Here is a 113864-nt window from a genome sequence, read left to right on the forward strand (position 1 = left end):
GTCACCGAGCTTCTTGCGCAGCCAGGAGATGTGCATGTCGAGGGTCTTGGTGGAGGACCACCAGGTGGTGTCCCACACCTCGCGCATCAGCTGATCGCGGGTGACCACCCGCCCGGCGTCCCGCACCAGGACCCGCAGCAGATCGAACTCCTTGGCGGTCAGCTGAAGCTCCTCGTCGCCCATCCAGGCGCGGTGCGACTCGACGTCGATCCGCACCCCGTGGGTGGCCGGCTGCTGTTGCTGCGTCTCGACGGCGCCGCGCCGCAGCAGCGCCCGGACCCGGGCGAGCAGCTCGGCGAGCCGGAACGGCTTGGTCACGTAGTCGTCGGCACCGGCGTCCAGGCCGACCACCGTGTCCACCTCGTCCGCGCGGGCCGTGAGCACCAGCACCGGAAAGCCATGGCCCTCCGTACGGAGCCGACGACAGACCTCGAGCCCGTCCATCCCGGGCAGGCCGAGGTCGAGGACGATCAGGTCGACGCCTCCTTGCAGACCGGCGTCGAGCGCGGTGGGTCCGTCCTCACGCACCTCGACCTCGTACCCCTCGCGGCGCAGGGCGCGGGCGAGCGGCTCCGAGATGGATGCGTCATCCTCGGCGAGCAGTACTCGGGTCATGGGGGTGATGGTAGTCCGCTGAGGTCGGAGCACGGGGCGCGTACGGCGCGACGGACGGAGCACGGACGGTTGCACACCCCGCCCGTGAGCTATCTCTCACCGTCCCCAAAGGTGTCAAGAACGTGTCGTATGGTGAAACAACGTCTGTAGCACTCCTCCGGGACCTTTGGTGGCGACGACGCACCCAAAGGTCTCTGTCATGTCCGGAGCGGGACGGGGTCGGCACAACCGGCCCGGCCGCGCCCGGCCGCTCAGTCGCTCAGCCATCCCCCCACAGGGCGCTGGCCCCGCCTGGCAGCGCTCCCTGAGCACACAAAAGGAAACCACCATGGCGTCCAGCCTGACGAAGGGCGCCACCGCGCAGGGGACCCCTGCCGGCGGCAAAACCTTCTTCGGCCACCCCCGCGGCCTGGCCACTCTCTTCATGATCGAGATGTGGGAGAGATTCAGCTTCTACGGCATGCGGGCCCTCCTCGTGGTCTATCTGATCTCCGGTGGCCCCGACGCCAAGGACGGCGGGCAGGGCGGCGGACTCGGGATGACCGAGGGCAACGCGGTGGCCATCTACTCGGTGTACCTGGCCATGGTCTATCTGCTGGCCATGCCGGGCGGCTGGTTCGGCGACCGGGTCTGGGGTCCGCGCAAGACGGTGGTGATCGCGTCCGGCGTCGTCATGGCCGGGCATCTGGCGCTCTCCGTCCCCGGCCAGGCGACCTTCTTCGCCGGCCTCGGCCTGGTGGCGCTCGGCTCCGGTCTGATCAAGGCCAATATCTCGACGATGGTGGGCCAGCTCTACGACGGTCCGCAGGACCCGCGCCGGGACGGCGGCTTCACCATCTTCTACATCGGCATCAACCTCGGTGCGTTCGCCGCTCCCCTGGTGATCGGCACCGTCGGCCAGTCGTACAACTGGCACCTGGGCTTCGCGCTCGCCGCCCTCGGCATGGCGCTGGGCCTGGTCCAGTTCCTGATCGGCACCCGCCACCTGAGCGCGGAGAGCAGCGTCGTGCCGACCCCGCTGGCGGACGAGGAGCGCCGCTCCTGGCTGCGCAAGGCGATGATCTGGCTGATCGTGGCCGCGGTCTTCTACACCGGCGTGGTGCTCAGCGGCAGCTGGACCCTCAACTGGGTGCTGATCCCGATCACCATCCTCGGCCTGATCATCCCGACCGGGGTGCTGATCCGGATCAAGCGCGACCGGGAGCTCTCGGCGGTCGAGCAGACCAAGGTGAGCGGCTACATCTGGTTCTTCGTGGCCGCCGCCGTGTTCTGGATGATCTACGACCAGGGCGGTTCGACGATGTCGGCCTTCGCCGACTCCAAGACCGCGGACACGATCTTCGGGCTGCACTTCCCGTCCTCGTGGTTCCAGTCCGTCAACCCGCTGATGATCATGGCGCTGGCGCCGGTCTTCGCCTGGCTGTGGCTGTGGCTGGCGCGGCGTGACCGGGAGCCGAACACCACGCTGAAGTTCGCGATGGCCCTGGTCCTGGTCGGTGCCTCGTTCTTCGTCTTCGTCGTGCCGATGGGGATGGCCGGGGACGGGACCAAGGTCAGCCCGCTGTGGCTGGTGTCGATCTACATGATCCAGACGATGGGTGAGCTGTGCCTGTCGCCGGTGGGCCTGTCGGTGACCACCAAGATGGCACCGGCGAAGTACGCCAGCCAGATGATGGGCGTGTGGTTCCTGGCCGTGACCGCGGGCGACTGCGTTACGGGGCTGCTGTCCATCGCCGGGGTCGACCTGAGCGGGGTCGGGGTGATCGCGCTGGAGGCGACGATGGCGGCGCTCGCGGGCTTCGCGGTCTTCATGTACCGGCGGAAGGTCGTGGCGCTGATGGCCGACGTCCACTGACGTCCGTAGGGACGTCCAATGACGTCCTTACGGGGGTCACGAGGGGCCCGGCGCGGGGAGATCCGCGCCGGGCCCTTCGCCATTCCCTGTGGGCCGGTGTTCAGCGGGTGGTGCCGCGCAGCTTGCGCCACGGGGTGAGGGTGAAGATGGCGCCACCTAGCAGCACGGTGGTACCGGCGATCAGGGCGAGCGCCTTCAGCCCGCCGTGGTCACTGGCACCGGTGTCGGCGAGCCCGCCACTGGTGGCCGAACCGCCGCTGCTGCCCGAACCGCCACCGCCGGAGGTGCCGCCCCCGGAGCCGCTGCCGCCGCCGGTCGAGTCACCGCCGGTGGTGCCGCCGGGCTGGCCGGTGGTGTCCAGTTCCAGCGAGGCGCCCGGGTCCTTGGACGGGGTGCAGGTGGTGGTCGTACCGAGCGCCTTGACCGTCAGCACGCCGGGGGTGAGCGTCGACTTGCCGCTCGCACCCGGCTTGTAGGTGCCGGTGAGGTCGGGGATCTCGATCGGATCGCCGGACTTGATGGGCTCCTTGTTGGTCGGCCCCGCCACGGCCACGGTGCCCTTGTCCGCACCGCCGACCTTGACGGCCATCGACGGCTTGACCGAATCGGCGGGGATGTCGGCCGGGCTGTCCATCACGGACTTGCCGAACTTCACGGTCAGCTCGAAGTTCCCGCCGCTCTTGGTGGCGTTGATCTGCACCGGGGAGGTCGCGTTCTTGTCGCCGATGGGGGTCTTGCAGGCGTAGGCGACCTGAACCTCCTTACCGGTGTACGAATCACCACCGCCGTCCCCGCCACCGGAGGTGCCGCTGGTCGTCCCGCTGGTCGTCCCGCTGGTCGTCCCACCCGTGGTGCCACTTGTGGTGCCGCTGGTCGTCCCGCTCGTCGTACCACTGGTGGTGCCGCTCGTGGTACCGCTGGTCGTCCCGCTCGTGGTGCCACTCGTCGTGCCGCTCGTGGTGCCGCTCGTCGTGCCGCCCGGACCGCTGCCGCCGTCCGTCACCTTGATGGTCGCGGCGGCCTTGACGTCCTCCTTCGCCGAGCACTTGGTGTCCGTGGGCAGCGGCTTGCTGACGTTGATGTTGTAGCCGCCGGGCGTCAGCGTCACCTCTCCCGCCTTGGTGAGCTTCAGCTTCCCCTTCATGTCGGAGAGCTTCATGTCTCCGCCCTTGGGGATCGCCGGGTTCTCCCGCGGCCCCTCCATGGCCAGTTCGCCGGTCTGGGCGCCGCCCACCGTGACGGTGCCGGTCGGCAGCACGGTGTTGGCCTCCAGGTCGAGGATGGGCGGGTTCTTGGAGGCGGCCTGCACCGTCTTCCACACCACCTCGACCTCGTCCCCGACCTTGGCCGTCTCCGGCGCCGTCACGGCCACGGTCGTGGTGCCCTCCACCGGGGGCAGACCGGAGATGGGGGGCGGTAAGCACTCGGTCTGGTACGAGACCTCGGCGCCCTCCGCGCTGCCCGCGCCGAGCAGCACGCCCGCACCGCCGAGCAGCAGCGCGACGGCCGCCGCACTCACTCTTGGTCGCATCTCACGTGGTTCCTTTCGGGGTCGGTCGGATCTCCTCGGTCGGTGCGGAAATCTGGTGGTGCGGCCGGGCCTCCGGCGCGGTGTCCGGGGTGAACCAGGGCAGCGCCGGCGGTGCGCCGTCCGCCGCGGCCGGTCCGGACGGCGGCGTCGAGGGCGGGAACGGGGGCGGTGGTGGCGCGGTCCGGGCCGTACGGGGCCGTACCTTGTCCACGACGGCCATGCCGATCCGGAACACCGTCGCCGAGACCACCACGCACAGCAGGACCCAGAAGAGCGTGACGCCCCACGGCCGTCCCACCGCCCACGGCTGTTCGACGAGCAGCTTGTGGCCGTAGCGCAGTGAGACCAGATAGTCGCCATGGGCCCCGGCGGACAGTTCGACGTCGAGCTTGACCTGCGCCTTCTTCCCCGGCTGGATGGTCCCCCGCCAGCGCTGCTCCTCCCAGGAGGGGGCGAAGACGCCGTGCGAGCTGCCCACGTCGAAGACCGGGTCGCGGGCCGGGGTCGAGCCGAGATTGCCGACGGTGACCACGAGCTTTCGCCTGGGCGGTGCGCCGAACCAGGTCAGCAGCCCGCTGGAGCCGTCGAGCCGGGCCGAGAGCACGCTCAGCCGCTCGCCTCCGGTCCGCTCCTTCGGCAGTGGCGCGACCGGGTGCCCGGCCACCTTGAACGCCACGTCCGCGGCGGCGGCTTCGCCGGTGACGGTCGCTATATGGATGACACAGGGGCAGGGTTTGGGCGGCTCGGACACCGGCAGCTTCTTGGTGAAGGTGCCGTCCTTGCCGACGGTGACCGCCCGGCCGTCGCCGTTGGCGCACGAGTTGGTGCCGCCGATCATGTTCTGCCCGCAGATGAGCAGGGTGAGCAGGGCACGCGGCCGCCAGCGGGTGCCGGTCACGGTGACCGTACCGCCCGTGCCCGCCTCGGCCTTGGAGACCTTCGCGGCCGGGCCCTCGGCCGCCGCGGCGCCGCCCGTAAGGGGCGCGCCGAGGGTGAGGAGAACCAGGGCGAGCACGGTGAGTACGGCGGAGGGCCGGGTCGGGGTGACTGGGTGTCGGCGTGCGTTCACGTGGTCGCTCCTGCCCCTGTGCGCTGCGGTTGCGGCTGCGGTTCCGGCTGCGGCTGCGATCGCGGTGTGCGGCGTCGGCGTCGTCTGCGCAGCAGCCAGACGCCTCCCCCGGCGCCCGCCAAGGCGGTCGCCACCGGCGCGAGCAGCCACCAGGGGACGGCCGTGTAACCGGCGGTCGCGGTGGCGTGCGCGCCCCCGCCCGCGGTGACGGTGAGCGTGACGTCCACCGAGTCGAGGGCGGGCGGGTCCGGCCAGCTCTCGGTGAGCCTGACCCGTTTGCCCGGCGGCAGTTCGACCGGCAGGGTGCGGGGGCCGCGACGCAGCACCTGGCCGAAGAGCCCGTCGGCGCGTACGGCCAGCCGTGGGGTGAGCACGGTGTTGCCGCGGTTGACCAGGGCGTAGCGGATGGCCGCCCCGCCGCCGTGGTCCTGGACCGTCACGTCCTCGACGGAGAGGGCGGACAGCCTCGCGCCGCTGATCCGCAGCCGCAGCCGGACCGCGATCTCCCGGCCGCCGGAGGAGACCATGACCGCGCCGGGGCGCTCACCGGGCACCGCGTCGGAGGGGACGGTGACGGTGAAGGGGATGTCGGCACGGGTGCGGGGCGGCACCGTCACCCGCCGCTCGGCGAGCGCTATCCGGGCGCCGTCGCCGCCGCGCAGCCGGACGGTGCGGGGGTGCTCGCTCCGGTTGGTGACCGAGAGCTTGTCCTCGAGGACGGCGCCGGGCCCGCCTTCGAGGTAGACGTACGGCCGGTCGCCCGCGCCCGGTGCGCCGCCGCCCCCGGCGGCGGGGGCCGCCGACCAGTCGGGCCCGGCGGAGGCCGCCGGGGAGGCCCACGGCACGGGGCTCACCAGGGACGCGGCGAGCAGGACCGGGGCACAGGCGCGGACGGCTCGGCGCACGGCCGGACCTACGGCCGCCCGCACGGCCCCGCGTACGGCCGGGCGGATGGCTGTCCGCACGGCCGGGCGGATGACGGCATGGACCGCTGTACGGATACGAGACGGCATCGGCGGCTCCTCGGCTGCCGCGCGCGTCAGGGGGTGGGACGCTGACGGCGGGTCAGCCAGAGCGCCCCGGCCACTCCGGCGAGCAGCACCGTGCCGCCGAGGGTGCCGAGCGCGACGGCGGAGTCCGTCGGTCCGGTCTGCGGCAGCTGGCCGTTGCCGGAGCCGCCCGTCCCGCCCGTGCTGCTGCCACCCGTTCCGCCCGTGCTCGTACCGCCCGTACTGCCGGAGCCGCCGGTGGAGCCGGAGTCTCCGCCGCCGCCCGCGGCCTTGACGTCCAGCGTCAGCGAGGGCTTGGGGTTGTTGCCGGGGGTGCAGGTCGTGGTCGTGCCCAGCGCCTTGATGGTGAGGGTGGAGGCGGTGAAGGTGACCTTTCCGCTCTTCTTGGGGGTGTAGGTGCCCGACAGGTCACTGATCTTGATCGGGGTGTTGGCGGGGATGGCCTTGTCGTTGGTGGGGCCCGACACCGATACCGTGCCGCTCTCCGCTCCGCCCAGTTTGATGAGCGCGCTGGGGTGCATGGCGCCCTTGCCGAGCTCGACGGGGCTGGAGGAGACGCCCTTCTGGAAGGACATCGTGAGCTTGTAGGAGCCGCCGCTCGCGACGGACTTGATGTCGATGGGCGATACGGCGCTCTTGTCGCCGATCGGCGTCTTGCACTTGTAGTCGACGTCCACGGTTTCGGCGTGCGCGGCCGGGGCGGTGAGCAGTACCACGGAGCCGGCCAGGGCCGCCGCGAGCGTGAGGGCGCCGCCACGGCCGGCCGGACGGCGTTGGTTGTGGGACACCATGAGATCCCCTCTCGTCAAGCGCCGCAGCCGGATGTAACTGACGGCACATCAGATTGGGCGCTGACGGTACGCCGGGGACCTTGTCAAGGGAAGACAAAGAGCACGCCGGATCGGCGTGGGCGGGGTAAGGGGGTGAGTGAAGGCGGGATCGTGGCGCCGGAGCCGTGCTCTTCAGCCCGGCGCGGCGAGTTCGGCCCAGACCGTCTTGCCGGTCCCCTCCACGTTCCGCACGACCCCCCAGTCCAGGCACAGCCGCTGGACGATGAACATGCCGTGGCCGCCGGGCCGCCCGGCGCGGTGCGGGGTGCGCGGCGCGGGCGTACCGGTGCCGAGGTCCACGACCTCGAGCCGGAGCACTTTGGCGTTGCAGCTGACGCGCAGCTCCTCGGGGCCGTCGGCGTGCAGACAGGCGTTGGTGACCAGCTCGGAGACGACGAGCAGCACATCCTCGGCGGCGGCCCGGTGGTCGGCGGTCACGGCCGGAAGCCACCCCCAGTCGCGCAGCGCCTGGCGGGTGAAGTCGCGGGCGCGCGGCACGGCCCCGCTGGCACCGATCAGATGGAGTCGGCGGACCTGGCGGGTCGGACCGGCGGCCGGAGGGGCGCCGGCGGCCGGAGGGGCGCCGGCGGTCGGAGGGGCCGGTGGGGAGGCCGAAGCGGCGGGGCCGTCCGGGTCCGGGCCGCGGTCGCCCGGCGGGTACGGCCGCGTGGTGCTCATCAGCGCTTCACCTCACCGATTCACCGATTCAGGGACAAGGGATACCTGATCTCTTCAACAGTTTCAGCCTGTCTCCTGCCCGGCCATAGCGTGAGAACACCCACTACTTCCGCACCATCGATGTGACGCGGGCAACGCATCGATGACCCATCGATGACACGCCGGAAACAGGAGTGAGGTATGTCACTCGACAAGAGCGGCATCAAGCGACTCATGCACGGTAAAGACGGCATCCGCGCCCGTGATCTCGAACACCCGGGCAACGATCGGCAACATCCCGGCCAGGTGAACACCGCCGCCCGCGGCCTCGGCCTTGAGTCGCGCGCCGAGGAGGACATTGAGCCCGGTGGAGTCGCAGAACTCCAGCTTCGAGCAGTCCACCACCAGCCGGACACGTCCCCCCTCCACGCATTTCTCAAGCGGCTCGCGCAGCACCTCGGCGGTGTGGTGGTCCAGCTCACCCGCCGGCGTGACGACCGCACTCGCCCCGTGGTGCCGAACCTCGACCTGAAGTCGGCCCTTACTGGCGCTGCCGACCATCCCGCGGTCCATCTGCGCACCTCTTCTGGCGTCTCGTTGCTTTCGATTGCGCGCATCGAACCCTACGCCTTCTACCCGCCGCTCTGGTAGCCGAACATTTCGCATAGTTCGGCAAATATGGACAACGTGGACTTGCCACTTGGTGGCCGATGCAGGTAGGCGTAGAGGGTCACACCCGCTTACGGCCCGGCTTTGGAGGCGCCGCTCACCGGAGCAGCACGTTATGGCACCGGCAGCCATATGCCGAAGAACGATGGAGGAGACTATGTCACCCCGCCTCGACGACACGCGCACCGAACCCTCGGGGAGTGCTCGGACCGCCGTTTCGTCGGCCCCCCTGCCCGAGCAGTTCACCCCCGACGTTGACGCCCCGGCGACCGTTGGCCACCTCTTTGATGAACTGCCGGAATTGTCCGATCTGCCGGAAATACCTCCTTATGACACGGTAGCACCGGTAGACGCGAGGGCTCTGTCGAAGACCCTTTTCGAACGTCTCGAGGTGCTGGAGGAAGGCACCCACGAGTACGCCTATGTGCGTAACACCCTGGTCGAGCTCAACTTGGCGCTGGTCAAGTTCGCCGCCTCCCGGTTCCGCTCCCGCAGCGAGCCGATGGAGGACATCGTCCAGGTCGGCACCATCGGCCTGATCAAGGCCATCGACCGCTTCGAGCCCGGCCGGGGCGTGGAGTTCCCGACCTTCGCGATGCCGACGATCGTCGGTGAGATCAAGCGCTTCTTCCGCGACACCAGCTGGTCGGTGCGCGTGCCGCGGCGCCTCCAGGAGCTCCGCCTCGACCTGGCCAAGGCCGGCGACGAGCTGGCCCAGAGGCTCGACCGCGCCCCCACCGTCGGCGAGCTGGCCCAGCGGCTGGACATCAGCCCGGCCGAGGTCGTCGAGGGCATGGCCGCGAGCAACGCGTACACCGCGAGCTCGCTGGACGCCCAGCCGGAGGAGGACGACTCCGAGGGCGCGCTGGCGGACCGGATCGGATACGAGGACCACGGGCTCGAAGGCATCGAGTACGTCGAGTCCTTGAAGCCGCTGATCGCCGAGTTGCCCGCCCGCGACCGGAAGATCCTCTCCCTGCGCTTCGTGGCCAATATGACGCAGTCTGAGATCGGTGAGGAGCTGGGCATCTCCCAGATGCATGTCTCGCGGCTGCTGTCGCGCACCCTCCGTCGGCTCCGCAAGGGTCTGATGATCGAGGAGTGACGCCTCCGCAGACGGATAAGGGCCCGCCCCCGGATCACCCCGGGACGGGCCCTTATCCGTGTCTCCGCCGTGCGCTGCCGTGCCGTCAGATCAGGGTGCCCTCGTGCCACACCGCCGAGACCAGGGGCACGCCGGGGCGGTAGGCGAGGTGCACATGGGACGGGGCGTCCAGCAGCGCCAGATCGGCGCGGGCGCCCGGACTCACCCGGCCCACGTCGGTACGGCGCAGGGCCCGCGCCCCACCGGCCGTCGCGGCCCACACCGCCTCGTCCGGCGTCATCCCCATCTCCCGTACGGCCAGGGCGACGCAGAACGGCATGGAGCTGGTGAAGGACGAGCCCGGGTTGCAGTCCGGGGACAGGGCGACCGTGACGCCCGCGTCGAGCAGCCGGCGCGCGTCCGGATAGGTCGAGCGGGTGGAGAACTCCGCCCCGGGGAGCAGGGTGGCCACCGTCTCGCCCTGGGCCAGCGCGTCGACGTCCTCCTCGGTCAGATGGGTGCAGTGGTCGGCCGAGGCCGCGCCCAGCTCGACCGCGAGCCGCACCCCGGGGCCGTAGGAGAGCTGGTTGGCGTGGACCCGCGGGATCAGCCCGCGCTCCTTGCCCGCGGTCAGGACGGCGCGGGCCTGGTCGCCGTCAAAGGCTCCCTGCTCGCAGAAGACATCGATCCAGCGGGCGTGCGGGGCGCAGGCGTCCAGCATCGGGCCGGTGACCAGGTCCACGTACCCGGCCGGGTCGTCGGCGAACTCGGGGGCGACGATATGCGCCCCGAGGAAGGTCACCTCGTCGGTGTGGGCACCGGCGATGGTCAGGGCGCGGGCCTCGTCGTGCGAGGTCAGCCCGTAACCGGACTTGATCTCGACGGTCGTGGTGCCCTGGCGGCGCGCCTCGGCCACATAGCGGCCGACGTTGGCGTGCAGCACGTTGTTCGAGGCCGCGCGGGTGGCGGCCACGGTGGTGCGGATACCGCCCGCGCTGTAGGGGCGGCCGGACATCCGGGCGTTGAACTCCTCGGTCCGGTCGCCCGCGAAGACCAGATGGGAGTGGGAGTCCACAAAGCCCGGAATGGCGGCCCGGCCACCGGCGTCGACCCGGTTGTCGGTGGCGGGTGCTTTGCTGGACTCACCGACCCAGGCGATGCGGTCGCCGTCGATGACGACGGCCGCGTCCCGGATCAGACCGAGGGGGCCTTCACCGAGGGAGGGGTCATTGGTGACCAGAGTGGCGATGTCGGTGATGGCCGTCGTGGGCGTCGCGGTCGTCATCGTGGGAGTGCTCTCCTTCATCGGCCGTGCCGGCGGCGGTGCCGGCAGCGGCCGGGTCACGGTCCGTGCAGGGCTTCGATGGCCTCGGCCAGCGCTTGCGGCACACGCGGGACGAGCTGATGGGCGCCGTCCCGTACGACATGGCGGCCGCCGACCACGGTGTGCCGGACATCCGCGCTGGTCGCCGCGAATACGGCGGTCTCCGCGCCCAGCCGGGGCGGCGGCCCCGCGGTGCGCACCGAGTCCAGCGCGATCGTGGTGAGGTCGGCGAGCGCCCCCACCTCGATCCGGCCCGCCTCCGCGCCCCAGCCGAGCGCCGCATGACCGTCCGCGGTGGCGGCCCGCAGCAGCTGGGCCGCGGTCCAGTGGCCCCGGGCGCGGGTGCGCAGCCGCTCGTCCAGCTCCATGGCGCGAGCCTCCTCCAGGATGTCGATCACGGCATGGCTGTCGCTGCCCAGCGAGAGCGGTGAGCCCGCGCTCTGGAGCTCAACGGCCGGGCCGATCCCGTCGGCGAGGTCACGCTCGGTGGTCGGACACATACAGACACCGGTGGCGGCGTGGCCGAGCAGCCGGATGTCGCCCGGGGTGAGATGGGTGGCGTGCACGGCGGTGGTCCGCGGGCCCAGCACCCCGTGGTCGGCGAGCAGCCGGGTGGGGGTGAAGCCGTGTGCCTCCACACAGGCGTCGTTCTCCGCCGTCTGCTCGGAGAGGTGGACGTGCAGCGGCGCCGTACGCTCGTCGGCCCAGCCGGACACGGTGGCCAGCTGGTCGACGGGGACGGCCCGCACCGAGTGGATCGCCGCGCCGATGCGGGTGTTGCCGTCGCCCTTCAGCCCGGAGACCCGCTCGGCCCAGGCTTCGGCGGTGCCGTCGGAGAAGCGCAGCTGGTGCTCGTTGGGCTCGGCCCCGAAACCGGAGGAGAGATAGCAGGTGTCGAGCAGGGTGATCCGGATACCGGCCTCGGCCGCTGCCGCGATCAGGGCCTCCCCCATCGCGTTGGGGTTGCCGTAGCGGGCGCCGCCGGGTGCGTGGTGGAGGTAGTGGAACTCCCCGACGCAGGTGATCCCGGCCATGGCCATCTCGGCGTAGACGGCTCGGGCCAGCTCGAAGTAGCTGTCCGGGGTCAGCCGGTCGGCGACGCCGTACATCACCTCGCGCCAGGTCCAGAAGGAGTCCGGCGCGCCGCCCCCGCGCTGCTGGTCCGCCTGGCCGTTCGCCTCGTCTCCGGTCTCGCCTCCCGTTTCGCCGTCCGCCGTGGCGTTCGCCCGGCCGTCCGCCTGGACGACACCGCGCAGGGCCCGGTGGAAGGCGTGGCTGTGGGCGTTGGCCAGGCCGGGGAGCGTCAGACCACGGAGGGTGACCGACCCGGCGGGTGGCCGCGGACTCCCGGGCACCACCGCCGTGATCCGCCCATTGGCCGCGGCCACGATCACCACGTCCGACCGCACGCTTCCGTCCACCCAGGCGTGCTCCGCCCAGTACGTCTGCGCCGTCAGTGACACGCCAGGCCCTCCAGTACCTCCGCGAGCGCGGCCACACCGGCGAGGCAATCGTCCTCGCCCGCCGTCTCCGCGGGTGAATGCGAGACGCCGGTGGGGTTCCTTACAAACAGCATGGCTGTCGGAACCGACGCGGACAAAATGCCGGCGTCGTGCCCGGCCCCGGTGGGGAGGATCGGGACGCCGCCGAGCAGCCCGGAGAGCTGGTCACGCAGGTCGTGGGCGAACTCCACGACCGGGGTGAAGGATTCCCGGGTGACCCGGACGTCCACCCCGTCCCGCTGTCCCCGCTCGACCGCGGCGCGCTCGATCTCGCCGACCACGGCGGCCAGGGTCTCCTCGTCGGCCGCGCGCGAGTCCAGCCAGCCGCGGACCAGGCTCGCGATCGCGTTGACCCCGTTGGGCTCGACGCTGACCTTGCCGAAGGTCGCCAGCGCCCCGGCGAGCTTCGCCTTCTTACGGGCGGCGAGGACGGTGTTGGCGTAGGTGAGCATCGGATCGCGGCGGTCCTCGATCCGGGTCGTCCCGGCGTGGTTGGCCTCGCCGTGGAAGTCGAACCGCCAGCGGCCGTGCGGCCAGATCGCGGAGGCGACGCCCACGGGGTCGTCAGTGTCGGCGAGGGCGCGCCCCTGCTCGATGTGGAGCTCGACGAACGCGCCAATGCGGGCCAGCCGCTCCGGGTCGGGGCCGATGGCGTCCGGGTCGTAACCGGCGCGCTCCATCGCCTGGGGGAGGCTCAGCCCGTCCGCGTCGCGCAGGGCGTACGCCTGGTCCCGGGTGAGCTGCCCCGCCGTGAGCCGGGAGCCGACGCAGGCCAGGCCGAAGCGGGCGCCCTCCTCGTCGCCGAAGTTGACGATGGCGAGCGGTTTGGTGGGGTGGGCGCCCCGTGCTCGTAGTTCGTCGAGGGCGGCGAAGGAGGAGACGACGCCCAGCGGGCCGTCGAAGGCGCCGCCGTCGGGGACGGAGTCCAGGTGGGAGCCGGTGACGATGGCGTCTCCGGCTTCCGGGTCGCCGAGCCAGGCCCATTGGTTGCCGTTGCGGTCCACTTCGTAGGTGAGGCCGCGGTTCTGGGCTTGCTCCTTGAACCACGTTCGGCAGTCGGCGTCCGCGTCTGTCCAGGCGTAGCGGCGGTAGCCGTTTGTTGTTGTGTTGCGGCCGACCGGCGCTAGGTCGCGCCACATCTCGTGGAACGACGCGCTGGTGGTGGGGGGTGCGCCCACGGCCGTCTCAGCCTCCGTTTCGTGCGCGGGTGCGGGTCGGTGGGTGGGTTGTGCCCACCCGTTCCGCCCCGCGGAACGATTGCCCACAACGGTCACTTATCCGTCTCCCTCATGGGGATCCGGACGTCTCGTTCCTGCGCTACTTCGTCCGCTCGGTCGTAGCCCGCGTCCACGTGGCGGATGACGCCCATGCCGGGGTCGTTCGTCAGGACGCGGCGGATCTTCTCGCCCGCGAGCGCCGTGCCGTCGGCGACCGTGACCTGGCCCGCGTGGATCGAGCGGCCCATGCCGACGCCGCCGCCGTGGTGGATGGAGACCCAGGAGGCGCCCGAGGCGACGTTGACCATGGCATTGAGCAGCGGCCAGTCGGCGATCGCGTCCGAGCCGTCCAGCATGGCCTCGGTCTCGCGGTACGGGGAGGCCACCGAGCCGCAGTCGAGGTGGTCGCGGCCGATCGCCAGCGGCGCCGCGAGGGTGCCGTCGGCGACCATCTCGTTGAAGCGCTCGCCCGCCTTGTCGCGCTCGCCGTAGCCGAGCCAGCAGATCCGGGCGGGCAGCCCCTGGAAGTGGACCCGCTCCTCCGCCATCTTGATCCAGCGGGCCAGCGACTCGTTCTCCGGGAAGAGCTCCAGGATCGCCTTGTCCGTGGCCGCGATGTCCTTCGGGTCGCCGGACAGGGCAGCCCAGCGGAACGGGCCCTTGCCCTCGCAGAAGAGCGGCCGGATGTACGCGGGGACGAAGCCGGGGAAGGCGAAGGCGCGCTCGAACCCCGCCAGCTTGGCCTCGCCGCGGATGGAGTTGCCGTAGTCGAAGACCTCGGCGCCCGCGTCCATGAAGCCGACCATGGCCTCCACATGCTTGGCCATCGACTCGCGCGCCCGCTGGGTGAAGTCGGCGGGCTTCTCGGCGGCGTACGAGGCCATCTCGTCGAAGTCCACGCCGACCGGCAGGTACGACAGCGGGTCGTGGGCGCTGGTCTGGTCGGTGACGATGTCGATCGGGGCGTTCATCGCGAGGAGCTGCGGAACCAGCTCGGCCGCGTTCCCCAGCACGCCGATCGACAGGGGGCGCCGGGCGTCCCGGGCCTCGGTCGCGAGCTGGAGCGCGTGGTCCAGGCTGTCGGCGCGGACGTCCAGGTAGCGGTGGTCGATACGGCGCTCGATGGCGCGCGGGTCGCAGTCGATACAGATGGCGACGCCGTCGTTCATCGTGACCGCCAGCGGCTGGGCGCCGCCCATGCCGCCGAGACCGGCGGTGAGGGTGATCGTCCCGGCCAGGGTGCCGCCGAACTTCTTCGCGGCGACCGCGGCGAAGGTCTCATACGTGCCCTGGAGGATGCCCTGGGTGCCGATGTAGATCCAGGAGCCCGCGGTCATCTGGCCGTACATGGTCAGACCCAGCGCCTCCAGGCGGCGGAACTCCTCCCAGTTGGCCCAGTCGCCGACCAGGTTGGAGTTGGCGATCAGCACCCGCGGCGCCCACTCGTGGGTCTGCATGACGCCCACGGGGCGGCCCGACTGGACCAGCATCGTCTCGTCCTGCTTCAGCGTGCGCAGGGTGCGGACCATGGCGTCGAACGAACGCCAGTCGCGGGCCGCCTTACCGGTGCCGCCGTAGACGACGAGCTTGTCGGGGTGCTCGGCGACCTCCGGATCGAGGTTGTTCTGCAACATCCGCAGGGCGGCTTCCTGCTGCCACCCCCGGGCGCTGAGCTCTGCACCACGCGGCGCCCGTACGGGTCGCGGTCCTGTCATGGGCCAAGCCTCCCTGTGCCATCAACTGGTTCGACTGCGTCGACCGCATCGACTGGATCGAGTTATTCACATCTTGATGCCGATGAATATGACTAGTCAATACCGCGGGGCTCCGCATACCTCCAGGTGGTTCAGCGGCGCGGGTTCCCCGCGCTGGTCGTGGCCAACCCGCGGCGGGCCACGGGGTAGCGTCACCAGGTCGTGTCCCCGCGCCCGCCGAGGAGCCCTTCGTGTCCCTCCCCGCCACCCACCGCGAGGTCCGTCTGGCGGCCCTGCCCGACGGGGAGCTCACCCCCGGTCACTTCGAGGTCGTCACCGCCCCCGTCCCCACCCCCGGCCCCGGTCAGGTGCTGGTGCGCAACCGGCTGATGAGCGTGGCCGCCGTGATGCGCCCGCTCACGCTCGCCGACCCGGACGCCTTCGGCCTCCCCCAGCTGCTGCACAAGGCGGGCGAGGTGATGCGGGGCGCGGCCCTCGGCGAGGTGGTCCGGGCGCCGGGCACGGATCTCGCCCCCGGAACCCTGGTCCGCCACCGCGCGGGCTGGCGCGAGTACGCGGTCCTGAACACCCCCGAGGTCTCGCCCGTCGACCCCGAGGTGCTGCCGGACCCCGCCGCCCATCTCTCGCAGGGGTTCACCGCCTGGCTGGGGGTGGTGCGCGGGGCCGGGGTGCGGCGCGGCGACACGGTGTTCGTCACCGGCGCGGCGGGCGGAGTGGGCTCCCTGGCCGGGCAGTTCGCCCGGCTGCACGGCGCCGCGCGGGTCATCGGCTCCACCGGCTCCCGGCACAAGGCCGACCGGCTGACCCGGGAGCTGGGCTATGACGCGGTCGTCCTCCGGGACGCCGGATCGGTCGAGGAGCAGCTGCGCGCGGCCGCCCCCGACGGCATCGACGTCCTCTTCGACACCGTCGGCGGCGAACAGCTGCGGGCCGCCCTGGCGCTGGCCCGCCGCAACGCCCGGTTCGCCCTGGTCGGCGCGCTGGCCGCGCAGCTGTCCGACGACGCGCTGGCCCCGACCGCGATCAGCACCCTGGCCCTGATCACCCGGAGCGTCACGCTGCGCGGTATCAGCGCGGTCGACCACCAGGACGCCATGCCCGCGTATCTGAGCGAGTTCGGCCGGGCGCTGCGCGAGGGCGCGCTCAGCTACCCGTACACCCGGCTGACGGGGATCGACCGGGCGCCGGGCGCGCTGTGCGAACTGGTGGCGGGCCGCCACCTCGGGGCGGTGCTGGTGGAGCTGTAGGGCCAGGCCAGCCCGCGGCCGGGGGCCGCGCTCCCCGCGACCGCACGGTCCCGCCCCGGAGCGCCCCCCCGCGGAGCTGGTCCGCGGCCGTTCCGGATGGTTGGCTGAAAGCATGACATCGAAAGCGGTTGCGACGGCCACCCGGCGCGAACAGGCCGTACGGGCGGCCGTGGAGCAGCGGCTGCTGGGCCCGGACCAGCCCGTCGTCGGGCTGCTGGACGTGGCCGGGATCCGCTCCGCGGCCGCCGGGCTGCGCGCGGCCTTCGAGGAGGTCGTCGCGCCCGGCACCCCCATCCTGCACGCCTTCGCGGTCAAGGCCGCCGCGCTCGTCCCCGTCCTGCGGCTGCTGGCCGACGAGGGCCTGGGCTGCGAGGTGGCCAGCCCCGGCGAGCTGGCGCTGGCCCGCGCGGCGGGGGTGACGCCCGACCGGATCGTCCTGGACTCCCCCGCCAAGACCGCCGCGGAGCTGCGCGAGGCCCTTGACCTGGGCATCGCCGTCAACGCCGACAACCCCCAGGAGCTGGAGCGGCTCGACGCGCTGGTGGGGCACCGCGCGGCCCCGCCCTCGCCCCTGGGCCTGCGGGTCAACCCCCAGGTGGGCGGCGGCAGCATCGACGCGATGAGCACGGCCACCGCGACCTCCAAGTTCGGCATCGCCCTCCGGGACCCGGGGGCGCGCGCATGGGTCGTACGCGCCTTCGCCGAGCGCCCCTGGCTGACCCGGCTGCACGCACACGTGGGCTCCCAGGGCTGTCCGCTGGAGCTGATGGCGGCGGGCATACGGGCGGCCTACGAACTGGCCGAGGAGATCAACGAGGCGGCCGGCCGACAGCAGATCGACGCCCTCGACATCGGCGGCGGCCTCCCCGTGAACTTCACCTCCGACGAGATCACCCCCGGCTACCGGGAGTACGCCCAGCTACTGCGGGCCACCGTGCCGGGGCTCTTCGACGGGCGGTACAAGCTGGTGACCGAGTTCGGACGGTCCCTGCTCGCCAAGTCCGGCCTGGTGCTGGCCCGGGTCGAATACGCCAAGTCCGCGGGCGGCCGCCCGATCGCGGTCACCCACGCGGGCGCCCAGCTCGCCACCCGTACGGTCTTCGCCCCGGAGGCCTGGCCGCTGCGCGTCCTGGCCTACGACGCGGAGGGCCGCCCCAAGGCGGAGACCGGCGACGGCCCGGTCCCCCAGGACATCGCCGGTCCCTGCTGCTTCGCGGGCGACCTGGTCGCGCGCGACCGGCCACTGCCGGAGCTGGCGGCGGGCGACCTGGTCGCCCTGCTGGACACCGGCGCGTACTACTTCTCCAACCACTTCGCGTACAACAGCCTGCCCCGCCCGGGGATCTACGGCTTCGACGCGACGAGCACGGATGTGCGCTTCGCGACGGTACGGGAGCCGCAGACGGTGGCCGAGATCGTGGCCGAGAGCGGTGCGAAGCATGCGCTGGGTCTGAGCCGATTGCGGTAGCGCGCGGGGCGCCAGGCTGTGGGGCTCCCGGGTTGTGGGGCTCCCAGGCTGTGGGGCTCCGAAGTCCGCCGTACGAGTGGCGCTTTCGTCTGGGCTGGCGTTGATTGAGCATCGGGGCAGGTGGGGGCGGGCGCGGGCCACGTCGCCGACCACCGGCCGGTGGGGCGAAGCCCAGTGGCGGCCTCTGTGGCCTGGAGCCGGGGCCGTTGCCGGACTGCGGGCCCCTGTGGTCCGGCGACCATCGCAAGTCGCCGAAGAGCCAGCGTGTTCGGGAGGGCCGACGTCCCACTCCGTGCCCGGCGGCCCGGAGCCCGGCCGCCCATCCCCGGCCCGGTGGGGGTACCCCTTCCAAAAATGCTTGATCTGACGCAACTAATTTGTCAAACGTTTTCGAGAGGGGTACCCCAACCCCCCGCAGTCCGGATCGGCGCGAAGCCCCTGGCCGGAGGGGCGCCGCGACCGGGCCCGCCCCCACCGGCCGACCGCCGGCGACGGACCCCGGCCAGGGCACCCCCGCCCCCATGCTCAAAGGCGCCGAAGGCGCGAGACGGCGCCGCGCAACCCCACCGGGGCAACCCCCTCACGGGCGCCCCCTCAGGAGCACCCCTCAGCGCGCAGCAGCCGCAACCGCGCGAGAGCGCCGCGCCCCACCCGGCCCCGCGTCCCCGGCCACGATCCCCGTCGTCTGGTAGCCGTCCACCGCCTTGCCCGCGGGCCGCCCCCGGGAGACCCGTTCCGTACGGACCCACAGCAGCACGTCGTGCGCGCGCTCCCAGCGGCCCAGCCACAGCGCCTTGGCCCACAGTCCGGCGCCGAGCCCCGCCAGCAGCATCCCGCCCGCCGCCGGAACGGCGAAGGACGAGCCCGTCGCGGCGAGGAAAGCAAGCAGCAGCCACCACCGCAGGGCGCGCCGCCGGGTCCTTACGGTCACCGCGCGGTCCTGGAGGAAGACCGCCTTGCCCGCGCGCGAGGCGTCGCGCGCCAGCTCCAGATACCGCTTACGGCGCACCACGAACACCACGACCCCCGCGACCAGGAAGAGCGCCGCCCCGGCGAGCACTCCGATCCGGCGGCCGGTCAGCCCCGGCACCAGCGCCCCGATCCCCGCGGCCAGCACACCGGGCCACCACAGCCACCCCGCGGGAGCCCTCACGATCACCGCCACCCGTGCCAGCGCATACGCCCCGCGCCCCACGACCGACCTCCTCACCCGGGTGAATCCCGGAAGAAATCCCTGTCGAATCGAAGAATCCAATCGAGGAATCTAGCCAGGATGCCTGAGAATTCGGTGAGAGGAACGGGGGTTGGCACACAGAGCGCTGGCATACAGAGCGTTGGCGCACAGAGCGCTGGCACACACGGCGGCCCGGCCCCCGGCTCACTCCACGAACAGACCCCGCTCCGCCGCTTTCGCGTCGAACTCCTCCAACCGCGCCTGCGCGTCCGGCAGCGCGTCGCACATCGCCTCCAGCAGCACCCGCCCCAGCAGCATCGGCGCACACGCGGTGTCGAAGGCCAGGCCCGTGCCGACCGCCGCGGGCAGCAGCAGATCGCTGTGGCGGGCGACCGGGGCGAAGGCGCTGTCGGCGACGGTGACCACGGTCAGGCCCGCCTCCTGGGCGTACTCCAGACCCTCCACGACCTCGCGCGGATGCCGCGGCAGCGCGAAGCACAGCAGCGCCGTGGCGCCCGCCCGCTTCGCCGCGTCCACGCGGTCGTCGAGCATCGTGCCGCCCTCGTCGAGCAGCCGGACGTCCGGGTGGACCTTGCGCGCGAAGTAGCTGAAGCCGCGGGCCTGCGCGGAGGCGGCGCGCAGCCCGAGGACCGGCAGCGGACGGGACTCGGCGAGCAGCCGCCCGGCGCGGACGACGGGGGCGGGGTCGGCCAGCAGCGCGGCGAGATGGCGCAGATTGTCGATCTCGGACTGCACGGCCTGCTGGTACTCGTTGTAGGACCCCTCGTCCGCCGCCGGTTCGGCGGGCGCGACATCGCGCAGATGCTTGCGCAGCGCCGGATAGCCGTCGAAGCCGAGGGCGACCGCGAAGCGGGTCACGGACGGCTGGCTGACGCCCGCGAGCTCGGCCAGCTCGACGCTGGAGAGGAACGGCGCGTCCGCGGCCCGCCGCACCATGCAGTGGGCGATCCGCCGCTGGGTCGGGGTCAGCCGGTGGCCCTCGAAGAGCGCCTGAAGCCGGGCGGCGGTCGAGGCGCCGGAAGCGGCCGGGACGCCGGAGCCGACCGCCACGCCCGCCGACGCCACGGCGACTTCCTCGTCCACCGGCGTCATCCGCGCACCGCCCACCCCGTCGCTCACCCCGTGGTCCGTACTCATCACGTCCTCCTGACCCTCGTACCCTCGTCCCTCAGACCCCCGCCAGCCGGTCGAGCAGGCGCGCGGCCACCGCCACATCCTCCGTCAACGGCCGGTCCTCCATCCGGGGATCGAGCACTTCCGACGCCAGGGCGAAGGCCACACCGGCCGGGAGCTCCGGGTCCGGCTCAAGACCGCGCTGGCGCAACGCCCGTACGGCCGCCACGAGTTCACAGCCCAGCACCAGCCGGTAGTGGTCGGCCACGCGGAGCGTCTGGCGGGCGCCGAGCGAGGCGAAACTGGCTTGTTCCTCCACCCCGCGCGAGAGCACGGCGTGCCCCAGCGAGGCGGGGTGGGAGACCGCGCGCATCTCGCCGAGGGCCGCCCCCGCCGCGTATTCGAGGATCATCACGCCCGAGCTCGCGGGCGCGGCGTCGCCGAGGAAGGGGCGCAGCCGGGTGAAGTCGGGTTCGCTGAGCGCGGCGAGCCGGGCGGTGGAGAGCCGGGCGGTCTGGAGCGCGGCGAGCCGGAAGTGGTCCAGGGCGAGGGCGGTGTGCGCGGCGTAGAAGTTGCCGTGGTGGTAGGCGGCCTCGTCGGTGGAGCTGATCAGCGGGTTCTCGGCGGCGGCGTTGAACTCGACGGCCAGCACCCGCTCCAGCCCGTCCGCCGCGTCCAGCGCGGGTCCGTGGATCTGCGGCAGACAGCGGAAGCCGTACGGGTCCTGTATGCGGCCCAGCGGCGGAGTGGGCCGGGGCGGGGCGCCGAGCAGGGCGCGCATCCGCGCGGCGGCCGCGATGGAGCCGGGGTGCGGCCGGGACGCGTGGACGGGTTCGGCGTACGCCTCGTACGAGCCGCCGACCGCGATCAGCGAGAGCGCGGCCACGGCGAGCGAGGCGGACAGCAGCCGCCGCAGCTCGGCGAGGGCGAGCGCGGACTGGCCGAGGGTGAGGGCGTTGCTGCTGATGAGCGCCAGGGCGTCGTTGCTGTCGAGCGTGATGGGGTCGGGGGCGCGGCGGCCCGGGGTGGCCTCGGTGAGGTCCCAGGGGTGCTCGCCGACGAGCGCGAGACCGGTCTGGGCGAGCGCGGCGAGGTCCCCGGTGCCGACCGCGCCGTATTCGTTGACCACCGGGTGGGCGCCGCTGTCGAGGCCCTCGACGAGCGCGGTGACGACGGCGGGGCGCAGCCCGGCGCCACCCGCCAGCAGCTGATTGGCGCGTACGGCCATCATGGCGCGCACCTCGCGGCCGGGCAGTTGTGCGCCGATCGCCCCGGCGTGGCTGCGCAGCAGCCGCAGCCCGTGGTCGGAGTCGGACGGGCCGACGTCCTCGGTGCGGTTGGCGCCCACACCGGTGCTGCGCCCGTAGACGCGGCCGGTGGCCGCGAGCCGGTCCGCGGTCTCCCAGGCGCGCTCGGCCAGGGCGAGCGCGGTGGGGTCGGGCGCGGCGGGCCGGCTGAGCCGGTCGGCCAGACGTGCGACATCCACGACGCGTAGGCTCCGGCCGTCCAGCGTGATCCGCGGGCCGGCGCCGTCGGTGCCGTCGGCCGCCGCGTGATCAGCATCCAGCATGTGAGACAACATCCAGGGCAACCCCTTCCGAACGCGCCCTTTCTGGGTCAACCGCCCAGCACTCCGTCCACATCGCGAGCAAAAGTAACCGGTGATTAACGCAGACCTCTTGACTTCTATTCACTCGACTATGACTGTGCATGACTATATGCAGACCGGGCAAGGGGAAGCGGATGATCAGCTTCAAGGACGTCAGTAAGCACTACCCGAACGGCACCACAGCGGTGGATCGCCTCAATCTCGAACTCCCGGAAGGGGGCATCACCGTTCTTGTCGGCACCTCGGGCTGCGGCAAGACCACCACCCTCCGCATGGTCAACCGCATGGTCGAGCCGAGCAGCGGCACGGTGAGCGTGGGCGGGCGCGATGTCCTGCGAGCGGACGCCGCCGAGCTGCGGCGCGGCATCGGCTATGTGATCCAGCAGGCCGGGCTCTTCCCGCACCGCACGATCCTCGACAACATCGCCACCGTCCCGCTGCTGCTGGGCTGGGGCCGCCGCAAGGCGCGGGCCCGCGCCGCGGAGCTGCTGGAGCTGGTCGGGCTGCCCGCCGACTCCGGCAAGCGCTACCCGCACCAGCTCTCGGGCGGTCAGCAGCAGCGCGTCGGGGTCGCCCGCGCGCTGGCCGCCGATCCGCCGGTGCTGCTGATGGACGAGCCGTTCGGCGCGGTCGACCCGGTCGTACGGACCCAGCTCCAGAACGAGCTGCTGCGGCTCCAGAGCGAGCTGCGCAAGACGGTCGTCTTCGTCACCCACGACATCGACGAGGCGGTACGGCTCGGCGACCGCATCGCGATCTTCCGCACCGGCGGCCACCTCGTCCAGTGCGCACCCCCCGCCGAGCTGCTGGCGAGCCCCGCCGACGACTTCGTGGCGGGCTTCCTGGGCGCCGAGCGCGGGCTGAAGCTGCTCTCCCTGTCCACCCTCGCCGACGTGGCGCGTGAGCCCGCGCCCACCGACGGGCAGCGCTGGCGGCTGGTCACCTCCGAGCGCGGTGAGCCGCTGGGCTGGCGCGACACCGAGGGGCCGGAGGGCGACCGGGCCCCGCTGCTGCCGGTGCGCCCGCTGCGGGACGGCGACTCGCTGCTCACCGCCCTGGACGAGTCGCTGGCCTCCCCCGCCGGTCTGGTGGCCCGGGTGGACGCCGACGGGGTGCTCACCGGGGTCACCGGGCGCGACGCGATCCATGAGTACGCGGGGCAGCGCCATGCGGAGGCGGGCCGCGCGGCCGCCCTCAAGGACGCCGCCGAGGGCTCCGAGACCGCCGAGGACTCAGGAGCCGACGAGGACCCGAAGAGCTCCGACACGAGCGTGACCGCATGACCATCGACTGGGGCTGGTTCCCCGACCATCAGAGCACCCTGGTCACGCTCACCCTGGACCACCTCTCCACCGCCGTCCCCGCCGTCCTCTTCGGTCTGCTGATCGCGCTGCCGCTGGCCGTGGTCGCCCACCGGGTGCGGGCGCTGCGCGGACTCCTGCTCGGGCTCTCGAACATCCTGTTCACGATCCCCTCGATCGCGATCTTCGTCCTGCTGCTGCCGGTCACCGGCCTCACCCGCACCACCGCCATCACCGGCCTGACCATCTACACCCTGGTCGTGCTGTTGCGGAACACCGTCGAGGGGCTCGACAGCGTCCCCACCAAGGTCCGCGAGGCGTCCACCGCGATGGGCGCCCGTCCACTGCGCACCCTGCTCACCGTCGAGCTGCCGCTCGCCTTCCCGGTGATCATGGCGGGCGTACGGGTCGCCACGGTGATGGCGATATCGCTGGTCAGCGTGGCCAGCTACATCGGGTACGGCGGCCTCGGCCAGCTGTTCACCGACGGCTTCCAGCGCAACTACCCCACCCCCGTCGTGGCCGGAGTCGTCCTGTCCCTGGTACTGGCGCTGGTCGCGGACGCCGTGCTGGTCACCATCCAGTGGCTGTGCACCCCGTGGCTGAGGAGGCGTGCCTGACATGCTCGAACTACTCCAGAACCTCCTCCGCTGGCTGACCAGCGGCTCCCAGTGGTCCGGGCCCGACGGCATCGCGACCCGCCTGCTGGAACACGTCCAGTACTCGCTGCTGGCCACCCTGGTCGCCGCCGCCATCGCCCTCCCGGTCGGGCTGCTCATCGGGCACACCGGACGCGGCGCGTTCCTCGCCATCAACCTCTCCGGCTTCGGGCGGGCGCTGCCGACCGTCGGCCTGGTCACGCTGGTCTTCCTGGCCAGCGGGCTGAGCATGTGGCCGGTGTACGTCTCGCTGGTCGCCCTCGCGATCCCGGTGATCGTCACCAATACGTACGCGGGCATGGCCGCCGTGGACCCCGAGGTCAGGGACGCGGCACGGGGCCAGGGCATGCGCTGGTACCAGGTGCTGTTCCAGGTCGAGCTGCCGCTCGCGCTGCCGCTGATCATGACCGGGCTGCGGCTGGCCTGCGTCCAGGTCGTGGCCACCGCCACCATCGCCGCGTACGTCAGCTTCGGCGGGCTCGGCCGCTATGTCTTCGACGGGCTCGCCCAGCGCGATCTGGTGCAGGTGCTGGGCGGGGCGGTGCTGGTCGCCGTGCTGGCCATCGCCCTGGACCTGGCGCTGGCCGGAGTGCAGCGCCTGCTGTTCCGCAACCGCCCCCCGCGCGCCCACGCGCACTGAGCGCCGCCACCCGACTTCACCCCGAGGCGACTCAGCGCCCCACCGACTCAGCGACTTTCACTCCGATCCGAGGAGACGACCCCATGAACCGCAGGAAACTGCTCGGCGGCCTGCTCGCCGGCGCCTCCGTGCCCACGCTCGCCGCCTGTAGCGGAGGCGTCACCTCGCTCAAGGGCGACGGCGGCAGCGGCGGCTCGGGCGGCGGCAGCAGCCTGGGCGGGCTGGTCATCGGCACCGCCAACTTCACCGAGAACCAGCTGCTGGGCTACCTCTACGCCGAGGCGCTGAGCGGCGCGGGCATCAAGACCAGCGTGCGGCCCAACCTCGGCTCCCGAGAGATCGTCATACCCGCCCTCCAGCAGGGCGATATCGATCTGCTCCCCGAGTACCAGGGCAATCTGCTGCTCCACTTCGACGACAAGGCCCCCCAGACCGAGGCCGGCGACCTCCAGAACGCCCTCACCGTCGCCCTCCCCAGCGGCCTGGAGGCCCTGTCGTACGCGGCCGCCGAGGACAAGGACGTCTTCTGCGTCACCCGTGAGGCCGCCCGGAAGTACGGGCTGCGCAGCTTCGCCGACCTCGCCAAGCAGAACGGCAAGCTGGTCTTCGGCGGCCCGGCCGAGGACAAGAACCGGGTGGTCGGCCTGGTCGGCCTCAAGGACCGCTACGGCGTGACGTTCAAGGAGTTCAAGGCCCTCGACGCCTCCGGGCCCCTGGTCAAGGGCGCGTTGAAGAAGGGCGACGTGGACGTCGCCAACCTCTTCTCCACCGACCCCGACATCGAGGCCAACGACTGGGTGATCCTCGCCGACCCCAAGGCGCTCATCCCGGCCCAGCACATCGTGCCCGTGGTGCGCGCCGCCAAGGCCGACGCCAAGGTGCGCAAGGCCCTGGCCCGCCTCGGCGGTGCCCTCACCACCCGGGAACTGGCCCGGCTCAACAAGCTGGTGAGCAACGACAAGAAGGACCCGGACCGGGTCGCCGCCGACTGGGCCGCCAAGAACGGCCTCACCAAGAAGTAGCCGTAGGAGCACCCGTATGCCCGACTCCCCCGACGCGCTCGACTCCCTGGACTCCCTCGTCGAAAAGCGCTCGATCGACGTCGTCCCGGACGCGGAACGCCATGGCACCGCCTTCAGCCAGTTCACCCTGTGGCTCGGCGCCAACCTCCAGATCACCGCCGTCGTGACCGGCGCCCTGGCCGTCGTCTTCGGCGCCGCCGCCCTCTGGGCGATCATCGCCCTGCTGATCGGCAACCTGCTCGGCGGAGCCGTCATGGCGCTCCACTCCGCCCAGGGACCGCGGCTCGGCCTCCCCCAGATGATCTCCTCCCGAGCCCAGTTCGGGGTCCGGGGCGCGATCGTCCCGCTGCTGCTGGTCATCGTCATGTACGTGGGCTTCTTCGCCAGCGGCAGCGTGCTCGCGGGACAGGCGGTCGGCGAACTCACCCATCTCGGCGACACCACCGGGATCGTCCTCTTCGCCCTCGTCACCGCCGTGGCGGCGGCCGTCGGCTACCGCCTGATCCATACCCTGGGCCGGATCGCGGGCGTCGTCTGCGCCCTGGCCTTCGTCTATCTGGGCATCCGGCTGCTGGACCGCACCGACCTGTCCACCCTCCTCCACGACCGGACCTTCGACTTCCCGCTCTTCCTCCTCGCGGTGTCGCTGTCCGCCTCCTGGCAGCTCGCCTTCGGCCCGTACGTCGCCGACTACTCGCGCTATCTGCCGCGCGCCACCTCCGCGAAGGCCACCTTCTCCTGGACCCTCGCCGGCACCGTCCTGGGCTCCCAGTGGTCCATGACCTTCGGCGCCCTCGCGGCCGCCGCGGCCGGCCACGCCTTCGTCGGCCACGAGGTCTCGTACATCGTCGGCCTCGGCGGCGGCGCGGCCCTGATCACCTCGCTGCTCTACTTCGTCATCGCCCTCGGCAAGCTGACGATCAACGTCCTCAACACCTACGGCGGCTTCATGTCGATGGTGACCAGCGTCAGCGGCTTCCGCGGCCGCGCCACCCTCTCCCCGCGCGGCCGGGCCGCCTACATCGCAGGGATCATGGTCGCGGGCACGGCGGTCGCACTGCTCGGCAAGGACAGCTTCCTGTCCTCCTTCAAGGACTTCCTGCTGTTCCTGCTGACCTTCTTCACCCCGTGGAGCGCGATCAACCTCGTCGACTACTACGCCATCGCCAAGGAGCGCTACGACATCCCCGCCCTCAGCGACCCCAACGGCCGCTACGGCGCCTGGCGCTGGAAGGCGCTGTCCACCTACGCCCTCGGCGTCCTCGCCCAACTCCCCTTCCTGTCCACCGCCTTCTACACCGGCCCCTTCGTCGCCCCCCTGGGCGGCGCGGACATCTCCTGGCTCATCGGCCTCGCCGTCCCCGCCGCCGTCTACTGGCTCCTGGCCCACCGCGACACCGCCCACGTCCCGGACCGCATGATCCTCACCCCGGATCCGCCATCGGGCCGCCCGTACGTCACCGAATCCGGGTGAGGCGGCGGGACCCAGGGCCCGGGTCAGGCCGGGGGCAGGAGCTTCTTCTGGGGCTTGCCCATGGCGTTGCGGGGCAGGGCCTCCAGGAAGCGCACCTTGCGGGGACGCTTGTGGACGGAGAGCTGGGAGGCGACGAAGTCGATCAGCTCCTTCTCCCCGATGCCGTCGGCCACGACGTACGCGACGATCTCCTGGCCCAGATCCTCGTGCGGGGCACCGACGACGGCGGCCTCGCGGACGGCCGGGTGGTCCAGCAGGGCGTTCTCGACCTCGCCCGCGCCGATGCGGTAGCCGCCGGACTTGATCATGTCGGTGGAGGCGCGGCCCACGATGCGGTGGAAGCCGTCGGGGTCGATGGCGGCGATGTCGCCCGTGCGGAACCAGCCGTCCTCGGTGTACGAACCGGCCGTGGCCTCGGCCCGGTTGAGGTAGCCGTCGAAGAGGGTCGGGCCGGTGAGCTGGAGCTCACCGATCTCGGCGCCCTCCTCGGCGGCGATCCGGGTGCGGATGCCCGACAGCGGGGTGCCGACGTAGCCGGGGCGGCGCTCGCCGTCGGCCCGGGTGCTGATGGTGATGAGGGTCTCGGTCATGCCGTAGCGCTCGATGGGGCGCTGGCCGGTGAGCCGCTCCAACTCGCGGAAGACGGGGGCGGGCAGCGGGGCGCTGCCGGAGACCAGGAGCCGGGCGGAGGCCAGGGCGCGGGCGGAGTCCGGGTCCTGGACCACGCGGTTCCAGACGGTGGGGACGCCGAAGTAGAGGCTGCCGCCCGCCGCCGCGTACGCCGCCGGGGTCGGCTTGCCGGTGTGGACGAGGCGGCTGCCCACCCGCAGCGCGCCCAGCACGCCGAGCACCAGGCCGTGCACATGGAACAGGGGCAGCCCGTGGACCAGGGTGTCCTCCGGGGTCCAGGCCCAGGCCGCGGCGAGTCCGTCCAGGTCGGCGGCGACCGCCCGCCGGGAGATCAGCGCGCCCTTGGGCGCCCCCGTGGTGCCCGAGGTGTAGAGGATGAACGCCGTGGACTCCGGGTCCGGCTCCGCCTTCGTCCACGCCGCGCGCTCGGTCAGGTCCACCGGGACGGTCTCGACCGGGGCGTCCACGGCCTCCCCGGTGAGCAGCAGGGTGGCGCCCGAGTCCCGCAGTATGTGGTCGCGTTCGGCCGGGCCGGAGTCCGGCGGTACGGGCACCACCGGCACCCCGGCCAGCAGCGCGCCGACCACCGCGACCACCGTCTCCGGGGTCGCGGTCGCCCGGACCGCGACGACCGGCGCACCGGCGATACGAGCCGCCACCGCGCCCGCGGCACCGAGCAGTTCCTCGCGCGAGAGCGCGCGGCCGGCGACGCTCAGCGCGTCGGGGCGGTCGTCGCCGGGCGCGGCGAGGGACGTGAGGAGAGGTGCGGTCACGGAACTGACTCCTTCTGGGTTCGGGGGGCTGGGTTCGGGGGCTAGCCCTACCGACAAAGCGTCCCCGCGACCGTACCGTCCTTAAGCATGGACGCCCGTGACCCGGATCTGAAAAAGGAACTCGACGCGGCCCTCCAGACCCGTAAGGAGCTGGGTGCGGAGTACGAGTCGGAGCTGGTCGACTCCTTCATGGAGAAGGTCGAGCAGCGCTTCAACGATACGGCGGACCGCCATGTCCGCCGACAGCTGGCCGAACAGCAGATGGCGACGGCCCGCGGCAGCCGCCCGTACGCCACCGGCGCGCCCGCGGACCAGGCCCACGGCCTGGGCCTCGGCGAGCGCTTCGCCTTCGTCGGGGTCTCCCTGGTGCTGGCCATCCCGCTGTCGGCCATCGGCGTCGTGAACGAGGGTCTGCCCGGTCTGCTGATCACCTGGGCCGGAATCTTCGGCGTCAACGCGGTCCACGCCATGGGGGCCTTCTCCTGGCTCCGCCGAGGCCGCGGGCAGGAAGCGGGCAGGGATTAGCAGAACCGGCAGGGAGTGGAAGAAACAGCGGGGACTGGAAAAGTCTGCGCGGGGACCGCCGCACCCCGGTGGCAAGCCACCGAGGGCGGGACGACGGCGGTCCCCGCGGGGACGCGGGCCGGGTCAGGGCCGGAATTCCGCGTCCAGGCGACGATGGAGGTCCGGGAGCCGCTCCGGAGGTCCTGCCGCCTCATCTCGGGTGTCGGTGTCGTCCTTCCGACGCCCACTAATCTGCCGGAGCCGTGTTAACCCTGTGCTGCGGGCGCGTGACACGTTCGTACCACTTGCCCGAAGGGGGAGTTGGAACCCTTACGGGCCCTCACTTCGGGCCGGCTGCCAGGTACGCCAGCAGGTCCTGCCGGCTCACCACACCCTTGGGCTTGCCCTCCACCAGCACGATCGCCGCGTCCGCCGCGCCCAGCACCGCCATCAGGTCCTCGACCGGCTCACCCGAGCCGACATGCGGCAGCGGCGGGCTCATGTGCTTCTCCAGCGGGTCGGTCAGCTCCGCGCGCTTCGCGAACAGGGCGTCCAGCAGCTCGCGTTCCACCACCGAGCCGATGACCTCGGCGGCCATCACATCGGGGTGCCCGGCGCCCGGCTTGACGATCGGCATCTGCGAGACGCCGTACTCCCGCAGTACGTCGATGGCCTCGCCCACCGTCTCTTCCGGGTGCATATGGACCAGCGAGGGCAGTCCGCCCTCCTTGCCCTGGAGCACATCGCCGACCCGCACCGAGGGGCCGTCCTCCTCGAGGAAGCCGTAGTCGGCCATCCACTCATCGTTGAAGATCTTGGAGAGATAGCCGCGGCCGCTGTCGGGCAGCAGCACGACCACCACGTCGTCCGGGCCGAGCCGCTCGGCGACCTTCAGGGCGCCCACGACGGCCATCCCGCAGGAGCCGCCGACCAGCAGCCCCTCCTCCTTGGCCAGCCGCCGCGTCATCTGGAAGGCGTCCTTGTCGGAGACGGCGACGATCTCGTCCGCGACGGTCTGGTCGTACGCGGTCGGCCAGAAGTCCTCGCCGACGCCCTCGATCAGATACGGGCGGCCGGAGCCGCCGGAGTAGACCGAGCCCTCGGGGTCGGCGCCGATCACCTGGACGCGGCCCTCGCTGGCCTCCTTCAGATAGCGGCCGGTGCCGGAGATCGTGCCGCCGGTGCCGACGCCCGCCACGAAGTGGGTGATCCTGCCCTCGGTCTGCTCCCACAGCTCGGGGCCGGTGGTCTCGTAGTGGGAGAGCGGGTTGTTCGGGTTGCTGTACTGGTCGGGCTTCCAGGCGCCCGGCGTCTCGCGGACCAGCCGGTCGGAGACGTTGTAGTACGAGTCGGGGTGCTCGGGGTCCACCGCGGTGGGGCAGACCACGACCTCGGCGCCGTAGGCCCGCAACACGTTGATCTTGTCCGTGGACACCTTGTCCGGGCAGACGAAGACGCACTTGTAGCCCTTGCGCTGGGCGACCATGGCGAGGCCCACACCGGTGTTGCCGGAGGTCGGCTCCACGATGGTGCCGCCCGGCTTCAGCTCACCGGAGCGCTCGGCGGCCTCTATCATCCGGACCGCGATCCGGTCCTTCACCGAGCCGCCGGGATTGAAGTATTCGACCTTGGCCAGGACGGTCGCCCGGATGCCTTCGGTCACGGTGTTGAGCTTCACCAGCGGGGTGTTGCCGACCAGCTCAATCATCGATTCGTAGTACTGCACACCTGCTCCTGGTCCGGTTCCGCGGGATCTCCGCGTCGGGGCGGCCGCCGTCGCGGGGCCTCGCTGTCAGCTTATTGCGCGCTGCCGCCCTCCGACCGGCGCGTTGGGACGAAGCCTGCACGGGGCAACAAGCTGTTAGCAAGGCGTACAAAGGAGAAGGAAGCGCGTGCGCGTGCGGACGGAGGTGGGCTGGACCCATGTCGATGTCGAGGGCGAGGGTGGCGCGGCGGATCGCCGCCGCGGCGGCGTACGGGGGCGGCGGGATCGGGCTGCTGGGCGGGGTGACCGCCGTGCTGGTGCTCACCGAGGTGTCCCATGCGAAGCGGGTCGTGGGCGGATCGGACGATCCGCCTCCGCGTGCGGACGGGCGATATGGCTTCGCCTTCGCCCGCAGGACCGGCCAGCCACCACTGCGGCTGGCCTTTCTCGGCGACTCAACGGCCGCCGGACAGGGCGTCCACCGCCCTAGTCAGACACCGGGCGCGCTGCTCGCCTCGGGGCTGGCGGCGGTCGCGGAGCGCCCGGTGGACCTGCGGAACGTGGCGCTGCCGGGGGCGCAGTCCAGCGATCTGGAGCGCCAGGTCACGCTGGTGCTGGAGGATCCGGACCTGCTCCCCGACGTATGCGTGATCATGATCGGGGCCAATGACGTCACCCGGCGGATGCCGCCCGCCAAGTCGGTCCGGCTGCTGTCGGACGCGGTGCGCAGACTGCGCGAGACGGGCTGCGAGGTGATCGTGGGCACCTGTCCCGACCTCGGCACGATCGAGCCCGTCTATCAGCCGCTGCGCTGGATCGCGCGGCGGCTGAGCCGGCAGTTGGCCGCCGCGCAGACGATCGGGGTGGTGGAACAGGGCGGGCGCACGGTCTCGCTGGGCGATCTGCTGGGCCCGGAGTTCGCGGCGAATCCGCGGGAGCTGTTCGGCCCGGACAACTACCACCCCTCGGCGGAGGGGTACGCCACGGCCGCGATGGCCGTTCTGCCGACCCTGTGCGACTCGCTGGGCCTGTGGCCCGAGGAGGCGCCGGAGATGCTCGACGAGGGCATCCTGCCGGTCGCCACGGCGGCGGCCGAGGCGGCCGCGGAGGGCGGTACGGAGGTCACCGCGGCCCGCGGCCCCTGGGCCCGTCTGCTGCGCCGCCAGGGCCCCGCCAAGAAGGAGCCCGCGGCCGTCTCCGGCTCCCCCGACGCCCCGTCCCCGACGTCGCCGCCCCCTTCGGGCTGCTGAGGCCCCGCCGGGGCGCGCCTGGAGCCCGCGCCCCGGGTCGGCCGGGGCCGCCCGCCCCTTCCGGCGCGGGCTGACCCGCTTCTTCCGGTGCGGGCTGACCCGCCCGTACCGGCGCGGGTTGATCTGCTCGGTCAGGTGCGGCTTTCGTCTCGCGCCTTCGGCGCCATTGAGCAGCGGGGCAGGGGGGACGGGGCGCGGGATGCGCCGCCGGGCGCCGGGCCGATGGTGGTGGCCGCCGAAGGCGCGAGACGGCGCCGCGCCCGAGGCGAGCCGCGCAGCCCAGACCCCGCACACGGAAAGGGCGCACCCGGGGCGAACCCCGGCTCGCTGAGCGTACGCTTGGAAAAAAGAGTCCGGTGTCACAGCCCGCACCCCGTGACCCTGCCGATACGTACGGGTAACTTCCCTCGCAGTCCCGCCCGCACCCCGCCCCCATGGAGCCGTGATGCCCGAAGCAGTGATCGTCTCTGCCGCCCGTTCTCCCATCGGCCGCGCCTTCAAGGGCTCGCTCAAGGATCTGAGGCCGGACGACCTCACGGCCGAGATCATCCAAGCCGCGCTCGCCAAGGTCCCCGAGCTCGACCCCCGCGAGATCGACGACCTGATGCTCGGCTGCGGGCTCCCGGGCGGTGAGCAGGGGCACAACCTGGGGCGGATCGTGGCCGTGCAGATGGGGATGGACCACCTCCCCGGCTGTACGATCACCCGCTACTGCTCCTCCTCCCTCCAGACCTCGCGGATGGCGCTGCACGCCATCAAGGCGGGCGAGGGCGACGTCTTCATCTCGGCGGGCGTCGAAATGGTCTCGCGGTCGAAGAAGGGCACCTCGGACGGGCTGCCGGACACCCACAACCCGGTGTTCGCGGAGGCCGAGGCCCGTACGGCCGCGCGCGCCGAGCAGGTGGGCTCCGACTGGCACGACCCGCGCGAGACCGTATCCGACAGCGGCTCCGCCGCGGGCCTCCTGCCCGACCCGTACATCGCGATGGGCCAGACCGCGGAGAACCTGGCCCGGCTCAAGGGGGTCACCCGCGAGGAGATGGACGAGTTCGGCGTGCGGTCCCAGAACCTCGCCGAGGAGGCCATCAAGAAGGGCTTCTGGGAGCGTGAGATCACCCCGGTGACCACCCCCGACGGCACGGTCGTCAGCCAGGACGACGGCCCCCGCGCGGGCACCACCCTGGAGGCCGTGCAGGGCCTGAAGCCGGTCTTCCGCCCCGACGGCCGGATCACCGCGGGCAACTGCTGCCCGCTCAACGACGGCGCCGCGGCGCTGGTGATCATGTCCGACACCAAGGCGCGGGAGCTGGGCGTGACCCCGTTGGCCCGGATCGTGTCGACCGGTGTCACCGGCCTCTCCCCCGAGATCATGGGCTACGGCCCGGTCGAGGCGTCCAAGCAGGCGCTGACCCGCGCCGGGATGTCGATCGGCGACATCGACCTGGTCGAGATCAACGAGGCGTTCGCCGCGCAGGTCATCCCGTCCTACCGCGATCTGGGCATCGACCTGGACCGTCTCAATGTCAACGGCGGCGCGATCGCCGTGGGCCACCCCTTCGGCATGACCGGCGCCCGGATCACCGGCACGCTGATCAATTCGCTTCAGTTCCACGACAAGCAGTTCGGCCTGGAGACCATGTGCGTCGGTGGTGGCCAGGGCATGGCCATGGTCATCGAGCGCCTGAGCTAGGCGGTGCCTGGCGGCTTGTGCCGCCTGCGGCGGGCTCCGCCCCGGGCCCCGGGGTCCAGGCGCGACACGTCTGCCACACTGGTTCGGCCCGGGCCGTGACCGAATCTCCCCCAGGATGTGACAAAGGTCCTGGGGGAGCGGTGTCTGCCCAGCTCAGCACCGGTTACCAAAGGCCCGCCCGGTACCGAATTCTGCCCATTTGGTGATGGTATGCACTGACGTCGAGAGGCGATAAGCCTCAAGCTGAGGTAGGAATTCGGGGGATCTACAGCCAACCGGGAGTACGTCAGTGAGCCCCACGAGTCTTGTCCTCCTCCTGGCCGCGGTGACCGCCACGGCCGTAGGGTCGGCCGCCCTGCACACCGCGCGCGGTGTGCGCCGGCAGATCAGTGAGCTGCGCGCCGAGCTCGCGGCCACCGTCGCCGCCGGTTCCCGGACGGGCGGCGACGGCGGAGGCGGCGGCGCGGAGGGCGGCGCGACGGTGCCCGCGCCCCGCGCCACCCCGGCCGCCGAGATACGCGCGGCCGTCGCCGACGCGCTGGCCGAGGAGCGGGAGCGCGAGCTGGCCGAGGCGCGGGCGTTCTGGGCCGCCCAGGAGGCCAGGGACTCCGCCGGAGCGGCCGATGCCCACTCGCTGCTGAGCGGGCCGGGCGGCTTCGAGGACCCCTCCCAGGACGCGCAGCTCTTCGTGCCCCGCCAGGCCGACCTGGCCGGGCTCGAACCGCTGCTCGGGCTGGACGCGCTGGGCCCCGAGGCCATGGACTCCGGCGGGGACCAGGAGCCCGAGGTCGAGTCCGAGGTGGAGCTGGAGCTGGGCGCCGGGGCGGAGGCGGAGCCCGCGGCCGAGCCGCGGGAGTCGGCCGAGCTGGCGGCGGCCCGCCGTCGCCATCCGTCCCACCCCGACTTCACCCCGTCGTCACCGGTCGCCGACCACGACCGTACGGTGACCCGGCTGACCGAGCTGGCCGACGCCCGCACCCCGCTGTCCGATGTGCGGCCCGGCCCCCTCGGCACCCTCGATGTCTACGTCTTCGCCGACGGCACCACGATCTGTATGACCCCGGGCCACCGGGAGACCGCCGAGCGGCTGGCGGACGCGCTGCGCGAGGGCACCGCCCCGGTGCTGCTGGGCGGCTCGGGCGTCTCCGGTGCTTATGCGCTCACGTTCGGTTGCGGCGAGGAGAACGTGTACATCCTCGCCGACCGCGTCATCGCCTCGCTGTAGCGACCCGGTCATCGCCGCGCCGTAGCCGACCGCGTCATCACCTCGCCGTAACTCACGGTAAGCGGCGCTCAGACGCCGCAGCGCCCCGCCGCCTCCGCCACGAGCGCCACCGCCTCGGCGGCCCCCACCCCCCGCGCCGCATCGCCGCCCCCGGCGCCCCCCGGCGCACGCTCCAGCGCGTGCACCAAGTCATGCCCGGCCACCGCCACCTGGTCGGCGACCACGAACAGCCCCGCGTCCGGCATGATCCGCGGCGGGGTTCCCGGCTCCTCGAGCCGCTGGGCGCGCACCGACAATTCCCTAGCCAGGGCCAGTCCTTCGGCGGCCGCGCCCGCGCGCAGCCGGGACTGCGGAAGGGCGCGCAACCGGTCGGCGAGCCGGTCGACGGCGGCCAGGAGGGGGGAGACATCATCCACGCTCCGAGCGTATGCGCCACTGAGGGACTGTTGCCAACGGGCGAACACTCAGGCACGGTGAGCTGAAGGAAACCCGGGCCAGCGACCCGGGTCCGGCATGGAAGCGTCCGGAGGCGCCGATGTCCCAAATCTTCTCCGACGAGACTCACCGGAACCTACTCTCCCGCATCCCCCAGTGCACGGGCCGTGAAGTCGCCGACTGGCTGCGCACGGTCGACGAGGGCCCCGCTTTCTTCCGATTCGAGGAGAAGGTCAGCTGGCTGCGCGGCGAGCACCAGCTCGCCTACGGCCATGCGAAGGCCATCATCCATGAACACGACTTGAGGCGTGCGGCACGCAAGCTGCTGTAGCCGCTGCCCGGAGGCAGAAGCGTGTATGACAGACCCACCGAACGGAGCGGCTTAAGCCGCATAGCAAGAAGGGCCCGCGGAGGTCTTCCCCTCCGCGGGCCCTTCTACGCGCTAGGTGACGTCGACGTACGCGACGCTCAGGGCTAATCCCTGAAGATCGAGATCAGCCGGAGCAGCTCCAGGTAGATCCACACCAGCGAGAGCGTCAGCCCGAAGGCGGCCAGCCAGGACTCCTCGCGCGGAGCGCCGTACCGGACGCCGTCCTCGACCTGCTTGAAGTCCATCGCCAGGAACGCCGCGCCGAGCACGACGCCGACGAGGCCGAAGACGATGCCGAGGCCACCGCTGCGGAAGCCGAGACCGTCCCCGCCGCCGAAGGCGGCGAACAGCAGGTTGACCGCCATCAGCAGGATGAAGCCGATGGCGGCGGCGAGCACAAAGCGCTGGAATCGCGCGTTCACCCGGATGAGCCGGGTCTTGTACGCGACGAGCACACCGACGAACACGGCCATCGTGCCGAGCACGGCCTGCATCGGGATGCCGGACCAGCGATCGTTGTACACCTGGCTGATGACGCCGAGGAAGAGGCCCTCGAAGAGGGCGTAACCCAGGATCAGCGCGGGCGAGGCCGTGCGCTTGAACGACTGGACGAGGCCGAGCACCAGCGCCACGAGCGCGGCACCGAAGCCCACGCCCACCGGAAGCTGCGCGATCCACGCGACCGCGGCGGCGACGATGACGGTGCCGAGGGTCATACCGGTGCGCATGACGACGTCGTCCATCGTCATCCGGCCGGTTTGCGGCGGGCCCGCCGGCGGCGCGCCGTACATCTGCTGTAGCTGTTCGGGGGTCAGATTCTGCTGGTCGCCCGCCGCATAGGGGTTCGTGGGCGCCTGTGTCTGCGCGTACGGGTTACCGCCCGCGTACGGGTTGGCCTGACCGGCGGCGGGACTCCCGGCCTGCGGCGCCGCGCCGAAACCGGCGTAGCCGCCGCTGCGGCTGAACCCCCGTCGCGAGAAGACCGGGTTGCTGCTCCTCATCTCACTCCTCCGTGGCCGCCGGGCGCGACCTTGACTCAAGAGTAATGGGTAAGCAAAGAAAGCACCCTAGTGCCCAAGGAGGATCTTTTCACGCAGGAAGAGGCAGCGCGAGGCCCCTGCGGGCCCCGCGCACGCACTTGGGGCGACCATCCACACACGCTGAGTGCGCCCACCGGATCTGAAGGTGCCCGGAACCGGACTTGAACCGGTACGCCCGCGAGGGGCAGCGAGGTTTAAGCTCGCCGTGTCTGCATTCCACCATCCGGGCAGCGGTTCCCCCTGGGCCGCACGGTGCGCATACGGCCCTCCCCTGAAGAGAGCAGCACGAGCCTATCCGGGGACATGCCCCCGCACAGTGAATCCTCGACCCGAGGTTGTCTTATTTTATTGGCAACTGAGGGTGCATCAGCAGCGGGGCGGGGTACCCAAAGATGCCGACGGCCATTGGACCTGCCGATATGCCCTGAACCCGCATTAACTGGGGATTGACGCAATCTCGACGCCGCGGACGGGGCGCCCTCTCCTCCTCAAGGAGGACTCCCCCGGCACCAGCTACATCGCGAGACCCCCACGAGAACGGGAGCACGGGCTGATCCCGTTCCCCTTCACAACCGGAACCATGGGGTGACGTCCCGCCCACTCCCGCAGAGCACGACAGGAGTCATTCACCGTGACCACCATGCCCCTCGGCGTCAAAACCACCGCCCGCTCCACCGGCGCGGCCGCCCGCGCCACGGACCTGAGCAAGGTCTACGGCGAGGGCGAGACCCAGGTCATCGCCCTGGATTCGGTCTCCGTCGAGTTCCGCCAGGCCGAGTTCACCGCGATCATGGGCCCCTCCGGCTCCGGCAAGTCCACGCTGATGCACTGCATGGCGGGTCTCGACACCATCTCCAGCGGCTCGGCCCGGATCGGCGACGTCGAACTGACCACGCTCAAGGACAAGAAGCTCACCCAGCTGCGCCGCGACAAGATCGGCTTCATCTTCCAGGCGTTCAACCTGCTGCCGACGCTGAACGCGCTGGAGAACATCACCCTCCCGATGGACATCGCGGGCCGCAAGGCCGACCAGGCGTGGCTGGACCAGGTGGTGGCCACGGTCGGTCTGGCCGGGCGGCTCAAGCACCGCCCCAACCAGCTGTCGGGTGGTCAGCAGCAGCGCGTCGCCGTGGCCCGCGCCCTGGCCGGCCAGCCGGAGATCATCTTCGCCGACGAGCCGACCGGCAACCTGGACTCCCGCTCCGGCGCCGAGGTCCTGGGCTTCCTCCGCAACTCGGTGCGGGAGCTGGGCCAGACGATCGTGATGGTGACCCATGACCCGGCCGCCGCGTCCTACTCCGATCGGGTGGTCTTCCTCGCCGACGGCCGGATCGTGGACGAGTTGCGGAACCCCACCGCCGACTCGGTGCTGGACCGCATGAAGCGCTTCGACGCCAAGGGCCGCACGAGCTGACGCGGGGCGCGCGCCCGTACAAAGCACGCCGCCTCGCACTCCCCCACTCCACCCCTTCAGGACTGACACCTCATGCTCCGTACAGCCCTGCGCAATGTGCTTGCGCACAAGGCCCGGTTGCTGATGACCGTGCTCGCCGTGATGCTCGGCGTGGCCTTCGTCGCCGGCACCCTGGTCTTCACCAACACCATCTCCGACGCCTACCAGAAGAGCTCCCAGAAGGGCTTCAAGGGCGTCGACGTCGCCATCACCCCCGACAAGAAGGACGACGACTCCGCCAACCCCGGTGACGCGCCCAGGCTGAGCCAGCGGCTGCTGGACCAGGCGGCCAAGGTGCCCGGCGCCGCCTCCGCCTACGGTGTGGTGAAGGGCTCCTCCTCCCTCGCCGACAAGAAGGGCGACCTGCTCGGCGGCGGCTTCTCCAACCTCGGCGGCAACTACTACCCGGGCGCCGACGGCAAGGACCCCCGGTACAACATGACCGAGGGCCGCGCCCCCAGGGCCGCGGGTGAGATCGCGCTCGACACCAGGACCGCCGAGCGCGGCCACTACAAGGCCGGGGACTCCATCCGGGTCTCCGTCGACGGGCCGGTGCGCACCGAGAAGGTCGTCGGCGTCTTCACCACCGACGACGGCAATGTCGCCGCGGGCGGCACCCTCGCGCTGTACGACACGGCCACCGCGCAGAGGCTGTTCGGCAAGCCCGGACAGTTCGACGAGATCGATGTGAAGGCCGCCGCGGGCACCTCGCAGTCCACCCTGAAGTCGTCGGTCGACAAGATCCTGCCCGAGCAGGCCGAGGCCACCACCGCCAAGAAGCTCGCCAAGGACCAGGCCAAGGCGATCGAAGAGGGCATGAGCAGCATGCAGACCGCGATGCTGGTGTTCGCCGGTATCGCGCTCTTCGTCGGCATCTTCATCATCGTCAACACCTTCACCATGCTGGTCGCCCAGCGCACCAAGGAGCTCGCCCTGATGCGCGCGGTCGGTGCGACCCGCCGTCAGGTCACCCGCTCGGTGCTGATCGAGGCCACCGTCGTGGGCGCCGTCGCGGCCGTGGTGGGTCTCGCCGCCGGTGTCGGCATCGGCGCCGTGCTGCGCTCGGTGCTCAACTCCACCGGGGCCAACGTCCCGGACGGTCCGCTGATCGTCGCGCCGACCACGGTGCTGGCCTCGGTGGTCGTGGGCGTCGTGGTGACCGTGCTCTCCGCCTGGCTGCCCGGCCGCCGCGCCGCCAAGATCCCGCCGGTCGCCGCGATGAACAGCGTGCACGCCGCGCCGACCACCCGCGGTCTGGTGGTCCGCAACACCATCGGCGCGATCCTCGCCGCGGCCGGTGCCGCGCTGGTGGTCTCCGGTGCGGGCATGGGCGGCGACGGCCAGGGCCCGATGGCGCTCGGCGCGGCCGTCCTGGTGATCGGCGTCTTCGTGCTCACCCCGCTGCTGTCCCGGCCGCTGATCGCGGCCGCCTCCCCGGTGCTGCGGATCTTCGGGATGCCCGGCAAGCTGGCCCGGCAGAACGCGGTGCGCAACCCGCGCCGCACCGCCGCCACCGCCTCCGCCCTGATGGTGGGTCTCACCCTGATCACCGGCATGACGGTGATCGCCGGATCCATGCAGAAGGGGATCGACAAGATGGCGGCCGACGGGCTGAGGTCCGACTACGTCGTCAGCATGGGCGGGGGCGGCGGGACCGGCGGGCGGCCGCTGTCGCCCGAGGTGTCCAAGACCCTGGCGAAGCTGCCCGAGGTCACCACGATCAGCCCGCTGCGCTCCTCCCCGGCCCGGGTCGCCGGCGACACCGACTCCCTGACGGGCGTCGACCCGAAGGCCATCAAGGACCTGGTGAAGGTGGACTTCACCGAGGGCTCGTTCGCCGCGCTCGGGGGCACCAAGGCCCTCATCGACGACAAGATCGCCGATGAGCACCACTGGAAGGTCGGCTCCACCATCCCGGTGACCTACGAGGACGGCCGCGCCGGCAAGCTGACCGTGGGCGGTGTCTACGAGGGCAACCAGATGATCCGCGGCGTCATGGTCGACAGCGCCGTGGTCACCCCGCACATGACCACCGTCGCGGACTTCCAGGTGATGCTGAAGACCAAGGGCGGCGCCACGGAGAACAACAAGGACCTGCTGAAGAAGACGCTCGGCGACAACCCGGCGATCAAGATCCAGAACAAGCAGGACACCTCCGACGAGATCGCCAGCGCCTTCACCCTGATGCTGAACATGCTCTACGGGCTGCTCGCCATGGCCGTGATCGTGGCCGTGCTCGGTGTCATCAACACCCTGGCCATGTCGGTCTTCGAGCGGTCCAAGGAGATCGGCATGCTGCGGGCGATCGGCCTGGACCGGGGCGGCATCAAGCGGATGGTCCGGCTGGAGTCGCTGGTCATCTCGCTCTTCGGCGGGGTGCTCGGCCTCGGCCTCGGCGTCTTCTTCGGCTGGGCGGCCGGTGAGCTGATCGCCACCGAGCTGCCGAGCTACGAGCTGGTGCTTCCGTGGCCCCGGATGGGTCTGTTCCTGCTGATGGCCGCCTTGGTGGGCGTCATCGCGGCGCTGTGGCCGGCCCGGCGGGCCTCCAAGCTCAACATGCTGGCCGCCATCAAGGCCGAGTAGCCGAGCGAGCCGCACGGCGGCGAGCCGGACACGGGACGTCCCCGTCCGCCCCTCTCCGGGGCGGGCGGGGACGTCCGCGTGGTGGCCGGTTCCAGCCGCCTTCCGCCGCCCTCAGCCGCGCCAGTCGCGGGCCCGCAGCGGAAGCCCCGAGGCCCCGCCCTCGGGGGTGCGCACGGCGAGGACCTGGTTGACCCCGATCCGGTTGCGCTCGAAGGAGAGGGCGGAGGCCGCCATGTAGAGCCGCCAGACCCGGGCCCGGCCCGGGGAGGTCAGCCGCACGGCCCGGGGCCAGGACCGCTCCAGGTTGGCGACCCAGCGGCGCAGCGTGAGCGCGTAGTGCTCGCGGATGGCCTCCACGTCGCGCACCTCGAAGCCCGCCTCCTCCAGCTGGGCCACGGTCCGGCCGACCGGGGCGAGCTCACCGTCGGGGAAGACATAGCGGTCGATGAACTCGTCCACGTGGTACGCCTCTTCGTCCGGCTGGGGGCGCCGGGCGATCTGGTGGTTGAGCAGCCGCCCGCCGGGCCGCAGCAGCCGGTGCAGGATGGCGGTGTACTCGGCGTACCGCACGGCGCCCACGTGTTCGGCCATGCCGATCGAGGAGATGGCGTCGTAGGGGCCGTCCGGGACCTCGCGGTAGTCCTGGACCCGGATCTCCACCTGGTCGGTGAGCCCGGCGTCCGCGATGCGCTTACGGGCGTACGCCGCCTGCTCCTCGGAGAGCGTGACGCCGACGGCGCGCACCCCGTACTCGCGCGCCGCGTGCAGCACCATCGAGCCCCAGCCGCACCCCACGTCCAGCAGCCGCTGGCCGGGCTCCAGGGCCAGCTTGCGGCAGACCAGGTCCAGCTTGGCGCGCTGGGCCTCCTCCAGCGTGGAGTCCGCCCGGTCCCAGTAGGCGCAGGAGTAGACCATCGAGGGACCGAGCACCAGCTCGTAGAAGTCGTTGCCGACGTCGTAGTGGTGGCTGATGGCCTTGCGGTCGCGGCGCAGGGAGTGCAGCGAACCGAGGCTGGTCCGGGCCTCCTCGCGCGGCGGGGGCGGCGGCAGGCCCGGCCCGGCGAGCGCGATCATGTCCCGGGCGGCGGTGCGCAGCCGGGGGTCGCGCAGCGCCTGGAGTCCGGTGCGGAGCCGGGACCGCGGCGCGGTCGCGGGGCCGCGCTCCCACAGCAGTCCGGACAGCCGGTCCAGTGCCTCGTACAGATCGCCCTCGACATCGAGGTCCCCGGCGACCCAGGCGCGGGCCAGGCCCAGCTCGCCCGGCCGCCACAGGATCCTGCGCAGCGCCCGGCGGCGCCGGATGACCAGAGTGGGGGCGCCGGGTGGACCGGTCTCGCTGTGGTCCCAGGCGCGGACGCGGATCGGGAGGGGGGCTCCCAGCACCTCCTCGGCCAGGGTGGCGATCCGCCCAGCGGCGTCGGCCATTTCGCACCTCCGTGATGGCGACTCAGGAAGATTCACTCACCACGTAAACACCATGGAACCCGCCGTACAGTCCCGCCGACACGTCTGGAATCGGCAAAACAGCTTCAAAAAGCGGGCCATCGGAGGGCGTCCGAGGGCAGACGTAAGGGCGTCCGCCCCACGGATGGCGGACGCCCTCGGCGTTCAGTCGTACGGGCCGGGCCCGTATGGCCGGGCCGGTCGGGCCCGTATGGGTCAGGACGCCTTGGCCTTCTCGGCCGGGGCCGCCGGCTTGGCCGCGGTGGCGGCGCTGACCGGGGAGGCGGCCTCGTAGAACTCCTCGCGGGGGTTCTCGATGGCGCCGAGCGAGACGACCTCGCGCTTGAGGAACATCCCCAGCGTCCAGTCGGCGAGCACCCGGATCTTGCGGTTGAAGGTCGGCATGGCCATGCCGTGGTAGCCACGGTGCATGTACCAGGCCAGGCGGCCCTTCAGCTTGATCTTCATCTTGCCGAAGACGATCATCGCGACGCCCTTGTGGAGGCCCAGTCCCGCGACGGCGCCCTTGTTGGCGTGCTTGTACTCCTTCTGCGGGAAGCCCCGCATACCGGAGATCACGTTGTCACCGAGGACCTTGGCCTGGCGCAGCGCGTGCTGGGCGTTCGGCGGGCACCAGGCGCCCTCACCGGTGGCGAGGTCCGGAACCTGGGCGTTGTCACCGGCGGCCCAGATGTAGTCGCTGCCCTGGACCTGGAGGGTCGGGGCGGTGTCCACATGGCCGCGCGGGCCGAGCGGGATGCCGAACCGGGCCAGCGCCGGGTTGGGCTTGACGCCCGCGGTCCACACGATGGTGTTGGAGTCGACCTCGAGGCCGTTCTTGAGGACGACATGGCCGTCGACGCAGGAGTTCATCGAGGTCTCGAGGTAGACCTCGATACCGCGCTTCTGGAGGTGCTCCAGACCCCACTTGCCCAGCTTCGGGCCGACCTCGGGGAGGATCTTGTCCGCGGCGTCGACGAGGACGAAGCGCATGTCCTCGCGCTTGACGTTCGGGTAGTACTTGGCCGCGTCACGGGCCATGTCCTCGACCTCGCCGATGGTCTCCGCGCCGGCGAAGCCACCGCCGACGAAGACGAAGGTGAGCGCCTTGCGGCGGATCTCCTCGTCCGTGGTGGAGTCGGCCTTGTCGAGCTGCTCGAGGACGTGGTTGCGCAGGCCGATGGCCTCCTCTATGCCCTTCATACCGATGCCGTTCTCCGCGAGACCGGGGATCGGGAAGGTGCGGGAGACCGCGCCGAGGGCGACGACCAGGTAGTCGAAGGGCAGCTCGTACGTCTCACCGACGAGCGGCTGGATGACGGCGACCTTGCGGTCCTGGTCGATGGTCGACACTCGGCCGGTGAGGACCTCCGCCTTGGGGAGCACGCGCCGCAGCGGGACCACGACGTGGCGCGGGGAGATGCTGCCGGCCGCAGCTTCGGGGAGGAAGGGCTGGTACGTCATGTACGAGCGAGGGTCGACGACCGTGACGGTCGCCTCGCCGTACCGCATCTTCTTCAGAATGCGGCGCGCCGCGTACAAGCCAACGTACCCACCGCCTACAACGAGGATCCTGGGACGCTCCGTGGTGCTCATGTTTCGAGTATCCAGCACCCCTTGGGGGGGACCTCGTGAGCCCCTTCACAAGCATGGTGGGAGCATCTGCTACACTCCGCCGCCCCCGTGATGGACGCCATACCGGCAGAGCGGAACCACTGACTGGAACGGAACGTTCCCACCCCTCTGAGCAGGGCTTGTGACTGAACGCGGGAGTAGACCAGACGGTCCGCACGGGGACACCGAACACCGCCCTGACACCTCACGATCCGGTCAGTTACGGGGCCCGGCCGCCGAAACCGCCCCAGAGCGCCGCATCGGGCGGCCACCAGGCGCCTTTTTCATGTGAAGAGTTTCACGAACTTTCTCGGAGGCGGCTCGCGGAAGGCCCTCGAAGGGGGTTCCGCGGCCGCTCATACGTTGTCCCGGCCGCTCAGGCGATGCTCCAGGCGAGCCCGTCAAGGATGTCATGTTCACTCACCACGACCTCCTCGGCGCCGGTCCTTTCCATGATCGAAAGCAGGATGAGCGCCCCCGCCCCGATCACGTCGATCCGCCCCGGATGCATCACCGGGATCTCCGCCCGCTCGGCGTGGCTGGAGCCGAGCAACCGGCCCGTGATCTCGCGGACCTGGCCGAGGGTGATCCGGGAGTGATGGATCGCGGAGGGGTCGTACTCCTTCAGACCCAGCGCGATCCCGGCCACGGTGGTGACCGAACCGGCAAGACCGACCAGCACGTGGCCGTCCGCGGGACGGCAGGCGCGGCCGAGCGGCACGGTGCGCTCGGCCAGGTCGAGCGCCCGCTCCACATCGGCCCTTATGGCGGCGATCTGATCCTCCGTCGGGGGATCAGAGATGCGGCCGTCCACCACCAGATGGCGCTCGGTCAGCCGGACGCAGCCGATGTCCACGCTGCGGGCCGCCCGCACCCCGTCGCCGCCCTCGACGAACTCCGTCGAACCGCCGCCGATGTCCACCACCAGATACGGACCGGCCATCCGGTCATGGCCGGTGAGCTCCTTGGTGGCCCCGGTGAAGGAGAACTCCGCCTCCTGGTCCCCGGTGATCACCTCGGGCTCCACGCCCAGGATCTCCACGACCCCGCGCACGAACTCCGCGCGGTTCTCGGCGTCCCGGGAGGCGGAGGTGGCCACGAAGCGGACGTGTTCGGCGCCCAGCTCACGCACGACCTCCGCGTACTCGCGGCAGGCGGCGAAGGTGCGCTCCAGCGCCTCGGGGGCGAGCCGGCCGGTGCGGTCCACGCCCTGGCCCAGCCGGACGATCTTCATCCGGCGGTCGAGCTCGGTCAGCTCCCCGGTGGCCGGATCGGCGTCCGCCACCAGCAGCCGGATCGAGTTGGTGCCGCAGTCCACGGCGGCGACGCGGGTCATGCGCTCTCCTCCCGGCCCGGGGCCCCGGTCCCGCAGGGGCTCACACACGGGCCCTTGCGCCACCACTCCGGCAACATCGCGATCGCCTCGTCCCCCAGCGGATTGACCCCGGGGCCGGCCGCGAGGGAGTGGGCCACCAGCACATGCAGACACTTCACCCGGTCCGGCATCCCGCCCGCGCTGGGGAAGCCCTGGAGCACCTCGACGGCGTCGCGGCGCGCGATGTAGTCCTCGTGGGCGGCGCGGTAGGCGGCGGCCAGCTCGGGGTCGGTGCCCAGCCGGGCCGTCATCTCCTTCATCACGCCCTCGGCCTCCAGCGTGCCGATCGCGGACGCGGCGCGCGGACAGGTCAGGTAGTAGAGGGTGGGGAAGGGCGTACCGTCCTCGAGCCGCGGCGCGGTCTCCACGACGTCCGGATTGCCGCAGGGGCAGCGGTGCGCGATCGCACGCAGACCCCGGGGCACGCGGTTCAGCTGCTCCCGTACGGCGTGGATGTCCGCGTCGGTGGGCGCGGTGGGCTCCGTCTGGGGCGGGGGCGTATCCATGAGTGGGAAACTTCTTCTTCTTCGTTTCGAATAGTCACCGGGTGCGGCCGGCGGCCGGAGCGCGGCGCCTCAGCGGCGCGCGCTGCCCGCCCCCGCCGCGTCCGCCGTGTCCACGGCGTCCCAGAGGTTGGTGTACCAGGGGCGGCCGGCCGCGCCCTGGTCGGTGGAGCGCTCGGTGGAGCCGCCGCCGTCCACCACGCTGTAGCCGGTCTCCCCCGGCATCAGGAAGTGCAGCCGCTCCCGGGCCTGCTGCTCGGTGTAGGCGGGGTCGCGCAGCCGGGCCTTCCGCTCCCGCAGCTTCTTCACGTCCTCGCGGGCCCGCTGGGCCTCGTGCCGCTGCTCGGCGATGTCGGAGCGCTGGGAGATGTACTGCCGCATCGGATAGGCGAGCGCCACGACGAGGGAGCAGACGACCAGCGCGAGCAGGGCGGCCCGGCCGGTCAGCCGACCGCGGCGGCGCTTGGTGCGCACGCGGTAGACCCGGGCGGCGGCGTGCTCGCCGAGCGCCCTGAGCCTGGTCGCGGTGGAGAACCGTTCCCGATCCGCCGGCACGTCGCCTCCCCGGTGATGGCTTCGCTTGGGTAACGCCGTCGAGCGACGCCGTCCCCGGCCACGGTACGGGACCGCGGCCGGGGACAGGCGTCAGACGTGTCCGCTCAGCCCTTGAAGCGCGGGAAGGCGGAACGGCCCGCGTACACCGCGGCGTCGTCGAGGATCTCCTCGATGCGCAGCAGCTGGTTGTACTTGGCCACCCGCTCGGAGCGGGCCGGGGCGCCGGTCTTGATCTGGCCGCAGTTGGTGGCGACGGCCAGGTCGGCGATGGTGACGTCCTCGGTCTCACCGGAGCGGTGCGACATCATGCACTTGTAGCCGTTGCGCTGGGCCAGCTCGACCGCGTCGAGGGTCTCGGTCAGCGAGCCGATCTGGTTGACCTTGACCAGCAGGGCGTTCGCGGTGTCGCTGTCGATGCCGCGGGAGAGCCGCTCGGGGTTGGTGACGAAGAGGTCGTCGCCGACCAACTGGACCTTGTCGCCGAGCTGCTCGGTGATGGTCTTCCAGCCGTCCCAGTCCTCCTCGTTCAGCGGGTCCTCGATGGAGACCAGTGGGTACGCGGCGACCAGCTCGGCGTAGTACGAGGTCATCTCGGCGGCGGAGCGGGACTGGCCCTCGAACTGGTACGTGCCGTCCTTGTAGAACTCGGAGGCGGCGACGTCCAGCGCGAGCGCGATGTCCTGGCCCGGCTGGTAGCCGGCCTTCTTGACCGCCTCGAGGATCAGGTCGAGGGCCTCGCGGTTGGAGCCGAGGTTCGGCGCGAAGCCGCCCTCGTCGCCGAGGCCGGTGGACAGGCCGCGCTCCTTCAGCACGGACTTCAGGGTGTGGTACACCTCGGCGCCCCAGCGCAGGGCCTCGGAGAAGGACTCCGCGCCCACGGGGGCGATCATGAACTCCTGGATGTCCACATTGGAGTCGGCGTGCGACCCGCCGTTGAGGATGTTCATCATCGGCACCGGCAGCAGATGGGCGTTCGGGCCGCCGAGGTAACGGAAGAGGGGGAGGTCGGACGCCTCGGAGGCGGCGTGCGCGACGGCGAGGGAGACACCCAGGATCGCGTTGGCACCGAGCGAGGACTTGTCCGGAGTGGCGTCCAGGTCGAACATCGCCTGGTCGATCAGCCGCTGCTCGGTGGCGTCATAGCCGACCAGCTCGGGGCCGATCTGCTCGATCACGGCGAGGACGGCCTTCTCCACGCCCTTGCCGTTGTAGCGGTTCTTGTCGCCGTCACGGAGCTCGAGGGCCTCGAAGGCGCCGGTGGAGGCGCCGGACGGCACGGCGGCACGGCCGGTGCTGCCGTCGTCGAGGCCAACCTCGACCTCGACCGTTGGGTTGCCTCGCGAGTCGAGGATCTCGCGAGCTACGACGACGTCGATGGACGGCACGAGGTTCTCCTTCGTATGGGTCTGCGGTAGCAGCACGAGCCTAACGGGCCGGGAGGGCTGCGCCCCGCGTTCGCCCGCCCCACGAGACAGGGGCGTGACACAAAAAGCCAGATTCTGGATCAGAAATCCTGATTTCGCACGCATTGGGAAAGCCCCGGCGGGGCGCGCCATAGGGGCGGCACGCCCGGCCGGGGCTCGTTCTCGGGGGCCGGCCACCGTGACCGTGGCCTTGGCCGTGGCTCAGCGGAGGTGCAGCTGCTGGCCCGGGAAGATCAGGTCGGCCTGCTCCACGATGTCCTTGTTCAGCTCGAAGAGCTTCTTCCAGCCGCCCTTGACGTCGTGGGCCTTGGCGATCTTGCCGAGGGTGTCGCCGGACTTGACCTTGTACTCGCCGTCACCCTTCTTGATCGGGCCACGGGTCTGGTGCCGCGCGGCGCGCTCCGGCGCGGCGTGCGGCTGCGCCTTCGGCTGGGCCTTCGGCTGTGCGGCCGGGGCCGACTCGGTGGTCGCCGAGGACTGGCCCTGCGAGCCGGAGGGCGTGGACGGGGCGGACGGGCTGCCGCCGGAGGTCAGACCCTTGCCGCAGACCGGCCAGGCGCCCTTGCCCTGGCTGCCCAGGACCTTCTCGGCGATCTGGATCTGCTGGGCCTTGCTGGCCTTGTCCGCGGTGGGGGCGTAGGCCGTGCCGCCGTAGGCGGCCCAGGTGGAGCTCGAGAACTGCAAGCCGCCGAAGTAGCCGTTGCCGGTGTTGATGGACCAGTTGCCACCGGACTCGCACTGCGCGACCTGGTCCCACTGCGAGGTGGTGGCCGCGGAGGCGGAGGTCGCCCCGATGAGCGGTGCCGCCACGGCGGCACCGGCGAGACCGGTGAGCGCGGCGATACGGGTGGCCTTGGAGGGGCGGCGGTGCTTCCCGTTGGACTTGAGCATTTTGGTTCGTTTCCTCACCGACGCCTACGAGGTGAGCTGTCGGGTTCGGACGTGAGTTGCCCGGCCGGTCGCGATGGTCGCTCCCGGCTTCACCCCTAGCCGACGAGCCCGTATCCACAGGCCACTCGGCACCTACCTTGGGTCCCCCGCTCCTGCCTTCGGCGCTGACGCGTCGGTTTCCCCCCGACCGCCGGCAGGATTCGGCGTGACGATCGACGGTGCCCGCGGTGGCGAGCGGAAAGACGTTAAACACACCTTCCAAGAACGTTCAAACACCCCAAGGGCAGCGATTGGGGCCGTAATTGATCTCACCCGGCCCACATCGGCGCAGGTGGGGCCGGGTGAGGAGGGATCGGACACGAGGTGCGCCCCGGAAAATGTGACGAGATGTATGTCTCACCGGGTCCAGATCGGGCAATTCCCCCCGAATCACTGCTCCCTGATGGTGAGGTCAAGTCGCTGACCAGGAATGATCAGATCGGGGTCGACCCCGATGAGGTCCTCGTTGGTTTCGTAGAGCCCTTCCCAACCGCGGGCCACATTCTGGTGCTCGGCGATCCCTGACAGGTTGTCACCGGGGCGAACAGTGTAATCGTCGTCCGTGGCCCCCTCGTCCCGGTCCGAGGCGCCGCGCGAGGCATGGCGCCCGGAGGGCCGTGCGCTCCCCGCGTCGCCGTCGTCGGCCCGCTCCCCGGCGTCCGGGGAGCCGCGGTGGCGGCCGGAGGGGTCCGCCGAGGGGGTCTTGGAGCCGTCCGACGCCGAGGGACCGTCCGAGCGCGAGGGGCCGTCCGAGTCCGGGTCGTCCGCCGCCGGGTCGTCCGAAGCGGAGCCGTCGAGGCCGTCGGGGGACTTCGAGGTGTGGGGCGCCTCCGGCTCCTCGGCCGACCCGGAGGCGTCCGGCGCGTCCGGCTTGTCGGCGCTGTCCGACGTCCCCGAACGGTCCGCGTCCGAGGAGGAGCCGTCCCGTCCCCGGTCCCCCTGGCCGTCCCCGCCGCGGCCCGTCCCCGGGTCCGGGGTGGCCGTGCTGCCGGGGTCCACATCGGGGGCGCCGCCGCCGTCGGTGAGCCCGGCGCCCAGCGCACAGCTCGGCCAGGCGTCGGGGCCGCGGTCGCCGAGGATCGCCTCGGCGACGGATATCTGCTGGGAGCGGCTGGCGAGGTCGGGGCGCGGGGCGTACTCCGTGCCGCCGTACTTCTTCCACATGTCGAGGGTCAGCTGGAGCCCGCCGTAGAAGCCGTTGCCCTCGTTGGCGCTCCACATACCGCCGCTCTCGCACTCGGCGACGTGATCCCATGTGGCGGTCTGGGCGGCCTGTGCGCCGGTCGCCCCGAAGAGGGGCATGGCGAGGCCCGCCCCCGTCACCCCCGCCGCGACGATGATGGCCGGAGCCTGGCGGGGGCGACGGTGTCGACCATTACCGGAACGCATGCGATTGACCTCTCCTATGGCGCTATGGCCCTGAGGCGACAAGGTTTGCCGGTGAACATAGCGAGGGCACTCGATCATCACAAGGCGATGTATCCGAGGTCACGCCGAGGTCACACGGCTGATCATTCGTCACGTATGTCCGCCCGTAGGGGCCTTGGAGGTCTCGGCCGCCCGTTTCGCGGGGCTCAGCCGTCCGCGGAATTCCAGGTCACCGGGAGCGTGCGCAGCCCGCGCATGATGAGCCCGCCACGCCACCGCAGATCGTCCGGATCCTCCGCGAGCCGCAGCCCGGGCAGCCGTCGCAGCAGGGTGGCGATCGCGGTCTGGGCCTCCAGCCGGGCCAGCGGGGCACCCAGACAGTAATGGATGCCGTGGCCGTAGCCGAGGTGCTGGTTGTCCCGGCGGGTGAGATCGAGGACGTCCGGCTCCGCGAACCGCTCGGGGTCCCGGTCGGCCGCGGCGAGCACCACCAGCACCGGCTCCCCCTCGGCGATGCGCTGCCCGGCGAGGGTGACCGGCTCGGTGGCGAACCGCCAGGTGGCGATCTCCACGGGTCCGTCGTAGCGGAGCAGTTCCTCGACCCCGGCGGCGAGCAGCCGCTCGTCCCCTTCTTCCAGGGCCCGCTGCATGAGGGCGCGCTGCTCCGGATGGCGCAGCAGCGCGTAGACGCCGTTGCCGATGAGATTGACGGTCGTCTCGAAGCCGGCGAAGAGAAGGATGAAGGCCATGGCCGCGGCCTCGTTCTCGGTGAGGTGCTCACCGTGGTCACTGGCCCGGATCAGCCCCGAGATCAGATCCTCCCCGTCCTCTTCTTCCCCGCGCTCCGCGAGCTCCAGGCGCTTGCGGTGGATCAGCTCGCCCAGATACGCCCGGATCCTCTTCACGGCGCGGGCCACTCCGCCGCGCGGGCCGCCGCCGTGCCGGATCATCGCGCCGGCCCAGTCCCGGAAGTCGTCCTGGTCCTCGCGCGGCACCCCGAGCAGATCGCAGATGGCGTAAATAGGGAGGGGGAAGGCGAACTCATGGATGAGATCCGCCCCTCCCCTCTCTTCGAAGGCGTCGATGAGCTGATCGGTGAGGGTCCGCACCCGGGGGGCGAACGCGGCCACCCGGCGCGGGGTGAACGCCTTCGACACCAGCCGCCGCAGCCGGGTGTGGTCGGGAGGGTCGATATTGAGCAGATGTGTCATCAGTTCGGCGCGCCGTTCGCCCGGGATGCCCACCTTGCCCCTGGCATGGGCCGCCGCGCTGTGCCGCTGGGGGTTCTTCGAGAGCCGGGGATCGGCCAGCGCCCTCCTGGCATCGGCGTAACGGGTCACCAGCCAGGCGTCCACACCACTGGGGAGCGTGGTCCGGTGCACCGGGGCGTGGTCGCGTAGCCAGGCGTACGCGGGGTAGGGATCGGTGGCGAACTCCCAGGTGAAGAGGGTGGGAGCGGAGCTGTCACGGGGCTGTTCCGACACGCCCCGACGATACCGGCGCGGGACCGCTCTCCCCCGGTCCGCCGGAAGTAACCACAGACAAGAGAAATAAGGGAATAAGCAGAACAAAAAGAATAAGAGAGTCATGACCGGGATGAATGTCTAGCGGAATTCCCAATTCATCTCCACACACCCTTCACCACCCACACACAGCCGGGGTCGAATGCCCGGATATCTGATGGCTGGGGCCGCCGTTCGGCGGATGCCCGCGCCGCCCCGTTACGAGCCCCCGGGACATGCTCTGACGTCGGTCAACGCGGTGAACTGGCGGTGTGGCTGAAACGACGTCAGGTGAACGAATGGGACTGGGGCACATGCACGGGGCCCAGTGATACCGGTGATACGATCACCGCGCTTGCCAGGCGAGCCAAGGGCGCGTAAGACACACGGCGATCCGGCACATCACGCCGAGAGGATCCCCACTCTGAGGAGCATTATGCCGCCAGTCGGGCATATGGAGCCGTTCCGGCGCACCCACGCCTGTGCGCTGCCGTCGGCAAGACGAGTGCGATGTCCCCGGAACCCGCGGGCGCCGTACGGGCGCTGACTTACCGCCGCCCCGACCATTCCAGACGCATAACGCACCACACCTCCCTAAAGTCCCTGGCGGTCTAGTCGTTTAAAGAGAGTCTCAATGACGCAATATCTACAGGATCCAGCGCTCTGGGCCCTGATCGCTGGCACGCCTCTCGCCGCAACCGCCATTATCCGCGGACGGAAGGCGCGAGCGAATCTGCGCCAGGAGAAGGCGGAGCTAGAGAAACGCGCGGCCGACCTCGAGAACAATTACGCCGAGGCGGTGCAGGAGGCCCACAACCGCGCCGAAGAGGCCACCAAGAGCGCGCTGAAGTCCGCCATGCGTACCCTTCAGGGTCTCGCCAACGAGCAGCAGCTGGCCATCTCCAAGACGCAGGACAAGTACGGCGAGCACCAGCTTCTCCAGGACCTCCTGGAGATCGACCATATGAACTCGCAGTTCGGTCGGCGTGCGCAGTCCATCGCGGTGCTCTGTGACGGCTGGCTGGGCCGGCAGCGAGCCGTCGCCTCGGTCTACGACGTGGTGCGCAGCGCCAAGGGCCGCATCCGTCACTACACCCGGGTGGAAATCCGCTCGCAGAGCAATTTCGCCCTGGTCAGCCGGGCCGTGGAACCGGTCGCGCTGGCGCTGGCCGAGCTTCTGGACAACGCGACCAGTTACTCCGCGCCCGACTCGCCCATCGACATCACCATTCGCACCGTCCCCAAGGGCGTCTGCGTCATCATCGACGACGCCGGCGTCGGTATGAACGAGGAGGAGAAGAACCGGGCGGACAAGCTGCTCTCGGCCACGCACGCCACCGGTGTAACGGGACTGGGCAATCCGCCGCAGTTCGGTTTCGCGGTGATCGGTGTGCTCGCCGCGCGCTATGGCTTCACGGTGTCCGTCGATTCGGCCTCTCCGTACGGTGGTGTTCGCGCGGTCGTGCTTCTCCCCGAGGACCTTCTGACCAATATGCCCGAGCCGGAAGAGCAGCCGACGACCCAAGCTCCCGCGGCGGCCGAGCAGCCGGAGCCGAGCGGTTCCACCATGACCAGTTCCACCGTGGGCGGTTCCACCGCCGGGGGCCTGCCCAAGCGCCGCCGTAAGGGCGCGATTTCCATCGTCCCGAGAGCGGACACCACTGCCGCGGCCCGGACGAGCGAGGAAACCGCATCGATCATGGGCGCGTTCCAGCGCGGCACGCAGTCCGGCCGCTCAGCAGCAAACCCGAACAGGGAAGGGCATGATCCTCAGTGAACAACGACCTGTCATGGATGCTTGAGAGCGCCCTGGAAGTACCAGGGGCTCGTCATGCGATCCTGGTTTCCGCCGACGGTCTGCTGATGGCCCGTTCTCAAGAGGTCAAAAAGGACGAGGCCGACACCGTCGCGGCGGCGATGAGCGGCATCCAGTCGCTGAGCCGCACCATGGCCGGCTTCTGCGGTGGCCCCCATATGACGTGGCGCCAGACCCTGGTCGAGTTCGACGGTGGCTGGGTCTTCCTCATCTCCGCGGGTGAGGGCGCGTATCTGGCGGTCTCCTCGGCACCGGATGTCGACATGGCCGACATCACCTTCCGGATGCAGCAGCTCGTCGGGCAGCTCGGCAAGGCGCTGACCACACCACCTCGCGAAAACACCGGAATTCAGGCATGACGGCGCCAGGCGAGCAGGAGCCCGAATCCGCTCAGTTAGTGCGACCGTACGTCATCACCAACGGTCGAGGGCTTCCGGAGAACGACCAGTTCAACCTGATCACGCTGGTCACCGCCTCCGAAGAGAGACCCCCCAGCCATCTCGACCCGGAGAAGCGCGGGCTCCTGGAGCTGTGCTCGGGTGGTTATCTCTCGGTCGCGGAGATAGCCGGACACATGGGACTTCCGATCGGCATCGTGAAGGTCCTGCTGTCCGATCTCTCCTCGGACGGATACCTCGTCACCCGCGCACCCGCGCCTCCCGCGCAGCTTGTCGACGTTTCGCTCCTTCAGGAGGTGCTGGATGGGCTCCAGGCCCGTTTCGGATGATGACGTCTATCTGAACGAAGCGGTGCAGATCGCGGCCAAGATCCTGGTCGTGGGGCATTTCGCGGTCGGAAAGACGACGTTCATCGGCACCATGTCCGAGATTCCTCCGCTGCGCACCGAGGAGCGGATGACTCAGGCCGGAGCCCATATTGACGACCTCATGGGCACCCGGGGCAAGACCACGACCACCGTGGCCATGGACTTCGGCCGGCTCACGCTCAGCGACAGACTTGTCCTGTATCTCTTCGGCACGCCCGGACAGGAGCGCTTCGTCCAGGTGTGGGAGGACATGACCCGAGGCGCTCTCGGGGCACTGATCCTCGTCGATCCGGAACGGCTCAAGGAATCCTTCCCGGTGATCGACCTGGTGGAGCACTACGGACTGCCCTATGCGATTTCCGTCAACCACTTCGACGGCACGCCGGACCGCCCCGACGACGAATTGCGCGAGGCGCTCGACCTGCTGCCCGAGACCCCGATCGTCACCTGTGACGCACGTGACGAGAAGTCATCGGCCAACGCGCTGATAACGCTTGTCCGTTACCTACAGGAACGTACCCGCTAGGAGCACCTGATGAACATGCAATCGGATTTTCCGGCGGCGCCACCACCCGGCTGCCCGGCTCATGGCAGCGGCAAGCGGGTGCCGCTGTACGGGACGGAGTTCGCCGCCGATCCGGGTGCCTACTACACCTATATGCGCTCGTACGGGCCGACCGCGCCGGTGGAACTCTCCCCCGGCGTCGAGGCCACGCTGGTCACGGACTACTCGGCGGCGCTCCAGCTGCTACAGAACCCGGACACCTTCCGGAAGGACTCGCGCCGCTGGCGTGAATACAACGAGGGCAAGGTCTCCCGGGACAATCCGGTCGTCCCGCTGCTGGAGTACCGGCCGAACTGCATGTTCACGGACGGCGCCGAGCATATGCGGCTACGGCAGGCGGTGACCGACAGCCTGGCCCGGGTGGACACGCATCGACTGAGCCGCCATGTCGAACGCGTCGCGGAATATCTGATGGACCAGTTCATCTCCCGCGGCTCGGCCGATCTGCTCAACGATTATGCCAAACTGCTGCCGCTGTTTGTTTTCAATGAGCTTTTCGGATGCCCGGCGGAAATCGGCGACCGGGTCATCTTCGGCATTTCCGGGATATTCGACGGAATCAATGCGGAGAAGGCGAACGAGGTACTCGGCCAGAGCGTCGGCGAACTCGTCGCACTGAAGCGCAAGCAGCCCGGTGACGATGTCACCTCCTGGCTTATGGAACACCATGCCCAGCTCAATGATGAGGAAATGGCTCATCAGCTGGTGCTGCTGCTGGGTTCCGGTGCCGAGCCGCAGCGGAATCTCATCGCCAATGCGCTGCTGCTCCTGCTCTCGGACGAGCGGTACGCGGGGGCCGGGCTGCTGGTCGAGGACGCCCTCGACGATGTGCTGTGGAACAGCCCGCCGATGGCCAATTACGCTCCGCATTACCCGGTTACCGATGTGGACTTCGCCGGGACCCGGCTGCGGGCGGGCGATCTGGTGCTGGTGTCCATCGCGGCCGCGAACAGCGACCCCGCACTGTCCGCCTCCCGGCAGCAGCTCAGCAAGCGCGCTCACCTGGCCTGGAGCGCCGGTCCGCACGCCTGCCCGGCCAAGGACACCTCCCAGCTCATCGGTGTGGTGGCCATCGAAAAACTGCTCAACAGGCTGCCGGACATCGAGCTCGCGGTACCCGAGTCGAGCCTGACGTGGCGCCCCGGCCCGTTCAACCGAGGACTGACCGCACTACCTGCCCGATTCACTCCGATACGTACGGAAAAACAGCCCGTTACGCAGCAACAGATCCCCACGGGAGAGCATCGCGCCCACGCCCAGAATAAGCAGGAGAAGGGCGGCTTGTGGAGTTCGTTCCTCTCGTGGTGGAGGGCGTGATCTAGGTCACATCGGGAACCCATTTCATACCGCATGAATGTTCAAGTGAACGGGTAGGCAGTGTTGCGCAATTTATGTTGGCCAAAATCTAAGAGGAGCTGTCGTGAGGTCTCCCGCCGCCGACGACATCACTGTCGGTCGACGATCAGCGGTACCACTCATATCCCGACCGCACCCCCACCCCCGCGGCCAATCGAACACCTACCCTAATTTCGCGGAAGCACACGCGATGGGAACCCAGATACCCGCCCCACGGGGCGGGTATCTTCTCGTGGTACGGGAGCACCGGGTATCCCCACCGCCTAAACCAAAACAGCCGTTCCTCTCGATTCAGCGGGAGGTTCGATGAACGGTTTCCGCTCGGGTGACGCACTGCTCGGTGACCTCGCCACGGGCCAGCTGACCCGGCTGTGCCATGTGGCGGGGCTGAGCGAGGCCGATACGGCCGCGTACACAGGGGTGTTGATCGAGAGTCTGGGGGCCACGGCCGGACGGCCGTTGGCGCAGCCGCCCCCGTCGCACACCTTTCTCTCCGACGACCACAGCCCCGTCGAGTTCTCCCTGGCCTTCCTGCCGGGCCAGACCCCGGACCTGCGGGTGCTGGTCGAGCCGGGCTGCTCCAGCGGGGACGACCTGGCGAAGAACGGCCGGGCCGGTCTGCGATCGATTCACGCCATGGCGGACCGCTGGGGGTTCTCGACCGACCAGCTCGACCGGATCGAGGACCTGTTCCTCCCCCCGTCCCTCGAGGGCCCGATGGCCCTGTGGTGCGCCCTGGAGCTCCGCCCCGGCGGCGTCCCCGGGGTCAAGGTCTACCTCAACCCCTCGGCGAACGGCGCCGACCGGGCCGCCGAGACGGTCCGCGAGGCGCTGGCCAGGCTGGGCCATCGGGAGGCGTTCGACTCGCTGCCCCGGGCGGAGGGCTTCCCGTTCTTCGCCCTGGACCTCGGCGACTGGGACGCCCCGCGGGTGAAGGTCTACCTCAGGCACCCCGGGATGTCCCCCGCCGACGCGGGCTCCCTGCCCCGGATGACCCCCGCACCGGGCCGGGAGGGGCTGGAGGAGTTCTTCCGCACCGTCGGTGACTTCCCCGCCGGGGACCTCGCCGACGACGAGGACGCCGACCGGCTCACCGGGCGCCCCGCCCTCACCTGCCACTCCTTCACGGAGACGGCGACCGGACTGCCCAGCGGATACACGCTCCACGTGCCCGTCCGCGACTATGTCCGGCACGACGGCGAGGCGCGGGAGCGGGCCGTGGCCGTACTGCGCAGCAATGGCATGGACAGCGCGGCCCTCGACCGGGCGCTGGCCGCCGTGAGCCCGCGTCCCCTCGGCGACGGCGTGGGCCTGATCGCCTATCTGGCACTGGTCCACCAGCGCGGCCGGCCGCGGCGGGTGACCGTCTACGTCTCCTCCGAGGCGTACGAGACCCGGCCGCCCCGCGAGACGGTCCCCACCCGTGACCGGGTGCGGGCTCGGCTCTGAACTCCGCCCGGACACCGCACACCGAGCACGCCGGGACACCGAACTCCGGGACACCGCACGCCGAGCACGCCGAAACACCGAACGACGAACAGACAGGAGCAGGGGCAGCGTGGAACCGTACAGGATCAAGGTCGTCGAACCGATACCCGTCACCACAAGGCAGCAGCGCGAAGCGGCGCTGAAGCGTGTCAACTACAACCTCTTCGACCTGCGCGCCGAAGAGGTGACCATCGACCTGCTCACCGACTCGGGCACCGGTGCGCTGTCCGCCGCCCAGCTCGCCGCGGGGATGGCGGGCGACGAGTCCTACTCGGGCTCCCGCTCGTTCTACCGCTTCCACGAGACGGTCACCGAGCTCACCGGCTACGCCCATATCCTCCCCGCCCACCAGGGGCGCGCCGCCGAGCGCGTGCTGTTCACCACCCTGCTGGAGCGCGGCGACCTCGTGCTGTCGAACACCCACTTCGACACCACCCGGGCCAATGTCGAGCTGAACGGCGCCGAGGCGCGCGACCTGCCGTGCCCCGAGGCCAAGAACCTCGACAGCACCGACCCGTTCAAGGGCAACATCGACCTGGACGCGCTCGCCCGGACGCTGTCCGGGCCCGATGGCTCCCGGGTCGCCGTGGTCGTCATGACCATCACCAACAACGGCGGCGGCGGCCAGCCCGTGTCCATGGAGAACCTCAAGCGGACGGCCGCCCTGTGCCGTCAGCACGGGGTGCCGCTCTTCCTGGACGCCGCCCGGTTCGCCGAGAACGCCTGGCTGGTCACCCGCCATGAGCTGGGCTACCGCGACCGCACCCCGCGGCAGGTCGCGGAGGAGGCGTTCCGCCTGGCGGACGGCTGCATGATGAGCGCCAAGAAGGACGGCATCGTCCACATCGGCGGCTTCATCGGCACCAACGACCCGGAGCTCGCCCAGAAGTGCGAGCTGCTCCTCATCGCCACCGAGGGGTTCGCGACCTACGGCGGTCTGGCCGGGCGCGACCTCGACATGATGGCGCAGGGGCTGACCGAGGTGACCGAGCCGAGCTATCTCGCCGAGCGCGCCGAGATCGCCTCCCACCTCGCCCACCGGGTCCGCGCCGCGGGCGTGGACATCGTCGAGCCGCCGGGCATGCACGCGCTCTACCTCAACGCCGGGCGGTTGCTGCCGCACATCCCGCCGCACCACTACCCCGGCCACGCCCTGGCCTGCCAGCTCTATCTGGAGGGCGGCATCCGCTCGGCCGAGCTGGGGTCGCTCTATCTCGGTGAGGAGGACGAGCACGGAAACCCGATCAAGAGCGCGCCGTACGAGCTGGTCAGGCTCGCCCTGCCGCGCCGGGTCTACACCCGCAGCCACTACGACCACGTGGGCGAGACGCTCGCGAAGATCGCCAAGAACGCGGACCAGGTCTACGGCTTCCGGATCACCGACCAGTCCCCGATCCTGCGTCACTTCCGCGCCACGCTGGAGCCGGTGCCCATCAGGGGCTGAGCTCCGCACGGCCGCACGCGCGGGCCCGGCACCGGACACCACTGGTGCCGGGCCCGCGCCGTACGTACGTCTCGCGCGTCCCGCCCCGTACGCCTCAGCCGTTGCCGAACGAGCCGCTCCTGCCCTCGCGCCAGTTGGGCCGGTCCTCGGTGCCGCGCTTGCCGGAGTCGCGGGTCCCGGGGCCGCCCAGCTCGGACGGGAACCGGCGGCGGCCGTCCCGATCCACCTCATGGGGCTCGCGGTTCTGGGTGACGTAGCCGACGCTGTCCTCGTCGTCCTGGTGCCCCGGGCCATGGCCCGCCGCCCGCGCCTCCTGGTCGGCCTCCTGGACCTTCTGCCAGGAACCGGCGCGGCGTTGCGGCTGCTGGGGCGGGACCGGCTCACGGGCCCGTAGCCGTATCCCCCACCACACGGCCCCGAAGCACAGGATCACGACCACCAGCCCGACGATGAACGGCCCCGTCCCGACCAGCAGGTCCCGGGTCACGGCGAGATCCTCGGTGTACGTATCCATGGCGGCCGGGTACCCGGGCCCGCCCGGATATCACTCCGGCCTCATCGGCGTCACACCCGGCCCGCGTCGTCACCGCGCCGCGGGCCCCTCCGCCGCGGGCCCCTCCGCCGCCCGGATCGCGTCGCGGTACGCGCGGGCCGCCGCGCGCAGCGCCGCCTCCGGGTCCACGCCCTCCGCCTCGGCCCGCACCGCGAGCGCCAGCAGCTCATAGCCGATGCCCGCCCCGTCCGGCAGGGCCACGTCGAGCCCGGCCATCCGGGCGCGGAAGGCCAGCTTGGCGGTCAGCGCGAGCGAGGGCTGGCCGAGCGGCACCCCTTCGGTGACCGAATCGCGCCGCTTCTCGGCCGCCTTGGTCCGCAGCCAGTGGCGCCGGACGTCCTCCGGGGTCTCGGCGGCCTCGTCGCCGAAGACATGCGGATGGCGGTGGATCAACTTCTCCACGATGCCGCCCGCCACATCGTCGATCGAGAACGGGTGCTCGGGGTCGTCCTGGGCGATCCGGGCGTGGAAGACGACCTGGAGCAGCACATCGCCGAGCTCCTCGAGCAGCGCCTCGCGGTCGCCCTCCTCGATGGCCTCGACGAGTTCGTACGCCTCCTCGATGCCGTACTTCACCAGCTCCTCGTTGGTCCGGGTGCCGCTCCACGGGCACTCGGCGCGGATCCGGTCCATGACCTGCACCAGATCGAGCAGCCGCGCGCCCGGCAGATCGTAGGAACCGGGCAGCAGCTCCAGGTCCGGCATCGCCTCGCGGCCGGATCCGGCCAGCCGCGCCAGCCCGTCGGTCAGCTCGGACTCGCCCTCGGCGGAGGTGATCACGACGGCCGTGCGGCCGCCCTCCGCCACGCAGTAGTCGACCAGCTCGCGCGCGCCCGGCGCGCCAGGCTCGACCTCGACGCCCGCGTCCCGCAGATAGGGCAGCTGCGGATGGTCCGGGTCGCCGGAGAGCACCCGGTCGGCACCGCGCAGCACCTGCCAGGCGGGCCAGGACAGCAGTCCGGGCGCCACCCGGTGACTGGTGGTGAGAAGGACGATGCGCCCGGTGGGGGCGGCGTCAACGGGGGCGGGCGAGTCAGGTGCGGTCACCCTTGCAACGTAACTTACGCCTGCTCGGGGGTACCGCCGGAGGTCCGCAGCCAGGCCTCCTTGGCCAGGACGGCGGTGCCCTGGGCGTTGTCCCACTTTCCGTAGCGGGGGTTCACCCGGATGTCGAGCGCCTTGGAGGTCTGCGTGAACACCTCATTGACCTTGGAGGTGCCCAGCTTGCGCAGCAGCGCGTTGCGCGTGAGGTCCATCCGGACCGCCTCGTCGATCCCGCCGGGCGCGATGCCCTGCTGGAGGTAGAGGGCGCGCAGGGCGGTGGCCCCGCCGCTCTGCTTCTCGGCGGCGGAGCGGGCGCGCTGGACCTCGCGGCGGCTGGGGCTGATCCCGTTGTCCTCACCGGCCCGCTCAATCACCCGGAACTGGATCATCCGGATCAGTGTGTCCTGGCTCAGCCGGCCGCTGCCCGCGACCATCTGGGCCGCCCTCGGGTCACTGCCCTGAGCCTGCCGGACGGCCTTGACCTGCGCCTGGAGCTGGGACACGGTGATCCGGCCACCGTCCAGGACCGCCGCGGCCCCGGGCCGCGGGGCGTCTCCGCACGCGGTGATCAGCGGTGCGGAGAGCAGCAGCGCGGACGCGGCGGAGACGGTGAGCGCAGTACGGCGGCGGATCATTGAGCCTCCCGGCAGAGATCGTGCGGCGCGACAAACGATCTGGCGTTGATCGATGGTATGGAGTCGGCGCGGCCTAGGCCACTGCTTGGACAACGATTCACCACGGTCTTGGTCAGCCTCCTGGCCGACGCTGCCCTCCGCGAGCTAGCGCGCGGGCAACTTCGTGCTCGGGCAACCGCCCAACACCCGCTTCATCGCGCCCTTCTCGGCGCCGGTCACCCACAGCCCGTACGTCTTCTTCACCGCCACCTGGTGCGCCACATAGTCACAGCGGTACGCCTTGTTGGGCGGCAGCCAGGTCGCCGCGTCGCCGTCGCCCTTACGGCGGTTGGCGGAGGCGTCCACGGCGATCAGATTGAGCGGATCGTTGGCGAATTCCAGGCGCTTGTCCCGGTCCCACTTCTGGGCGCCCTTCTGCCAGGCGTCCGACAGCGCGACCACATGGTCGATGTCCACCTTGCTGCGGCCCCGGACGAACCGGACATCGCGGCCGGTGTACGGATCGTCGGTGAGCGTGCCCGAGGCGACCAGGCAGTGGCCGTCACGGAACCTCACGTCCTTCAGGTCCCGCTTGAGGATGTCATCGCGGGTCCCGCAGCCGTTGTCATCGGTGTCCACCCACGAGCTGCCGAACTCGCTCCGCTCGTAACCCGTCTTCGGCGCACGGCCTTTGACTGTGAGCGAGGACACAGCCGCCAGGGCCGAGCCGGACGCCGCGGGCCGGCTCGGACCGCTCCCGCCCTCGTCAGCGCCCTTGCCGTCCTGGTCACCGGCCTTGCAGCCGCCGACCGCCAACAGCGCGGCCAGCACCGCCACGGAACTTCGCATCGGTATGCGAAACCGTCCCTGCAACCTTCCCGCCCCCTTCGCGTATCTTTTCGCACAGACCGCCCACACGATAAGGACCCTGGATGGACACGGCCGCAACCGCTCCGCCCGGCACCGGCGCCGAGGGGGCGACCGCCGTCATCGGGGGGCGTACCCGGCTTCTCGCGAGGGCAGGCGTACTGCGGCGGCCGGGGGCCGATCCGTACTGGCTGGCCCTCGCCCTCTTCGCCGCCTTCACGGCGCTGTCGGTCTGCCGCTACCGCCGCATGGCCACCATGTCCTGGGACCTGGGCATCTTCGAGCAGGCGATACGGGCGTACGCGCACTTCCAGGCCCCGATAGCCGATCTCAAGGGCCCCGGCGCCAATATCCTCGGCGACCACTTCAGCCCCATAACGGCCCTGCTCGGCCCCGTCTACCGGGTCTTCCCCGGCCCGGTCACCCTGCTGGTCGCGCAGGCGGCGCTGTTCGCCGTCTCCGCCGTCCCCGTCACCCGCGTCGCCGCCCGGCTGCTGGGGCGCGGCCGGGGGCTCGCGATCGGCATCGCCTACGGGGTGTCCTGGGGCCTCCAGCGCGCCGTGGACTTCGACTTCCACGAGATCTGCTTCGCCATCCCGCTCATCGCCTTCTCCCTGGAGGCGGTGATCCGCAGGCACTGGTACGCGGCGCTGCTGTGGGCCGCCCCGCTGGTGTTCGTCAAGGAGGACATGGGCGCCACGGTGGCCGCGATCGGCGCGGTCGTCTGGATCCGCGCCCGGCGCGACCCGGAGCGCGGCCCCCGCGCCGTCCCGCTCGCCGTCGCGCTGGTGGGCTTCGGCGTCGCGGTCTCGGCGCTCGCGCTCGGCGTCGTCATCCCCGGCTTCAACGGCGCCGGGTCGTACGACTATTGGGACAAGGTCGGCGGCGGCGGTGACCAGACCGGCACGATCCCGTTCGGCACCGCGCTGCGCACCCTGCTGTGGATCCTGCTGCCGACCACCGGGCTGCTGGCGCTGCGCTCCCCGCTGCTGCTGGCCGCCGTGCCCACCCTCGGCTGGCGCTTCCTCTCCCACGACGACCACTACTGGGGCACGGACTGGCACTACAGCGCGGTGCTGATGCCGGTCGTCCTGCTGGCCCTGGTGGACGCCCTGGACCGGGTCCGCGACACCCACCGGCCCTGGCTCGCCTCGTACGCCCGTCAACTGCCCGCCGCGGTGTGCGGCGCGGCCCTGGCGCTGTCGTCCTCCATGCCGCTGTACGGCCTCACCCAGGGCGCCACATACGACAAGTCGCCGCAGACGCGGGCGGTGGAGCGGCTGCTGGACCGGATCCCGGACGGGGCGACGGTGGAGGCCAACGTCGGGCCGATAAGCCGGCTCACCAGCCGCTGCCGGGTGTTGTGGGTGGGCGCCACCCAAGGCGTACGGCCGGACTACATAGCCCTTCAGGAGCCGCCGGAGCGCACCGAGCGGCAGGTGATCGAGTACGCCGGGCAGCTCCACCCGGGCAGCTCGTACACGCCCGTGGGCTCCACGTCCGGCTACTTCGTCCTCAAGCGGGGCTAGGGGTGTCCGGCGAGTCTTTCCCCTACCCGCCCCTTCCCGTAACGAGGGGCTCAGCCCCTCGACCCCGGGGTCTGGGGGCGAAGCCCCCAGTTTCGGGAAGGGGCGGGTAGGGGAACGGCTCGCCGCAGGCGTCAAGATCCGCCGGACACCCCGTAAGCCCGGCCCGGGCTCCCGCGCCGCCTCAGCTCATGGGCTTCGGGGCGATCAGGGCGAACGGGGCCCCTTGCGGATCCTTCACCAGTGACATCCGGCCCGCCACCATGTCGTACGGCGGGCGGAGGACCGTACCGCCCTCGGCGGATACTTTGGCCGAAATACGGTCGGTGTCCTCGACGGCGAAGTAGACCAGCCAGTGCGGGGGCACCTCCGGCGGCATCCCCTCCCGCAGCGGCTGGAGCCCGCCGACCGTGCGGCCGTCGACGGAGAGCGCGAAATAGCCCTCGGCGCCCTCGCCCTCCATGGGGGTCGACTCCACGCCCAGCGCCTCCGCGTAGAAGGCCGAAGCCGCCTCCCGGTCGGTGGTGTTGAGCTCGTTCCAGATCAGCGTCCCCGGCTCGTTGACGAGGCCCGCGCCGGTGAAGCCGAGCGGCTGCCAGACGCCGAAGACGGCCCCCAGCGGGTCGGCCGCCACCAGCATCCGCCCGAGGTCCATCACATCCATGACCGGCATCAGCACGGTGCCTCCGGCCCGGCTGATGGACTCGGAGGTGGCCTGGGCGTCGGCGGAGCAGAAGTAGGTGGTCCAGACGGTCGGCGGCGGGGCCTCCTCGCCCACCGACTGCGCGGACATCACCCCCGCGACGGGTTTGCCCCTCAGGGTGCAGGTCGCGTAGCCGCCGGTCTCCGGAGGGCCGATCTCCCCCTCCCAGCCGAACAGCCCGGAGTAGAAGTCCAGGGCGGCCTGTTGGTCGGGGACCATCAGATCGATCCAGCAGGGCGTTCCGGGCTGATAGGACGTGACTTCGGTCATGGGGCCGCCTCCGTATCGCCACTTCCGGCCGTGTGCGGCCGGTACGGGATGCCCCCATGGCCCATTCTCCTCCGGCCCGGGCGTCACGCCACTCGGCGCGGACCGCTACCGCGCGCACCGGTTCGCCGACGGGCCGTGAACGCGGCGCACGGCTTCCCGGCCGCGGCGCAAGGCACCCGCACGAAGCAGCCGTTACAAGGCAGCCGTTACGAAGCCGGGCGGCGGCCGGCCCGGAGGCCGACCGCCGCCCGGCGGTGGTGAGAAGAGGGTGTGTCAGGCGCCGCCGACGGCGCTTCCGGCCACCCACTGGCTCCAGTCCATGTTCCATCCGTTGAGGCCGTTGTCCGGCTGGACGGTCTTGTCCTTGGAGTTCTTCACGATGACGACGTCACCGACCTGGGAGTTGTCGTAGAACCAGGCGCCGTCCGTGTTGGGGTCGCCCGCGCCCTTGGTGTCCGACAGACCGACACAGCCGTGGCTGGTGTTGACGTTGCCGAAGATGGACTTGGCGCCCCAGTAGTTGCCGTGGATGAAGGTGCCCGAGGTGGACAGCCGCATCGCGTGGGGCACGTCCTTGATGTCGTACTCGCCCTTGCCGTCGTCGTCCGTGAAGCCGACCGTCGCACCGTTCATCCGGGTCTCCTTGAACTTCTCGGAGATCACCATCTGACCGTTGTAGGTCGTGTTCTCGGGGCTGCCGGCCGAGATCTTGATGGTCTTGAGCAGCTTGCCGTCGCGGACGACTTTCATCTCCTTGGACTCGGCGTCCACCGTGGAGACCTGGGAGCGGCCGATCTTGAAGTTGACCGTCTTCTCCTGGACGCCCTTGACACCGGGCGACGCCTCGACACCGTCCAGGTCCAGCTTCAGGGAGACGGTCGAGCCCGCCTTCCAGTAGTCCTTCGGGCGCAGGTCGAGCCGGTCGCCGCCGAACCAGTGGCCGACCACCTGCTGGCCGCTGCTGGAGGTGACCTTGATGTGGGACTCGACGTCCTTCTTGTTGGTCACCGCCTTGTCGAACCGGATGGACACCGGCATGCCCACGCCGACCGTGGAGCCGTCCTCCGGCGTGAAGTTGCCGATGAAGCTGTTGGAGGGCGAGACGGTGGTGAAGGACGAGTTCTCGGTCGCCTTACGGCCCTTGGAGTCCTCGGCGGACGCCTTGATCTTGTACTGAGTGGCCCGCTCCAGCTGCCCGCTCGGCTTCCAGGACGTCTTGTCGGGCGATATGGTCCCGGCCACGGTATTGCCGGTCGCCGCGGACGTCATCGTGACGGAGGTGAGCTTGCCCTCGCTCACCGTGACCTTGGTGTCACTGTTGATGCCCGCGTTCGTCGCACCGGCCTTCGGCGTGATCTTGATGTGGGCGTCCGACGCGTCCTTGGCCGCCGCCTCGTCGACCTGCGACTGCGACTTGTTGCCGTCGTTCTTGGCGTCGTCGCCGCCGCCATCCCCGCCGCACGCGGCCAGAGTGAGTACGCCGCCGAGCACGGCGGCCACGGCCACCAGCCCCTTACGGCGCTTGCCGTCCGTCATCACACGCTTCTCCATTTGACCTGGATCTTGATCTGGACCCCAGAAACCCCGGACCTGCCCGATAAGAACGCCTGTACCTTTTGGCCGGTTCCACGCACAGTAAAACTGTGCGCAAGACCACTTGGCGAAGGCGCCAGTCAAGCGTAAGACCCGCCGGCATCCGGACCCGCACGGCTCAGCCGTCTTCGTCGCCTTCGTCGCCTTCGCGTGGCCTTCGCCGCCCGGAATCCGGCCCTCCGGGCTCAGTCGTCCTCGTCCAGGCCGGCGAAGGCCCCGGACCACTCGGCGGAGCGAGGATCGTAGTCGACGTGCTCGCTGCTCCAGGACGCCTGGGCCAGTTCGACCCCCGGCACCTCCTCCACCAGCTCGAACGGCTCGACCAGATAGGCCAGCGCCTCGGCCTCGTCCGACTCCACCATGCGGCGTGCGTGGCCCCGCTCCTCGGCGGCCATGGACTCGTCGCCGTCGATCCGCTCGTACGCCGCGCGCCGTAGCCGGTCCGCATCGGCGATCTCGACCACGAGCTCCACACGAAGCCGGACAAAACGTGATGTCTCGGTACTCGTCATGCGACGGAGGTTAGGGGGCCGACCCGTCTCGCTTCCGCACGACCCGCAGTTGTCACTACGATCGGCGCACGGGGTCAATTTGCCGCAGCCTCAAGGAGGATGCCGTTGAACGCACGCCGACCGCTGCTGACCGCCGCCGCTGCCGGTTCGCTGCTGTGCGCCCTGTGGTTCGTCCCGTCCGCCAACGCCACCGTGGAGGACCCGGGATCGTCATCGGCGTCCTCGCGGACCGCCGAGGGCTCGCCCGGGTCCGGGCCCAGGACCGAGGCCGTACCCGACGGGGATCTGGCCGACACCGGCAGTGTGGACGTCACCCCGTACCTCTTCGGCGGCACGGCCTTCCTGGGGCTGGGTGTGGCGATGGTGACCGCCTCCGTGCGGCGCACCCGCCCGGAGGCGTACTAGCCCCTGGGCTCGGGAGCCGTATCGGAGGCGCACCGACCCCCGGCCCGGTTCAGTGCACCAGGTCAGTCCAGGGGGCCGGTCACCGACTCCACGGCCTCGATCAGCTCACCGGATCGTACGAACGCGTCCGCAGCCGCCAGATCCGGCGCCAGATAGCGGTCCTCGCCCGGCCCCTCGACGCCCGCCCGGCGCACCGCCGTCAGCACCGCCCGGCTCGCGGGCGCGGGCTCAAGACCCTGGCGCAGCTCGATGCCCCGGGTGGCGGCGACCAGCTCGACGGCCAGGACGCGGGAGAGGCTGTCCACCGCCGTACGCAGCTTGCGCGCCGCCGACCAGCCCATCGAGACATGGTCCTCCTGCATCGCGGAGGACGGGATGGAGTCGACCGAGGCGGGCACCGCGAGCCGCTTCATCTCGCTCACCAGCGCGGCCTGGGTGTACTGGGCGATCATCAGCCCCGAGTCCACGCCCGGGTCACCGGCCAGGAAGGGCGGCAGGCCGTGGGAGCGGTTCTTGTCCAGCAGCCGGTCGGTGCGGCGCTCGGCGATCGAGGCGAGGTCGGCCGCGGCGACGGCCAGGAAGTCCAGGACGTACGCGACGGGCGCGCCGTGGAAGTTGCCGTTGGACTCCACCCGCCCGTCGGGCAGCACCACGGGGTTGTCCACGGCGGAGGCCAGCTCGCGCTCGGCGACCAGCCGGGCGTGCGCGAGGGTGTCCCGGCCGGCGCCCGCGACCTGCGGGGCGCAGCGGATCGAGTACGCGTCCTGGACGCGCGGCGCATCGTCCTGGTGGTGCCCGGTGAGCCCCGAACCGGCCAGCACCCGCAGCATGTTGGCGGCGCTGGCCGCCTGCCCCGGGTGGGGGCGGATGGCGTGCAGCTCGGGCGCGAGGACGCGGTCCGTGCCGAGCAGCGCCTCCAGCGAGAGGGCCGCGGTCACATCGGCGACGGTGAAGAGCCGGGCGAGGTCGGCACAGGCCATGATCAGCATGCCGAGCATGCCGTCCGTGCCGTTGAGCAGCGCCAGGCCCTCCTTCTCGCGGAGCTCGACCGGCTCGATGCCGTGCTCGGCCAGCAGCTCGGCGGCGGGCCGCACGGTCTTGTCGGGCCCCTCCGCCTCGCCCTCGCCCATCAGCGCCAGGGCGCAGTGGGACAGCGGCGCCAGGTCGCCGGAGCAGCCCAGCGAGCCGTATTCGTGCACGACGGGGGTGATCCCGGCATTGAGCAGCGCGGCCATCGTCTCGACCACGACGGGCCGGACGCCGGTCCGGCCGGACGCGAGCGTCTTGAGCCGCAGGAACATCAGCGCCCGCACCACCTCGCGCTCGACCCGCGCGCCCATGCCGGCGGCGTGCGAGCGCACGATGTTGCGCTGGAGCTGGGCGCGCAGCTCGGGGCTGATGTGGCGCACGGCCAGCGCGCCGAAGCCGGTGGAGACGCCGTAGACGGGCTCGGGCTTGGCCGCGAGGTCGTCGATCACCTGCCGCGCCGCGGAGATGGCGTCGAGCGCCGCCTCGGAGATCTCGATCCGCGCGGTGCCGCGGGCTACGGCGATGACATCGTCGGCGGTCGTTCCGGACGTTCCCACCACCACAGTGTGCATATCCATATTCAGGAACCCTAGAGAGTGAATCCCCACCTGTCACCCCGCTGTCCTTCCCCACCCCCCTCCCCGAACCGGCCCCAAGCCCCAAGGGGGGCCGGGTGCCTGCCCCCGGTATCGGGAAGGGGCGGGGTGGGGAACGAGGACGCGGTGAGGAGCTAGCGGCGGCCTCGGAAGCGGCGGCGTTCCGGCGGGTGGGCGGGAGACGTATCGGCGAGGCGGATCACCGCGTCCTCCGCGCCGCCATCCCGACCCGCCACAACCGGCTTCAGTGAGCGCGCCGCCTTCGCCCGGTACTGGGCCGCGTCCGCCAGGCGGAAGAGGCGGCGGGCCGACGGCACGGGGCCGATCGGATCGCCCGTGGAGGCGATCCCGCAGGCCACCCCCTCGCCCAGCTCCAGCTCCGCGGCCCGCCGGCACAGCTCGTCGGCCACCCGGACCACCTCGTCCGCCGGGGGCCCGACCCCCAGCAGGCAGAACTCATCGCCGCCCAGCCGGGCCACCAGCGCCCCGGGCAGCATCGCGCCGCATATGGACAGCAATGAGCCGAACCGTTCCAGCAGGCGATCGCCGACCGCATGGCCGAGCGTGTCGTTCACCCGCTTGAGGCCGTTGAGGTCGCAGACCACCAGGCTCACCACCGTGCCGTCCGCGTGATGCGCCTCCAGCGCCTCGTCCAGCCGTATGTCCACCGCCCGCCGGTTGCCGAGGCCCGTCAGCGGATCGGTGAAGGCGAGGCGGCGGGCCTCCTCCAGGCGCTCGGTCTGGGCCAGCCCGGCGGCGGTCACCGAGGCCAGCACGGTCGCGAAGTCGGCGTCGTCGCGGTCGAAGACGGGCCGCCCGGCCGCCCGGGCCACGTACAGCTCGCCCCACGCCCGCCCGTGCAGCACGATCGGGGCCACCACACAGCTGCCGCGCCCTCGCCGCCGCAGCGCGGCGACCCTTCCCCAGCTGCCGCTCGGCGGGGCCGAGCCGACGCCGACGCCGGTGCCCACCCCCTCGGCCGTCTCGACCCAGGCGTGCGGCTCCCCGCCCGCGGCCCAGTGCTCATGCACGAATTCGGCGATCTCCGGGAAGTCGTGCACCGGGTACGACTCGTCCTCCGGCAGCCGCTCCTCGCCCGCCATCAGCTCGCCCACGTTCACCAGGACCCGTAGCCGTCCCCGCTCGCGCTCCCACATCGAGATCGCCGCGAAGCTGCCGCCGAGGGCGCGGCGGGCCGCCTCGGCCGCCGCGCCCATCGACTCCTGCGGGGTGTGCGCCGCCGCCATCTCCTGGGCGAGCCGCACGACGGCCCGCAATCGTCCGTCGACCCCACCGGGCCGTCCGCCGATCTCCCCGTTGTCCGTCACGACGGCCTCGCATTCCTCACGGCGATGCATCGTTCGCTCTGCTCTCCAGCGTAAGAACGTCGAGAACAATCCGCTGCGGGCCGTTCACCCCGGGTATCCGAGCGAACGGTCACCCCCGGTGACCGCTTCGCTCCCCCGGGCCGGGGCCACTCCCCGGATCCGGTCAACTTCCCCGGTCCGGGCCCGGTACTCCCCCTGCCGAAAAGTCCGCCACCTCCCGGTCCGGGGCCGTCACTCCCCCGGCCAGTTCGCCGGACGCTTCTCGTTGAAGGCGGCCACACCCTCCGCGCGGTCGCCGGAGAAGGCCACCGTCCGCCACGCCGCGTCCTCGACCTCCAGACCGGCCCGCAGATCCAGCCCCTGCCCCAGCCGCAGGGCCTTCTTGGCGGCCCGCACGCCGACCGGGGAGTTGGCGGCGATGCCCCGGGCCAGCTCCAGCGCCTCGGTCCGGTCCTCGCCCTCCGCCGTCAGCCGGTCCACCAGGCCCAGCGCATGGGCTTCGGGGGCGGCCACCCGGCGCGCGGAGAAGATCAGCTCGGCGGCGCGAGCGGCGCCCACCCGGCGCGGCAGCAGCTGGGTGCCGCCGCCGCCCGGGATCACCCCGACCGACACCTCGGGCAGCCCCACCACGGCGGTGGGGTCGGCGACGATCACGTCGCACGACAGGGCCAGCTCGAAGCCGCCGCCCAGCGCATAGCCGTGCACCGCGGCGATGGCGGGCATCGGCAGTTCGAGCACCCCGGTGTAGGCGGCGCGGGAGACCGGCCGGTGCCGCATCATCTCGGCGTCGGTGAGCGAGTTGCGCTCCTTGAGGTCGGCGCCCACGCAGAAGGCCCGCTCATGGGTCGAGGTCAGCACCACGGCCCGGACGTCACGGTCCTCGGACAGCGCCGCGCAGGCCGCCGCGATGGAGCGCGCCATCTCCGACGAGACGGCGTTCATGGCCTTGGGCCGGTCCAGCACCAGCTCGGCCACGAAGCCGTCCCTGCGGACCGCGACCCACTCCCCGTACCGCTGCTCACTCATCACGCACCCTCCCGGTTAACGACCGTGAACACACTGTCCGCGATCATTCCAGCTCTGGGGGGCCCGCGGAACCTGTGAGCCACCCGGACGGGAGCCGACGCCCACCACAGCCGCCGGGCGGGCTGTCCGGCGGACACCCACCCCCTAGCGGGCCCGCCGCCACCGGTTCAGGAAGCCCAGCAGGATCGACTGCTGCTTCTGCCCGTCCTCCGCCTGTTCCGGGTCCGCCCCCGATCCCGTCGTAGCCTCAGCAGCGGACGCCGCGTCGGTGGCGAACGGCAGCGAGATCGGCGGGATGGGCGGCGGCGGAGGCGCCCCCGGCGGCACCTCCTGCCGCTGGCCCGGCTGACCCGGCTGGCCCTGCGGCCCCGGCTCCCCCGGGCGGGCGGCGGATGGCGCACCGCGCCGGCTCCCCGGCCTGGGAACGGGAGCGAACCGCACCGGCAGCGTGATCACCCCCCGTACGAAGATCCCGGACAGCCACCTCAGCTCCTCGACCTCCCCGGCGAGCGCCAGATCGGGGATCCGGTCCAGCAGCTTCTCCAGCGCTACGGAGGCGATCAGCCGGGCCGAGGACCGGCCGGGGCACGCGTGGGCGCCCGCGCCGAACGCCAGATGGGCCCGGTTGCCCTGCTTGTGCGGGGATCGCAGCAGGGCGTCCCGGTTGGTCGCCGCGAAGCTGATCATCACGGCGTCGCCCGCGCGCAGCCGCTTCCCGGCGAGGTTGGTGTCGTGCACCGGGAAGTAGAGCCCCATGTTGGCCAGCGGCGGGTCCGTCCACAGCACCTCGTCCAGGGCGTCCTCGACGAGCATGCTGCCGCCCATCAGCTCGCCCGAGAACCGCTCGTCGGTGAGCAGCACCCGCAGCGCGTTGCCGATCAGACCGGGCACCACCCCGGTCACCATCCCGATCAGCAGCAGCAGCTGCTCGACCAGCTCCTCATCGCTCAGCCGCGCCGGATGGGCGATCAGCCAGGAGGTGATGTCCGCGCCCGGCTCGTGCCGCTTGAGGTCGATCAGCTCGTGCAGGGCCGCGCCCGAGGTCCGGTCCCCGCCCAAGGGGTCCGAGCCGTCGATGAACGACGCCACGCCCCGCAGCAGCCGGTCCATGATCTCCTGCGGGCAGCCGAAGAGCTGGCTCGTCACCATGATCGGGACCAGTGCGCAGTACGCCCCGATCAGCTCGGCCTCGCCCGCCTCGCAGAACTGGTCGATCAGCGAGTCGGCGATGCGCTCGACATAGTTCCGCAGGGCGCTGGAGTCGATCCGGCCGGTGGTGTCCTCGATGGCGCCGCGCAGCCGCCGGTGCTCCTCGCCGTCCACGAAGTCGACCTGCGGCCGGGGCCTGATGACCTGCGGGGCGTAGCTGGACTCGGACAGCAGGCCCTCGTTCCTGTCCCGCCAGTGGCGGGGGTCCTTGGAGAAGGTCTCGGGGCGCCGCATGACCTCCAGCGCCGTGTCGTACCCCAGGCACAACATGGCCGGTACGCCTCTGTCCAGCTCCACCGGCGCGAGCGGGCCGTGGGCCTCGCGCAGCCGCCGGTAGACCGCGAAGGGGTCCGCGCCGAACTCGGGCGCGTGGAGCGGTTCGGCACCGGTCTCCCCGTGGGCGGGACAGCCCGGCGGAGGTAAGGCGCCCGGACGCTGAGCACTCGAATCGTAAAGCTGGGTCACACGTGCTCCTGGACACCGCCGGGCCCACCCCGCGGGCGGACGCGGACGGTGCTACTTCGACGACAGGACCTGGGATCCACCGAGTGGATCTTGCGGACGTAGGCTAGCCCAACAGGCCCCGCGCCGCGCCCAGTTCAGTGATCCGGTCAGCGCCACCGGAATGATCCGGCCGGAGCCGCGGGAACGATCCGGACGCACTCGCCCGGAAGGCCCCCGAACGCACCCCACGGAAGGAATCCGGACGCACCCGAACCGCCCGCCCCGCACCGGCTCGGCACCGGCTCACGCGCGACGGCTCAGCAGCCACGGCTCCACGACCCCGAGGCCACGCACCGGCCGCTGCCACATCGGCTGGAGCGCGAAGCGGTACGAGGGCGGCTCCTCGCCCTCCTTCTCCGCCGCGGCGGCCGCCTCCGCGGCCTCCGCCTCCGACACCGGGGCCTCCCCGGTGCGGCTCAGCTCCTCGGCGAACGCGCCGTCCACCAGGACCGCGTTCTTGGGGGCTATGGACGTCAGCCGACTGGCCAGGTTCACCGTCGTGCCGAAGACATCGCCCATCCGCGTCGTGACCGTGCCGAACGCGATCCCGACCCGCAGCTCGGGCATCGTCTCGTCATGCGTCAGCGTCTCGATCAGGCGCAGCGCGATCTCGGCGGCGATGCCCGCGTCGTCGGCCGCGTAGAGCACCTCGTCGCCCAGTGTCTTGATCAGCCGTCCGCCGTGCGCCGCCACCAGGTCGGCGGCCGTGGTCTCGAACGCCTCGACCAGCTCGCCGAGCTCCTCCTCCTCAAGACGCCGGGTCAGCCGGGTGAAGCTCACCAGGTCCGCGAAGCCGACCGCCAGCCGCCGGTCCACCATCTCGACGTCGTCCGCCGCCTGCACCACCCGGCCGGTCGCGGCCGCGAGCTGGCGCCGGTAGACGTAGACCAGGAACTCCTCCAGCTCCGGCAGCAACAGCTCGACCAGCGGATAGGCGATCTCGGTCCGGGTCATCCCGGTCTCCTGGGGGTCGGTGAGCCCCTCCAGGAAGGAGTCGATCTGCCAGTCGGCCAGCCGGGCGGTGGTCTGGCCGGTGGACCGCGCCACCTGGATGGCCATCGGCTCGCTCAGCAGCCCGGCCTCGACCAGACCGGACAGCCGGCGCAGCGCCAGTACGTCGGCCTCGGTCAGCGCCTTGGCCTGGCCGATGTCGGCGAAGCCCATGGCCCGCCAGAAGCGGGTGGCCAGCTCGACCGAGACGCCCGCGCTGCGGGCGGCCTGGAAGGGGGTGTAGCGCCGCTCGGCGCCGAGGATCAGCTGCTCCAGCCGGAGCGCGATGGGGTCCGGCTGGTCCTCGTCGTCGGGGGTCTCCGCGGCGGCGTCCTCCCGCGCCCCGGTGTCCCGTACGGCCCCGTCGGGCGCGGCGGCGTCCAGCACCTCGCGCTCCTCGGCCGTGCCGGAACCCGCGTCGTCGGCGGTCACCGCCCGCCCCCTGTCCGATCCCTGCGCACTGCCCTTCCGTTCCCTCTTCCCGGCCCGGTCCCGAGCTCGCCCACAGCCGCTCCGAGCTGGACCGACCGCGACCACGATACGTCAGGTGTGCCGTAGCTCACTCTTGCGCGGGAGGGTCATTCCTCCCTCGGTACGGAGCGTAGATGCACGATGTCCCCGGCGGAGACCGGCTCCTGAACCCCGCCTTCTGTGGCCAGAACCAGACGCCCGTCGCCGTCGATCGCGACCGCCTCGCCGACGCGCTCCCGGCCGCCCGGAAGCTCGGCGCGCACCTGGCGCCCGAGGGTCGCACAGCCCGCCGCGTACGTCTCCTGGAGGCCGCTCGCCCCCGGGTCGCCCTCGAAGCGGCGCCACTCCCCGTACCACTCGGCGATCGAGCGCAGCACGGCCCGCAGCAGCGGATCGCGGTCGGTGGAGACGGCGTCCGCCAGGGCCAGCGACCCGGCGGTGGGAACGGGAAGTTCACCGGCGCGCAGCGAGACGTTCAGCCCCATGCCGATCACCACCGCGTCCCCGGCCCGCTCGGCGAGGATCCCGCCGAACTTCCGCTCCTCGCCCGCGACCGTCACCAGCAGGTCGTTCGGCCACTTCAGCGCGGTGTCCACACCCGCCGTACGGCTGAGCGCCCCGGCCGCCGCGACCCCGGCCAGCAGCGGCAGCCAGCCCCAGCGCTCGGTGGGCACGCCCGCGCCGCCGGGCCGTAGCAGGATGGAGAAGAAGAGCCCGGACCGGGCCGGGGCCGTCCAGGCGCGGTCGAGCCGGCCGCGCCCCGCGGTCTGCTCCTCGGCGATGAGCACCGCGCCCTCGGGGGCCCCGGCCCGGGCCCGGGTGACCAGATCCGTATTGGTCGAGCCGGTCGCCCGCACCACCTCGAGCTCGGTCCACAGCCCGCCGGGGCGCACCAGCCCCCGGCGCAGCGCGGCGGCGTTCAGCGGTGGCCGCTCCAGGTCGGACCAGCGTCCGCGCGCGTCACCTGGGCTCCCTGAGGTGTCAGAAGGCGTCATGGGGGCCAGCCTAGGGTCAGGAGGTGTGGCCAACGACGCACTGCCACCAAGCGGTGCCGCCGATACGCTACGTGCCGGTAGCCCAGCCAGCGCAAAGCCGCCGAACGGTCCGGAACCCCCGAAACCCGACAGGCCCCTTCTGATCACGATCACGACCCGTACGACCCCGTCCCCGTTCCCCGCCTTCCCCCGATCCTGAAGACCCCGCCGTATCCACCCCCAGGACGAGCAGGAGCCGCATCCCGATGTCCACCGAGCCGGAGACCGCCCCCGAGATTCCAGACCGCCACACCACCGCGGGGAAGCTCGCGGACCTTCAGCGCCGCATCGAAGAAGCGACCCACGCCGGGTCCGCGCGCGCCGTGGAGAAGCAGCACGCCAAGGGCAAGCTGACCGCGCGCGAACGCATCGACCTCCTCCTGGACGAGGGGTCCTTCACCGAGCTCGACGAGTTCGCCCGGCACCGCTCGACCAACTTCGGCATCGACCAGAACCGGCCCTACGGGGACGGGGTCGTGACCGGCTACGGCACGGTCGACGGCCGCCCGGTGGCCGTGTTCTCCCAGGACTTCACGGTCTTCGGCGGGGCGCTCGGAGAGGTGTTCGGCGAGAAGATCGTCAAGGTCATGGACTTCGCGCTGAAGACCGGCTGCCCCGTCGTCGGCATCAACGACTCCGGTGGCGCCCGCATCCAGGAGGGTGTGGTCTCGCTCGGCATGTACGGCGAGATCTTCCGCCGCAACACCCATGCCTCCGGGGTGATCCCGCAGATCAGCCTGGTCGTGGGCCCGTGCGCGGGCGGGGCGGTCTACTCCCCGGCGATCACCGACTTCACGGTGATGGTCGACCAGACCTCGCACATGTTCATCACCGGACCGGATGTGATCAAGACGGTCACGGGTGAGGACGTCGGCTTCGAGGCGCTGGGCGGCGCCCGGACCCACAACACCACCTCCGGTGTCGCGCACTACATGGCCGGCGACGAGAAGGACGGCATCGAGTACGTCAAGGCGCTGCTGTCCTACCTCCCCTCCAACAACCTCTCCGAGCCCCCGGCCTTCCCCGACCAGGCCGATCTTGAGGTCTCGGACGAGGACCGGGAGATGGACACCCTCATCCCGGACTCGGCGAACCAGCCGTACGACGTGCGCAAGGCCATCGAGCACGTGCTGGACGACAACGAGTTCATGGAGACCCAGGCGCTCTTCGCGCCCAACATCATCACCGGCTTCGGCCGGGTCGAGGGCCACCCGGTGGGCATCGTGGCCAACCAGCCGATGCAGTTCGCCGGCTGCCTGGACATCGACGCCTCCGAGAAGGCCGCACGCTTCGTGCGCACCTGCGACGCGTTCAACGTGCCCGTCCTGACCTTCGTGGACGTGCCCGGCTTCCTGCCCGGCACCGACCAGGAGTACAACGGCATCATCCGGCGCGGCGCCAAGCTGATCTTCGCCTACGCGGAGGCCACGGTGCCACTGATCACGGTCATCACCCGCAAGGCGTTCGGCGGCGCGTACGACGTGATGGGCTCCAAGCACCTGGGCGCGGACCTCAACCTGGCCTGGCCGACCGCCCAGATCGCGGTCATGGGCGCCCAGGGCGCGGTCAACATCCTCCACCGGCGCACCATCGCCTCCTCCGACGATCCGGAGGCCACCCGCACCGAGCTGATCGCGGACTACGAGGACACCCTGCTGAATCCGTATATCGCGGCCGAGCGGGGGTATGTGGATGCTGTGATCATGCCCTCCGAGACCCGCCGCCACATCGTCCGCGGCCTGCGGACCTTGCGGAACAAGCGCGAGGCGCTGCCCCCGAAGAAGCACGGCAACATCCCCCTCTAGCCCCCCGAGCGAAGGGCTGTTTCCATGATCCGCATTGTCCGGGGCAACCCGACCCCCGAGGAGTTGGCCGCCGCTCTGGCGGTGGTGCAAGCACGCGCGGCGGCCGCCATGGCCGCTGCGCAGACCGATGACGATCCGGAGGAGTGGTCCGACCCGGCCCGCATCGTCCCCAGCCACCGGGTGCCGCACCCGGGCCCCAAGGCCTGGCGCACCACCTACTGGCCCGCCTGAGCGGCCCGCGGCGGGCCGGATGGCAGCTTCGCGCCGGGGCGCCTGAGTACGCGTACTCAGGCGCCCCGGCGTCTCCGGCCTCAGGATCGGATTCATGCTGTGGTCCGAGCCGCCCGATGAGCCGCCCGAGGAACTGCGGCGCGCCGAGGCCATGCTCCGCCGCGCCCGCACCGTGCTGACCGTCTCCGTGCTGCTGGCGATGTGCATCCTGGGGATGTGGCCCTAGCCAGGGGGGTACGCGTACGCCTGCGGCGGGCTGTCTCCTCCCGCCCTTCCCGTTACCAGGGGCTTCGCCCCTGGATACCGGGGTCTGGGGCGGAGCCCCCACGCGGCGGAGCCGCATACGACAGGTGTCGGGAAGGGGCGGGGAGGGGACAGATCCGCCGGACACCCCGGAGCAAGTGGCCCTGGCCCCCGGCCCCTCTCCGGGACCGGCTTACCCTGGTGCGCATGACTGCGCAGCGCACTCTCGTCCTCGCGTCCGCCTCGCCCGCCCGGCTCGGGCTGCTGCGGCAGGCCGGACTGGCCCCGAAGGTGATCGTCAGCGGGGTGGACGAGGACGCGATCAGCGCCGAGACCCCCGCCGAGTTGGCCCGGGTGCTGGCCGAGGCCAAGGCCACCGCCGTGGCCGGGCTTCCGGAGACGGCCGGCTCCCTCGTCGTCGGCTGCGACTCGGTGCTGGAGCTCGACGGCCAGGCGCTCGGCAAACCGATGGACGCCGAGGAGGCCACCGCCCGCTGGAAGTCGATGCGCGGCCGGGCCGGGGTGCTGCACACCGGGCACTGCGTGATCGACACGGCGAACGGCCGCCGCACCTCGGCCACCGCGTCCACCACCGTCCGCTTCGGCGAGCCGACGGACGAGGAGATCGCGGCGTACGTCGCCAGCGGCGAACCGCTGCACGTGGCGGGCGCGTTCACGCTCGACGGCCGTTCGGCGCCGTTCATCGACGGCATCGAGGGCGACTCCGGAAACGTGATCGGGCTGTCCCTGCCGCTGTTCCGCAGGCTGCTCGCCGAACTGGACGTGCGGATCACGGACCTCTGGAGCGACTAAGCGAGTAAGCGACTAGGGAATCCCGGCTAGGCGTTTCCCTGGACTCGTCTTAGGTCTTTCCCTGGACCTTTCCCCGGCTCAGGCCGGGCTGGGGGCGTCGTGTCCGCCGCCCGCGGCCTCCGCGGAGGGCTCGGCGGGCGGCTCCGCCTCGTACCCCAGCAGGCTCAGCACGATCAGCCCCAGCACCACCATCATGAACGCGAACGCCGCCCAGCCCACCAGGCCGACCGAGAACGCGCCCAACAGCCCGTGCACCACCGCACAGGTGATGAGCAGGATGCGGGCCAGGCGGCCGGGGGCGCGGTCGCGCACGGCGGTGCGCAGCAGCACCACCCCGCACACCAGCAGATAGAGGCCGAAGAGGCCGCCCGCGACCCAGGTCCCGATCGACATCGCGTCGGTGTCCATGCCGCCCAAGGACATCTGCTGACGGTCCACGACAAGGCCGAGGATCCAGTTCAGCAGCGCTATGCCGACCGCCTCGACCATCAGCGTCACTGCCGCCACCGCGGCCACTGGTCTGCGCGCCACCGCGATCCCCTCCACTCTGTCAGTGCCGAAGCACGCTACTAACGGGTAAGCGCCGCCACAAGAGGTGTGGACGAGCTGAACGCCGTGGCAAAGTTTCCGTCCGGCATTCGTAGGGTCTCCACAAAGAAACGTGAAGCGCCGCAGCACGGCGTGCCGGAGACCTTGCCCACATCGCGGACCGCGCCATGGCCCCGAAAACCGGGCGTACCGTGGAGCGACGGGGGAGCCGGACGTTCGTCCAGCGCGAGGTTCACGCTCCGTGTGGTCAAGCTCACGCCCGGGGTCTGCTCGGCGCGAGGTGTTGCCTGTACCTAAACTCGGCTTGTTTCAAGGAGGGAGCCATCGTGCGCAAGGTGCTCATCGCCAACCGTGGCGAGATCGCTGTCCGTGTTGCCCGTGCCTGCCGGGATGCCGGGATCGCGAGCGTAGCCGTCTACGCCGATCCGGACCGGGACGCTGTGCATGTGCGCGCGGCCGACGAGGCCTATGCGCTGGGCGGTGACACCCCGGCAGCCAGCTATCTCGACCAGGCCAAGGTCCTGGCCGCGGCCACCGAATCCGGCGCCGACGCCGTCCACCCCGGCTACGGATTCCTCTCCGAGAACGCCGACTTCGCCCAAGCCGTCCTGGACGCGGGCCTGACCTGGATCGGCCCCCCGCCACACGCCATCCGCGACCTGGGCGACAAGGTCGCCGCCCGCCACATCGCCCAGCGCGCCGGCGCCCCCCTCGTCGCCGGCACCCCCGACCCCGTCTCCGGGGCGGAGGAAGTCGTGGCCTTCGCCGAGGAGCACGGCCTGCCGATCGCCATCAAGGCGGCCTTCGGCGGCGGCGGCCGCGGCCTGAAGGTCGCCCGCACGATGGAAGAGGTCCCCGAGCTCTACGACTCCGCCGTCCGCGAGGCCGTGGCCGCGTTCGGGCGTGGGGAGTGCTTCGTCGAGCGCTACCTGGACAAGCCCCGCCACGTGGAGACCCAGTGCCTGGCCGACACCCACGGCAACGTGGTCGTGGTCTCCACTCGCGACTGCTCCCTCCAGCGCCGCCACCAAAAACTCGTCGAAGAGGCCCCCGCCCCCTTCCTCACCAAAGAGCAGAACGCCCAGCTCTACGCCGCCTCCAAGGCCATCCTCAAAGAGGCCGGATACGTCGGCGCCGGGACGGTGGAGTTCCTGGTCGGCAACGACGGCACGATCTCCTTCCTGGAGGTCAACACCCGGCTCCAGGTGGAGCACCCGGTCACCGAGGAGGTCACCGGCATCGACCTGGTCCGTGAGATGTTCCGCATCGCCGACGGTGAGGCCATCGGCTACGGCGACCCGCAGGTGCGCGGCCACTCCTTCGAGTTCCGCATCAACGGCGAGGACCCGGGCCGCAACTTCCTGCCCGCCCCCGGCACCGTGACCTCCTTCGCCCCGCCGACCGGGCCGGGTGTCCGGCTGGACGCGGGCGTGGAGTCCGGCAGCGTCATCGGCCCCGCCTGGGACTCCCTGCTGGCCAAGCTCATCGTCACCGGCGCCACGCGGAGGCAGGCCCTGGAGCGCGCGGCGCGCGCCCTGGCGGAGTTCCAGGTCGAGGGCATGGCCACCGCGATCCCGTTCCACCAGGCGGTGGTCAAGGACCCCGCGTTCACCAGCGAGCCGTTCACCATCCACACCCGCTGGATCGAGACCGAGTTCAACAACACCATCGCCCCGTTCACCCCCACCGGGACGGACGAGACCGAGGAACCCACCGGCCGTGAGACGGTCGTGGTCGAGGTCGGCGGCAAGCGTCTTGAGGTTTCGCTGCCCGCCTCGCTGGGCGTGGCCACCGCCCCCGCGGGCGGCTCGAAGAAGCCGAAGCGCAAGGCGATCAAGAAGTCCGGTTCCGCCGCCTCCGGCGACGCCCTGGCCTCCCCGATGCAGGGCACCATCGTCAAGGTCGCCGTGGGTGAGGGCGACACCGTGGCCGAGGGCGACCTCGTCGTGGTCCTGGAGGCCATGAAGATGGAGCAGCCCATCAACGCCCACCGCGCGGGTACGGTCAAGGGCCTGGCCGCCGAGGTCGGCGCGTCCCTCACCTCGGGCGCGGTCATCTGCGAGATCAAGGACTGACGCGAAGATCAGGGACTGACGGGGAGACCAAGGGCTGACGCGAAGGTCGAGGACCGAGGCGAAGGCCGAGGGCCGACCGCCCCACCACATGCCCCATGACGGCGGGCCCCAGCTGGATGATTCCGGCTGGGGCCCGCCGTCATGGGGGCATACGGATACGCCCCGCTCAGCGGCCGTGCACCACGTCCTGCGGGAAGGTCAGCTGACCGTTCAGCCACCGCAGGGCGGTGGGCAGTTCGCGGCGCCAGGTGCGGAAGTTGTGGCTGCCCCGGTCCAGGATGATCGACTGCGCGCTCATCGGCGGCCGGACCGCGGCCAGGAAGTCGCGAGTGGCGCCGTAGTCGGACTCGCCCCGGCGGCTGGAGGCCACCAGCACCGACACCTGCGGCTGGGGCAGATGGCGCAGCCGCCACAGCACATCGTGCTCCCGCTTCCTGCGCTCGCCCGCCGGGCCCGGGCCGAAGAGATCGCCGGTGGTGGGGTCGTTGACCACGCGGTAGTCGGGCGACAGGGCCACCGCCGCGCCGTAGACACGGGGATGACGCAGGGTCAGCTGAAGGGCGCAGGTGCCGCCCGACGAATAGCCCAGCACGCCCCAGGCGCTGGGGTCATGGCCGATCCGGTAGTGCGCCCGCAGCGCCTCCGGCAGGTCCCGGGCGAAGTACGTCTCGGCCTGGGGGCCGCCGGGAACGTCCACGCACTCGGTGTCGCGGGGCGGGGCGATCGTGGGCCGCACCATCACGATGACGGCCGGTTGCAGCGCCCCGGTGCGGATCAGCCCGCCCGCGGTCTGGGGCAGCCGCAGATGCTGGGCCAGCAGGAAGGATCCGCCGGGGTAACCGCTGATCGCCACGATCACGGGGAAGCGCTGCCGGGCGTACTGGCGCTGGAAGTACTGCGGCGGCAGATAGACATACGCCGGGCTGGCCACCTGGCTGCGGCGGCCCAGGATCCGCACCGACTCGACCTCGCCCGCCCTGGCGGGCGGCCCGCTCGGCAGCCCGTGCACCGTGTTCAGCCCCTGCGGCGGGGCGGGCCGCACCAGACCGCCCGACTCCCCGACCGGCCCCGCGGCGCCGCCCTGCACATGGGACAGGGCCGCCGGTGCCGCATCGTCCTCGCCCAGCAGTTCGTCCCAGGAACCGTAGAACTGGAAGGTGCTGTTCACCGCGAGGGCCAGGGCGGCCACGATCGCGCACTGGGTGACGGCGAGGGCGGCCAGCCGGCCCGCCCAGGCCCGTACGCCCCGGCCCGCGAAGCGCGGCCACAGCCAGAGCGTCAGCCCCGCACACGCCACGGCGAAGGCGATCGCCACATACTCGAGTGATCGACTGGTCAGTCCCATAGCTCTTCCACTCCGGCGGGCCGCAACGCACGGTGCCGCCGCCCTGTTTGATGCCGCCTCCGGCACCCGCGTTGCCTGGCCAGGGCGTGCCTGCGGTCACGAAATGGCATGCTTGACCCACGGGCAGGCACGGCAGGGAGGACCGCGATGGCGATGGAGACAGCCACGGCGCAGACGCCACCGCGCCCCATGCGCGCCGACGCGCGCCGCAACTACGAGCGGCTGCTGGCCGAGGCGCGCACGGCCTTCACCCAGCACGGTACCGACGCTTCGCTGGAGGACATCGCACGCCGCGCGGGTGTCGGCATCGGCACGCTCTACCGCCACTTCCCGAACCGCACCGCGCTGATGGGCGCGGTCTTCCAGGGCGAGATATGTGCCCTGCTTGAGCGGTCGCGGGAGCTGGCCCAGGCGCCGCGGCCGTGTCATGCGCTGATCGACTGGCTGCGCGCCATCGTGGACCACGCCAGCACCTACCGCGGGCTCTCCCAGGCCCTGATGGCCTGCTCGGGCGACGAGACCTCGGAGCTGTCCCGCGGCTGCGGTCTGCCGCTGCGCGAGGCGGGCAGCGAACTGCTCGCCCGCGCCCAGCAGAGCGGTGCCGTCCGGTCCGATGTGGTCATCGCCGATCTGATGCAGCTCACGAACGCCATCGCACTGGCCGTGGAGCAGTCGCCGGACGACCCGGAATTGGCCGACCGGCTGCTGGCACTGGCCTTCACGGGCCTCAAGGCCCGCTGACACCGGGGGTTCGAGGCCCACCGACACCCCGGACTCAAGGCCCGCCGATACCCGGGCCACACGGCCCGCTGACACCACGGTCTCAAGCTCCGCCGACACCCCGGACTCAAGGCCCACCGACACCGGGGGCTCAAGACCCACCGACACCCCGGACTCAAGACCCACCGACACTAGGGGCTCAAGACCCACCGACACCGGGGGCTCAAGACCCACCGACACCCGGGCCCCACGGCCCACCGACAGCCGAAGGCCCGCCGACGCCCGGGTCTCCGGGCCCGCTGACGCCCGTCGGCGACCACTCGCCACAGGGTGTCCGGCGGACCGCGCGGCGGAGCCGGGGGGCAGGGGCTTCGCCCTGGACGACCCCGGGGTCCGGGGCGGAGCCCCGGTTACGGGAAGGGGCGGGTAGGGGAACGGCCCGCCGCAGGCGTCATGAGCCGCAGGACACCCCCGAGCCGCAGGACACCTCCTAGCCGTAGGACACCCCCTAGCGGCGGCGCGGCGCCAGATCCGCCACCCGCCCCGGCTGCTGCTCGGCCAGCGGCACCGCGGTGCGCAGCTGAGCGGAGCCGGGCCCACCCGGCGGGTGGGGGTGGTTACGGCGCGGCCCCGGCAGCGGCAGGCCCTCCTCGCCACCGCCACCGCCACCGCCACGGCCCTGCGACGGACCCAGCCGCCCCGACTGCCGCCCCGCCGAACCGCCGCCCTCACCGCCCCCGGCCGGGCCGGACCCCGCGCCCGGCCCGGCCACGGCGATCTGAACCCCCTGGTCCGCGAGGGCCTGGAGCTCGGTCAGGGCACGGTCGTCATGGCCGGGCGGCTCATCGGTCACCAGCCGTGTGATCACATCGGTGGGCACCGTCTGGAACATGGTGTCGGTGCCCAGCTTCGTATGGTCGGCGAGCACGACCACCTCCGCCGCCGCCTGGACCAGCGCCCGGTCGACGCTGGCCGAGAGCATGTTGGAGGTGGACAGGCCGCGCTCGGCGGTCAGCCCGCTGCCGGACAGGAAGGCGCGCGAGACCCGCAGCCCCTGCAAGGACTGCTCGGCGCCGCTGCCGACCAGGGCGTAGTTGGAGCCGCGCAGGGTGCCGCCGGTCATCACGACCTCGACCCGGTTGGCATGCGCCAACGCCTGTGCGACCAGCAGGGAATTGGTGACCACGGTCAGCCCGGGAACCCGCGCGAGCCGGCGGGCCAGCTCCTGCGTGGTGGTCCCGGCGCCGACGACGACGGCCTCGCCCTCCTCGACGAAACCGGCCGCGAGATCGGCGATGGCCGTCTTCTCCGCGGTCGCTAGATGGGATTTCTGCGGGAAGCCGGACTCCCTGGTGAATCCGCCCGGCAGCACCGCACCGCCGTGCCGGCGGTCGAGCAGTCCTTCTGCCTCCAGTGCCCGCACATCACGCCGGACGGTCACTTCGGAGGTCTGGACGACGCGGGCGAGCTCCCGGAGCGACACCGCTCCGTTCGCACGCACCATTTCAAGGATCAATTGGCGACGTTCTGCAGCGAACACGAAACTGACAGTAATGCCAACGACCGTCTGTTTTCAGCAGCTTGCACCAATTAGCAGAAGTTGTACATCTGTGAGGGCACGGAGTGCTATAAGGACCGGGTCTATGACTCTTCCTGAGTCTTCCGGGTGTGCAACTGCCGGGCCACCTCGGCGATCGACCCGGACAGCGAGGGGTAGACCGTGAAGGCCTTGGCGATCTGCTCCACCGTCAGGTTGTTGTCCACCGCCAGCGAGATGGGGTGGATCAGCTCGCTCGCCCGCGGCGCGACCACCACACCGCCGACCACGATGCCGGTGCCCGGACGGCAGAAGATCTTGACGAAGCCGTCCCGGATGCCCTGCATCTTCGCCCGCGGATTGCGCAGCAGCGGCAGCTTCACCACCCGGGCGTCGATCTTCCCGCCGTCCACGTCCGCCTGCGAGTAGCCGACCGTGGCGATCTCGGGGTCGGTGAAGACGTTCGCCGAGACGGTCTTCAGGTTCAGCGGGGCCACCGCGTCCCCGAGGAAGTGGTACATCGCGATCCGGCCCTGCATCGCCGCCACCGACGCCAGCGCCAGCACACCGGTGCAGTCACCGGCCGCGTAGATCCCCGGCGCGCTGGTCCGGGACACCTTGTCGGTCAGGACGTGCCCCGACTCCGCCAGCTTGACCCCGGCCTCCTCCAGGCCGATGTCCGCCGTGTTCGGGATCGAGCCGACCGCCATCAGACAGTGGGTGCCGGAGATGACCCGCCCGTCCGAGAGCGTGACCTCCACCCGGTCCCCGACCCGCTTGGCGGCCTGCGCACGGGACCGGGACATCACGTTCATCCCCCGGCGCCGGAAGACGTCCTCCAGTACCGCGGCCGCGTCCGGGTCCTCGCCCGGAAGCACCCGGTCCCGGCTGGAGACCAGCGTGACCTTCGACCCCAGCGCCTGGTAGGCACCCGCGAACTCCGCGCCCGTGACACCGGAGCCGACCACGATCAGCTCCTGGGGGAGCTCGTCCAGGTCGTACACCTGCGTCCAGTTCAGGATCCGCTCGCCGTCCGGCTTCGCGTCCGGGATCTCCCTCGGGTGGGCGCCCGTCGCCAGCAGCACCGCGTCCGCCACCAGCGTCTGCTCACTGCCGTCCGCGGCCCGTACGACCACCCGCCGCGAGCCGTCCAGCGACTGCTGCGGCTCCACCCGCGCGCGGCCGCGCATGACCCGGCCACCGGCCCGGGTGACCGAGGCCGTGATGTCGTGCGACTGGGCGAGCGCGAGCCGCTTCACCCGGCGGTTGACCTTGCCCAGATCCACGCCGACCACCCGGGCCGCCTGCTCCAGCGGCGGGGTGTCGTCGGCGACGATGATCCCCAGCTCCTCGTAGGAGGAGTCGAAGGTCGTCATCACCTCAGCGGTGGCGATCAACGTCTTCGACGGCACACAGTCGGTGAGCACCGACGCCCCGCCCAGACCGTCGCAGTCGACGACGGTCACCTCCGCGCCGAGCTGCGCGGCGACCAGCGCCGCCTCATAGCCGCCGGGTCCGCCACCAATGATCACGATCCGAGTCACATGCTCCATTGTCCCGCACCGGTTCGAATGCCTTCCGCCCGGGGGTTCCGCGGGGGGCGACCGCCGCACGAAACCTCTCACCGACCCCCCGCCAAACCTCCCACCCCGGGGGCCGTTCCACCCCACTCCCGTACCCTCAGACCCATGTCGCTCTACGCCGCGTACGCCGGCAACCTCGACGCGCGGCTGATGTCCCGCCGCGCACCACACTCCCCGCTGCGCGGAACGGGCTGGCTGAACGGCTGGCGCCTCACCTTCGGCGGTGAGCAGATGGGCTGGGAGGGCGCCCTCCCCACGATCGTGGAGGCCCCGCGCTCCCAGGTCTTCGTCGCCCTCTACGACATCGCCCCCATGGACGAGGACTCCATGGACCGCTGGGAGGGCGTCGGCCTCGACATCTACCGCCGGATGCGGATCCGCGTCCACACGCTGGACGGCGACGAGGCGGCCTGGCTCTACGTCCTCAACGGCTACGAGGGCGGGCTGCCCTCGGCCCGCTACCTGGGCGAGATCGCCGACGCGGCGGAGTCGGCGGGGGCGCCGCACGACTATGTGATGGAGCTGCGGAAGCGTCCCTGCTGAGTCCGGTGTTTCCGGTTGAGCTGGTTTCCCGGTTGCTCTGGTCTCCGCCGGTTCCCCCGTTTTGCGCCGGTTACCCCCGCGGCCCGGGGCGACGCGACGCATGAGTCCGGCCGTGGGCCTCGCGGCAATGCAACGATCCGAACACCTCGGCGGACTCCGTCTACGCGCGTAGGCAGTTACCGGCTACCCTCGTGCGCGTGAACGCATCAGTTTCTTGGGACAATCAGAGCGACCCACACGCCGCCGCCGACGCCGCCGCCACCCGCCTGCGCGAGCTGACCGGCGCGGAAACCCACGACGTCGCGCTGGTCCTGGGCTCCGGCTGGGTCCCCGCCACCGACGCCCTCGGGTCGCCCGAGCACGAGTTCCCCGTCACCGAGCTGCCCGGCTTCCCGCCGCCCGCCGTCGCGGGCCACGCGGGCCGGATCCGGTCGTACCGGATCAACGACAAGCGGGCGCTGGTCTTCCTCGGCCGTACGCACTACTACGAGGGGCGTGGTGTCGCCGCCGTCGCACACGGCGTACGCACCGCCGTCGCCGCGGGCTGCAAGACCATCATCCTCACCAACGGCTGCGGCGGCCTCCGCGAGGGCATGCGCCCCGGCCAGCCGGTACTGATCAGCGACCACATCAACCTCACGGCCACCTCACCGATCGTGGGCGCCAACTTCGTCGACCTCACCGACCTGTACTCGCCGCGGCTGCGCGCCCTGTGCCAGCAGGTCGACCCGACCCTGGAGGAGGGCGTCTACGCCCAGTTCCCCGGGCCGCACTACGAGACCCCTGCGGAGATCAACATGGCCCGCACGATAGGGGCCGACCTGGTGGGCATGTCCACGACCCTGGAGGCCATCGCGGCGCGCGAGGCGGGCGCGGAGGTTCTCGGGATCTCCCTGGTGACGAACCTCGCGGCCGGGATGACGGGCGAACCCCTCAACCACGAGGAGGTCCTCCAGGCGGGCCGCGACTCCGCCTCCCGCATGGGCAGCCTGCTGTCCCAGGTCCTCGACCGCCTCTGATCCGGGGGGCGCGGCGTCACGGCGCTCTGCGCGGGTACTCACCCCTTGGCTAACTGAACAGCGATGCGCGAAGGTACGCGAAGCGCGACGGGGGCGCGGGGCGTGGCGGGGCGAGGCGCCGGGCGCGGGCCGGGGTGCACGGGCTGGACCGGGGGCGGGCGAGCCGGGCCGGGGGCGGGCTGGGCCGGGCCGGGGTGCGCGGTCGGTTGTGTGGTGGGTGCCGGGGGCGGGGCCTCCGGGGCGGCGCCCTGGACCGTATATTTACGGCGCCATTGGCCGGGGACTTGCGTGGGCCGGAGATTGGCGCCACAAATACACGTAAGCGTCCAGGACACCACCCCTCCGACCCCACCCCCTCCCGCCGTCCCGCGACCACCCGCGAGTGGCCCGGACGCCTCTCGTCCGTTCCCGGCCCACCCCGCTTCAGCGGCCACCCGCGAGTGGCAGCCTCTCCGTCTCCGACTCGCCCGGGGCCTCTTCTCCGGCTCCGGATCGCCTCCAGGGCCCGGCTGCCGGACGGGAGTGGGTACCGCCCTCCGTCTCACGGCTACCCGTGAGTGGTACGAGCGCCTTTGCCGTCTCCGGCTCGCCCCGAGGCAGCGGCCCCCGCCAGTGGTCCGACCCGCGAGTGGCACGAGCCGCTTCTCGGGGGCGGGTGGCAGTCCCGCCGCCGAGGCCATCGGTGGCTCGCCCCGGGCGGGTACGGATGCCGACGAGGCGCAGGCACGGTCACCGGCGAGGCCGAGGGACGGAGGCGCACCCCCCGGACGGGACCGGGCACGGTCGCTGGCGAGAGGCGCGGGACGGGAACGCACCCAGCCCTCGGACGGTCCGGAAACCGGCCGGGGCTCGTGCCACCGGGGCGCGGTCGCCGACGCTCGGGAGGGGGCGGGGTCGGAGGGGCGGGGTTCTGGACGCTTACGTGTATTTGTGGCGCCAATCTCCGGCCCACGCAAGTCCCCGGCTAATGGCGCCGTAAATATACGGTCCAGAGCCCCGCCCCGGAGGCCCCGCCCCCGCACCCGACCACGAACCCACCGCGCACCCCAGCAACCATCAACGCACCCGCACCCCGCAACGCGCACCCCCGCACCGGCACCCGCAAACCGCAACGCGCACCCCCGCACCACCCATACGACCACCCCCCAGGAGGCCCCCATGGCCACGGAGCCCGATCTCATCGCCCAGGCTCGCGCATGGCTTGCCGAGGATCCCGATCCCGAGACGCGGGATGAGCTCGGGAAGCTGCTCGAGGACGATGCCGTGGACGCGATCGCCGAGCGGTTCTCCGGCACGTTGCAGTTCGGTACCGCCGGTCTCCGGGGTGAGCTCGGGGCCGGGCCCATGCGGATGAACCGCGCCGTCGTCATCCGCGCCGCCGCCGGGCTCGCCGCGTATCTGCGCACGTACCACGAGCGGGACGACCGGAAAGGTCAAGGGCTGGTCGTCGTCGGGTACGACGCCCGCTACAAGAGCGCCGAGTTCGCCCGCGACACCGCCGCCGTCATGACCGGTGCCGGTTTCCGCGCCGCCGTTCTGCCCCGCCCCCTCCCCACGCCCGTCCTCGCGTTCGCCATCCGCCACCTCGGCGCGATCGCCGGAGTCGAGGTCACCGCGAGCCACAACCCGCCGCGCGACAACGGCTACAAGGTCTACCTCGGCGACGGCTCCCAGATCGTGCCGCCCGCCGACGCCGAGATCGCGGCCGAGATCGAGGCGATCCGCAGCCTGGACGACGTGCCCCGGCCCGAGACCGGCTGGGAGACGCTGAACGACGACGTACTGGAGGCGTACCTCGCGCGGACCGACGCCGTTCTCACCCCGGGTTCGCCCCGGAACGCCCGCGTCGTCTACACCCCGCTGCACGGCGTCGGCCGCGAGACCCTCACCGCGGCGTTCCATCGCGCCGGGTTCGCCGAGCCCGCGGTCGTGCCCGAGCAGGCGGAGCCCGACCCGGCGTTCCCGACCGTCGCGTTCCCCAACCCGGAGGAGCCGGGGGCGATGGACCTGGCCTTCGCCACGGCCCGCAGGGTCGCGCCGGACATCATCATCGCCAACGACCCGGACGCCGACCGCTGCGCCGTCGCCATCCCCACGATCACGAACCCCACGGCGCCCACGGACGCCGCGAGCTGGCGGATGCTGCGCGGGGACGAGGTCGGCGCGCTCCTCGCCACCCACCTCGTCCACAAGCGCGCCCGCGGCGCGTTCGCGACCACGATCGTCTCGTCGTCGCTCCTGGCCCGGATCGCGGACGACGCGGGGCTGCCGTACGCCGAGACGCTGACCGGTTTCAAGTGGCTGGCCCGGGTGGACGGGCTGCGCTACGCGTACGAGGAGGCGCTCGGCTACTGCGTGGATCCGGAAGGCGTACGCGACAAGGACGGCATCACGGCCGCGCTGCTCGTGGCCGAGCTGACGTCGGAGCTCAAGGAGCAGGGCCGCACCCTCGCGGATCTGTTGGACGACATCGCGGTGGCCCACGGGCTGCACGCCACCGACCAGCTTTCCGTCCGGGTCACCGACCTCTCCGTGATCGGCACCGCGATGAAGCGGCTGCGCGAACAGCCGCCCACCGAGCTCGCGGGGCTCGCCGTGACCTCGGCGGAGGATCTGACGCGGGGTACGGACACCCTGCCCCCGACGGACGGCCTGCGCTATCAGCTCGCCGGGAAGGAAAGCGTCCGCGGCGCCCGTGTGGTCGTCCGGCCCAGCGGCACCGAGCCGAAGCTGAAGTGCTATCTGGAGGTGGTCGTCGACGTGCCCGCCGCCCACGCCCTCACTCCGGCCCGCGCCGCGGCGGACACCGTGCTGGCCGCGCTCAAGACGGACCTCTCGGCGGCGGCGGGAATCCAGCCCCCGGAGGCCCCGGCCGCAGCCGTAGGGGCGGGCCCGGCCGCGGACGCACCGGCTGCCGCACCCGTGGCCGCCGCCCACGGCGACCAGTAAGGCCGAAGCAGGGTCTTCCCCGAGGCCCGAAGGCCCCGGGGACCAGCCCGCCGGGCCGGGCCCAGGGGTCAGCCTGCCGGGCCGGGGCCTGGGGTCAGCCTGCCGGGCCCGAGGGGCAGCCTGCCGGGCCCCGCTCTCAGCCGATCGCCAGCATGACGCCCAGCAGCACCGCGCCCGCCAGCGTCGGCGCGATGACCTCGAAGGCCCAGCGCACCTCCGGCGCCCCCTGGGCGCCCTCGCGCTGGGCGTTGAGTTCGGCCATCTCGCGCAGGTCGCCGATGGCCGCGTCGGAGGGGGCCCGGCGGTCCTCGTCGGGCTTGGCGGCCGCGACATGGGCGGACGTGGTGCCGAAGGGGTCCTCGGAGGCCGCCCTGGCCTGCTGCCGGGCGGCCCGCTTGCGCTGGCGCAGCGAGACCGGGATCGCCCACAGCTGGTAGGTGGCCCCGCCCGCGAGCACCTCGCTGGTGTAGCCGGCGCGCAGCCCCTCGACCGAGGCCCAGGGCAGCGTGATCGTACGGAACGGGTTGCGGACGAGCAGCCGGTCCCGCCCCGCGTACACGGCCGGGCGCACCGTGAAGGCGATCACGACCGGCACCGCGAAGAACAGACCGGCCAGCGCCAGCCACGGCGTCCGGCCCTCGCCCCGGATCATCGCGTCGATGCCCAGCCAGCCGCTGAGCCCGAGCAGCAGCACTCCGCCCGCGATACCGCTCGGGGAGCGGTAGATCCGGTCCGAGAAGGTCTCGGTCTCGGCATCGGAGGAAGCGGAGCTGGAGGCAGCGGGGGTGGAGTCGTCGTCCGGGCTCGTCATGCGCCCGATTGTGCACCACACTCACGGGGCGGGGAGCGCTCAGGGCGGACGCGGGATCGCTCGTCCCCAGCCCGCGATCGATTCCAGGCCCGGGGGTGACATCCGACTACGCGCGTAGATATGCTCATCTGGTGACCATGCCCACCACAGTTCCCGCATACGGCAAGGAGGCCGCGGAGCGACTCGCGTCGCTGGCGGACGTGACCGCCGGCGACGGCGCGCTGCGCCGCTTCCTGCACGGCCTGCCGGGCGTCGACGCGGTCGGCCTGCGGGCCCGTGCCGCGACCCTCGGCACCCGCTCGATCAAGACCACGGCGAAGGCGTACGCCATCGACCTGGCGATCTCGATGATCGACCTGACGACCCTCGAGGGTGCCGACACCCCGGGCAAGGTCCGGGCGCTCTGCGCCAAGGGGATCAACCCCGACCCCACCGACCGCACCACCCCGAAGGTCGCGGCGATCTGCGTCTACGGCGACATGGTGGCCACCGCCAAGGAGGCCCTGACCGGCAGCGGCATCCATGTGGCCGCCGTCGCCACCGCATTCCCCTCCGGCCGGGCCTCGCTGCCGGTCAAGCTGGCCGACACCCGGGACGCGGTGGCCGCCGGGGCGGACGAGATCGACATGGTGATCGACCGCGGTGCCTTCCTCTCCGGCCGCTACCTCGAGGTCTTCGAGGAGATCCGGCAGGTGAAGGAGGCGTGCGTGCGCGAGGACGGCAGCGGTACCGCGGCCCACCTCAAGGTCATCTTCGAGACCGGTGAGCTCCAGACGTACGACAACGTCCGCCGCGCCTCCTGGCTGGCGATGCTCGCGGGCGCGGACTTCATCAAGACCTCCACCGGCAAGGTGGCCGTCAACGCGACCCCGCCCGTCACCCTCGTCCTGCTGGAGGCGGTCCGGGACTTCCGCGCCGCGGTCGGCGTACAGGTGGGCGTGAAGCCCGCGGGCGGCATCCGCACCTCCAAGGACGCGATCAAGTACCTGGTGATGGTCAACGAGACGCTGGGCGACGAGTGGCTCTCCCCGGAGTGGTTCCGCTTCGGCGCCTCCAGCCTGCTCAACGATCTGCTCATGCAGCGCCAGAAGCTGAGCACCGGCCGGTACTCCGGTCCCGACTACGTGACGGTGGACTGATACGCCATGCCAGTTTTCGAGTACGCACCCGCGCCCGAGTCCCGCGCGGTCGTCGACATCGCCCCGTCCTACGGCCTGTTCATCGACGGGGAGTTCGCCGAGGCGGGCGACGGCAAGGTCTTCAAGACCCTCTCCCCGTCCTCCGAGGAGGTGCTCTCCGAGGTCGCCCAGGCCAACGCCGAGGACGTGGACCGCGCGGTGAGGGCCGCCCGTAAGGCGTTCGAGTCGTGGTCGGCGCTCCCCGGCGCGGAGCGCGCCAAGTACCTCTTCCGCATCGCGCGGATCATCCAGGAGCGCTCGCGGGAGCTTGCGGTGCTGGAGTCGCTGGACAACGGGAAGCCGATCCGCGAGTCGCGCGACGCCGATCTGCCGCTGGTCGCGGCGCACTTCTTCTACTACGCGGGCTGGGCCGACAAGCTGGCGTACGCTGTCCGCGGGCGTAGCCCGCTGAACGGCACGAGCGGGGCGGCCCCCCGGCCCCTGGGCGTCGCCGGTCAGATCATCCCCTGGAACTTCCCCCTCCTGATGCTGGCCTGGAAGATCGCCCCGGCGCTCGCGACCGGCAATACGGTCGTACTGAAGCCCGCCGAGACCACCCCCCTCAGCGCCCTGTTCTTCGCGGACATCTGCCGTCAGGCGGGCCTGCCCAAGGGCGTGGTGAACATCGTCACCGGCGACGGCTCGACCGGCGCCGAGCTGGTCGCCCACCCCGGTATCGACAAGGTGGCCTTCACCGGCTCCACCGAGGTCGGCAAGGCCATCGCCCGTACGGTGGCCGGTACGAGGAAGAAGGTCACCCTCGAACTCGGGGGCAAGGCCGCGAACATCGTCTTCGACGACGCCCCCATCGACCAGGCGGTCGAGGGCATCGTCGGCGGCATCTTCTTCAACCAGGGCCATGTCTGCTGCGCGGGCTCCCGCCTCCTGGTCCAGGAGTCCGTCCAGGACGAGCTGCTCGACGCGCTCAAGCGCCGGATGAGCACCCTGCGCGTGGGCGACCCGCTCGACAAGAACACCGACATCGGCGCCATCAACTCCGCCGAGCAACTGGCCCGGATCCGCGCCCTGGCCGACGCGGGCGAGGCCGAGGGCGCCGAGCGCTGGGCCCCGCGGTGCGAACTGCCCAGCTCCGGCTACTGGTTCGCGCCCACCCTCTTCACCGGCGTCACCCAGGCCCACCGGATCGCCCGCGAGGAGATCTTCGGCCCGGTGCTCTCGGTGCTCACCTTCCGCACCCCCGAAGAGGCCGTGGCCAAGGCCAACAACACGCCGTACGGGCTGTCGGCGGGCATCTGGACGGAGAAGGGCTCGCGCATCCTGTGGATGGCGAACCAGCTCCGGGCGGGCGTGGTGTGGTCCAACACCTTCAACAAGTTCGACCCGGCCTCCCCGTTCGGCGGCTACAAGGAGTCCGGATACGGCCGTGAAGGCGGTCGCCACGGCCTGGAGGCGTACCTCGATGTCTGACAACCGACTCTCGGTCCTGAAGACCTACAAGCTGTTCGTGGGCGGCAAGTTCCCACGCTCGGAGAGCGGGCGGGTGTACGAGGTGACCGACGCAAAGGGCAAGTGGCTGGCCAACGCCCCGCTGGCCTCCCGCAAGGACGCCCGGGACGCGGTCGTCGCGGCGCGCAAGGCGTTCGGCGGCTGGTCGGGTGCCACCGCCTACAACCGGGGCCAGATCCTCTACCGCGTCGCCGAGATGCTGGAGGGGCGCCGCGACCAGTTCATCCGCGAGGTCGCCGACGCCGAGGGCCTGTCGAAGCCCAAGGCCACCGCGCAGGTGGACGCGGCGATCGACCGCTGGGTCTGGTACGCGGGCTGGTCCGACAAGACGGCCCAGATCGCCGGGTCCGCCAACCCCGTGGCCGGGCCGTACTTCAACCTCTCCTCCCCCGAGCCGACCGGCGTCGTCGCGCTCCTCGCGCCCCAGGACTCGTCGTTCCTGGGCTTGGTGTCGGTGATCGCCCCGGCGATCGTCACCGGGAACACGACCGTGGTCATCGCCGCCGAGGGCGCCCCACTCCCCGCCCTCTCCCTAGCCGAGGTCCTGGCCACCTCCGACCTCCCGGGCGGCGTGGTCAACGTCCTGTCCGGCCGCACGGCGGAGATCGCCGCGCCGCTGGCCGCGCACCAGGACGTCAACGCGATCGACCTCGCCGGCGCGGACCCGGAGCTCGCGACCGAGCTGGAGCAGGCCGCCGCGGACAACCTCAAGCGCGTCCTGCGTCCACACCCTGTGGATTGGACCACCGACCCCGGCACGACCCGGCTGCTGGCCTTCCTGGAGACGAAGACGGTGTGGCACCCAATGGGCGCCTAGCCCCGCCAGCCGGGTCTTCCCCCTCCCCGCCCCTTCCCGCAACTGGGGCTCCGCCCCAGCCCCCGCCGGGTCGGCGAACCGACCGTCATCACGGTCAGCGAACCGGCCGGAACCCCGACCACGCCACCCGCGACGCGGTGGCCGAACGGCTGGCCGGTGAGCAGGGAACCAGGGTGTCCGCGGGCGGGCGGTGAGGGAGTGAACACCTGCACCGGCGGGCCGATCACGGTCGGCCCGCCGACCCAACGGCCGGCCAGACGGCCGCCCGCCCACACCCGGATCACCCGACCGGGGCCCGGGGCAGAGCCCCGGTTCCGCTCCCGCCCCAGACCCCCGCCGGGTCGGCGAACCGATCGTCATCGCGGTCAGCGAACCGGCCGGGGGCTGGGGCGGAGCCCCAGTTGTGGGGAGGGGCGGGGAAGGGAACAGCCCGCCGCAAGCGTCATCACCCCGCGCCCTCTTCCGCACCGAGTGCCCCCGCGACATCCGCACCCCGGACATCGCGGGGCCTTTTTCGTCGCACATATTGTCAACAATTTCATCGACAGTTAGGTTGCCAGGAACCGCACGCCACGAAGGAACAAGCGAATGATCATCGACTGCCATGGCCACTACACCACCGCGCCCCCAGCGCTGGAGGCATGGCGCACCCAGCAGATCGACGGACTCACCGACCCCGCCCGCACCCCCTCCCGCGCCGACCTCCGCATCGGCGACGACGAGCTGCGCCGGAGCATCGAGCCGAATCAGCTGCGGCTGATGGACGAGCGCGGCATCGACCTGACGGTCTTCTCGCCCCGGGCGTCCTTCATGGCCCACCACATCGGCGATCTCCACACCTCCTCCGAGTGGGCGGCGCTCTGCAACGAGCTCTGCTTCCGCGTCAGCGCGCTCTACCCGGAGCGCTTCGCACCCGCCGCGATGCTCCCGCAGTCGCCGGGCGTCGATCCGGTCACCTGCCTGCCCGAACTCGTCCGCTGCGTGGAGGAGTACGGGGCCGTGGCGGTCAACCTCAACCCCGACCCCTCGGGCGGCCACTGGACGGCCCCGCCGCTGACCGACCGCTCGTGGTACCCGGTCTACGAAAAGCTGGTGGAGTACGACGTTCCGGCGATGGTGCACGTGAGCACCAGCGTGAACCCCGCCTTCCACACCACCGGAGCGCACTACCTCAACGCCGATACGACGGTGTTCATGCAGCTGGTGCAGGGCGATCTGTTCACCGACTTCCCCACCCTGCGGCTGATCATCCCGCATGGCGGCGGCGCCGTTCCGTATCACTGGGGCCGGTTCCGCGGACTGGCGATGGCCCTCGGCAAGCCGCCCCTGGAGGAGCATGTCCTGGGCAATGTCTTCTTCGACACCTGCGTCTATCACCAGCCCGGTATCGACCTGCTCTTCGATGTCATCCCGGCCCGGAACATCCTCTTCGCCTCGGAGATGATCGGCGCCGTCCGCGACATCGACCCCCGGACCGGTCGGCACTTCGACGACACCCGCCGCTACGCCGAGGCCGCCGGGCTCGACGCGGACGAGCTGACCGGCGTCTTCGAACGCAATGCCCGTACCGTCTACCCCCGTCTGGACGCCCTGCTGACAAAGCAGGGCCGCCCGACGGACCAGGACAGCCCGACGGCACAGGACCGCCTGACACAACAGGGCCGCCCGTCGAAACAGGGCCGCTGAGATGACGCGCGCGTCCGTCCATCCGCCCGGGTTCCCCAACGACCGCAGGGCCGCCCACCGCCCAGAGGAGCCCTCATGAGCACGCTCTCCCCCAAGACCCCGGGCTGGCTGGACTGGCATCCCGACCCGTCCCGGCCCGCCTTCGCCCTCCCGCGGGGCACCGTCGACACCCACTGCCATGTCTTCGGCCCGCAGGCCGCGTTCCCCTTCGCGCCCGAGCGGAAGTACACGCCCTGCGACGGCGGCAAGGACGACCTCTTCGCCCTCCGCGACCACCTCGGGATCGCCCGCAATGTGATCGTCCAGGCGACCTGTCACGGCGCGGACAACAGCGCCATGGTCGACGCCGTCCAGGCGTCCGGCGGCCGGGCGCGTGGCATCGCGACCGTACGCCCGGATGTCACCGACGCCGAGCTGCGCCGGCTGGACGCGGCGGGGGTGCGCGGGGTGCGTTTCACCTTCCTGAGGCGGCTGGCCGACGCCGCGCCCCAGGACGCGCTGGCCGCCGTCGCCCGGCGGATCGCCCCGTTCGGCTGGCATGTCGTCCTCTACTTCGAAAGCGCCGACCTACCCGAGCTGGAACGTTTCTTCAGCTCCCTGCCCACCCCGCTCGTCGTGGACCACATGGGGCGGCCGGACGTGACCGAAGCGGCGGACGGGCCGGGCTTCACCCGCTTCCTGCGGTTCGCCGAACGCAATGAGGTGTGGGTGAAGGTGACCTGCCCCGAGCGCCTGAGCGTCACCGGCCCCCCGGCCCTGGACGCCGAGCCGCGCCCGTACACCGATGTGGTGCCCTTCGCCCGCCGCGCGATCGAGGAGTTCCCCGACCGGGTGCTGTGGGGCACGGACTGGCCGCATCCCAACCTCACCGCCCATATGCCCGACGACGGGCTGCTGGTCGACTACGTGCCCCAGGTGGCGGTCACCGCCGAGCAGCGGCGGAAGCTGCTGGTCGACAACCCCATGCGGCTCTACTGGCCCGGCGAAGGCGCCTGATCCCACTCCCCCGACGCCCCCAACGCCCCCGAACCCCCCGCTCCGCCCCCCTCCCCGCCTCTTCGACAAGGGCCGCCCATGCAGCACTCCAATGCGGTGAACCGGCTGGACAGACTCCCCATCTCCCGGTTCCACAAGATCACCTTGCTGGCCGTCTCCTTCGCCTACTTCTTCGAGTTCGCGGACATCAACACCTTCGCCACCACCGCTCCCCAGCTCATCGACCTCTGGGGCATCACGGTCGACCAGATCGCCTATGTCACTTCGCTGTCGTTCGTGGGCATGTTCATCGGCTCCGTGGTCGCGAGCACCCTCGCCGACCGCTGGGGGCGCAAGAAGGCGCTGGTCCAGACCACACTGTGTTTCGGGGTCTTCTCGCTCGCCTCGGCCTTCTCCTGGGACGTCGTCTCGCTGGGCGTCTTCCGGGTGCTGACCTCGGCGGGGCTGTCCGCGATGACCGTCGTGGCGGTGATCTACGTCAACGAGATCTATCCGTCCGCCGTACGCGGCAAGTTCCAGGCGTACGCCATCGTCATCGGCATCTGCGGCACCCCGGCCACCAACCTCATCGCCAGCGCCGTCGTACCGCTCAGCGACTGGTCCTGGCGGCTGGTCTATCTGTGGGGCTCGCTCGGCCTCCTCTTCGTCCTCTTCACCCGGCATCTGAAGGAGTCCCCCCGCTGGCACGAGAGCCGGGGCGAGTACGACGCGGCGGAGGCGGTCCTCGGTGAGATCGAGGCCCGCGTCGCCGCCGAGAAGGGCCCGCTTCCCGAGCCCGCGCCGCCGATCGACGAGACCCGCCCCGCCAAGGCGTCGCCCCGCCTCCTCCTGAAGAAGAGGTACCTCGGGCCGACCGCGCTGCTCACCGTCCTGTGGGTGACCCAGACCATCGGCTTCTTCGGCTACTCGAGCTGGGCGCCGACCCTGCTGGCCAAGGAGGGCTTCAGCGTCGAGAAGTCGGTCTTCTACGTGGCCCTCACCACCGTGGGCGCGCCGCTCGGCTCGTTCCTGGCCTCCCTGGTCACCGACCGGTTCGAACGCAAATGGTGTCTGGTGGCCTTCGGCGTGGTGATCGCGCTGTGCGGTCTGCTGTACGGGCTGACCTTCAACCCGGCCCTGATCGTGGTCTTCGGCTTCCTGGTGAACCTCTTCGAACGCGGCTACACGGCGCTGGGTTACGCCTACTCGCCCGAGCTGTTCGACACCCGCGGCCGCTCGCTGGGGACGGGCGTCTCCTACGGACTCGGGCGGCTCTCGAACGCCGCGGGGCCGCTGATCATCGCCGCCCTCTACCACGGCACCGGCTATCAGAGCGTCTTCTTCTTCATCGCGGGCACCTGGCTCCTGGGCGCCCTGGTCCTGGCGGTCTTCGGCCCCCGGACCCGCCCGGCCCGTACGGCGGCGGCGGAACGGCCACGCACGGTCGTCTGACGGCGGGCCGGGGCCACAACGGGTGGTCCGGGTCGACGGCCAGGCAGACGGTTACGCGGGGGTCACGCGGAAGAAAGGATGCGTCACACTGGTGTTCCGTGACCAGCCAACCGCCTTCCGCCCGTGTCGTCCTGCTCTCCGGCCCCTCGGGTTCGGGCAAGTCCTCCCTCGCGGCCCGCACCGGGCTGCCCGTACTCAACCTCGACGACTTCTACAAGGAGAGCGGCGACCCGACGCTCCCCCAACTCCCCGACGGCGGCGGCGCCGACTGGGACTCGCCGCTGTCCTGGGACGCGGACGCGGCGGTCGCGGCCATCGAGGAGCTGTGCCGTACGTCCGGTACGACCGTGCCGCTGTACGACATCGCCACCAGCGCCCGCGTCGGCGAGGAGGCGCTGGACATCGGGCGGGCGCCGCTGTTCATCGCCGAGGGGATCTTCGCCGCCGATATCGTCGGTCGGTGTGCCGATCTCGGGGTGCTCGCGGACGCGATCTGTCTGCGCGGCCGCCCGTCCACCACGTTCCGGCGCAGACTGCTGCGCGATCTACGGGAGGGCCGTAAGCCCGCGCTCTATCTGCTGCGGCGCGGCTGGCGGCTGATGCGCGCGGAGCGCGGGATCGTGGCCCGTCAGACGGCACTGGGCGCGTACGCGTGCGGCAAGCACGTGGCGCTGGGCCGGATAGCGGCGGCGGGAGAGCGGATCCCCGCCCCCGGCCAGAAGGCGTCCGTATAGCCGCGCGGCCAACGCGACCTCGCACCTTTTTGGCCATGCGGCCAACGCGGCCACGCAACCGACGCGGCCACGCGGCCAACGTCGCCACGCGGCCAAAAAGGTGCGAGGCCGGACATCCCCCCTCGGCTGTCCGGCCTCGCACCTGTTTCCCCCGTGCTCCCCCGATTTCTCCCTCCCATTTCCCCCGTATCCCCCGATTTTCCCCCGCCTTCGATCGTCCCCGCCGCCGTCAGGCGACCAGTTCGCCGAAGGACTCCTCCTCGTCACGGCCGAAGCTGAGGCTCTCGTCCTCGCGCAGCCGGCGCAGCGAGCGCCAGATGCTGCTCTTGACCGTTCCGACGCTGATGTTCAGGATGTCCGCGATTTCCGGATCCGTCCGGCCCTCGTAGTAGCGCAGCACCAGCATCGTGCGCTGAAGCTCGGGCAGCCGGGCCAGGGCCTGCCACAGCACGGTGCGCAGCTCGGTGCCGCGCATAGCGTCGTGGTCGCCGACCGTCTCCGGCAGCTCCTCCGTCGGGTATTCGTTGAGCTTCCGCCGACGCCAGGCGCTGATGTGCAGATTGGTCATGGTGCGGCGCAGATAGCCGCCGACCGCCGCCTTGTCGCTGATCCGGTCCCAGGCCCGGTAGGTCGAGAACAGCGCGCTCTGGAGCAGGTCCTCGGCCTCGAAGCGGTCCCCGGTCAGGTGGTAGGCGGTTGCGTACAGGGAGGCGCGGCGCTCCTGGACATAGGCGGTGAACTCCGCCTCCGACGTGGTGCGCCGCTCCCCCTCTGCCTCCCCGTACGAGCCTCCCCCGTGGCCCCCCGGTCCCCCGTTGTCCCCCCCGAGGCCGTGACCGGCCTCCTTGTCCCCCGTGATCGCGTCAATGGCCACCATGTAAGGAGGCCGCTGACGCCCGGCGCCGCGAGCGCACCCCCGCCCGCTCACGGCACCGGACTTCTCATTGCCCCGCCCGGCGTCGTGGAGGCGCGTGCGAACTGCGCTGGTGGTGGAGAAGTGCAGTGTGCTCATTTCGCGCCCCCCGTCGATGGAGCCTGGTCGGTCTGGCTTCTGGCTGCCCCGGCCGGTGGTGTTCCGCCCGGTGCACAGAAGACTTTGCCGGGCCAGTTTCATGGGGGTGTCTGTCGACTGTCACAGGCTCGTCACAGGCGATCGGACCGATAAACCCCTGACGGTCGAACTACAGGCCCCTTGTAGGCCAGAATGACCAACGTGCCTTTCCTGTTGCTGATCGAGGACGACGACGCCATCCGCACGGCCCTCGAACTCTCGCTGTCTCGCCAGGGCCACCGTGTGGCGACCGCGGCGACGGGCGAGGACGGCCTGAAACTGCTGCGTGAGCAGCGGCCGGATCTGATCGTGCTCGATGTGATGCTGCCCGGGATCGACGGCTTCGAGGTGTGCCGCCGGATCCGCCGTACCGACCAGTTGCCGATCATCCTGTTGACCGCGCGCAGCGATGACATCGACGTCGTGGTCGGCCTGGAGTCCGGTGCCGACGACTATGTGGTCAAACCCGTCCAGGGCCGGGTGCTGGACGCCCGGATCCGTGCGGTGCTGCGGCGCGGCGAGCGGGAGGCCAACGACTCCGCGGCCTTCGGCAATCTGCTGATCGACCGCGCGGCCATGACGGTCACCAAGAACGGCGAGGATCTCCAGCTCACCCCGACCGAGCTGCGGCTTCTGCTGGAGCTCAGCCGCCGTCCGGGGCAGGCGCTGTCCCGGCAGCAGCTGCTGCGGCTGGTGTGGGAGCACGACTACCTCGGGGACTCGCGGCTGGTCGACGCATGCGTACAGCGGCTGCGCGCGAAGGTGGAGGACGTGCCGTCGTCGCCGACTCTGATCCGTACGGTGCGCGGGGTCGGGTACCGGCTGGACGCGCCACAGTGAGCGACGCACGTGCGGCCGCCGGGCCGCAGACAACCGCGATGCCCGCACCTTCGCCGCACGGGCGGAGAAGCGAACAAACCAGCACCGCGAGCGACGCACGTGCGGCCGCCGGGCCGCAGACGACCGCGATGCCCGCACCTTCGCCGCACGGGCGGAGAAGCGAACGGATCAGCGCAGTGAGTAATACGTTGTGCCGCACGCACGGGGGCGGAGAAGTACGGAATTGAGCGCAGTGAGCGATGAGCCCGGTCGGGCCCGGGGCTGGGCCGCGGGGCTCTTGCGGTGGTTCAGCCTCCGGCTGCGGCTGATGCTGGTCTTCGGCCTGGTGGCGCTGACCGCCGCCGTGTCCGCGTCGGCCATCGCGTACTGGCTGAACCGGGACGCGGTGCTCACCCGCACCCAGGACGCGGCGCTGGACGAGTTCCGCAAGGCTCTGAAGGACGACACCGACCCGTTGCCCTCCGTCCCCACCTGTTCCGAATTGCGCGAGGCGGCGGGTCGTATGGCGGACAACACCCAGAAGTACGAGGTGCTGCTGATCACCCGGACGAAGGACGCCGGAAGCTGCCCGGCGGCCTCGGACAAGGATCTGTTCACCCTCGATGTGGTGCCCTCCTCGCTGCGGCGCGCGGTGGACCAGAGGCGCCCGGTGGGCAAGGGGAACACCGCCCCGTACCACCTCTACTGGCAGCGGATCACGCTGGGCGGCACCCCGTACCTGGTCGGCGGGGCCAAGGTGAACGGCGGCGGGCCGACCGGCTACATGCTCAAGTCCCTGGACACCGAGCGCCAGGATCTGAACTCCCTGGCCTGGTCGCTGGGGATCGCCACCGGGCTCGCGCTGATCGGCGCCGCGCTGCTGGCGCAGGCCGCCGCGGCCACGGTGCTGCGGCCGGTGCAGCGGCTCGGGGAGGCGGCGCACCGGCTGGGCGAGGGGCATCTGGACACCCGGCTCCAGGTCTCCGGCTCCGATGAGCTGGCCAATCTCTCCCACACCTTCAACCGGGCGGCGGAGCGGCTACAGAAGCGGGTGGCGGAGCTGTCGGGGCGGGAGGCGTCCAGTCGGCGCTTCGTCGCGGACATGTCGCATGAGCTGCGGACCCCGCTCACCGCGATCACGGCCGTCACGGAGGTGCTGGAGGAGGAGGCCGATTCGCTCGACCCGATGATCGCTCCGGCGGTGCAGCTGGTGGTGAGCGAGACCCGGCGGCTGAACGACCTGGTGGAGAACCTGATGGAGGTGACCCGCTTCGACGCGGGCACGGCCCGGCTGGTGCTCGACGACGTCGATGTCGCCGACCAGGTGACGGCGTGCATCGACGCCCGCGCCTGGCTGGACGCGGTGGAGCTGGACGCGGCGCGCGGGATCGTGGCCCGGCTGGATCCACGGCGGCTGGATGTGATCCTGGCGAATCTGATCGGGAACGCGCTCAAGCACGGCGGCTCGCCGGTGCGGGTCTCGGTGCGCACCGACGGCGACGAGCTGCTGATCAAGGTCCGGGACCACGGTCCCGGTATCCCCGAGGATGTGCTGCCGCATGTCTTCGACCGCTTCTACAAGGCGAGCGCGTCTCGCCCGCGCTCGGAGGGCAGCGGGCTCGGGCTGTCGATCGCGATGGAGAACGCGCATATCCACGGCGGCGACATCGGCGCCGCGAACTCGCCGGAGGGCGGCGCGGTCTTCACTCTGCGGCTGCCGATGGACACCTCCCGGATCGCCTCCGACGAGGCGGGGGACGAGCGCGACCGCGATGACGACCGGGACGGCTCCTCCGGGGGCGGGCGCGACGGCGGCGGGGCCAAGGGCAAGGGCACCGGCAAGGGCAAGGGCACCGGCAGGGGCCGGGACGAGGAGGGCAGGCCATGAGCGCGCGCTGGACCCGGTCGGCCGCCCTCCTGCTGACCGGCGCGGTCGCGCTGCTGGCGGCCGGGTGCGGGATACGGGGCACTTCGGTACCGGTGGACGCCGGGGCCGCGCCCTCGCGGGCGTCCTGCCGGACGCCGGAGTCGGAGCGGGCCGCCGAGGGGATGGGCCGGGTCTCCGTACGGATCTATCTGCTGTGCTCCTCGCGGATCCTGTCGGTGAGCCGGACCACCCGGCAGGGCGACGAGAAGACGTCCCAGGAACCGGTGCGGGTCGCCCAGGCGCTGCTGGAGCAGTTGCGGCTGCCGCCGACGGCGGCCGAGGCGTCGGCCGGGTTCTCCACGGCGGTCGAGGACTGGGTGGAGATCTCCGGTCCGGCCAAGGGCGACCCGGACAGCGCGCTGCGGCTGAACCGGCCGCCGGAGGAGATCCAGTCCCTGGCGCTCGCCCAGATCGTCTGTACCTTCGCGGACACCACGGTGGCCGGCGACGACGGCAAGGTGGTACTCGGCGGCCCGGACAGCCAGCGGGATCCGCTCAAGGCGTACCAGTGCACCGAGGAGATGCGCCGCAATCCGGTGATCGCGGTCAACTCCGGGGTGCTGGTGTCCTGAATTCCGGTCCTGGTGTCCTGATTCGTTACCTGTCGGTACCGCCCCGTCCCAGGTCGGCGACTTGTCGGTAACAAGGTGCTGACCAGCGGGGCGGGGGCGGAACCGCGACCCCCGCGTGCGGCGTCCTGATTTTCGTGCAGGGTCCTTTCGGCCGCAGGGCCGCCTTCCGCTACCGCGTCGCGGGCTTCGTGCTCCTCGTGGCACACCTCTCGTTCGTCTGCTGGCTGACCCTGCGACCGGTGAACGTCCCCTGGGTGTCCGCGGCGAACCTCGAACCACTGGCCACCATCCGCGCGGATCTGGCGCTCAGCCCCTGGTCGGCCGCCCGGTCCATCGGGGGCGGGCTGCTGCTGCTCGCGCCGCTCGGGGTGCTGCTGCCGCTGGCCGCGGGCCGGGTGGAGGCGTATCCGCTGGCCTCGCTGGTCCGTACGGCCTTCACCGGGGCGATGGCGGCCATGGGGTTCGCGCTGCTGCGCAGCGAGGTGACCGGGCAGATCATGAACGTGGACACGGTGCTGCTGAACACCGTCGGGGTCGCCCTCGCGCATGTGCTGGTGGTCCCCGCCGTACGGGCGTGGCTCCGCCGCCGGGCCGACCGGGGCCGCGCGGCCCCCCTCCCCCGGAAGGACGGCGCCCAGGCCACGACCCCGACGATTCCCAGGGTCGGGATCGCACCGTGGAGCGACGTCTCCTCCAGCTCGCGGACATAGCGTTGAGGTCATCGGGAACCAGCTCTTCCCGAGCCCACCCGACGACGAGGAGTGCCCATCATGGCCGCACCGCTGGTCCGCCCCCGCCACGACAAGAAGATCGCCGGTGTCTGCGCGGGTCTCGCGCGGCGCTTCGGGACCACCCCGACGACGATGCGGGTGCTCTTCGTGGTCTCGTGTCTGCTGCCGGGGCCGCAGTTCCTGCTCTATCTCGCGCTGTGGGTCCTGCTTCCGGCGGAGGACGCCTACCGCGAGGCGTGGTGACCTTCTCGCGCCGACGCCACGGCGTGACCCCGCACAGGCACCCAGGTACCCATACGGAAATGGCCGGGCCGCACACCCCCTTCGGGATGTGCGGCCCGGCCGTGTGCCCGGGTGGGGGATCAGCCCAGCTTGATGAGGCCGGTGTTCGCCAGACCTCCCAGCGGGAGCTGCCCCAGCATGCCCTGGGCGGGCTTGGCCTGGGGGGCGGCGGGCTTCGCGGGCCCGGCTGGCTGCCCCGGGGCGGCGACACGACCCGCGGAGCCACCGGGGACCGGCGCCGCGGACGCGGCGCTGCCTCCGGCGACGACGGCGGCGGCACCGAGGGCAATGACACCGAGAGTCTTGAGGGTTCCCTGCTTCATCAGAAATCTGTCCTTGAGACGGGGGCTTGACCGATACGGAAACGTAGCCATGGATTTCGGCTGCCCGCAAACACCGAAAACGGCCTCCGTCGCCCCGCCCGGCTCCCGTGCCGGATGCGCCCGCTCAGTCGCCCTCGGGCACGGAACCCCTGGTCACAGGCGACGCGGAGGCCACATTGCGGAACAGCCATTCGGACTTCAGCTCGGCGTATCCGGGCTTGATGACGTCATTGATCATCGCCAGACGTTCGTCAAAAGGAATGAAGGCCGATTTCATTGCATTGACCGTGAACCATTGCATGTCGTCGAGCGTGTAATGGAACGTTGATACAAGATGCTGGAATTCCCCGCTCATGCTCGTCCCGCTCATCAGACGATTATCCGTATTCACGGTGGCGCGGAAATGCAGCCGGCGGAGCAGCCCGATGGGGTGCTCGGCGTAGGAACTGGCCGCGCCGGTCTGGAGGTTGGAGGTCGGGCACAGCTCCAGCGGGATGCGCTTGTCGCGGACGTACGAGGCGAGGCGGCCGAGGGTGAGGGAGCCGTCGTCCCCGACCTCGATGTCGTCGATGATGCGGACGCCGTGGCCCAGCCGGTCGGCGCCGCACCACTGGAGCGCCTGCCAGATGGAGGGCAGTCCGAACGCCTCGCCCGCGTGGATCGTGAAGTGGTTGTTCTCCCGCTTCAGATACTCGAACGCGTCCAGGTGCCGGGTGGGCGGGAAACCGGCCTCGGCGCCCGCGATGTCGAAGCCGACCACGCCCAGGTCGCGGTAGCGGTTGGCGAGTTCGGCGATCTCCAGGGCGCGGGCCGCGTGGCGCATCGCGGTCAGCAGCGCGCCGACGCGGATGCGGTGGCCGTTCTCCCAGGCCCGGCGCTCACCCTGGCGGAAGCCCTCGTTGACCGCCTCGACGACCTGCTCCAGGGTCAGCCCGCCCTCCAGGTGCTGCTCGGGGGCGTAGCGGATCTCGGCGTAGACGACGCCGTCCTCGGCGAGGTCCTCGGCGCATTCGGCGGCGACCCTGACGAGCGCGTCGCGGGTCTGCATCACTCCGACGGTGTGGGAGAACGTCTCCAGATAGCGCTCGAGCGACCCGGAGTCCGCCGCCTCGCGGAACCAGATGCCCAGCTTGTCGGGCTCGGTCTCCGGGAGCGCGTCGTACCCGGTCTCCCTGGCGAGGTCGACGATGGTGCCCGGACGCAGCCCACCGTCGAGGTGGTCGTGCAGCAGCACCTTGGGGGCACGGCGGATCTGTTCGGGGGTGGGCTCATGGGTGTGCTCGCTCGTCATCTGGGCAGCGTAGCCCCTACGCGCGTAGAACGTGAGGGATAGATACGCAACAGTGACCCGCACGGGTAGTGGAGTACACCAATCCTTCTGCGATCGTGTCGCCATGGCTCAGCAAGCGTTGCCCGAGCGGGGCGCACGGCTGGGGCGGCCGATGGGCGCGGCCGCCGCGCGAACGACCGTACATGGTGTGGTGCTGCTGCTCCCCGAGGGGGAGCCCAGCGGGACCAGACGGCCGTCCAGACTCTCGGTGGCCGCCACACTGCCGCTGGCCCGGCGGCTGGTCCGGGCGGGCCGGGAGGAGGGGCTGGCCGCCCATGTCGTCCACTACCGGCGCCGGGGCTGGAACGGGGCGGCCGCCGACCCCGCGTCGGATACGGCGTGGGCCGTGGAGGAGGTGGTACGGCGCTACGGCGACGTACCGGTCTGCCTCGTGGGCCACGGCATGGGCGGGCGCGCCGCCCTCCGCGCCGCCGGGCACGAAGCCGTCTCCTCGGTGGTGGCGCTGGCGCCCTGGCTTCCGGCGGCGGACGAGGTGAACGAGGTGGACGAGGTGCTCGAACCCGAGCCGGTGAAGCAACTGGTCGGACGGCAGGTACTGATCGCCCACGGCACGAACGACGAGCGCACCGACCCCGAGCTGTCCTACCGGCTGGCGGAGCGGGCGAAGAAGGCCAACCGCGATGTGTGCCGCTTCGAGGTGCACACCGACGGGCACGGGTTGCATCAGCACCGCTCCGAGGTGCAGGCGCTGGCCGCGGACTTCCTCCTCGGCTCCCTCTTCCACTCCGGCTTCTCCCGCCCGGTGGCCGACGCGCTGGCGGCTCCCCCGCCGCTGGGTCTGCGGATGCCGCTGGCGGCGGGCTTTGGGGCGAATCTGGGGCGCTGAGCGCTTGGCCGCGCAGGTGCGGTGGGGGGCGCGTCGGGGTTCGCGTTCGTTGCCGGGTGCGGCGCCGTCTCGCGCCATCTCGCGCCATCTCGCGCTTCGGCGCCTGCGCCGCCGGACGAAGGGGCCGTCCCGCCGGACAGTGGCGGGGCGGCCCCTTCGCGCTTCAGGGGGTCGGTCCTGGCAGAGCGCCTACGGGGGGCCGGCGGATCTTTCCCCTCCCCGCCCCTTCCCGATACCAGGGGCTACGCCCCTGGACCCCGGAATCTGGAGCGGAGCCCCGGGGATCCGCCCCGAGGTCCGGGACGAAGCCCCGGACCTGCTCCAGGGCCCGGGATGAAGGCCCAGTTCCGCCCCGGGGCCCGGGACGAAACCCCGGACCTGGGGCCGAAACCCCGGATCCGCCCTGGGGTCTGGGGCGCAGCCCCGGACCCGCCCCGGGGTCTGAGGCGCAGCCCCGGACCCGCCGCGAGGCCCGGGACAAAGCCCCGGACCTGCTCCAGGCCCCCGGACGAAGCCCCGGATCCGCTCTGGGGTCTGGGGCGCAGCCCCGGATCCGCCCCGGGGTCTGGGGCGGAGCCCCGGATCCGCCCCGGGGGCTGGGGCGGAGCCCCGGTTTCGGGGAGGGGCGGGGAGGGGGAAGGCTCGCTGGAGGTGTCACGGGCCGTCGGACACCCCTAGGCGGGGACGCCGACCAGGTCGCGCCGTTCGGCCCGCGCCTTCCGCGTCGCGTACACCGTGATCGCCGCCGCGCCGCCGACCGCCACCAGACCCATGGCGACCGTGCCGCCCCACCCGGCCGCGTGGAAGGCGAGGGCGCCCAGCGCACCGCCCACGCTGCTGCCGATGTAGTACGACGCCTGGTAGAGCGCCGCGGCCTGCGCGCGTCCGGTCTTGGCCGTACGGCTCACCGCCGAGGACGCCGCCGCATGGCCCGCGAAGAAGCCCGCGGTGATCAGCACCAGACCGGCGAGGACCGCCGGGATCGAGTCCAGCAGGGACAGCAGCAGCCCGGCCGCCGTCGTGGACACCGCCACGTACAGCGCGCCGCGCCGCCCGAGCCGGCCGACGAGCTTGCCGGTGGCCGCCGAGGAGACCGTGCCGACCAGGTAGATCAGGAAGATCGAGCCGACCAGGCTCTGCGAGAGCCCGAAGGGCTCGGCCACCAGGCGGTAGCCGATGACCGTGTAGACCCCGCCGAAGACCGTCATGAACAGCGCGCCGATCGCGTACAGCCGGCACAGCAGCGGATCGGAGAGATGCCCGGCGAGGGTGCGGGCCAGCGCCCGCGGGCTCACCTCGGCCGGGGCGAAGTGCCGGGCCTTGGGCAGCAGCATCCGGAAGGACGCCGCGCACAGCAGCGCCATCACGCCCACCGCGGCGAGCGCGGCCCGCCAGCCCCAGGCGTCCGCCACCCAGCCGGTGAGGATCCGGCCGCTCATCCCGCCGACGCTGTTACCGGCCACGAACAGCCCGATCGCGCCGATCAGCGCCTTCGGGTGGACTTCCTCCGAGAGGTACGCCATCGCGGAGGCCGGGATCCCGGCCAGCGCCGCGCCCTGCACCGCGCGCAGTCCGATCAGCCAGCCCAGGTCCGGTGCGAAGGGCACCAGCAGGGCGAGGGCGACCGCGACCGTGAGCGAGACGGTCATCATGGCGCGCCGGCCGAACCGCTCGGACAGCGCGCTCAGCGGCACCACCGCGAGCGCCAGGCCGAAGGTGGCCGCGGAGACGCTCCAGCTGGCCTGGTCCGCCTGGACCCGCAGATCGTCGGAGATCGCGGGCAGCAGCGCCTGGGTCGAGTAGAGCAGGGCGAAGGTGGCGAGTCCGGCGGTGAAGAGGGCGAGCCGCATCCGGAGGTAGCCGGGGTGGCCCGGGCTCATCCGCTCGGACTCGGAGGAATCCGGGTTCGGGCTCCGGTTCGGGTTCTGGCTCTGGTTCGAGGACGGCGAAGCGGAGGCGTCCACGCGGTGGTTCCCGGTGAACGCCCTGGTATCGGCAGGAGGCATGGTTCGACCGTACGTATCCACGGTTGATGCGTCCAATGCACGGAATGGCGATAATCAATCCACTGCCACATGAGTAAAGGTCAGGGCCGCCCGTGTCACGCATCAGTTACGAAAACGACATTCCGGTGACGGCGGATGTCGAGGCGGAGTCCTGGGCCGCCGCGCTCACTCCGCGCCTCGCCCAGTTCGCCGCCGTCGCCCGCCATGAGCATGTGACGCGCGCCGCACAGGAGTTGGGGGTGCCCCAGTCCACACTCAGCCGGGCGATGGTCCGGCTGGAGGAGGACCTGGGCGTGGCGCTCTTCGCCCGCCGTGGCCGTACGGTGGCGCTCACCCCGGCCGGACGGACCTTCCTGCGCTCGGTCGAACGGGCCCTCGCCGAGGTCGACCGCGCCGCCGAGTCCGTACGGGCCGACGCCGACCCCGCGGCGGGCCGGGTCTCGTTCGGCTTCCTGCACACGCTGGGGACCGAGACCGTGCCCGGCCTGATCCGGAGCTTCCGGGTGGACCATCCGCGGGTGCGCTTCCAGCTGGTCCAGAACTACGGCGAGGCGATGATCGAGCGGATGCGCGCGGGCGGCCTCGACCTGTGTCTGACCTCACCGGTGCCGGACGCCCCCGACCTGGTCGCCCGCCGCCTGGACGAACAGCGGCTTCGGCTGGTGGTCCCCGACGACCACCGGCTGGCCGGACGCCGCCGGGTCCGCCTCGCCGAGACCGCCTCGGAGCTGTTCGTCACCCTGGAACCGGGCTACGGACTGCGGCGCATCACGGACGCGCTGTGCGCCGAGGCGGGCTTCACCCCGAGGATCGCCTTCGAGGGCGAGGAGGCGGAGACCCTCCGCGGCCTGGTCGCCGCGGGCCTCGGCGTGGCCCTCCTGCCGCCCCCGGCGGTCCCCCGCCCCGGAGTGGCCGAGCTGACCGTCACCGCCCCGCGCGCCGTCCGGGAGATCGGCGTCGCCTGGCTGGACGGCCACCCGGACACACCCCCGGTGGCGGCCTTCAAGAGGTTCCTGCTGAGCCGCCGGGGCCAGCTGCTGACGTAGGCCGGCCCGCTGACCCGGCGTAGCGGTCAGACGAGCGCTTCGACCGCCAGCGCGGTGGCCTTCGCGATCAGGGGGTCGACGGCCTCGGCGTCCTGCTCCGGCCGCGTGGAGAGGACGGCCAGCGCGATCGGCGCCCGGTCCGGGGGCCACGCGATGCCCACGTCGTTGGTGGTGCCGTAGCGGCCGGTCCCGGTCTTGTCCCCCACGGTCCAGCCGCCCGGAACCCCGGCCCGGATGCGCGCGTCGCCCGTGGTGTTCGCCACCAGCCAGCCCGCCAGCCGCTCGCGGTCCCCGGTCTCCAGGGCGCGGCCCACGGCGAGCCCGGCGTAGGTCCGGCCGATGGCGCGCGGGGTGGTGGTGTCGGTCACCCGCCCCGGCTCGGCCGAGTTCAGATCCGGCTCCCAGCGGTCGAGCCGGGTGATCCCGTCCCCCAGGGAACGGCAGAACCGGGTGACCGCGGTGGGGCCGCCGAGCCGGCGCAGCAGGAGGTTCATGGCGCCGTTGTCGCTGTAGGAGATGGCCGCGGCGCACAGCTCCTCGACGGTCAGCCCGTTCGCGATGTTCTCGGGCGTACCGGTGATCGGGATGTGCCCGGCCGTCTTGACGTCGTCCTCGGTGTAGCGGATGCGCCGGGCGAGGTACTCCCCGTCCCGGTCCAGATCCCTGAGCACGGCCCCGACCGCGAGGGTCTTGGAGACCGAACAGATCGGGAACCGCTCATCGGCCCGGTGCACCACGGCCCGCCCCGTACCGGTGTCGAGCGCGAACACCCCCAGCCTCGCCCCGTACTCCCGCTCCAGCTCCCGCATCCGCCCCGGAATCCCCGCCGCGGCCCGCGCCCCGGTCGGCACCAGTACGGCGAGTGCCGTACCGGCGCCGAAGGAGAGCAGTGCACGGCGGGATGTGCGGGCGCCTATGGTCTCCACGGCGAAGACGTCCTCTCGTTGCGCTGAACGTTGCGCTGATCGTTGCGGTGATCATTACGCAACGAGAGACGTCCCGGGTCAGGCGATGCGTTCCAGAACGATCGGGTTCGCAGTGAATTCCGTGTCCTCGGGCGCGTAGTCGATCGCGTCGGACAGGGCCTCCAGGGCGTAGGGGAAGGCCGACGGGGTGTCGGTGTGGAGGGTGAGGAGGGGCTGGCCGGCGGTGATGTGGTCGCCCGGTTTGGCGTGGAGTTCTATTCCCGCGCCCGCCTGAACCGGGTCCTCCTTGCGGGCGCGGCCCGCGCCCAGGCGCCACGCGGCGAGACCCACCGCGTAGGCGTCCAGACGGGTGAGGACGCCGGTCGACTCGGCGTGGAGGACGTGCTGTTCGCGGGCCACCGGGAGCGGGGCGTCCGGGTCGCCGCCCTGGGCGGCGATCATGCGGCGCCAGTGGTCCATCGCGGTGCCGTCGGCCAGGGCCTTGGTGGGGTCGGCGTCCTTCAGGCCCGCCGCGTCCAGCATCTCGCGGGCCAGGGCGAGGGTGAGCTCGACGACGTCGGCCGGGCCGCCGCCCGCCAGGACCTCCACGGACTCGCGGACCTCGAGGGCGTTGCCCGCCGTCAGGCCGAGCGGGGTGGACATGTCGGTGAGCAGGGCGGTCGTACGGACACCGTGGTCATTGCCGAGGCCGACCATCGTGGTGGCCAGTTCGCGCGCGGAGTCGATGTCCTTCATGAAGGCGCCGGAGCCCACCTTGACGTCCAGGACCAGGGAGCCGGTGCCCTCGGCGATCTTCTTGGACATGATCGAGGAGGCGATGAGCGGGATCGACTCGACGGTGCCGGTGACATCGCGCAGCGCGTACAGCTTCTTGTCGGCGCGGGCCAGCCCTTCGCCCGCCGCGCAGATCACCGAGCCGACGTCGCGGAGGACGGCCAGCATGTCGGCGTTGGTCAGCTGGGCGCGCCAGCCGGGGATGGACTCCAGCTTGTCCAGGGTGCCGCCGGTGTGGCCCAGGCCCCGGCCGGAGAGCTGCGGTACGGCGGCTCCGCAGGCGGCCACGAGGGGGGCGAGCGGCAGGGTGATCTTGTCGCCGACGCCGCCGGTGGAGTGCTTGTCGGAGGTCGGGCGCGGCAGGGAGGAGAAGTCCATGCGCTCACCGGACGCGATCATCGCGGCGGTCCAGCGGGCGATCTCGGCCCGGTCCATACCGTTGAGGAAGATCGCCATCGCGAGCGCGGACATCTGCTCGTCCGCCACGTCGCCGCGCGTGTAGGCGTCGATGATCCAGTCGATCTGGGCGTCGGTGAGGCGGGTGCCGTCGCGCTTGGCGCGGATGACGGAGATGGCGTCCATGGGGGCTGTACGGGGCCTTTCGTGTTCAGGGGGCCGACCGGGGCCGCCCGGACGGGCAGAGGGCCGGCCGTGCGGGCCGAGGCGGCGCGGGCGTCAGCCGTGGGCCGCGGCGCGGCGCAGATCGGCGGGGCCGAAGGCGTCCGGGAGGAGTTCGGCGAGCGGGCGGATGCCCGTCGCGGTGTCCATCTGGAGCTCCGGGCCGCCGTGCTCCCACAGCAGCTGACGGCAGCGGCCGCAGGGCATCAGCACGGTGCCCTCGCGGTCGCAGCAGGTGAAGGCGGTGAGGCGGCCGCCGCCGGAGGCGACGAGGGAGGAGACCAGACCGCATTCGGCGCACAGCGCGACGCCGTACGCGGCGTTCTCCACATTGCAGCCGCTGACGGTGCGGCCGTCGTCGACGAGCGCCGCGGCGCCCACCGGGAAGCCGGAGTAGGGGGCGTAGGCCCGGGACATGGCGTCCCGGGCCTGTTCCCGCAACGACTCCCAGTCGGGGGCCGCGGCGGCGGAAGTGGTCATGTGCCCTGTCCCTTCCGGTAGGGCCTGTTGTTCGCCTTGGGCATCCGCAGCCGCTGTGATGCGAGCCCCATGACCAGCAGGGTCACGATGTACGGCGTGGCGCTGACCAGGTCGTTGGGGACCGTGTCGGTCAGGGCGTACCACAGCAGCAGCGCGACGGCCGCGGCGCCGGACACCGCGCCCGCGACATAACTCTTGCGGACAATCCGCCAGGCCGCCAGCGCGGCGAGGCCGAGCGCGACCAGGAGCAGCAGGGCGTGCACGGTCGCCCCGCCGTTGCGCAGCTGGAGGGCGTCGGAGTAGCCGAAGAGACCGGCGCCCATCGCGAGCCCGCCCGGCCGCCAGTTGCCGAAGAGCATGGCGGCGAGGCCGATGTAGCCGCGGCCGCCGGTCTGGCCCTCGTTGTAGATGTGCGAGCGGACGAGGGCGAGGAAGACGCCGCCGAGCCCGGCGAGGCCGCCGGAGATCACCACGGCCGCGTACTTGTAGAGGTAGACGTTGACGCCGAGGGACTCGGCCGCCGTCGGGTTCTCACCGCAGGACCGCAGCCGCAGTCCGAACGAGGTGCGCCACAGGGCGAAGAAGCTGCCCACGACCAGCAGGACGGAGACGACGGTGAGCGCCGAGATGTCGGTGACCAGGCCGCCGAGGATGCCCGCGACGTCCGAGACCAGGAACCAGTGGTGGTTCTCCAGGTCGGCGAGCCAGTCGGA

The 113864-nt window shown here is 71.5% G+C and carries 101 protein-coding genes, 1 tRNA gene and 1 riboswitch (2 of these 103 running past the window's edge); of the genes, 48 read left to right on the forward strand and 54 right to left on the reverse strand.

All coding sequences use genetic code 11. The features are described 5' to 3' along the window. Window positions 1-615: the 5' portion of a response regulator transcription factor gene (locus tag ACJX2R_RS22500; RefSeq protein WP_020870789.1), read on the reverse strand. 66 nt of this gene lie to the left of the window's left edge; 615 of the gene's 681 nt are visible here — the first part of the coding sequence; its start codon is at window positions 613-615; its stop codon lies beyond the left edge, outside the window. A gap of 328 nt (window positions 616-943) precedes the next feature. Here ACJX2R_RS22500 and ACJX2R_RS22505 point away from each other — a divergent pair, with 328 nt between their 5' ends. Next, complete coding sequence (locus ACJX2R_RS22505) at window positions 944-2470, forward strand: peptide MFS transporter (RefSeq protein ID WP_413101592.1); 1527 nt, start codon at window positions 944-946, stop codon at window positions 2468-2470. A 100-nt stretch (window positions 2471-2570) separates the two neighbouring features. Here ACJX2R_RS22505 and ACJX2R_RS22510 read toward each other — a convergent pair whose 3' ends face one another. The 6 genes from ACJX2R_RS22510 to ACJX2R_RS22535 all read right to left on the reverse strand — a co-directional run bounded on the left by ACJX2R_RS22510 (window position 2571) and on the right by ACJX2R_RS22535 (window position 8140). Next, window positions 2571-4001: a hypothetical protein gene (locus ACJX2R_RS22510; RefSeq protein WP_413101593.1), complete on the reverse strand. Its 1431-nt coding sequence runs from the start codon at window positions 3999-4001 to the stop codon at window positions 2571-2573. 1 nt (window position 4002) lies between these two features. Continuing rightward, a complete protein-coding gene (locus tag ACJX2R_RS22515) occupies window positions 4003-5070 on the reverse strand; it encodes a hypothetical protein (protein ID WP_413101594.1) in 1068 nt (355 codons plus the stop codon). After that, window positions 5067-6083 (reverse strand): hypothetical protein, encoded by a 1017-nt coding sequence (locus ACJX2R_RS22520; protein WP_413101595.1) that lies wholly within the window; start codon window positions 6081-6083, stop codon window positions 5067-5069. The genes ACJX2R_RS22515 and ACJX2R_RS22520 overlap by 4 nt, the downstream gene beginning before the upstream one ends. A 26-nt stretch (window positions 6084-6109) precedes the next feature. Continuing rightward, on the reverse strand, window positions 6110-6871 hold the full coding sequence (locus tag ACJX2R_RS22525; RefSeq protein WP_413101596.1) for an LPXTG cell wall anchor domain-containing protein: 762 nt from the start codon (window positions 6869-6871) through the stop codon (window positions 6110-6112). Between the two features lie 171 nt (window positions 6872-7042). Continuing rightward, window positions 7043-7588: an ATP-binding protein gene (locus ACJX2R_RS22530; protein WP_413101597.1), complete on the reverse strand. Its 546-nt coding sequence runs from the start codon at window positions 7586-7588 to the stop codon at window positions 7043-7045. A gap of 183 nt (window positions 7589-7771) precedes the next feature. Continuing rightward, window positions 7772-8140, reverse strand: coding sequence for an STAS domain-containing protein (locus ACJX2R_RS22535; RefSeq protein ID WP_020870782.1), 369 nt, complete (start codon window positions 8138-8140; stop codon window positions 7772-7774). A 253-nt stretch (window positions 8141-8393) separates the two neighbouring features. Between ACJX2R_RS22535 and ACJX2R_RS22540 the strand changes: the two genes are divergently transcribed. Continuing rightward, a complete protein-coding gene (locus tag ACJX2R_RS22540; RefSeq protein WP_413101598.1) occupies window positions 8394-9341 on the forward strand; it encodes an RNA polymerase sigma factor SigF in 948 nt (315 codons plus the stop codon). 85 nt (window positions 9342-9426) lie between these two features. Here ACJX2R_RS22540 and hutI read toward each other — a convergent pair whose 3' ends face one another. From hutI to hutU, 4 genes are all read right to left on the reverse strand, one after another. Continuing rightward, on the reverse strand, window positions 9427-10626 hold the full coding sequence (hutI, locus tag ACJX2R_RS22545) for an imidazolonepropionase (RefSeq protein ID WP_413101599.1): 1200 nt from the start codon (window positions 10624-10626) through the stop codon (window positions 9427-9429). Between the two features lie 35 nt (window positions 10627-10661). Beyond that, window positions 10662-12107: a formimidoylglutamate deiminase gene (locus ACJX2R_RS22550; RefSeq protein ID WP_413101600.1), complete on the reverse strand. Its 1446-nt coding sequence runs from the start codon at window positions 12105-12107 to the stop codon at window positions 10662-10664. Beyond that, the gene (locus tag ACJX2R_RS22555; protein WP_413105929.1) at window positions 12098-13285 is read right to left on the reverse strand and encodes an allantoate amidohydrolase; all 1188 of its coding nucleotides are present in this window, start codon (window positions 13283-13285) and stop codon (window positions 12098-12100) included. Before ACJX2R_RS22555 ends, ACJX2R_RS22550 begins: the two co-directional genes overlap by 10 nt. A gap of 131 nt (window positions 13286-13416) precedes the next feature. Beyond that, window positions 13417-15078 (reverse strand): urocanate hydratase, encoded by a 1662-nt coding sequence (gene hutU / locus ACJX2R_RS22560; RefSeq protein ID WP_413101601.1) that lies wholly within the window; start codon window positions 15076-15078, stop codon window positions 13417-13419. 230 nt (window positions 15079-15308) lie between these two features. Here hutU and ACJX2R_RS22565 point away from each other — a divergent pair, with 230 nt between their 5' ends. Both ACJX2R_RS22565 and ACJX2R_RS22570 read left to right on the forward strand, forming a co-directional pair. Next, the gene (locus ACJX2R_RS22565) at window positions 15309-16325 is read left to right on the forward strand and encodes an MDR family NADP-dependent oxidoreductase (RefSeq protein WP_413101602.1); all 1017 of its coding nucleotides are present in this window, start codon (window positions 15309-15311) and stop codon (window positions 16323-16325) included. Window positions 16326-16437: 112 nt separating this feature from the next. Next, the gene (locus ACJX2R_RS22570; RefSeq protein WP_413101603.1) at window positions 16438-17793 is read left to right on the forward strand and encodes a diaminopimelate decarboxylase; all 1356 of its coding nucleotides are present in this window, start codon (window positions 16438-16440) and stop codon (window positions 17791-17793) included. Window positions 17794-18400: 607 nt separating this feature from the next. On the opposite strand, the gene ACJX2R_RS22575 is transcribed toward ACJX2R_RS22570, so the two are convergent. From ACJX2R_RS22575 to ACJX2R_RS22585, 3 genes are all read right to left on the reverse strand, one after another. Next, window positions 18401-18988 (reverse strand): hypothetical protein, encoded by a 588-nt coding sequence (locus tag ACJX2R_RS22575; protein ID WP_413101604.1) that lies wholly within the window; start codon window positions 18986-18988, stop codon window positions 18401-18403. A 183-nt stretch (window positions 18989-19171) separates the two neighbouring features. After that, window positions 19172-20125 carry a MurR/RpiR family transcriptional regulator gene (locus ACJX2R_RS22580; RefSeq protein WP_413101605.1) on the reverse strand — a complete coding sequence of 318 codons (954 nt, stop codon included), beginning with the start codon at window positions 20123-20125 and terminating at the stop codon, window positions 19172-19174. Between the two features lie 31 nt (window positions 20126-20156). Beyond that, a complete protein-coding gene (locus tag ACJX2R_RS22585; protein ID WP_413101606.1) occupies window positions 20157-21683 on the reverse strand; it encodes an aromatic amino acid ammonia-lyase in 1527 nt (508 codons plus the stop codon). Between the two features lie 161 nt (window positions 21684-21844). Between ACJX2R_RS22585 and ACJX2R_RS22590 the strand changes: the two genes are divergently transcribed. From ACJX2R_RS22590 to ACJX2R_RS22610, 5 genes are all read left to right on the forward strand, one after another. Next, on the forward strand, window positions 21845-22993 hold the full coding sequence (locus ACJX2R_RS22590; RefSeq protein WP_413101607.1) for an ABC transporter ATP-binding protein: 1149 nt from the start codon (window positions 21845-21847) through the stop codon (window positions 22991-22993). Beyond that, entirely contained in the window at window positions 22990-23631 is a 642-nt protein-coding gene (locus tag ACJX2R_RS22595; protein ID WP_413101608.1) for an ABC transporter permease, read from the forward strand. Before ACJX2R_RS22590 ends, ACJX2R_RS22595 begins: the two co-directional genes overlap by 4 nt. A gap of 1 nt (window position 23632) precedes the next feature. Continuing rightward, a complete protein-coding gene (locus tag ACJX2R_RS22600; protein ID WP_137978279.1) occupies window positions 23633-24310 on the forward strand; it encodes an ABC transporter permease in 678 nt (225 codons plus the stop codon). An 83-nt stretch (window positions 24311-24393) separates the two neighbouring features. Next, the gene (locus ACJX2R_RS22605; protein WP_413101609.1) at window positions 24394-25332 is read left to right on the forward strand and encodes an ABC transporter substrate-binding protein; all 939 of its coding nucleotides are present in this window, start codon (window positions 24394-24396) and stop codon (window positions 25330-25332) included. 16 nt (window positions 25333-25348) lie between these two features. Beyond that, window positions 25349-26806, forward strand: a complete 1458-nt coding sequence (locus ACJX2R_RS22610; protein ID WP_413101610.1) for a purine-cytosine permease family protein — start codon at window positions 25349-25351, stop codon at window positions 26804-26806. A 23-nt stretch (window positions 26807-26829) separates the two neighbouring features. Here ACJX2R_RS22610 and ACJX2R_RS22615 read toward each other — a convergent pair whose 3' ends face one another. Beyond that, a complete protein-coding gene (locus ACJX2R_RS22615) occupies window positions 26830-28209 on the reverse strand; it encodes an acyl-CoA synthetase (protein ID WP_413101611.1) in 1380 nt (459 codons plus the stop codon). An 87-nt stretch (window positions 28210-28296) separates the two neighbouring features. Here ACJX2R_RS22615 and ACJX2R_RS22620 point away from each other — a divergent pair, with 87 nt between their 5' ends. Then, the gene (locus ACJX2R_RS22620; RefSeq protein WP_413101612.1) at window positions 28297-28734 is read left to right on the forward strand and encodes a hypothetical protein; all 438 of its coding nucleotides are present in this window, start codon (window positions 28297-28299) and stop codon (window positions 28732-28734) included. Between the two features lie 319 nt (window positions 28735-29053). Here the strand turns inward: ACJX2R_RS22620 and ACJX2R_RS22625 are convergent, their stop codons facing one another. Further along, window positions 29054-30439 (reverse strand): cystathionine beta-synthase, encoded by a 1386-nt coding sequence (locus ACJX2R_RS22625; protein ID WP_413101613.1) that lies wholly within the window; start codon window positions 30437-30439, stop codon window positions 29054-29056. 197 nt (window positions 30440-30636) lie between these two features. Between ACJX2R_RS22625 and ACJX2R_RS22630 the strand changes: the two genes are divergently transcribed. From ACJX2R_RS22630 to ACJX2R_RS22640, 3 genes are all read left to right on the forward strand, one after another. Then, window positions 30637-31668 (forward strand): SGNH/GDSL hydrolase family protein, encoded by a 1032-nt coding sequence (locus ACJX2R_RS22630; RefSeq protein ID WP_413101614.1) that lies wholly within the window; start codon window positions 30637-30639, stop codon window positions 31666-31668. A 445-nt stretch (window positions 31669-32113) separates the two neighbouring features. After that, on the forward strand, window positions 32114-33358 hold the full coding sequence (locus ACJX2R_RS22635) for an acetyl-CoA C-acetyltransferase (protein WP_413101615.1): 1245 nt from the start codon (window positions 32114-32116) through the stop codon (window positions 33356-33358). Between the two features lie 289 nt (window positions 33359-33647). After that, a complete protein-coding gene (locus tag ACJX2R_RS22640; RefSeq protein WP_413101616.1) occupies window positions 33648-34583 on the forward strand; it encodes a hypothetical protein in 936 nt (311 codons plus the stop codon). 68 nt (window positions 34584-34651) lie between these two features. On the opposite strand, the gene ACJX2R_RS22645 is transcribed toward ACJX2R_RS22640, so the two are convergent. Then, window positions 34652-34999: a hypothetical protein gene (locus ACJX2R_RS22645; protein WP_413101617.1), complete on the reverse strand. Its 348-nt coding sequence runs from the start codon at window positions 34997-34999 to the stop codon at window positions 34652-34654. 119 nt (window positions 35000-35118) lie between these two features. On the opposite strand from ACJX2R_RS22645, the gene ACJX2R_RS22650 reads away from it, so the two are divergent. Beyond that, window positions 35119-35349 carry a DUF4287 domain-containing protein gene (locus ACJX2R_RS22650; protein ID WP_037954490.1) on the forward strand — a complete coding sequence of 77 codons (231 nt, stop codon included), beginning with the start codon at window positions 35119-35121 and terminating at the stop codon, window positions 35347-35349. Between the two features lie 143 nt (window positions 35350-35492). On the opposite strand, the gene ACJX2R_RS22655 is transcribed toward ACJX2R_RS22650, so the two are convergent. Both ACJX2R_RS22655 and ACJX2R_RS22660 read right to left on the reverse strand, forming a co-directional pair. Beyond that, on the reverse strand, window positions 35493-36389 hold the full coding sequence (locus tag ACJX2R_RS22655) for a Bax inhibitor-1/YccA family membrane protein (RefSeq protein WP_413101618.1): 897 nt from the start codon (window positions 36387-36389) through the stop codon (window positions 35493-35495). A gap of 185 nt (window positions 36390-36574) precedes the next feature. Then, a tRNA-Leu gene (locus ACJX2R_RS22660) sits at window positions 36575-36657 on the reverse strand. A 411-nt stretch (window positions 36658-37068) separates the two neighbouring features. Between ACJX2R_RS22660 and ACJX2R_RS22665 the strand changes: the two genes are divergently transcribed. Together ACJX2R_RS22665 and ACJX2R_RS22670 are read left to right on the forward strand one after the other, a co-directional pair. Then, complete coding sequence (locus ACJX2R_RS22665; RefSeq protein ID WP_371105971.1) at window positions 37069-37842, forward strand: ABC transporter ATP-binding protein; 774 nt, start codon at window positions 37069-37071, stop codon at window positions 37840-37842. 72 nt (window positions 37843-37914) lie between these two features. Further along, a complete protein-coding gene (locus ACJX2R_RS22670) occupies window positions 37915-40464 on the forward strand; it encodes an ABC transporter permease (RefSeq protein ID WP_413101619.1) in 2550 nt (849 codons plus the stop codon). Between the two features lie 111 nt (window positions 40465-40575). Here the strand turns inward: ACJX2R_RS22670 and ACJX2R_RS22675 are convergent, their stop codons facing one another. The 9 genes from ACJX2R_RS22675 to ACJX2R_RS22715 all read right to left on the reverse strand — a co-directional run bounded on the left by ACJX2R_RS22675 (window position 40576) and on the right by ACJX2R_RS22715 (window position 51160). After that, on the reverse strand, window positions 40576-41889 hold the full coding sequence (locus tag ACJX2R_RS22675) for a class I SAM-dependent methyltransferase (RefSeq protein WP_413101620.1): 1314 nt from the start codon (window positions 41887-41889) through the stop codon (window positions 40576-40578). A gap of 234 nt (window positions 41890-42123) precedes the next feature. Continuing rightward, window positions 42124-43503, reverse strand: coding sequence for an NAD(P)/FAD-dependent oxidoreductase (locus tag ACJX2R_RS22680; protein WP_262698991.1), 1380 nt, complete (start codon window positions 43501-43503; stop codon window positions 42124-42126). A 394-nt stretch (window positions 43504-43897) separates the two neighbouring features. Beyond that, the gene (locus tag ACJX2R_RS22685; protein ID WP_413101621.1) at window positions 43898-44857 is read right to left on the reverse strand and encodes an exopolyphosphatase; all 960 of its coding nucleotides are present in this window, start codon (window positions 44855-44857) and stop codon (window positions 43898-43900) included. After that, the gene (locus ACJX2R_RS22690; protein ID WP_262698993.1) at window positions 44854-45402 is read right to left on the reverse strand and encodes a DUF501 domain-containing protein; all 549 of its coding nucleotides are present in this window, start codon (window positions 45400-45402) and stop codon (window positions 44854-44856) included. The genes ACJX2R_RS22685 and ACJX2R_RS22690 overlap by 4 nt, the downstream gene beginning before the upstream one ends. 69 nt (window positions 45403-45471) lie before the next feature. Beyond that, window positions 45472-45954 carry an FtsB family cell division protein gene (locus tag ACJX2R_RS22695; RefSeq protein ID WP_262698994.1) on the reverse strand — a complete coding sequence of 161 codons (483 nt, stop codon included), beginning with the start codon at window positions 45952-45954 and terminating at the stop codon, window positions 45472-45474. 104 nt (window positions 45955-46058) lie between these two features. Beyond that, a complete protein-coding gene (gene eno, locus ACJX2R_RS22700) occupies window positions 46059-47339 on the reverse strand; it encodes a phosphopyruvate hydratase (protein WP_020870750.1) in 1281 nt (426 codons plus the stop codon). A 240-nt stretch (window positions 47340-47579) separates the two neighbouring features. Beyond that, a complete protein-coding gene (locus ACJX2R_RS22705) occupies window positions 47580-48269 on the reverse strand; it encodes a transglycosylase family protein (RefSeq protein ID WP_413101622.1) in 690 nt (229 codons plus the stop codon). 6 nt (window positions 48270-48275) lie between these two features. Next, a riboswitch (cyclic di-AMP (ydaO/yuaA leader) is annotated at window positions 48276-48443 on the reverse strand. A 255-nt stretch (window positions 48444-48698) separates the two neighbouring features. After that, window positions 48699-49697 carry a transglycosylase family protein gene (locus ACJX2R_RS22710; protein ID WP_413101623.1) on the reverse strand — a complete coding sequence of 333 codons (999 nt, stop codon included), beginning with the start codon at window positions 49695-49697 and terminating at the stop codon, window positions 48699-48701. A gap of 185 nt (window positions 49698-49882) precedes the next feature. Then, a complete protein-coding gene (locus tag ACJX2R_RS22715) occupies window positions 49883-51160 on the reverse strand; it encodes a cytochrome P450 family protein (RefSeq protein ID WP_413101624.1) in 1278 nt (425 codons plus the stop codon). Window positions 51161-51812: 652 nt separating this feature from the next. On the opposite strand from ACJX2R_RS22715, the gene ACJX2R_RS22720 reads away from it, so the two are divergent. The 7 genes from ACJX2R_RS22720 to ACJX2R_RS22750 all read left to right on the forward strand — a co-directional run bounded on the left by ACJX2R_RS22720 (window position 51813) and on the right by ACJX2R_RS22750 (window position 58613). Next, on the forward strand, window positions 51813-52955 hold the full coding sequence (locus tag ACJX2R_RS22720; RefSeq protein WP_413101625.1) for an ATP-binding protein: 1143 nt from the start codon (window positions 51813-51815) through the stop codon (window positions 52953-52955). Then, window positions 52952-53353 (forward strand): roadblock/LC7 domain-containing protein, encoded by a 402-nt coding sequence (locus ACJX2R_RS22725; protein WP_037954446.1) that lies wholly within the window; start codon window positions 52952-52954, stop codon window positions 53351-53353. Before ACJX2R_RS22720 ends, ACJX2R_RS22725 begins: the two co-directional genes overlap by 4 nt. Further along, window positions 53350-53721 carry a DUF742 domain-containing protein gene (locus ACJX2R_RS22730; RefSeq protein WP_044574205.1) on the forward strand — a complete coding sequence of 124 codons (372 nt, stop codon included), beginning with the start codon at window positions 53350-53352 and terminating at the stop codon, window positions 53719-53721. Before ACJX2R_RS22725 ends, ACJX2R_RS22730 begins: the two co-directional genes overlap by 4 nt. Beyond that, entirely contained in the window at window positions 53696-54286 is a 591-nt protein-coding gene (locus ACJX2R_RS22735; RefSeq protein ID WP_262698999.1) for a GTP-binding protein, read from the forward strand. Before ACJX2R_RS22730 ends, ACJX2R_RS22735 begins: the two co-directional genes overlap by 26 nt. Window positions 54287-54295: 9 nt before the next feature. Next, complete coding sequence (locus ACJX2R_RS22740; RefSeq protein ID WP_413101626.1) at window positions 54296-55642, forward strand: cytochrome P450; 1347 nt, start codon at window positions 54296-54298, stop codon at window positions 55640-55642. 345 nt (window positions 55643-55987) lie between these two features. Then, a complete protein-coding gene (locus ACJX2R_RS22745) occupies window positions 55988-57130 on the forward strand; it encodes a tryptophan dimethylallyltransferase family protein (RefSeq protein ID WP_413101627.1) in 1143 nt (380 codons plus the stop codon). Window positions 57131-57239: 109 nt separating this feature from the next. After that, on the forward strand, window positions 57240-58613 hold the full coding sequence (locus ACJX2R_RS22750; RefSeq protein ID WP_413101628.1) for a tryptophanase: 1374 nt from the start codon (window positions 57240-57242) through the stop codon (window positions 58611-58613). A 94-nt stretch (window positions 58614-58707) separates the two neighbouring features. Here ACJX2R_RS22750 and ACJX2R_RS22755 read toward each other — a convergent pair whose 3' ends face one another. The 4 genes from ACJX2R_RS22755 to ACJX2R_RS22770 all read right to left on the reverse strand — a co-directional run bounded on the left by ACJX2R_RS22755 (window position 58708) and on the right by ACJX2R_RS22770 (window position 61673). Next, window positions 58708-59127 (reverse strand): DUF6479 family protein, encoded by a 420-nt coding sequence (locus ACJX2R_RS22755; protein ID WP_413101629.1) that lies wholly within the window; start codon window positions 59125-59127, stop codon window positions 58708-58710. A 69-nt stretch (window positions 59128-59196) separates the two neighbouring features. Then, window positions 59197-60213 carry a nucleoside triphosphate pyrophosphohydrolase gene (locus ACJX2R_RS22760; RefSeq protein WP_413101630.1) on the reverse strand — a complete coding sequence of 339 codons (1017 nt, stop codon included), beginning with the start codon at window positions 60211-60213 and terminating at the stop codon, window positions 59197-59199. Between the two features lie 14 nt (window positions 60214-60227). Next, complete coding sequence (locus tag ACJX2R_RS22765) at window positions 60228-60845, reverse strand: hypothetical protein (RefSeq protein ID WP_413101631.1); 618 nt, start codon at window positions 60843-60845, stop codon at window positions 60228-60230. A 144-nt stretch (window positions 60846-60989) separates the two neighbouring features. Further along, window positions 60990-61673: an HNH endonuclease family protein gene (locus tag ACJX2R_RS22770; protein WP_413101632.1), complete on the reverse strand. Its 684-nt coding sequence runs from the start codon at window positions 61671-61673 to the stop codon at window positions 60990-60992. A gap of 83 nt (window positions 61674-61756) precedes the next feature. Here ACJX2R_RS22770 and ACJX2R_RS22775 point away from each other — a divergent pair, with 83 nt between their 5' ends. Then, complete coding sequence (locus tag ACJX2R_RS22775) at window positions 61757-63220, forward strand: DUF2079 domain-containing protein (protein ID WP_413101633.1); 1464 nt, start codon at window positions 61757-61759, stop codon at window positions 63218-63220. A gap of 181 nt (window positions 63221-63401) precedes the next feature. On the opposite strand, the gene ACJX2R_RS22780 is transcribed toward ACJX2R_RS22775, so the two are convergent. The 3 genes from ACJX2R_RS22780 to ACJX2R_RS22790 all read right to left on the reverse strand — a co-directional run bounded on the left by ACJX2R_RS22780 (window position 63402) and on the right by ACJX2R_RS22790 (window position 66295). Then, a complete protein-coding gene (locus tag ACJX2R_RS22780; protein ID WP_413101634.1) occupies window positions 63402-64190 on the reverse strand; it encodes a VOC family protein in 789 nt (262 codons plus the stop codon). Window positions 64191-64463: 273 nt separating this feature from the next. Continuing rightward, the gene (locus tag ACJX2R_RS22785) at window positions 64464-65741 is read right to left on the reverse strand and encodes a L,D-transpeptidase (RefSeq protein WP_413101635.1); all 1278 of its coding nucleotides are present in this window, start codon (window positions 65739-65741) and stop codon (window positions 64464-64466) included. 227 nt (window positions 65742-65968) lie between these two features. Then, window positions 65969-66295, reverse strand: a complete 327-nt coding sequence (locus ACJX2R_RS22790; RefSeq protein ID WP_413101636.1) for a hypothetical protein — start codon at window positions 66293-66295, stop codon at window positions 65969-65971. Window positions 66296-66394: 99 nt separating this feature from the next. On the opposite strand from ACJX2R_RS22790, the gene ACJX2R_RS22795 reads away from it, so the two are divergent. Next, window positions 66395-66700 (forward strand): hypothetical protein, encoded by a 306-nt coding sequence (locus tag ACJX2R_RS22795; RefSeq protein WP_262699011.1) that lies wholly within the window; start codon window positions 66395-66397, stop codon window positions 66698-66700. Between the two features lie 62 nt (window positions 66701-66762). Here the strand turns inward: ACJX2R_RS22795 and hutH are convergent, their stop codons facing one another. The 6 genes from hutH to ACJX2R_RS22825 form a co-directional block, all read right to left on the reverse strand. Beyond that, window positions 66763-68301: a histidine ammonia-lyase gene (hutH, locus tag ACJX2R_RS22800; protein ID WP_413105930.1), complete on the reverse strand. Its 1539-nt coding sequence runs from the start codon at window positions 68299-68301 to the stop codon at window positions 66763-66765. Between the two features lie 158 nt (window positions 68302-68459). Next, window positions 68460-69572 carry a diguanylate cyclase domain-containing protein gene (locus ACJX2R_RS22805; protein ID WP_413105931.1) on the reverse strand — a complete coding sequence of 371 codons (1113 nt, stop codon included), beginning with the start codon at window positions 69570-69572 and terminating at the stop codon, window positions 68460-68462. Window positions 69573-69884: 312 nt separating this feature from the next. After that, complete coding sequence (locus ACJX2R_RS22810; RefSeq protein ID WP_262699013.1) at window positions 69885-70679, reverse strand: enoyl-CoA hydratase/isomerase family protein; 795 nt, start codon at window positions 70677-70679, stop codon at window positions 69885-69887. 144 nt (window positions 70680-70823) lie between these two features. Next, window positions 70824-72353, reverse strand: a complete 1530-nt coding sequence (locus ACJX2R_RS22815) for a cytochrome P450 (RefSeq protein ID WP_413101637.1) — start codon at window positions 72351-72353, stop codon at window positions 70824-70826. A gap of 282 nt (window positions 72354-72635) precedes the next feature. Further along, a complete protein-coding gene (locus tag ACJX2R_RS22820; RefSeq protein WP_262699015.1) occupies window positions 72636-73814 on the reverse strand; it encodes an adenylate/guanylate cyclase domain-containing protein in 1179 nt (392 codons plus the stop codon). A gap of 146 nt (window positions 73815-73960) precedes the next feature. Further along, window positions 73961-74848, reverse strand: a complete 888-nt coding sequence (locus ACJX2R_RS22825) for a biotin--[acetyl-CoA-carboxylase] ligase (protein ID WP_262699016.1) — start codon at window positions 74846-74848, stop codon at window positions 73961-73963. Between the two features lie 245 nt (window positions 74849-75093). Here ACJX2R_RS22825 and ACJX2R_RS22830 point away from each other — a divergent pair, with 245 nt between their 5' ends. The 4 genes from ACJX2R_RS22830 (at window position 75094) to ACJX2R_RS22845 (ending at window position 77979) form a co-directional block, all read left to right on the forward strand. Beyond that, window positions 75094-76692 (forward strand): acyl-CoA carboxylase subunit beta, encoded by a 1599-nt coding sequence (locus tag ACJX2R_RS22830; protein WP_413101638.1) that lies wholly within the window; start codon window positions 75094-75096, stop codon window positions 76690-76692. 24 nt (window positions 76693-76716) lie between these two features. Continuing rightward, the gene (locus ACJX2R_RS22835) at window positions 76717-76923 is read left to right on the forward strand and encodes an acyl-CoA carboxylase epsilon subunit (RefSeq protein ID WP_413101639.1); all 207 of its coding nucleotides are present in this window, start codon (window positions 76717-76719) and stop codon (window positions 76921-76923) included. Between the two features lie 94 nt (window positions 76924-77017). After that, entirely contained in the window at window positions 77018-77149 is a 132-nt protein-coding gene (gene mmpB / locus ACJX2R_RS22840) for a morphogenic membrane protein MmpB (protein ID WP_020870724.1), read from the forward strand. Window positions 77150-77373: 224 nt separating this feature from the next. Next, window positions 77374-77979, forward strand: a complete 606-nt coding sequence (locus ACJX2R_RS22845) for a Maf family protein (RefSeq protein ID WP_413101640.1) — start codon at window positions 77374-77376, stop codon at window positions 77977-77979. Window positions 77980-78057: 78 nt separating this feature from the next. On the opposite strand, the gene ACJX2R_RS22850 is transcribed toward ACJX2R_RS22845, so the two are convergent. Further along, complete coding sequence (locus tag ACJX2R_RS22850) at window positions 78058-78510, reverse strand: hypothetical protein (RefSeq protein WP_262699020.1); 453 nt, start codon at window positions 78508-78510, stop codon at window positions 78058-78060. A gap of 344 nt (window positions 78511-78854) precedes the next feature. On the opposite strand from ACJX2R_RS22850, the gene ACJX2R_RS22855 reads away from it, so the two are divergent. Then, the gene (locus tag ACJX2R_RS22855; RefSeq protein ID WP_413101641.1) at window positions 78855-80603 is read left to right on the forward strand and encodes an acetyl/propionyl/methylcrotonyl-CoA carboxylase subunit alpha; all 1749 of its coding nucleotides are present in this window, start codon (window positions 78855-78857) and stop codon (window positions 80601-80603) included. 166 nt (window positions 80604-80769) lie between these two features. Here ACJX2R_RS22855 and ACJX2R_RS22860 read toward each other — a convergent pair whose 3' ends face one another. Then, the gene (locus tag ACJX2R_RS22860; RefSeq protein WP_413101642.1) at window positions 80770-81948 is read right to left on the reverse strand and encodes an alpha/beta hydrolase; all 1179 of its coding nucleotides are present in this window, start codon (window positions 81946-81948) and stop codon (window positions 80770-80772) included. Window positions 81949-82095: 147 nt separating this feature from the next. Between ACJX2R_RS22860 and ACJX2R_RS22865 the strand changes: the two genes are divergently transcribed. Beyond that, window positions 82096-82689 (forward strand): TetR/AcrR family transcriptional regulator, encoded by a 594-nt coding sequence (locus tag ACJX2R_RS22865; protein WP_413101643.1) that lies wholly within the window; start codon window positions 82096-82098, stop codon window positions 82687-82689. A gap of 487 nt (window positions 82690-83176) precedes the next feature. Here ACJX2R_RS22865 and ACJX2R_RS22870 read toward each other — a convergent pair whose 3' ends face one another. Beyond that, window positions 83177-84172 (reverse strand): DeoR/GlpR family DNA-binding transcription regulator, encoded by a 996-nt coding sequence (locus ACJX2R_RS22870; RefSeq protein ID WP_371105972.1) that lies wholly within the window; start codon window positions 84170-84172, stop codon window positions 83177-83179. A 137-nt stretch (window positions 84173-84309) separates the two neighbouring features. After that, complete coding sequence (locus tag ACJX2R_RS22875; RefSeq protein ID WP_413101644.1) at window positions 84310-85758, reverse strand: NAD(P)H-quinone dehydrogenase; 1449 nt, start codon at window positions 85756-85758, stop codon at window positions 84310-84312. 135 nt (window positions 85759-85893) lie between these two features. Between ACJX2R_RS22875 and ACJX2R_RS22880 the strand changes: the two genes are divergently transcribed. From ACJX2R_RS22880 to ACJX2R_RS22890, 3 genes are all read left to right on the forward strand, one after another. Continuing rightward, window positions 85894-86331, forward strand: a complete 438-nt coding sequence (locus tag ACJX2R_RS22880) for a gamma-glutamylcyclotransferase (RefSeq protein WP_020870716.1) — start codon at window positions 85894-85896, stop codon at window positions 86329-86331. A 197-nt stretch (window positions 86332-86528) separates the two neighbouring features. Continuing rightward, window positions 86529-87350 carry a purine-nucleoside phosphorylase gene (locus ACJX2R_RS22885; RefSeq protein ID WP_262699026.1) on the forward strand — a complete coding sequence of 274 codons (822 nt, stop codon included), beginning with the start codon at window positions 86529-86531 and terminating at the stop codon, window positions 87348-87350. A gap of 1158 nt (window positions 87351-88508) precedes the next feature. Beyond that, on the forward strand, window positions 88509-90299 hold the full coding sequence (locus ACJX2R_RS22890; protein WP_413101645.1) for a phospho-sugar mutase: 1791 nt from the start codon (window positions 88509-88511) through the stop codon (window positions 90297-90299). 136 nt (window positions 90300-90435) lie between these two features. On the opposite strand, the gene ACJX2R_RS22895 is transcribed toward ACJX2R_RS22890, so the two are convergent. Then, window positions 90436-91110 (reverse strand): PH domain-containing protein, encoded by a 675-nt coding sequence (locus tag ACJX2R_RS22895; RefSeq protein WP_413101646.1) that lies wholly within the window; start codon window positions 91108-91110, stop codon window positions 90436-90438. A gap of 137 nt (window positions 91111-91247) precedes the next feature. On the opposite strand from ACJX2R_RS22895, the gene deoC reads away from it, so the two are divergent. The 7 genes from deoC to ACJX2R_RS22930 all read left to right on the forward strand — a co-directional run bounded on the left by deoC (window position 91248) and on the right by ACJX2R_RS22930 (window position 99419). Further along, window positions 91248-92249: a deoxyribose-phosphate aldolase gene (gene deoC, locus ACJX2R_RS22900; protein ID WP_413105932.1), complete on the forward strand. Its 1002-nt coding sequence runs from the start codon at window positions 91248-91250 to the stop codon at window positions 92247-92249. Between the two features lie 6 nt (window positions 92250-92255). Next, a complete protein-coding gene (locus tag ACJX2R_RS22905) occupies window positions 92256-93716 on the forward strand; it encodes an aldehyde dehydrogenase family protein (protein ID WP_413101647.1) in 1461 nt (486 codons plus the stop codon). Then, window positions 93709-94572, forward strand: a complete 864-nt coding sequence (locus ACJX2R_RS22910; protein WP_413101648.1) for an aldehyde dehydrogenase family protein — start codon at window positions 93709-93711, stop codon at window positions 94570-94572. Before ACJX2R_RS22905 ends, ACJX2R_RS22910 begins: the two co-directional genes overlap by 8 nt. Before the next feature lie 588 nt (window positions 94573-95160). Further along, window positions 95161-96258 carry an amidohydrolase family protein gene (locus ACJX2R_RS22915; protein WP_413101649.1) on the forward strand — a complete coding sequence of 366 codons (1098 nt, stop codon included), beginning with the start codon at window positions 95161-95163 and terminating at the stop codon, window positions 96256-96258. 75 nt (window positions 96259-96333) lie between these two features. Continuing rightward, window positions 96334-97254, forward strand: coding sequence for an amidohydrolase family protein (locus ACJX2R_RS22920; RefSeq protein ID WP_413101650.1), 921 nt, complete (start codon window positions 96334-96336; stop codon window positions 97252-97254). Window positions 97255-97332: 78 nt separating this feature from the next. After that, on the forward strand, window positions 97333-98685 hold the full coding sequence (locus ACJX2R_RS22925) for an MFS transporter (RefSeq protein ID WP_413101651.1): 1353 nt from the start codon (window positions 97333-97335) through the stop codon (window positions 98683-98685). A gap of 98 nt (window positions 98686-98783) precedes the next feature. Then, a complete protein-coding gene (locus ACJX2R_RS22930; RefSeq protein ID WP_413101652.1) occupies window positions 98784-99419 on the forward strand; it encodes an ATP-binding protein in 636 nt (211 codons plus the stop codon). Window positions 99420-99648: 229 nt separating this feature from the next. On the opposite strand, the gene ACJX2R_RS22935 is transcribed toward ACJX2R_RS22930, so the two are convergent. Next, window positions 99649-100431 carry a SigE family RNA polymerase sigma factor gene (locus ACJX2R_RS22935; RefSeq protein ID WP_413101653.1) on the reverse strand — a complete coding sequence of 261 codons (783 nt, stop codon included), beginning with the start codon at window positions 100429-100431 and terminating at the stop codon, window positions 99649-99651. 201 nt (window positions 100432-100632) lie between these two features. On the opposite strand from ACJX2R_RS22935, the gene afsQ1 reads away from it, so the two are divergent. The 5 genes from afsQ1 to ACJX2R_RS22960 all read left to right on the forward strand — a co-directional run bounded on the left by afsQ1 (window position 100633) and on the right by ACJX2R_RS22960 (window position 104762). Then, a complete protein-coding gene (gene afsQ1 / locus ACJX2R_RS22940; RefSeq protein WP_173963281.1) occupies window positions 100633-101310 on the forward strand; it encodes a two-component system response regulator AfsQ1 in 678 nt (225 codons plus the stop codon). A 307-nt stretch (window positions 101311-101617) separates the two neighbouring features. Beyond that, window positions 101618-103177: an ATP-binding protein gene (locus tag ACJX2R_RS22945; protein ID WP_413105933.1), complete on the forward strand. Its 1560-nt coding sequence runs from the start codon at window positions 101618-101620 to the stop codon at window positions 103175-103177. Then, complete coding sequence (locus ACJX2R_RS22950; RefSeq protein WP_413101654.1) at window positions 103174-103788, forward strand: hypothetical protein; 615 nt, start codon at window positions 103174-103176, stop codon at window positions 103786-103788. Before ACJX2R_RS22945 ends, ACJX2R_RS22950 begins: the two co-directional genes overlap by 4 nt. Before the next feature lie 134 nt (window positions 103789-103922). After that, the gene (locus ACJX2R_RS22955) at window positions 103923-104498 is read left to right on the forward strand and encodes a VanZ family protein (RefSeq protein ID WP_262699037.1); all 576 of its coding nucleotides are present in this window, start codon (window positions 103923-103925) and stop codon (window positions 104496-104498) included. 60 nt (window positions 104499-104558) lie between these two features. Further along, a complete protein-coding gene (locus ACJX2R_RS22960; protein WP_020870700.1) occupies window positions 104559-104762 on the forward strand; it encodes a PspC domain-containing protein in 204 nt (67 codons plus the stop codon). A gap of 119 nt (window positions 104763-104881) precedes the next feature. Here the strand turns inward: ACJX2R_RS22960 and ACJX2R_RS22965 are convergent, their stop codons facing one another. Both ACJX2R_RS22965 and ACJX2R_RS22970 read right to left on the reverse strand, forming a co-directional pair. After that, entirely contained in the window at window positions 104882-105124 is a 243-nt protein-coding gene (locus tag ACJX2R_RS22965; RefSeq protein WP_413101655.1) for an ATP-binding protein, read from the reverse strand. 124 nt (window positions 105125-105248) lie between these two features. Then, window positions 105249-106415 carry an adenosine deaminase gene (locus ACJX2R_RS22970; RefSeq protein ID WP_413101656.1) on the reverse strand — a complete coding sequence of 389 codons (1167 nt, stop codon included), beginning with the start codon at window positions 106413-106415 and terminating at the stop codon, window positions 105249-105251. A 103-nt stretch (window positions 106416-106518) separates the two neighbouring features. On the opposite strand from ACJX2R_RS22970, the gene ACJX2R_RS22975 reads away from it, so the two are divergent. After that, the gene (locus ACJX2R_RS22975; protein WP_413101657.1) at window positions 106519-107301 is read left to right on the forward strand and encodes an alpha/beta hydrolase; all 783 of its coding nucleotides are present in this window, start codon (window positions 106519-106521) and stop codon (window positions 107299-107301) included. A gap of 674 nt (window positions 107302-107975) precedes the next feature. On the opposite strand, the gene ACJX2R_RS22980 is transcribed toward ACJX2R_RS22975, so the two are convergent. Further along, window positions 107976-109307 (reverse strand): MFS transporter, encoded by a 1332-nt coding sequence (locus ACJX2R_RS22980; protein ID WP_413101658.1) that lies wholly within the window; start codon window positions 109305-109307, stop codon window positions 107976-107978. Window positions 109308-109399: 92 nt separating this feature from the next. Between ACJX2R_RS22980 and ACJX2R_RS22985 the strand changes: the two genes are divergently transcribed. Next, a complete protein-coding gene (locus tag ACJX2R_RS22985; protein WP_413101659.1) occupies window positions 109400-110353 on the forward strand; it encodes a LysR family transcriptional regulator in 954 nt (317 codons plus the stop codon). A gap of 26 nt (window positions 110354-110379) precedes the next feature. Here the strand turns inward: ACJX2R_RS22985 and bla are convergent, their stop codons facing one another. The 4 genes from bla to ACJX2R_RS23005 all read right to left on the reverse strand — a co-directional run. Continuing rightward, window positions 110380-111279: a class A beta-lactamase gene (bla, locus tag ACJX2R_RS22990; protein WP_413101660.1), complete on the reverse strand. Its 900-nt coding sequence runs from the start codon at window positions 111277-111279 to the stop codon at window positions 110380-110382. Window positions 111280-111357: 78 nt separating this feature from the next. Beyond that, entirely contained in the window at window positions 111358-112635 is a 1278-nt protein-coding gene (locus tag ACJX2R_RS22995; RefSeq protein ID WP_413101661.1) for a thymidine phosphorylase, read from the reverse strand. A 93-nt stretch (window positions 112636-112728) separates the two neighbouring features. Beyond that, entirely contained in the window at window positions 112729-113151 is a 423-nt protein-coding gene (locus ACJX2R_RS23000) for a cytidine deaminase (RefSeq protein WP_262699045.1), read from the reverse strand. After that, on the reverse strand, window positions 113148-113864 hold the 3' portion of the coding sequence (locus ACJX2R_RS23005) for an ABC transporter permease (protein WP_413101662.1). 579 nt of this gene lie beyond the right edge of the window; the window shows 717 of its 1296 coding nt (coding positions 580-1296); the start codon falls outside the window, past its right edge; its stop codon occupies window positions 113148-113150. Before ACJX2R_RS23005 ends, ACJX2R_RS23000 begins: the two co-directional genes overlap by 4 nt.

Origin of the sequence: Streptomyces sp. Inha503, from assembly GCF_047215865.1 — a bacterium.
Classification (GTDB): Bacteria; Actinomycetota; Actinomycetes; order Streptomycetales; family Streptomycetaceae; genus Streptomyces; species Streptomyces lycopersici.

Coding starts and splice junctions, on each gene's coding strand:
- ACJX2R_RS22505 (WP_413101592.1), top strand. CDS start 944: ATGGCGTCCAGCCTGACGAAGGGCGCCACCGCGCAGGGGACCCCTGCC.
- ACJX2R_RS22510 (WP_413101593.1), bottom strand. CDS start 4,001: ATGCGACCAAGAGTGAGTGCGGCGGCCGTCGCGCTGCTGCTCGGCGGT.
- ACJX2R_RS22520 (WP_413101595.1), bottom strand. CDS start 6,083: ATGCCGTCTCGTATCCGTACAGCGGTCCATGCCGTCATCCGCCCGGCC.
- ACJX2R_RS22525 (WP_413101596.1), bottom strand. CDS start 6,871: ATGGTGTCCCACAACCAACGCCGTCCGGCCGGCCGTGGCGGCGCCCTC.
- ACJX2R_RS22530 (WP_413101597.1), bottom strand. CDS start 7,588: ATGAGCACCACGCGGCCGTACCCGCCGGGCGACCGCGGCCCGGACCCG.
- ACJX2R_RS22535 (WP_020870782.1), bottom strand. CDS start 8,140: ATGGACCGCGGGATGGTCGGCAGCGCCAGTAAGGGCCGACTTCAGGTC.
- ACJX2R_RS22540 (WP_413101598.1), top strand. CDS start 8,394: ATGTCACCCCGCCTCGACGACACGCGCACCGAACCCTCGGGGAGTGCT.
- hutI (WP_413101599.1), bottom strand. CDS start 10,626: ATGAAGGAGAGCACTCCCACGATGACGACCGCGACGCCCACGACGGCC.
- ACJX2R_RS22555 (WP_413105929.1), bottom strand. CDS start 13,285: ATGTGGCGCGACCTAGCGCCGGTCGGCCGCAACACAACAACAAACGGC.
- hutU (WP_413101601.1), bottom strand. CDS start 15,078: ATGACAGGACCGCGACCCGTACGGGCGCCGCGTGGTGCAGAGCTCAGC.
- ACJX2R_RS22570 (WP_413101603.1), top strand. CDS start 16,438: ATGACATCGAAAGCGGTTGCGACGGCCACCCGGCGCGAACAGGCCGTA.
- ACJX2R_RS22580 (WP_413101605.1), bottom strand. CDS start 20,125: ATGAGTACGGACCACGGGGTGAGCGACGGGGTGGGCGGTGCGCGGATG.
- ACJX2R_RS22585 (WP_413101606.1), bottom strand. CDS start 21,683: ATGTTGTCTCACATGCTGGATGCTGATCACGCGGCGGCCGACGGCACC.
- ACJX2R_RS22590 (WP_413101607.1), top strand. CDS start 21,845: ATGATCAGCTTCAAGGACGTCAGTAAGCACTACCCGAACGGCACCACA.
- ACJX2R_RS22595 (WP_413101608.1), top strand. CDS start 22,990: ATGACCATCGACTGGGGCTGGTTCCCCGACCATCAGAGCACCCTGGTC.
- ACJX2R_RS22600 (WP_137978279.1), top strand. CDS start 23,633: ATGCTCGAACTACTCCAGAACCTCCTCCGCTGGCTGACCAGCGGCTCC.
- ACJX2R_RS22605 (WP_413101609.1), top strand. CDS start 24,394: ATGAACCGCAGGAAACTGCTCGGCGGCCTGCTCGCCGGCGCCTCCGTG.
- ACJX2R_RS22610 (WP_413101610.1), top strand. CDS start 25,349: ATGCCCGACTCCCCCGACGCGCTCGACTCCCTGGACTCCCTCGTCGAA.
- ACJX2R_RS22620 (WP_413101612.1), top strand. CDS start 28,297: ATGGACGCCCGTGACCCGGATCTGAAAAAGGAACTCGACGCGGCCCTC.
- ACJX2R_RS22630 (WP_413101614.1), top strand. CDS start 30,637: ATGTCGATGTCGAGGGCGAGGGTGGCGCGGCGGATCGCCGCCGCGGCG.
- ACJX2R_RS22635 (WP_413101615.1), top strand. CDS start 32,114: ATGCCCGAAGCAGTGATCGTCTCTGCCGCCCGTTCTCCCATCGGCCGC.
- ACJX2R_RS22650 (WP_037954490.1), top strand. CDS start 35,119: ATGTCCCAAATCTTCTCCGACGAGACTCACCGGAACCTACTCTCCCGC.
- ACJX2R_RS22655 (WP_413101618.1), bottom strand. CDS start 36,389: ATGAGGAGCAGCAACCCGGTCTTCTCGCGACGGGGGTTCAGCCGCAGC.
- ACJX2R_RS22665 (WP_371105971.1), top strand. CDS start 37,069: ATGCCCCTCGGCGTCAAAACCACCGCCCGCTCCACCGGCGCGGCCGCC.
- ACJX2R_RS22670 (WP_413101619.1), top strand. CDS start 37,915: ATGCTCCGTACAGCCCTGCGCAATGTGCTTGCGCACAAGGCCCGGTTG.
- ACJX2R_RS22675 (WP_413101620.1), bottom strand. CDS start 41,889: ATGGCCGACGCCGCTGGGCGGATCGCCACCCTGGCCGAGGAGGTGCTG.
- ACJX2R_RS22680 (WP_262698991.1), bottom strand. CDS start 43,503: ATGAGCACCACGGAGCGTCCCAGGATCCTCGTTGTAGGCGGTGGGTAC.
- ACJX2R_RS22685 (WP_413101621.1), bottom strand. CDS start 44,857: ATGACCCGCGTCGCCGCCGTGGACTGCGGCACCAACTCGATCCGGCTG.
- ACJX2R_RS22690 (WP_262698993.1), bottom strand. CDS start 45,402: ATGGATACGCCCCCGCCCCAGACGGAGCCCACCGCGCCCACCGACGCG.
- ACJX2R_RS22705 (WP_413101622.1), bottom strand. CDS start 48,269: ATGCTCAAGTCCAACGGGAAGCACCGCCGCCCCTCCAAGGCCACCCGT.
- ACJX2R_RS22710 (WP_413101623.1), bottom strand. CDS start 49,697: ATGCGTTCCGGTAATGGTCGACACCGTCGCCCCCGCCAGGCTCCGGCC.
- ACJX2R_RS22720 (WP_413101625.1), top strand. CDS start 51,813: ATGACGCAATATCTACAGGATCCAGCGCTCTGGGCCCTGATCGCTGGC.
- ACJX2R_RS22730 (WP_044574205.1), top strand. CDS start 53,350: ATGACGGCGCCAGGCGAGCAGGAGCCCGAATCCGCTCAGTTAGTGCGA.
- ACJX2R_RS22735 (WP_262698999.1), top strand. CDS start 53,696: ATGGGCTCCAGGCCCGTTTCGGATGATGACGTCTATCTGAACGAAGCG.
- ACJX2R_RS22740 (WP_413101626.1), top strand. CDS start 54,296: ATGAACATGCAATCGGATTTTCCGGCGGCGCCACCACCCGGCTGCCCG.
- ACJX2R_RS22745 (WP_413101627.1), top strand. CDS start 55,988: ATGAACGGTTTCCGCTCGGGTGACGCACTGCTCGGTGACCTCGCCACG.
- ACJX2R_RS22755 (WP_413101629.1), bottom strand. CDS start 59,127: ATGGATACGTACACCGAGGATCTCGCCGTGACCCGGGACCTGCTGGTC.
- ACJX2R_RS22765 (WP_413101631.1), bottom strand. CDS start 60,845: ATGATCCGCCGCCGTACTGCGCTCACCGTCTCCGCCGCGTCCGCGCTG.
- ACJX2R_RS22770 (WP_413101632.1), bottom strand. CDS start 61,673: ATGCGAAGTTCCGTGGCGGTGCTGGCCGCGCTGTTGGCGGTCGGCGGC.
- ACJX2R_RS22775 (WP_413101633.1), top strand. CDS start 61,757: ATGGACACGGCCGCAACCGCTCCGCCCGGCACCGGCGCCGAGGGGGCG.
- ACJX2R_RS22780 (WP_413101634.1), bottom strand. CDS start 64,190: ATGACCGAAGTCACGTCCTATCAGCCCGGAACGCCCTGCTGGATCGAT.
- ACJX2R_RS22785 (WP_413101635.1), bottom strand. CDS start 65,741: ATGGAGAAGCGTGTGATGACGGACGGCAAGCGCCGTAAGGGGCTGGTG.
- ACJX2R_RS22790 (WP_413101636.1), bottom strand. CDS start 66,295: ATGACGAGTACCGAGACATCACGTTTTGTCCGGCTTCGTGTGGAGCTC.
- ACJX2R_RS22795 (WP_262699011.1), top strand. CDS start 66,395: ATGCCGTTGAACGCACGCCGACCGCTGCTGACCGCCGCCGCTGCCGGT.
- hutH (WP_413105930.1), bottom strand. CDS start 68,301: ATGCACACTGTGGTGGTGGGAACGTCCGGAACGACCGCCGACGATGTC.
- ACJX2R_RS22805 (WP_413105931.1), bottom strand. CDS start 69,572: ATGGCGGCGGCGCACACCCCGCAGGAGTCGATGGGCGCGGCGGCCGAG.
- ACJX2R_RS22810 (WP_262699013.1), bottom strand. CDS start 70,679: ATGAGTGAGCAGCGGTACGGGGAGTGGGTCGCGGTCCGCAGGGACGGC.
- ACJX2R_RS22825 (WP_262699016.1), bottom strand. CDS start 74,848: ATGACGCCTTCTGACACCTCAGGGAGCCCAGGTGACGCGCGCGGACGC.
- ACJX2R_RS22830 (WP_413101638.1), top strand. CDS start 75,094: ATGTCCACCGAGCCGGAGACCGCCCCCGAGATTCCAGACCGCCACACC.
- ACJX2R_RS22835 (WP_413101639.1), top strand. CDS start 76,717: ATGATCCGCATTGTCCGGGGCAACCCGACCCCCGAGGAGTTGGCCGCC.
- mmpB (WP_020870724.1), top strand. CDS start 77,018: ATGCTGTGGTCCGAGCCGCCCGATGAGCCGCCCGAGGAACTGCGGCGC.
- ACJX2R_RS22845 (WP_413101640.1), top strand. CDS start 77,374: ATGACTGCGCAGCGCACTCTCGTCCTCGCGTCCGCCTCGCCCGCCCGG.
- ACJX2R_RS22860 (WP_413101642.1), bottom strand. CDS start 81,948: ATGGGACTGACCAGTCGATCACTCGAGTATGTGGCGATCGCCTTCGCC.
- ACJX2R_RS22865 (WP_413101643.1), top strand. CDS start 82,096: ATGGCGATGGAGACAGCCACGGCGCAGACGCCACCGCGCCCCATGCGC.
- ACJX2R_RS22870 (WP_371105972.1), bottom strand. CDS start 84,172: ATGGTGCGTGCGAACGGAGCGGTGTCGCTCCGGGAGCTCGCCCGCGTC.
- ACJX2R_RS22875 (WP_413101644.1), bottom strand. CDS start 85,758: ATGGAGCATGTGACTCGGATCGTGATCATTGGTGGCGGACCCGGCGGC.
- ACJX2R_RS22880 (WP_020870716.1), top strand. CDS start 85,894: ATGTCGCTCTACGCCGCGTACGCCGGCAACCTCGACGCGCGGCTGATG.
- ACJX2R_RS22890 (WP_413101645.1), top strand. CDS start 88,509: ATGGCCACGGAGCCCGATCTCATCGCCCAGGCTCGCGCATGGCTTGCC.
- ACJX2R_RS22895 (WP_413101646.1), bottom strand. CDS start 91,110: ATGACGAGCCCGGACGACGACTCCACCCCCGCTGCCTCCAGCTCCGCT.
- deoC (WP_413105932.1), top strand. CDS start 91,248: ATGCCCACCACAGTTCCCGCATACGGCAAGGAGGCCGCGGAGCGACTC.
- ACJX2R_RS22905 (WP_413101647.1), top strand. CDS start 92,256: ATGCCAGTTTTCGAGTACGCACCCGCGCCCGAGTCCCGCGCGGTCGTC.
- ACJX2R_RS22910 (WP_413101648.1), top strand. CDS start 93,709: ATGTCTGACAACCGACTCTCGGTCCTGAAGACCTACAAGCTGTTCGTG.
- ACJX2R_RS22915 (WP_413101649.1), top strand. CDS start 95,161: ATGATCATCGACTGCCATGGCCACTACACCACCGCGCCCCCAGCGCTG.
- ACJX2R_RS22920 (WP_413101650.1), top strand. CDS start 96,334: ATGAGCACGCTCTCCCCCAAGACCCCGGGCTGGCTGGACTGGCATCCC.
- ACJX2R_RS22925 (WP_413101651.1), top strand. CDS start 97,333: ATGCAGCACTCCAATGCGGTGAACCGGCTGGACAGACTCCCCATCTCC.
- ACJX2R_RS22935 (WP_413101653.1), bottom strand. CDS start 100,431: ATGAGCACACTGCACTTCTCCACCACCAGCGCAGTTCGCACGCGCCTC.
- ACJX2R_RS22945 (WP_413105933.1), top strand. CDS start 101,618: ATGCTGGTCTTCGGCCTGGTGGCGCTGACCGCCGCCGTGTCCGCGTCG.
- ACJX2R_RS22950 (WP_413101654.1), top strand. CDS start 103,174: ATGAGCGCGCGCTGGACCCGGTCGGCCGCCCTCCTGCTGACCGGCGCG.
- ACJX2R_RS22960 (WP_020870700.1), top strand. CDS start 104,559: ATGGCCGCACCGCTGGTCCGCCCCCGCCACGACAAGAAGATCGCCGGT.
- ACJX2R_RS22965 (WP_413101655.1), bottom strand. CDS start 105,124: ATGAAGCAGGGAACCCTCAAGACTCTCGGTGTCATTGCCCTCGGTGCC.
- ACJX2R_RS22970 (WP_413101656.1), bottom strand. CDS start 106,415: ATGACGAGCGAGCACACCCATGAGCCCACCCCCGAACAGATCCGCCGT.
- ACJX2R_RS22975 (WP_413101657.1), top strand. CDS start 106,519: ATGGCTCAGCAAGCGTTGCCCGAGCGGGGCGCACGGCTGGGGCGGCCG.
- ACJX2R_RS22980 (WP_413101658.1), bottom strand. CDS start 109,307: ATGCCTCCTGCCGATACCAGGGCGTTCACCGGGAACCACCGCGTGGAC.
- ACJX2R_RS22995 (WP_413101661.1), bottom strand. CDS start 112,635: ATGGACGCCATCTCCGTCATCCGCGCCAAGCGCGACGGCACCCGCCTC.
- ACJX2R_RS23000 (WP_262699045.1), bottom strand. CDS start 113,151: ATGACCACTTCCGCCGCCGCGGCCCCCGACTGGGAGTCGTTGCGGGAA.